The 114,440-nt window shown below is 62.5% G+C and carries 95 protein-coding genes, 5 tRNA genes, 1 pseudogene and 1 riboswitch (1 of these 102 running past the window's edge); of the genes and pseudogenes, 62 read left to right on the forward strand and 39 right to left on the reverse strand.

What is annotated here, in order from left to right; translation table 11 throughout:
• The first annotated feature begins 73 nt into the window (after window positions 1-73).
• The 7 genes from acpS to ACX9NZ_RS00035 all read left to right on the forward strand — a co-directional run bounded on the left by acpS (window position 74) and on the right by ACX9NZ_RS00035 (window position 9,466).
• Entirely contained in the window at window positions 74-622 is a 549-nt protein-coding gene (gene acpS / locus ACX9NZ_RS00005) for a holo-ACP synthase (RefSeq protein ID WP_294123996.1), read from the forward strand.
• A complete protein-coding gene (locus ACX9NZ_RS00010; protein WP_294123994.1) occupies window positions 619-2,226 on the forward strand; it encodes an NAD(P)H-hydrate dehydratase in 1,608 nt (535 codons plus the stop codon). The genes acpS and ACX9NZ_RS00010 overlap by 4 nt, the downstream gene beginning before the upstream one ends.
• Before the next feature lie 3 nt (window positions 2,227-2,229).
• Entirely contained in the window at window positions 2,230-3,381 is a 1,152-nt protein-coding gene (gene alr / locus ACX9NZ_RS00015; RefSeq protein ID WP_118652695.1) for an alanine racemase, read from the forward strand.
• A gap of 39 nt (window positions 3,382-3,420) precedes the next feature.
• The gene (locus ACX9NZ_RS00020) at window positions 3,421-4,128 is read left to right on the forward strand and encodes a uracil-DNA glycosylase (protein WP_118652697.1); all 708 of its coding nucleotides are present in this window, start codon (window positions 3,421-3,423) and stop codon (window positions 4,126-4,128) included.
• 1 nt (window position 4,129) lies between these two features.
• Window positions 4,130-4,633: a tRNA (adenosine(37)-N6)-threonylcarbamoyltransferase complex ATPase subunit type 1 TsaE gene (gene tsaE, locus ACX9NZ_RS00025; protein ID WP_294160116.1), complete on the forward strand. Its 504-nt coding sequence runs from the start codon at window positions 4,130-4,132 to the stop codon at window positions 4,631-4,633.
• Window positions 4,634-4,718: 85 nt separating this feature from the next.
• Window positions 4,719-7,154 (forward strand): tRNA (adenosine(37)-N6)-threonylcarbamoyltransferase complex transferase subunit TsaD, encoded by a 2,436-nt coding sequence (tsaD, locus tag ACX9NZ_RS00030; RefSeq protein WP_330006052.1) that lies wholly within the window; start codon window positions 4,719-4,721, stop codon window positions 7,152-7,154.
• A 470-nt stretch (window positions 7,155-7,624) separates the two neighbouring features.
• Window positions 7,625-9,466 carry a carbon starvation CstA family protein gene (locus ACX9NZ_RS00035; protein ID WP_118652703.1) on the forward strand — a complete coding sequence of 614 codons (1,842 nt, stop codon included), beginning with the start codon at window positions 7,625-7,627 and terminating at the stop codon, window positions 9,464-9,466.
• 149 nt (window positions 9,467-9,615) lie between these two features.
• On the opposite strand, the gene hypE is transcribed toward ACX9NZ_RS00035, so the two are convergent.
• The 9 genes from hypE to ACX9NZ_RS00080 form a co-directional block, all read right to left on the reverse strand.
• Window positions 9,616-10,725, reverse strand: coding sequence for a hydrogenase expression/formation protein HypE (gene hypE, locus ACX9NZ_RS00040; protein WP_407495987.1), 1,110 nt, complete (start codon window positions 10,723-10,725; stop codon window positions 9,616-9,618).
• A gap of 15 nt (window positions 10,726-10,740) precedes the next feature.
• Entirely contained in the window at window positions 10,741-11,865 is a 1,125-nt protein-coding gene (hypD, locus tag ACX9NZ_RS00045) for a hydrogenase formation protein HypD (protein ID WP_118652707.1), read from the reverse strand.
• Complete coding sequence (locus tag ACX9NZ_RS00050; RefSeq protein ID WP_118652709.1) at window positions 11,862-12,101, reverse strand: HypC/HybG/HupF family hydrogenase formation chaperone; 240 nt, start codon at window positions 12,099-12,101, stop codon at window positions 11,862-11,864. The genes hypD and ACX9NZ_RS00050 overlap by 4 nt, the downstream gene beginning before the upstream one ends.
• An 82-nt stretch (window positions 12,102-12,183) precedes the next feature.
• Window positions 12,184-14,784: a carbamoyltransferase HypF gene (gene hypF / locus ACX9NZ_RS00055; protein ID WP_304292349.1), complete on the reverse strand. Its 2,601-nt coding sequence runs from the start codon at window positions 14,782-14,784 to the stop codon at window positions 12,184-12,186.
• A gap of 66 nt (window positions 14,785-14,850) precedes the next feature.
• The gene (gene nikR / locus ACX9NZ_RS00060) at window positions 14,851-15,366 is read right to left on the reverse strand and encodes a nickel-responsive transcriptional regulator NikR (RefSeq protein ID WP_118652713.1); all 516 of its coding nucleotides are present in this window, start codon (window positions 15,364-15,366) and stop codon (window positions 14,851-14,853) included.
• Window positions 15,367-15,368: 2 nt separating this feature from the next.
• On the reverse strand, window positions 15,369-15,617 hold the full coding sequence (locus ACX9NZ_RS00065) for a hypothetical protein (RefSeq protein WP_407495990.1): 249 nt from the start codon (window positions 15,615-15,617) through the stop codon (window positions 15,369-15,371).
• 298 nt (window positions 15,618-15,915) lie between these two features.
• Window positions 15,916-16,770: a Nif3-like dinuclear metal center hexameric protein gene (locus ACX9NZ_RS00070; protein ID WP_407495992.1), complete on the reverse strand. Its 855-nt coding sequence runs from the start codon at window positions 16,768-16,770 to the stop codon at window positions 15,916-15,918.
• A 110-nt stretch (window positions 16,771-16,880) separates the two neighbouring features.
• Entirely contained in the window at window positions 16,881-18,311 is a 1,431-nt protein-coding gene (locus tag ACX9NZ_RS00075) for a PTS transporter subunit EIIC (RefSeq protein ID WP_407495994.1), read from the reverse strand.
• Window positions 18,312-18,454: 143 nt separating this feature from the next.
• A complete protein-coding gene (locus ACX9NZ_RS00080; RefSeq protein ID WP_294123746.1) occupies window positions 18,455-19,318 on the reverse strand; it encodes a PRD domain-containing protein in 864 nt (287 codons plus the stop codon).
• A gap of 419 nt (window positions 19,319-19,737) precedes the next feature.
• Here ACX9NZ_RS00080 and ACX9NZ_RS00085 point away from each other — a divergent pair, with 419 nt between their 5' ends.
• From ACX9NZ_RS00085 to ACX9NZ_RS00095, 3 genes are all read left to right on the forward strand, one after another.
• On the forward strand, window positions 19,738-20,472 hold the full coding sequence (locus tag ACX9NZ_RS00085; RefSeq protein WP_294160100.1) for a response regulator transcription factor: 735 nt from the start codon (window positions 19,738-19,740) through the stop codon (window positions 20,470-20,472).
• Window positions 20,469-22,277, forward strand: coding sequence for a sensor histidine kinase (locus tag ACX9NZ_RS00090; protein ID WP_407495997.1), 1,809 nt, complete (start codon window positions 20,469-20,471; stop codon window positions 22,275-22,277). The genes ACX9NZ_RS00085 and ACX9NZ_RS00090 overlap by 4 nt, the downstream gene beginning before the upstream one ends.
• A 174-nt stretch (window positions 22,278-22,451) precedes the next feature.
• Complete coding sequence (locus tag ACX9NZ_RS00095) at window positions 22,452-23,348, forward strand: TVP38/TMEM64 family protein (RefSeq protein WP_294160096.1); 897 nt, start codon at window positions 22,452-22,454, stop codon at window positions 23,346-23,348.
• A 45-nt stretch (window positions 23,349-23,393) separates the two neighbouring features.
• Here the strand turns inward: ACX9NZ_RS00095 and ACX9NZ_RS00100 are convergent, their stop codons facing one another.
• From ACX9NZ_RS00100 to ACX9NZ_RS00125, 6 genes are all read right to left on the reverse strand, one after another.
• Entirely contained in the window at window positions 23,394-24,461 is a 1,068-nt protein-coding gene (locus ACX9NZ_RS00100) for a polyprenyl synthetase family protein (protein WP_118652725.1), read from the reverse strand.
• Window positions 24,462-24,615: 154 nt separating this feature from the next.
• Window positions 24,616-25,671 (reverse strand): UDP-glucose 4-epimerase GalE, encoded by a 1,056-nt coding sequence (gene galE, locus ACX9NZ_RS00105; RefSeq protein ID WP_407496000.1) that lies wholly within the window; start codon window positions 25,669-25,671, stop codon window positions 24,616-24,618.
• A 162-nt stretch (window positions 25,672-25,833) separates the two neighbouring features.
• Entirely contained in the window at window positions 25,834-27,057 is a 1,224-nt protein-coding gene (locus ACX9NZ_RS00110) for a coiled-coil domain-containing protein (protein ID WP_304292341.1), read from the reverse strand.
• Window positions 27,058-27,192: 135 nt separating this feature from the next.
• Entirely contained in the window at window positions 27,193-27,993 is an 801-nt protein-coding gene (locus ACX9NZ_RS00115; protein ID WP_304292340.1) for an energy-coupling factor transporter transmembrane component T family protein, read from the reverse strand.
• Window positions 27,977-29,614: an ABC transporter ATP-binding protein gene (locus tag ACX9NZ_RS00120; RefSeq protein WP_118652733.1), complete on the reverse strand. Its 1,638-nt coding sequence runs from the start codon at window positions 29,612-29,614 to the stop codon at window positions 27,977-27,979. Before ACX9NZ_RS00120 ends, ACX9NZ_RS00115 begins: the two co-directional genes overlap by 17 nt.
• Window positions 29,611-30,156 (reverse strand): ECF transporter S component, encoded by a 546-nt coding sequence (locus ACX9NZ_RS00125; protein ID WP_118652735.1) that lies wholly within the window; start codon window positions 30,154-30,156, stop codon window positions 29,611-29,613. Before ACX9NZ_RS00125 ends, ACX9NZ_RS00120 begins: the two co-directional genes overlap by 4 nt.
• A gap of 8 nt (window positions 30,157-30,164) precedes the next feature.
• Window positions 30,165-30,313: riboswitch (FMN riboswitch) on the reverse strand.
• A gap of 132 nt (window positions 30,314-30,445) precedes the next feature.
• On the opposite strand from ACX9NZ_RS00125, the gene murB reads away from it, so the two are divergent.
• Complete coding sequence (murB, locus tag ACX9NZ_RS00130; RefSeq protein WP_407496003.1) at window positions 30,446-31,396, forward strand: UDP-N-acetylmuramate dehydrogenase; 951 nt, start codon at window positions 30,446-30,448, stop codon at window positions 31,394-31,396.
• A gap of 128 nt (window positions 31,397-31,524) precedes the next feature.
• Here the strand turns inward: murB and ACX9NZ_RS00135 are convergent, their stop codons facing one another.
• Complete coding sequence (locus ACX9NZ_RS00135) at window positions 31,525-33,207, reverse strand: PTS lactose transporter subunit IIBC (RefSeq protein WP_330006066.1); 1,683 nt, start codon at window positions 33,205-33,207, stop codon at window positions 31,525-31,527.
• Window positions 33,208-33,551: 344 nt separating this feature from the next.
• Between ACX9NZ_RS00135 and ACX9NZ_RS00140 the strand changes: the two genes are divergently transcribed.
• The 3 genes from ACX9NZ_RS00140 to ACX9NZ_RS00150 all read left to right on the forward strand — a co-directional run bounded on the left by ACX9NZ_RS00140 (window position 33,552) and on the right by ACX9NZ_RS00150 (window position 35,617).
• Entirely contained in the window at window positions 33,552-34,475 is a 924-nt protein-coding gene (locus ACX9NZ_RS00140; protein WP_330006068.1) for a DUF7916 family protein, read from the forward strand.
• Window positions 34,476-34,549: 74 nt separating this feature from the next.
• Window positions 34,550-35,269, forward strand: a complete 720-nt coding sequence (locus ACX9NZ_RS00145; RefSeq protein WP_407496006.1) for a GntR family transcriptional regulator — start codon at window positions 34,550-34,552, stop codon at window positions 35,267-35,269.
• A 9-nt stretch (window positions 35,270-35,278) separates the two neighbouring features.
• Window positions 35,279-35,617, forward strand: coding sequence for a PTS lactose/cellobiose transporter subunit IIA (locus ACX9NZ_RS00150; protein WP_118652745.1), 339 nt, complete (start codon window positions 35,279-35,281; stop codon window positions 35,615-35,617).
• Window positions 35,618-35,848: 231 nt separating this feature from the next.
• On the opposite strand, the gene ACX9NZ_RS00155 is transcribed toward ACX9NZ_RS00150, so the two are convergent.
• Together ACX9NZ_RS00155 and ACX9NZ_RS00160 are read right to left on the reverse strand one after the other, a co-directional pair.
• Window positions 35,849-36,886 (reverse strand): FAD:protein FMN transferase, encoded by a 1,038-nt coding sequence (locus ACX9NZ_RS00155; protein ID WP_407496008.1) that lies wholly within the window; start codon window positions 36,884-36,886, stop codon window positions 35,849-35,851.
• Complete coding sequence (locus ACX9NZ_RS00160) at window positions 36,879-37,439, reverse strand: Gx transporter family protein (RefSeq protein ID WP_330006072.1); 561 nt, start codon at window positions 37,437-37,439, stop codon at window positions 36,879-36,881. Before ACX9NZ_RS00160 ends, ACX9NZ_RS00155 begins: the two co-directional genes overlap by 8 nt.
• A gap of 66 nt (window positions 37,440-37,505) precedes the next feature.
• Between ACX9NZ_RS00160 and ACX9NZ_RS00165 the strand changes: the two genes are divergently transcribed.
• From ACX9NZ_RS00165 to mazG, 5 genes are all read left to right on the forward strand, one after another.
• Window positions 37,506-37,865 (forward strand): arsenate reductase family protein, encoded by a 360-nt coding sequence (locus tag ACX9NZ_RS00165; protein ID WP_118652749.1) that lies wholly within the window; start codon window positions 37,506-37,508, stop codon window positions 37,863-37,865.
• A 151-nt stretch (window positions 37,866-38,016) separates the two neighbouring features.
• On the forward strand, window positions 38,017-38,781 hold the full coding sequence (gene larB, locus ACX9NZ_RS00170) for a nickel pincer cofactor biosynthesis protein LarB (protein ID WP_330006074.1): 765 nt from the start codon (window positions 38,017-38,019) through the stop codon (window positions 38,779-38,781).
• Window positions 38,781-40,217, forward strand: a complete 1,437-nt coding sequence (gene larC, locus ACX9NZ_RS00175) for a nickel pincer cofactor biosynthesis protein LarC (RefSeq protein ID WP_407496011.1) — start codon at window positions 38,781-38,783, stop codon at window positions 40,215-40,217. The genes larB and larC overlap by 1 nt, the downstream gene beginning before the upstream one ends.
• Before the next feature lie 227 nt (window positions 40,218-40,444).
• On the forward strand, window positions 40,445-41,005 hold the full coding sequence (gene yfcE, locus ACX9NZ_RS00180; protein ID WP_302742653.1) for a phosphodiesterase: 561 nt from the start codon (window positions 40,445-40,447) through the stop codon (window positions 41,003-41,005).
• Between the two features lie 34 nt (window positions 41,006-41,039).
• Entirely contained in the window at window positions 41,040-41,912 is an 873-nt protein-coding gene (gene mazG, locus ACX9NZ_RS00185) for a nucleoside triphosphate pyrophosphohydrolase (RefSeq protein WP_118652755.1), read from the forward strand.
• On the opposite strand, the gene ACX9NZ_RS00190 is transcribed toward mazG, so the two are convergent.
• Window positions 41,878-42,330 carry a hypothetical protein gene (locus ACX9NZ_RS00190; protein WP_407496014.1) on the reverse strand — a complete coding sequence of 151 codons (453 nt, stop codon included), beginning with the start codon at window positions 42,328-42,330 and terminating at the stop codon, window positions 41,878-41,880. The genes mazG and ACX9NZ_RS00190 overlap by 35 nt on opposite strands.
• Before the next feature lie 28 nt (window positions 42,331-42,358).
• A complete protein-coding gene (locus ACX9NZ_RS00195; RefSeq protein ID WP_407496016.1) occupies window positions 42,359-42,853 on the reverse strand; it encodes an HsmA family protein in 495 nt (164 codons plus the stop codon).
• A 177-nt stretch (window positions 42,854-43,030) separates the two neighbouring features.
• Here ACX9NZ_RS00195 and ACX9NZ_RS00200 point away from each other — a divergent pair, with 177 nt between their 5' ends.
• The 3 genes from ACX9NZ_RS00200 (at window position 43,031) to ACX9NZ_RS00210 (ending at window position 45,754) form a co-directional block, all read left to right on the forward strand.
• Window positions 43,031-43,600 (forward strand): TetR/AcrR family transcriptional regulator, encoded by a 570-nt coding sequence (locus tag ACX9NZ_RS00200; protein WP_407496018.1) that lies wholly within the window; start codon window positions 43,031-43,033, stop codon window positions 43,598-43,600.
• 88 nt (window positions 43,601-43,688) lie between these two features.
• Window positions 43,689-44,762 carry an FtsB family cell division protein gene (locus ACX9NZ_RS00205; RefSeq protein ID WP_407496020.1) on the forward strand — a complete coding sequence of 358 codons (1,074 nt, stop codon included), beginning with the start codon at window positions 43,689-43,691 and terminating at the stop codon, window positions 44,760-44,762.
• 8 nt (window positions 44,763-44,770) lie between these two features.
• Entirely contained in the window at window positions 44,771-45,754 is a 984-nt protein-coding gene (locus tag ACX9NZ_RS00210) for a Ppx/GppA phosphatase family protein (RefSeq protein WP_407496022.1), read from the forward strand.
• Window positions 45,755-46,038: 284 nt separating this feature from the next.
• Here the strand turns inward: ACX9NZ_RS00210 and ACX9NZ_RS00215 are convergent.
• A tRNA-Leu gene (locus ACX9NZ_RS00215) sits at window positions 46,039-46,125 on the reverse strand.
• Window positions 46,126-46,519: 394 nt separating this feature from the next.
• Here ACX9NZ_RS00215 and ACX9NZ_RS00220 point away from each other — a divergent pair.
• Window positions 46,520-46,604: transfer RNA gene (locus tag ACX9NZ_RS00220), tRNA-Leu, on the forward strand.
• A 221-nt stretch (window positions 46,605-46,825) separates the two neighbouring features.
• Here ACX9NZ_RS00220 and ACX9NZ_RS00225 read toward each other — a convergent pair.
• Window positions 46,826-47,884 carry a hypothetical protein gene (locus ACX9NZ_RS00225; protein WP_407496024.1) on the reverse strand — a complete coding sequence of 353 codons (1,059 nt, stop codon included), beginning with the start codon at window positions 47,882-47,884 and terminating at the stop codon, window positions 46,826-46,828.
• Window positions 47,885-48,109: 225 nt separating this feature from the next.
• On the opposite strand from ACX9NZ_RS00225, the gene ACX9NZ_RS00230 reads away from it, so the two are divergent.
• Together ACX9NZ_RS00230 and ACX9NZ_RS00235 are read left to right on the forward strand one after the other, a co-directional pair.
• Complete coding sequence (locus tag ACX9NZ_RS00230) at window positions 48,110-49,090, forward strand: SPFH domain-containing protein (protein ID WP_294123152.1); 981 nt, start codon at window positions 48,110-48,112, stop codon at window positions 49,088-49,090.
• 134 nt (window positions 49,091-49,224) lie between these two features.
• On the forward strand, window positions 49,225-49,644 hold the full coding sequence (locus tag ACX9NZ_RS00235; RefSeq protein ID WP_118652767.1) for a hypothetical protein: 420 nt from the start codon (window positions 49,225-49,227) through the stop codon (window positions 49,642-49,644).
• Between the two features lie 168 nt (window positions 49,645-49,812).
• Here ACX9NZ_RS00235 and ACX9NZ_RS00240 read toward each other — a convergent pair whose 3' ends face one another.
• A complete protein-coding gene (locus ACX9NZ_RS00240; RefSeq protein WP_294160155.1) occupies window positions 49,813-50,877 on the reverse strand; it encodes an acyltransferase family protein in 1,065 nt (354 codons plus the stop codon).
• A 150-nt stretch (window positions 50,878-51,027) separates the two neighbouring features.
• Here ACX9NZ_RS00240 and proC point away from each other — a divergent pair, with 150 nt between their 5' ends.
• Window positions 51,028-51,816, forward strand: a complete 789-nt coding sequence (proC, locus tag ACX9NZ_RS00245; protein ID WP_407496027.1) for a pyrroline-5-carboxylate reductase — start codon at window positions 51,028-51,030, stop codon at window positions 51,814-51,816.
• Here the strand turns inward: proC and ACX9NZ_RS00250 are convergent.
• Window positions 51,813-51,980, reverse strand: coding sequence for a DUF6724 family protein (locus ACX9NZ_RS00250; RefSeq protein WP_407496029.1), 168 nt, complete (start codon window positions 51,978-51,980; stop codon window positions 51,813-51,815). The two genes, proC and ACX9NZ_RS00250, sit on opposite strands and share 4 nt — an antisense overlap.
• A 138-nt stretch (window positions 51,981-52,118) precedes the next feature.
• On the opposite strand from ACX9NZ_RS00250, the gene serS reads away from it, so the two are divergent.
• Window positions 52,119-53,411: a serine--tRNA ligase gene (gene serS, locus ACX9NZ_RS00255; RefSeq protein ID WP_407496031.1), complete on the forward strand. Its 1,293-nt coding sequence runs from the start codon at window positions 52,119-52,121 to the stop codon at window positions 53,409-53,411.
• A gap of 284 nt (window positions 53,412-53,695) precedes the next feature.
• Here serS and ACX9NZ_RS00260 read toward each other — a convergent pair whose 3' ends face one another.
• From ACX9NZ_RS00260 to ACX9NZ_RS00270, 3 genes are read right to left on the reverse strand one after another with little or no spacing between them, the layout of a single operon-like run.
• Window positions 53,696-55,201, reverse strand: a complete 1,506-nt coding sequence (locus tag ACX9NZ_RS00260; RefSeq protein ID WP_118652775.1) for a glycoside hydrolase family 1 protein — start codon at window positions 55,199-55,201, stop codon at window positions 53,696-53,698.
• Window positions 55,195-56,103 carry an N-acetylmuramic acid 6-phosphate etherase gene (gene murQ / locus ACX9NZ_RS00265; protein ID WP_294123129.1) on the reverse strand — a complete coding sequence of 303 codons (909 nt, stop codon included), beginning with the start codon at window positions 56,101-56,103 and terminating at the stop codon, window positions 55,195-55,197. Before murQ ends, ACX9NZ_RS00260 begins: the two co-directional genes overlap by 7 nt.
• A gap of 14 nt (window positions 56,104-56,117) precedes the next feature.
• Window positions 56,118-56,453 carry a PTS lactose/cellobiose transporter subunit IIA gene (locus tag ACX9NZ_RS00270; RefSeq protein ID WP_407496034.1) on the reverse strand — a complete coding sequence of 112 codons (336 nt, stop codon included), beginning with the start codon at window positions 56,451-56,453 and terminating at the stop codon, window positions 56,118-56,120.
• Between the two features lie 399 nt (window positions 56,454-56,852).
• On the opposite strand from ACX9NZ_RS00270, the gene ACX9NZ_RS00275 reads away from it, so the two are divergent.
• The 12 genes from ACX9NZ_RS00275 (at window position 56,853) to ACX9NZ_RS00330 (ending at window position 66,346) form a co-directional block, all read left to right on the forward strand.
• A complete protein-coding gene (locus ACX9NZ_RS00275) occupies window positions 56,853-57,698 on the forward strand; it encodes a MurR/RpiR family transcriptional regulator (RefSeq protein ID WP_118652778.1) in 846 nt (281 codons plus the stop codon).
• A 12-nt stretch (window positions 57,699-57,710) separates the two neighbouring features.
• Window positions 57,711-58,013: a PTS sugar transporter subunit IIB gene (locus ACX9NZ_RS00280; RefSeq protein WP_294123125.1), complete on the forward strand. Its 303-nt coding sequence runs from the start codon at window positions 57,711-57,713 to the stop codon at window positions 58,011-58,013.
• A gap of 54 nt (window positions 58,014-58,067) precedes the next feature.
• Window positions 58,068-59,381 (forward strand): PTS sugar transporter subunit IIC, encoded by a 1,314-nt coding sequence (locus ACX9NZ_RS00285; protein WP_118652782.1) that lies wholly within the window; start codon window positions 58,068-58,070, stop codon window positions 59,379-59,381.
• 129 nt (window positions 59,382-59,510) lie between these two features.
• Window positions 59,511-60,605: a DUF871 domain-containing protein gene (locus ACX9NZ_RS00290; RefSeq protein ID WP_407496037.1), complete on the forward strand. Its 1,095-nt coding sequence runs from the start codon at window positions 59,511-59,513 to the stop codon at window positions 60,603-60,605.
• Between the two features lie 2 nt (window positions 60,606-60,607).
• Window positions 60,608-61,513, forward strand: coding sequence for an N-acetylglucosamine kinase (locus tag ACX9NZ_RS00295; RefSeq protein WP_294123121.1), 906 nt, complete (start codon window positions 60,608-60,610; stop codon window positions 61,511-61,513).
• 8 nt (window positions 61,514-61,521) lie between these two features.
• Window positions 61,522-62,694 carry an anhydro-N-acetylmuramic acid kinase AnmK gene (gene anmK, locus ACX9NZ_RS00300; RefSeq protein WP_294123118.1) on the forward strand — a complete coding sequence of 391 codons (1,173 nt, stop codon included), beginning with the start codon at window positions 61,522-61,524 and terminating at the stop codon, window positions 62,692-62,694.
• Window positions 62,694-63,140, forward strand: coding sequence for a hypothetical protein (locus ACX9NZ_RS00305; RefSeq protein WP_118652790.1), 447 nt, complete (start codon window positions 62,694-62,696; stop codon window positions 63,138-63,140). The genes anmK and ACX9NZ_RS00305 overlap by 1 nt, the downstream gene beginning before the upstream one ends.
• Window positions 63,141-63,337: 197 nt before the next feature.
• The gene (locus ACX9NZ_RS00310) at window positions 63,338-63,688 is read left to right on the forward strand and encodes a hypothetical protein (RefSeq protein WP_118652792.1); all 351 of its coding nucleotides are present in this window, start codon (window positions 63,338-63,340) and stop codon (window positions 63,686-63,688) included.
• A gap of 244 nt (window positions 63,689-63,932) precedes the next feature.
• A tRNA-Arg gene (locus ACX9NZ_RS00315) sits at window positions 63,933-64,009 on the forward strand.
• Between the two features lie 222 nt (window positions 64,010-64,231).
• A tRNA-Arg gene (locus ACX9NZ_RS00320) sits at window positions 64,232-64,308 on the forward strand.
• 361 nt (window positions 64,309-64,669) lie between these two features.
• A complete protein-coding gene (locus ACX9NZ_RS00325) occupies window positions 64,670-65,944 on the forward strand; it encodes an ammonium transporter (RefSeq protein WP_407496040.1) in 1,275 nt (424 codons plus the stop codon).
• A 63-nt stretch (window positions 65,945-66,007) separates the two neighbouring features.
• A complete protein-coding gene (locus ACX9NZ_RS00330; RefSeq protein WP_294160169.1) occupies window positions 66,008-66,346 on the forward strand; it encodes a P-II family nitrogen regulator in 339 nt (112 codons plus the stop codon).
• Between the two features lie 47 nt (window positions 66,347-66,393).
• Here the strand turns inward: ACX9NZ_RS00330 and larE are convergent, their stop codons facing one another.
• Window positions 66,394-67,260: an ATP-dependent sacrificial sulfur transferase LarE gene (gene larE, locus ACX9NZ_RS00335; RefSeq protein WP_294160172.1), complete on the reverse strand. Its 867-nt coding sequence runs from the start codon at window positions 67,258-67,260 to the stop codon at window positions 66,394-66,396.
• Window positions 67,261-67,387: 127 nt separating this feature from the next.
• On the opposite strand from larE, the gene ACX9NZ_RS00340 reads away from it, so the two are divergent.
• From ACX9NZ_RS00340 to ACX9NZ_RS00350, 3 genes and pseudogenes are all read left to right on the forward strand, one after another.
• The gene (locus tag ACX9NZ_RS00340; RefSeq protein WP_118652800.1) at window positions 67,388-68,050 is read left to right on the forward strand and encodes an HAD family hydrolase; all 663 of its coding nucleotides are present in this window, start codon (window positions 67,388-67,390) and stop codon (window positions 68,048-68,050) included.
• Between the two features lie 216 nt (window positions 68,051-68,266).
• A pseudogene (locus ACX9NZ_RS00345) lies at window positions 68,267-68,368 on the forward strand (hypothetical protein); the annotation flags it as partial.
• Window positions 68,369-68,726: 358 nt separating this feature from the next.
• A complete protein-coding gene (locus ACX9NZ_RS00350) occupies window positions 68,727-69,116 on the forward strand; it encodes a class II aldolase/adducin family protein (protein ID WP_233546037.1) in 390 nt (129 codons plus the stop codon).
• On the opposite strand, the gene ACX9NZ_RS00355 is transcribed toward ACX9NZ_RS00350, so the two are convergent.
• Window positions 69,100-70,179: a LacI family DNA-binding transcriptional regulator gene (locus tag ACX9NZ_RS00355; RefSeq protein WP_118652806.1), complete on the reverse strand. Its 1,080-nt coding sequence runs from the start codon at window positions 70,177-70,179 to the stop codon at window positions 69,100-69,102. The genes ACX9NZ_RS00350 and ACX9NZ_RS00355 overlap by 17 nt on opposite strands.
• Before the next feature lie 219 nt (window positions 70,180-70,398).
• Between ACX9NZ_RS00355 and glmS the strand changes: the two genes are divergently transcribed.
• The gene (glmS, locus tag ACX9NZ_RS00360) at window positions 70,399-72,264 is read left to right on the forward strand and encodes a glutamine--fructose-6-phosphate transaminase (isomerizing) (RefSeq protein WP_407496044.1); all 1,866 of its coding nucleotides are present in this window, start codon (window positions 70,399-70,401) and stop codon (window positions 72,262-72,264) included.
• A 132-nt stretch (window positions 72,265-72,396) separates the two neighbouring features.
• On the opposite strand, the gene ACX9NZ_RS00365 is transcribed toward glmS, so the two are convergent.
• Entirely contained in the window at window positions 72,397-73,413 is a 1,017-nt protein-coding gene (locus tag ACX9NZ_RS00365; RefSeq protein WP_294123099.1) for a LysR family transcriptional regulator, read from the reverse strand.
• Window positions 73,414-73,631: 218 nt separating this feature from the next.
• Between ACX9NZ_RS00365 and ACX9NZ_RS00370 the strand changes: the two genes are divergently transcribed.
• The 9 genes from ACX9NZ_RS00370 (at window position 73,632) to ACX9NZ_RS00410 (ending at window position 83,168) form a co-directional block, all read left to right on the forward strand.
• A complete protein-coding gene (locus ACX9NZ_RS00370) occupies window positions 73,632-74,690 on the forward strand; it encodes a YeiH family protein (protein ID WP_006721975.1) in 1,059 nt (352 codons plus the stop codon).
• 153 nt (window positions 74,691-74,843) lie between these two features.
• The gene (locus ACX9NZ_RS00375) at window positions 74,844-75,197 is read left to right on the forward strand and encodes a CDP-alcohol phosphatidyltransferase (protein ID WP_304291354.1); all 354 of its coding nucleotides are present in this window, start codon (window positions 74,844-74,846) and stop codon (window positions 75,195-75,197) included.
• A 283-nt stretch (window positions 75,198-75,480) separates the two neighbouring features.
• Entirely contained in the window at window positions 75,481-77,325 is a 1,845-nt protein-coding gene (locus ACX9NZ_RS00380) for an ABC transporter ATP-binding protein (RefSeq protein WP_233546039.1), read from the forward strand.
• 1 nt (window position 77,326) lies between these two features.
• Window positions 77,327-79,252, forward strand: a complete 1,926-nt coding sequence (locus ACX9NZ_RS00385; RefSeq protein ID WP_330006595.1) for an ABC transporter ATP-binding protein — start codon at window positions 77,327-77,329, stop codon at window positions 79,250-79,252.
• A 466-nt stretch (window positions 79,253-79,718) separates the two neighbouring features.
• Window positions 79,719-80,711, forward strand: a complete 993-nt coding sequence (locus tag ACX9NZ_RS00390; RefSeq protein WP_294123910.1) for a PTS sugar transporter subunit IIB — start codon at window positions 79,719-79,721, stop codon at window positions 80,709-80,711.
• Between the two features lie 10 nt (window positions 80,712-80,721).
• Entirely contained in the window at window positions 80,722-81,537 is an 816-nt protein-coding gene (locus ACX9NZ_RS00395) for a PTS mannose/fructose/sorbose transporter subunit IIC (RefSeq protein ID WP_118652822.1), read from the forward strand.
• Between the two features lie 19 nt (window positions 81,538-81,556).
• A complete protein-coding gene (locus tag ACX9NZ_RS00400) occupies window positions 81,557-82,477 on the forward strand; it encodes a PTS system mannose/fructose/sorbose family transporter subunit IID (RefSeq protein ID WP_118652824.1) in 921 nt (306 codons plus the stop codon).
• A 116-nt stretch (window positions 82,478-82,593) separates the two neighbouring features.
• On the forward strand, window positions 82,594-82,974 hold the full coding sequence (locus ACX9NZ_RS00405; protein ID WP_118652826.1) for a DUF956 family protein: 381 nt from the start codon (window positions 82,594-82,596) through the stop codon (window positions 82,972-82,974).
• 118 nt (window positions 82,975-83,092) lie between these two features.
• Window positions 83,093-83,168, forward strand: a tRNA-Arg gene (locus tag ACX9NZ_RS00410).
• A 197-nt stretch (window positions 83,169-83,365) separates the two neighbouring features.
• Here ACX9NZ_RS00410 and pknB read toward each other — a convergent pair.
• The 6 genes from pknB to ACX9NZ_RS00440 all read right to left on the reverse strand — a co-directional run bounded on the left by pknB (window position 83,366) and on the right by ACX9NZ_RS00440 (window position 93,178).
• Window positions 83,366-85,309: a Stk1 family PASTA domain-containing Ser/Thr kinase gene (pknB, locus tag ACX9NZ_RS00415; RefSeq protein WP_407496049.1), complete on the reverse strand. Its 1,944-nt coding sequence runs from the start codon at window positions 85,307-85,309 to the stop codon at window positions 83,366-83,368.
• A gap of 75 nt (window positions 85,310-85,384) precedes the next feature.
• Window positions 85,385-88,204 (reverse strand): FtsW/RodA/SpoVE family cell cycle protein, encoded by a 2,820-nt coding sequence (locus ACX9NZ_RS00420; RefSeq protein ID WP_317440536.1) that lies wholly within the window; start codon window positions 88,202-88,204, stop codon window positions 85,385-85,387.
• On the reverse strand, window positions 88,205-89,854 hold the full coding sequence (locus ACX9NZ_RS00425) for a Stp1/IreP family PP2C-type Ser/Thr phosphatase (protein WP_330006155.1): 1,650 nt from the start codon (window positions 89,852-89,854) through the stop codon (window positions 88,205-88,207). It abuts the gene before it with no gap.
• On the reverse strand, window positions 89,851-90,264 hold the full coding sequence (locus ACX9NZ_RS00430) for an FHA domain-containing protein (RefSeq protein WP_118652834.1): 414 nt from the start codon (window positions 90,262-90,264) through the stop codon (window positions 89,851-89,853). The genes ACX9NZ_RS00425 and ACX9NZ_RS00430 overlap by 4 nt, the downstream gene beginning before the upstream one ends.
• Window positions 90,265-90,266: 2 nt before the next feature.
• Window positions 90,267-91,271, reverse strand: a complete 1,005-nt coding sequence (locus ACX9NZ_RS00435; RefSeq protein ID WP_118652836.1) for an FhaA domain-containing protein — start codon at window positions 91,269-91,271, stop codon at window positions 90,267-90,269.
• On the reverse strand, window positions 91,268-93,178 hold the full coding sequence (locus ACX9NZ_RS00440) for a serine/threonine-protein kinase (protein ID WP_407496052.1): 1,911 nt from the start codon (window positions 93,176-93,178) through the stop codon (window positions 91,268-91,270). Before ACX9NZ_RS00440 ends, ACX9NZ_RS00435 begins: the two co-directional genes overlap by 4 nt.
• 506 nt (window positions 93,179-93,684) lie before the next feature.
• On the opposite strand from ACX9NZ_RS00440, the gene ACX9NZ_RS00445 reads away from it, so the two are divergent.
• From ACX9NZ_RS00445 to recR, 4 genes are all read left to right on the forward strand, one after another.
• Complete coding sequence (locus ACX9NZ_RS00445; RefSeq protein ID WP_294160209.1) at window positions 93,685-93,870, forward strand: hypothetical protein; 186 nt, start codon at window positions 93,685-93,687, stop codon at window positions 93,868-93,870.
• A gap of 49 nt (window positions 93,871-93,919) precedes the next feature.
• A complete protein-coding gene (dnaX, locus tag ACX9NZ_RS00450) occupies window positions 93,920-96,535 on the forward strand; it encodes a DNA polymerase III subunit gamma/tau (RefSeq protein ID WP_407496054.1) in 2,616 nt (871 codons plus the stop codon).
• A gap of 373 nt (window positions 96,536-96,908) precedes the next feature.
• The gene (locus ACX9NZ_RS00455) at window positions 96,909-97,235 is read left to right on the forward strand and encodes a YbaB/EbfC family nucleoid-associated protein (RefSeq protein ID WP_118652842.1); all 327 of its coding nucleotides are present in this window, start codon (window positions 96,909-96,911) and stop codon (window positions 97,233-97,235) included.
• A gap of 140 nt (window positions 97,236-97,375) precedes the next feature.
• Window positions 97,376-97,972 carry a recombination mediator RecR gene (gene recR / locus ACX9NZ_RS00460; protein ID WP_302742502.1) on the forward strand — a complete coding sequence of 199 codons (597 nt, stop codon included), beginning with the start codon at window positions 97,376-97,378 and terminating at the stop codon, window positions 97,970-97,972.
• A gap of 444 nt (window positions 97,973-98,416) precedes the next feature.
• Here recR and ACX9NZ_RS00465 read toward each other — a convergent pair whose 3' ends face one another.
• Entirely contained in the window at window positions 98,417-99,481 is a 1,065-nt protein-coding gene (locus tag ACX9NZ_RS00465; protein ID WP_294122742.1) for a hypothetical protein, read from the reverse strand.
• Window positions 99,482-100,184: 703 nt separating this feature from the next.
• Between ACX9NZ_RS00465 and nifJ the strand changes: the two genes are divergently transcribed.
• Entirely contained in the window at window positions 100,185-103,727 is a 3,543-nt protein-coding gene (nifJ, locus tag ACX9NZ_RS00470; protein WP_118652848.1) for a pyruvate:ferredoxin (flavodoxin) oxidoreductase, read from the forward strand.
• A 549-nt stretch (window positions 103,728-104,276) separates the two neighbouring features.
• Here the strand turns inward: nifJ and ACX9NZ_RS00475 are convergent.
• Window positions 104,277-105,242 (reverse strand): helix-turn-helix domain-containing protein, encoded by a 966-nt coding sequence (locus ACX9NZ_RS00475; RefSeq protein WP_407496058.1) that lies wholly within the window; start codon window positions 105,240-105,242, stop codon window positions 104,277-104,279.
• Window positions 105,243-105,711: 469 nt separating this feature from the next.
• On the opposite strand from ACX9NZ_RS00475, the gene ptcA reads away from it, so the two are divergent.
• The 4 genes from ptcA (at window position 105,712) to arcC (ending at window position 111,105) form a co-directional block, all read left to right on the forward strand.
• Window positions 105,712-106,791, forward strand: coding sequence for a putrescine carbamoyltransferase (gene ptcA / locus ACX9NZ_RS00480; protein WP_302742507.1), 1,080 nt, complete (start codon window positions 105,712-105,714; stop codon window positions 106,789-106,791).
• A gap of 77 nt (window positions 106,792-106,868) precedes the next feature.
• Entirely contained in the window at window positions 106,869-108,299 is a 1,431-nt protein-coding gene (locus ACX9NZ_RS00485) for an APC family permease (protein WP_294158364.1), read from the forward strand.
• A gap of 187 nt (window positions 108,300-108,486) precedes the next feature.
• On the forward strand, window positions 108,487-109,692 hold the full coding sequence (locus ACX9NZ_RS00490; RefSeq protein WP_294158362.1) for an agmatine deiminase family protein: 1,206 nt from the start codon (window positions 108,487-108,489) through the stop codon (window positions 109,690-109,692).
• Window positions 109,693-110,142: 450 nt separating this feature from the next.
• Window positions 110,143-111,105, forward strand: a complete 963-nt coding sequence (arcC, locus tag ACX9NZ_RS00495; protein WP_118652852.1) for a carbamate kinase — start codon at window positions 110,143-110,145, stop codon at window positions 111,103-111,105.
• 446 nt (window positions 111,106-111,551) lie between these two features.
• Here arcC and ACX9NZ_RS00500 read toward each other — a convergent pair whose 3' ends face one another.
• Complete coding sequence (locus ACX9NZ_RS00500; protein WP_317440547.1) at window positions 111,552-112,685, reverse strand: C39 family peptidase; 1,134 nt, start codon at window positions 112,683-112,685, stop codon at window positions 111,552-111,554.
• A gap of 622 nt (window positions 112,686-113,307) precedes the next feature.
• Here ACX9NZ_RS00500 and ACX9NZ_RS00505 point away from each other — a divergent pair.
• Window positions 113,308-114,440: the 5' portion of an APC family permease gene (locus ACX9NZ_RS00505; protein ID WP_118652854.1), read on the forward strand. The gene runs 313 nt beyond the window's last position; only the first 1,133 of its 1,446 coding nucleotides appear in the window; it begins with the start codon at window positions 113,308-113,310; its stop codon lies off the right edge, out of view.

Consider the following 114,440-nt stretch of genomic DNA (forward strand, 5'->3'; position numbering starts at 1 on the left):
ACCTTGCAATGATTTTGCGCACCCATGATAGATACAATAGTGATGGTATGCCTATTGATATCGGGAGGTGCCTATGGCCGAGGCTGGCATCGGCGTTGATATTGTCGAGATTGCCCGCATGGAACGAATCATGCGCGACACTCCCGGCTTCTTCCCGCGCATGTTCACCGAAGAAGAACGACAGTATTGTGAGGCCAGTGCAAGGCCGGCAGCACACTACGCCTGCCGGTTTGCCGCGCGTGAGGCCGTTTTAAAGGCTCTCGGTGTCGGATTTGGCCAAGAGGGCGTTGGGCGTAAGGACGTCTCTGTCTCTCGTGATGCCAATGGTCGCCCGCTTGCCGTCTTGTCTGGTGGGGCCTTGGCCGTTGCCCAGCGTCTTGGCGTGCAGGAAGTGGCCCTTTCCCTTTCGTTCACGGGTGAGCTTGCCGTTGCCAATGCCATGGCGATTACTCCTGATTTCAGGCCTAAAGCTAAGGAGGAGCGCGTTTCCGAACGCGAACGTCTCGCGCAATCTTTTCGCGAGGCGCGTTCGGTTCTCGACGAATTGGAACGCGTTCAAAACACTGAGCTGCTAGAATCGACTGGCGATGCGCCGGTTGTCGAGAAGGGTGGTGCCGCATGAAGCCTGTGCTGAATGTCGAGGAGGTTTTACGTCTCGAGGACCTCATTGAAAAGGAAGGCACCTCCAAGGCTGCGCTTATGGAGCATGCTGGCGAGTTTGCTGCTGATCGTGTGTACGAATTCGCGCCCAAACACGTTGTTGTCCTTTGTGGCTTTGGCAACAACGGCGGTGATGGATGGGTCGCTGCCGATATCCTCAGTCATAAGGGCGTCACGGTTGATGTTGTCACGCCCATCGAGCCCAACGAGATCAAGAGTCCCATTGCTCGCCATGTGGCTCGAAGGACGGCGGGGCGGGATGTTCGCGTCGTTGTGGGCCCTTCTCGTGATGAGCTTACCGCTATTCTCTCTAAAGCCGATGTGGTGCTCGATGCAATATTGGGAACCGGGTTCTCGGGGTCTGTCCGCGCGCCGTTTTCCATCTGGATTCCCGCGCTCAACGAGCTTGGCCTCACCGTTGTTTCCATCGATGTCCCCTCGGGTCTCAACGCTGAGACAGGTGTTGTTGATTCCGTCTGCGTAGAGGCCACGGCGACTGTCACGCTTCTCGCTCCCAAGATCGGTTTGTATAGCGGAGAGGGGCCCGAAGTTGCTGGAGAGATCTCCTGCGGTGAGCTGTATGACCGGCTTGACGAGGTGATTGACGACGTCGAGCATGCGGCAGAGATCATAGAGCCGGCGGACTTGGTGGAGTATATTCCAGATTTACCTGCCAACGTCAATAAATATAGTCGCGGATCCGTTTTGGTCGTCGCTGGCTCTGCAACGTATCCAGGAGCGGCAATTCTGGCGGCCAAGGCGGCCGCGCGCGCTGGTGCCGGCTATGTGACGGTTGCCGCCCCCGAGCCATGTGCCAACCTGATTCGAATGGCGCTTCCGTGCGTTCCGGTTGTGGGTATTCCCTCCGACTCCCGCGGTGCGTTCGGTGCGGCGGCGAGCTCCCCCGTTCGTGAGCTTGCAAAGAAATTTGATTGCGTGTTGTGTGGTCCTGGCATGACGGTGACGGCGGGCGGTATGCAGGTGGTGACCGACCTTCTGCGTACCGAAGTTCCCTTGGTGCTCGACGCCGATGCACTCAACTGCATGAGCAGGCTGGCAATCGGTGGAATCGAGGAGACGCCGGAGGTGTATCGTCGTGAGGCACCGCTCATCCTGACGCCGCATAATCGCGAGCTTTCGCGACTTGTGGGAGATGCGCGCGTCGATGATTTGAGCTCCGCCATCGATGCGGCGCAAAAGCTTGTATGGGCCGCTGGTTCCGACAACCTCATCGTGATTGCAAAGGGCCCCTCCACGGCAATCGTGGGTGTTGAGAAGGTGCTCCTGCCTATGAGCGGTCCCGCATCATTGGCGACCGCGGGTTCTGGTGACGTGCTTGCCGGCATCATTGCCGCTAACGTCGCGGTGAGTCACGGCGAGGTCGATCGCTGGGAGCTGCTTTGCGCCTATGCGGTCGCCGTGCACTCGTATACCGGATATGCCGCCGCGGCTGCCATGGGCGAGCGAAGTGTCATCGCGACCGACCTGGTCGACGTATTGGGCGATGCCATGCACCTTGTCGAGAGCGAGGCGCTCAAGGATGCCGGGATCGAATTGGGGGAGTAGGTCATGCAGACGTTGAGCGAACCACCCACACGTTGGGCGTGGTCCGAGATTAACACGGGCGCCCTGCGTCGCAATACGCGAGCATTCAAGGGGCTTGTGGGAGCGCGTCAGCGCCTCTGCTGCGTGGTCAAGGCGGACGCCTATGGACACGGAGCGGCTGCATGCGCAAAAGTCATGCATGCAGCAGGTGCCGACATGTTTGCCGTCGCAACGGTACTCGAGGGCGTCGCCCTGCGCGAGGCGGGGCAGAAGCTCCCCATCCTTCTTCTGAGCGAACCTCCCACCGATGCCATCGATGCGCTGCTCGAACACGAGATTATGCCCTCCGTGTATTCACCGGAGTTCGCATGGGCATATGGTGAGCGGGCGGCGAGCCTTGGCAAGGTGGGCAAGTACCACATGGCCATCAACACGGGCATGAATCGAATTGGCGTGCACTATACGGAGGCCATCGATTTCAGACGCAGCGTCGACTTTCATTCCGGGTTGCAATGCGACGGCACGTTCACGCATTTCGCGACTGCCGACGAACCCGATGGATGGGATCATCAGCTGCAGTGCAAGCGGTTCTCCGAGGCGATCTCCGGCTTGCGCGAGGCGGGCTTTGATCCGGGAATTGTGCATTGCGACAATACGCCGGGATCGATTTTGAACCCGTCGATGCATTTCGACATGATCAGGGCGGGAATCGGTTTGTATGGATTGCAGCCGTGTGACCGCACCGCCACGGTGTTTCCGCTTGAACCTGTGATGAGCATCAAGGCTCGCGTGACGCATGCGTGTCATCCGGCCATGGGCGAGGGAGTCGGCTATGGGTTTACCTACCGTGTCCCGCGCACGCGTGTTGAGATTTGCACCCTGCCGATCGGTTACGCCGACGGCCTTCCGCGCGTTCTGTCCAATCGTATGGAAGTGCTGTTCGATGGGCGACGCGTTCGCCAGGTGGGAAATATCTGCATGGATCAGTGCATGGTCGCCATCAGCGAAAACCCCATGCGCCCGGCACCCGAGGCCGAGGTGGGAGACCTTATGACGATTGTGGGGCGCGATGGCGAGGCGCGGATTACGCTCGACGAGCTCGCTGCCGCGTGCCAGACCATCAACTATGAGTTGGCATGCGGGTTTGGCATGCGCTTGGAGAAGATTTACGTATAAAGGGGCTCGCCGGGCTCGAGGTGACGAAGGGACTTCGCAATGGGTGTCATGCACATTCCCGGACATGAGAATCAGAAGCCACGGGAAGTCTCGCTCGATGAGATTCGTTCTGTCTTGGGTGACTGCAGGCTGTGCGAGTTGTGCCAGACGCGCACCAATATCGTGTTCGGCGTTGGGAATCCTCGCGCGCGCGTGATGTTTGTGGGGGAGGCTCCTGGTAAGAACGAGGATCTGCAGGGCGAGCCGTTTGTGGGGCGAGCGGGCGAGAATCTCAACGGAATCCTCTCGCTCGCTGGTCTGCGCCGTGAGGATATCTATATTGCCAACGTGCTCAAGTGCCGGCCTCCGGGAAACCGTAACCCCAAGGCGGACGAAGTCTTGGCGTGTTCTCCTTTTTTGCGCGAGCAGATTAGGAGCATTTGGCCGGATGTCATCGTGACGCTGGGAAATCCGGCGACGCATTTCGTGCTCAAGACGGAGGTCGGCATCACCAAGTTGCGCGGCCGCTTCCACCAAATGGGGCATTTCACCGTCATGCCAACCTTCCATCCTGCAGCCGCGTTGCGAAACCCGGCGTGGCAAGAGCTGCTCGAAGCGGACTTCCGCATGTTGGGGGAGTATTTGGCGCAGCATCCCATCGATGCCGGACTGCGCACCGCCCATGAGGCACGTGCCAAGGGCGAGGGTGCAGGGACGTCGACCGTAGATGCCTCCAACTCGGATGCCCTGCCACGGATGGGAGAGTAGTATGGCGCTTTCGCGCAAGGGGGACCGGCTCTACGAGAGTGCGTCCGTTGAGGATACGGTTCGCTTGGGAGAGCTTGTCGCTGCCTGTTTGGCCGATGGCGACGTGTTGGTGCTCACCGGCGGCCTGGGTGTGGGCAAGACGCATTTCACCAAGGGCGTCTCGGCTGGACTGGGTGATGACCATCCCGTGACGAGCCCCACGTTTGCCCTGATGGCTGTGCATGATGGCGGACGCATTCCCTTGTTTCACTTTGACCTGTACCGCCTTGAGCACGCCTATCAGCTCGAAGACACGGGCATCTTCGATGTGCTCGGCTACGAGGGGGCATGTCTCCTCGAATGGGGCGAACAGTTCCAGGACGAGTTGACCGATGAGTATCTGGGCGTAGTCATATCGCGCGTCGAGGGTGAGCCCGCTGGGCGGAGTATCGAGCTTGTGCCACATGGCGCACGCGCGGAGGAGCTGGCGCAAGCCATCGACGCTGCGGTCCTGGCCGCGCGGTAGGTGCGTGGCTGCGGCTGCGCGGCACCCCCCGTTTGATCCCGGGGATGATTTGGATGAACGATTGCAGTTTGGAAGGGCGCTTCCGATGAAGTTGGACGATTTTCGCACGCTGATTGTGGCGATTGACACCTCGACGGACATGCTCGCGTGCTCGGTTGCCTGGTGGACGCCCGAGGTGTTCTTTGACGACACGCCCTCGCGTGCGTGCGTGGAGGTCCTGGCCTCTCGTGACCATCTGTGCCGCAGGCATGCGAACGTCGAGTTGGTCGATACGGTGAAGGCGACCCTGTCGGATGTCGGTAAGACGATTGAGGACGTGGGCGGGTTTTTGGTTGGACGCGGGCCCGGTTCGTTCACGGGGGTGCGCATTGGCATCTCGACGGCAAAGGGTCTCGCCTGTGGCGCGAATGTGCCGTTGATGGGCGCGTCGACGCTCGACGCCTACGCTTGGACGGCGTGGCGCTCCGGCGTTCGCGGCATGATCGGCGTTGCGGCAGATGCCATGCGTGGCGAGATCTACCCGGCTTTGTATGAGGTGGGCGATGGCGGCCCCAAGCGCCTGTTTGAGCGAGAGCGCGTGATCAAAGCGGATCTCGTCGTCAAGGAGTGGACATCTCGGCCAGATGCCGCCGATATCCAACTCACGGGTGACGGCCTGGTGCGCTATGGGAAGCTTTTTGAGCCATCGGGCATGATGGCGCGCGCGTTGCCGCGTGAGCTTTGGTGGCCTACGGGCGAAGGGTTGCTCTTGGCTGCCGCGAGCCCCGAGGGCCTCATGGCCGCCGGCAGCAGTGATCCTGCCGCCGTGCTGCCCGTGTACACCAGGCTGTCCGATGCCGAGGAGAACGAGCGTAAACGCTTGGGGCTCGCCGAAAGCGTTAATACTGCCACGACCGGCGTGGCTGACGAGCTGGCGGGTCGCCACTTGCAGCTGCGCCCCATGGCGGCGGCGGATGCGGAGGCCATGGCAGCGCTGGAGCGTACGTGCTTTGTCGGCGCGGGTCACGAGCCGTGGAGCGCATCCATGTTTTTGGCGGAGCTTGACCCTGAGGCCCCGGCTGCCCGCTCGTGGTGGGTCGCTCACGACAACGGCGAGCTGATTGGATTTGCCGGCGGCATGGTCGTGGACAAGGACGTGGAGATCCTGGACGTTGCAGTCGCGCCCGAGCACCGCCGTGAGGGCATCGCGCGCAAACTGCTCGCGCATGTGAGCTATGACGCGCAGATGCTGGGGTGCACCTCGGCATCACTCGAAGTCGAAGCTGGCAATGTGTCGGCGATCGCCCTGTATGAGAGCCTGGGATTCGTCGAGGTGGGGCGTCGTCGTGGATATTATGGGGCAGGAGTCGACGCGCTTGTGATGGGGGCCTCCTTGCCCTTGGTGCTGCCCGTGGATGCCGCCTCGCCCGAGCCGACCGCGGCATCGGTGCGCGAATGGCCCCTGCCTGCACCTGAACGCACCGACGACGAGGCCGCCGAGCTCGCCCGTCGTCAACTTGTGCTCGCCATCGAGAGCTCTTGCGACGAGACGGCTGTGGCCATCATCGACGCCGCAGGCAATCTGCTGGCAAATCAGGTGTCGACCCAGATTGACTTCCATGCGCGCTTTGGCGGCGTTGTGCCCGAGATCGCCTCGCGAAAGCATGTCGAGGTCATCGTGGGCATTGTTGATGCTGCCCTGGGGGAAGCCGCGGTGTCGCTGGGGCTCAAGGGCGGTGCCATTGCTCCTTTCGAGCTTGCTGCCGTGGGCGTGACGCAGGGGCCGGGCCTCGTGGGTGCGCTGGTGGTGGGCGTGGCGTTCGCGAAGGGCTTTGCCTTCGCCGCGGATAAACCGCTTATCTGCGTGAATCACCTTGAGGGGCATCTGTTCGCCAACAAGCTCACCACGCCCGATCTTGAGCCGCCGTTTATCTTCACGCTCGTCTCGGGCGGTCATACCATGCTCGTGCATGTGCGGGCTTGGGGCGATTATGAGGTCATGGGCGAAACGCTCGATGACGCCGTGGGCGAGGCGTTCGACAAGGTCGCCAAGGCGTTGGGTCTGGGTTACCCGGGCGGCCCCGTGATTTCGCGCCTCGCGGAAGACGGCAATCCCAAAGCGATCGACTTCCCTCGCGCCCTTAACAGCAAGGGAGACTACCGCTTCTCATTGTCGGGCCTGAAGACCGCCGTGACGCTGTACATTGAGCAGGAGACTGCGGCCGGTAGGACAATCCATCTTCCCGATTTGGCCGCCTCGTTCGAAGCGGCGGTGTTTGACGTGCAGTACAAGAAGGCGAAGAACGCACTGCGTGAGACGGGTGCTCGCGAGTACTGCATCGGAGGTGGCGTCGCCGCAAATCCGCACCTGCGGAAGATGATGATCGAGAAGCTCGGCCGTCAGGGAATCCGCGTGACCGTGCCACCGCAGAACGCCTGCACTGACAACGCGGCGATGATTGCCGTGGTGGCCCGCGAGAAGTTCCTGCGCGGAGAAAGCTCCGACTTTACGGTGGACGCCGATCCCAATATGACGCTGTAGCGACCCCGGCCGCCCGCCACCGCATGGGCGTTTTGTCCGCCGCGAGTTCCGCACGAGCCGGAGGGTCCAGTGGACCCTCCGTGCGAGCAGGACTGCCCGAGCGCCGGACAAAACGCCCCTGCGGTGGCGGGCCTAGAGGCAGACTTGTGGCCATTGAGCCGAGCGCGGCGGAAACAGGGTGTTTCATAGTTCGAAACACGTGAGAAATATAGTTGACTCCATCTTGCTAAAGCGTGATACTGCACTATGTTCACTTTAGTCGATGAAAGCAGAAGGGCTTTCGTCAGGACCAAGAGGGTTTTTGAAGTCATGCATCAGTTCAGCCTATACATTCGCCTAATTATTAGCTAGCACGGGTTGGCGTGGTGTCGCCGCCCGTGCATTTTCACGGGCGGCTTATAGGTTGTGGGCCGTCGTATCGTTCGACGGCCCATTTTTTTGGCTTTAAATCTCACGAGGGGGAGGAAAACATGAACGGAGTTGTATTGATGGTGGTGGCGGCGGCGGTTTTGGCCGTCGGCTACCTGGGATACGGTCGCTGGCTCGCCAATACGTGGGGCGTTGACCGTGAGGCTCTTACGCCCGCTTGCCGCATGGAGGACGGCAAGAACTTCTCGCCCGCTTCGGCGTTCACCGTGTTCTCGCACCAGTTCAGCTCGATCTGCGGAGCCGGTCCCGTTACGGGTACCATCGTCGCCATGGCCTTTGGCTGGCTTCCGGTCGTGCTGTGGGTTCTTGTGGGCGGCATCTTCTTTGGCGCCGTGCACGACTTCGGTGCGCTGTACGCCTCGATGAAGAATAACGGCAAGTCGCTCGCACAGCTTATCGAGAAGTACATCGGTCGCACGGGCCGTCGCCTGTTCCTGCTGTTCAGCTGGTTGTTCTGCCTGATCGTCATCGCCGCGTTCACCTCGATGGTCGCCGGCACCTTCAAGTTCACACCCGACGCCGCCGGTGCGGTCGATGTTGCCAAGTCTTACGCCGCGGGTTGCGCCGGCACCATCTCCATCCTGTTCACGTTCGTCGCGATGGTTTTTGGCTGGGCTTGCAATAAGTTCAACCTCACGGGTGCCAAGCAGTTCGTTACCGGCGTCGTGCTCATGGTTGCCATGTTCGCCGTTGGCATGCAGTTCCCGGTCTACCTCGATCTCAACGGCTGGATCGCTGTCGTGATGGTCTATCTGGTCTTCGCTGGCGCCATGCCCATCCAGATGCTCAAGCAGCCCCGCGACTATCTGACCTCCATCATGATGATCGTCATGATCGCGTGCGCCGTGCTCGGCATCGTCGTTCTGGGGGCCAAGGGTCAGGCCACCATCACCGCACCGGTGTTCACGGGCTTCACCACCGCCTCCGGCATGATGTTCCCGGTCCTGTTCGTCTCCGTTGCGTGCGGCGCGCTCTCCGGGTTCCACAGCCTCGTGTCTTCCGGAACCTCCTCCAAGCAGGTTGAGAACGAGGCCGACGCCGTCAAGGTCGGATACGGTGCCATGGTAGTCGAGTCCTTCGTGGGCGTCCTTGCCATCATCGTCGCCGGCATCATGTTCTCCGACATGAACACCGCGGGAACCGGCGCGCTCAACGCCGGCGTCGCCTCCACTCCGTTTGCCATTTTCGCCACCGGCATTGCCCGCGGCATGCAGGCATTTGGCGTGGACGGCACCGTGGCCACCGTGTTCATGACCATGAATGTTTCCGCCCTCGCCCTGACTTCCCTTGACGCGGTTGCCCGTATTGGCCGCACGTCTTTCTCCGAGTTCTTTGCCACCAGCAATGACGCCCTCGCCGTTGAAAACGAGAAGACCGGCGTCATGAAGGTTCTCGGCAACCCGTGGGTGGCCACCGTTGTGACGCTGCTGCCCGGTCTCGCCCTCACCTTTGGCGGTTACCTCAACATCTGGCCGCTCTTTGGCGCTTCCAACCAGCTGCTCGGCGGTATGACCATGATCACGCTGGCCGTGTTCTGCAAGTGCACCGGCCGATCCGGTTGGATGCTCTACGTTCCCGTTGCGTTCCTGCTCGTGTGTACTTTCACGTCGCTCGGCATGAGCATCATGGGCTGCGTCACTGCGCTCCAGGCGGGCGGTATGGCCGTGATGGCAACCTCTGGTTTGCAGCTCGTCTTCGCCGTGCTGCTGGTCGCCTTGGGCCTGATCGTGGCCGTGAACTGCCTCAAGGAGCTCGTGGGCAAGGATTCTGGCTCCATGCCCGATGAGGAGCCCGAGTGGTCCGAGATGGGCGCCCGCGATTACCGCGCCGGTAAGTTCTCCGGTAAGGCCGAGGTTCCCGAGGGTATGGGCGTCGAGGCATAAATCCTCTTAGGACGCCTGCGGGTTGCCCGAAAGGGCACGGTCTGGGGCGTTCTTGCCCCGTCCTCGCATCAGCATAGCCCCCACGTGAACGGGCTTCGTCGTATGCGCGACGAAGCCCGTTTTTCTTCGGTCGTTTTGCTGCAGTCGATTTAGCAGATGCGGGGGAGCTGCTCGCCCACGAGCATGTCGAGGATGCGCGTTGAACCCCACGGGGTGCGCGCGCGGACGGAGCCCGTTGTGCTCGCGGGTTGGCTGGAGCCATCGGGCAGCGCGGCGATCTCGCCGATGATGGCGGCGTTTTCGCCGTAGCGCGATGCGCGCATGGCGGCAAGGGCAGCTTCTGCCTCTTCTGCGGGCACGACGGCAACCATCTTGCCCTCGTTTGCCACTTGGAGCACGTCGTAGCCGAGCATCCCACACGCGCCGCGCACGGCGGGTTTGACGGGGATGGCCTCTTCATCAACGGCGATAAGGACGCTACTTGCCTGCGCGAACTCGTTGAGTGTGCTCGCAAGACCTCCGCGGGTGGGATCGCGGAAACACCGGGTGTGAGGTGCCGCTGCAAGCACGTCTGCGATGAGGTGGTTGAGTGGCGCGGCATCGCTCTCGATGGGCGTGGAGAATGTGAGGCCCTCGCGTTGACTCATGACGGCAATGCCATGGTCGCCAAGGGTGCCCGAGACGAGAACGAGGTCTCCCGGCAGGCAATTCGAGCCGGAGAGGTTGACACCCGCAGGCACGATTCCCACGCCGGCGGTATTGATGTAGACGCCGTCCGCCTTGCCGCGCTCAACGACCTTGGTGTCGCCGGTGATGATGCGCACGTCCGCTTCGCGGGCGGTTACGGCCATGGATTGGCAGATGCGTCGCAGGTCTGCGAGCGGATAGCCCTCCTCCAGGATGAATCCGCACGACAGATAGAGCGGTCGCGCCCCCGAAGTTGCCACATCGTTGACGGTGCCGCAGATGGCCAGCCGACCGATGTCGCCGCCGGGGAAGAACTGTGGCGTAACTACGAAGCTGTCGGTTGACATGGCGAGCCGCGCCTGCGCGGTCGTGTCGTCGTGGGTGGCGGGTTCACGGGTGGACGGCGAAGTGCCGATTGTGGCTGATGGGGACAGCTCGGCAACGCCTGCGTCGTTGCCGGCGAGGAGCTCGGGCGAGCCAAAGGCCTCGAGGAACACCTCGTCGATAATGCGCTTCATCATCTGCCCGCCCGATCCATGGCCGAGCTGCACGGTTTCTGCTTGTATGCCCATGATGCCTCCTTGGTGCTATGCGCGGTATCGATAGTACGCGGCGCAACTGCCCTCCGAGCTCACCATACAGGGGCCGACGGGGTCCTCGGGCGCACACTTCCGGCCAAAAAGCGGGCATTGGGTTGGTGCGATGCGCCCGCGAAGTACATCGCCGCAGCGACATCCCTGTGGCTCAACGGTCTGTTCGACTTCCACCTCAAAGCGGCGTGTGGCGTCGAATGCCGCGAAGTCGTCCCGTATGCGCAGTCCCGATTGCGGGATGGGGCCCAGCCCGCGCCAGATCGCGTCGCAGGGCTCAAAGACCTGATTGACGAGTGCGCGAGCGACTGCGTTGCCCTTCGTATCTACACCGCGACGGTATGCATTTTGGATGGCGGGTTCGTCCCTTTCGACCATGTTGACGAGCACGGCGATGCCCTCCAAGACATCGACGGGCTCAAAACCCGTGATAACGCCGGGGATGCGGAACTCATCGACAAGGAACCGGTACGGCTCGATGCCGGTAATGGTCGAGACGTGTCCGGGAAGGATGAACCCGTCGATGTGCGTATGCGGATCTCCTGCAATCGCGCGGAGTGCGGGTGGCGTGGTTTTGTGGGCGCAGAAGACTGAGAAGTTCCTGAGGCTCTGCGCCTGCGCCTCGAGGATGGCGGCGGCTATAGTCGGTGTCGTGGTCTCAAAGCCCACGCCCATGAAGATGACCTCGCTGCCGGGATTGTCATGCGCAAGCGAAAGCGCATCGAGTGGCGAATACACCATGCGCACGTCACGGCCCGCGGCCTTCTCCGCCGCGAGCGAACTCGTTGACCCGGGCACACGCATCATGTCGCCGAATGTCGCAATAATGGCTCCGGGCACGCGCGCGAGGGCGATGGCGTGGTCGATGTCTTGATTGGCGGTGACGCACACGGGACACCCTGGTCCGGAGAGCAGACGCAGTCCATCGGGCATGACTGAGCGGAAGCCATAACGGCCGATGCTCACAGTGTGCGTGCCACAGACCTCCATGAGGTTGATGGCGTGACCGCCGGCGAGTGCGTGGATGGTGTCGATGAGCGATCGGGCAAGCGCCGGATCGCGAAAAGCGTCGAGTGGGGGTGCTGCGTTCGCCGCGACGTCTTTAGCGGTGCCCTGGGTCATGCCGGAAGTTCCTCATCAATCAGATCGGCAAGGTCTTCGACGATGCTGAGGGTTTCCGCTGCTTCTTGGGCATCGATGATTTGGATGGCAAAGCCGGCGTGCACCAGCACATAGTCGCCTACCGCGGCGTCTGGTGTGAGGCGTATGGAGACCTCGCGCTGCGCGCCGAGCATATCGACCGTTCCGCGCGCGTCATCGTGTAGCGAGAGTATTTTGCCGGGAACCGCGAGACACATGCCAACCTCCCAGGGTCGCGTCATCGGTCTAGATGGTAACGCTACGGGAAAAACGAAGCAACGAACCGGCGTGCCGCGGGTGCTATGCTCCGACGACCCACGCGGCGACTGCCGCTTGACCGTAGGCTATGCATCCGTCGTTCAGCGGAAGGCTGTGAGGCGTGAGGACGGTGAGCCCCTCCTGTTCAAGCGCGGAGGAAACGCCGTCAAGGAGCAGGCGGTTCATGAAGACGCCGCCGGAAAGCGCAACGGCGCGCACACCGGTGGCGTCTGAAATGCCGATGACGGTTTTTGCAGTGATGTCGATGATTGCCCGATGGGTGACCCATGCAAGCTCCTCGACGGGTGCGCTGTGCGCCATCCCGTCGAGGAGCTTGATGAGAAGCGGGCGGACGTCGATCGTGGCCTCTTCGGTGGACACATGCTCCCCGGGGCGGTTCGTGTAGCCGTGCGATGGTTGGGGGCTAGCGGTAAAGCAGTCGCCCTCATCGTGGTGCGTGCCTGCGTCGAAGCGCTGCGCGCTTACGGCACCGCACCTCCGAGCGTGCTTCCACGCGGCGGCCTCGAGTTCGATTGCCGGCTCGCCTTCGTATGTCGCCACGTGGCATATGCCAAGGATGGCGCTTATGGCATCGAGCAGGCGACCCATACTGCTGGTGCTTGGGCAATTGATGCCGCGCTCGAGCATGCGGGAAGTGAGCGCGCGCTCATCGGAGCTCAGTGTTGCAAGGAGCGTGCTGGCGCCGGGGTGGTCAAGAAGGCCGTGTTGCTCAAGCAGTGAAAATGCGTTGCGGCGTGGGTCGCGGACGCTGGTGCTCCCGCCGGGAAGGCGCCAAGGCTCGAGATGCGTCACGCGCTCATAAGACGAGAGGCTTGCGAGGAGAATCTCTCCACCCCAGATGGTGCTATCGAGCACGGGCTTGCGGAGGGGGGCTTCGGGGCTCGGGGTCGCCCCCGCCCCCGTGCCGTCAAAGGCGATACCGATAACACGTGCAGCGGGATCGATCTCTCCGTGCACGGCTGCCTCTGCGATGACGGAAGCGATGTGCGCATGATGGTGCTGCACGCGGACGAGTGGAAGGTCCCATGCCCGTGCCTGCTCTTGCGCCCATTGGCTGGAGAGGTATCCCGCGTGGGCATCGCAGGCGAGCACGGAGGGGCGCACATCAAAGAGCTGCGTCATGCGATCGAGCGCCGCTTTCCACGCATCGAACGTCTCCGCGTTTTCAAGGTCGCCGATATGTTGGGAAACGAAGCACTCTTCCGCGTCGAGGTTGCCGGGACGGGTGAGCGCAAGGGTCGCCTTTTGCTCGGGTCCGCACGCCAAGACGCAGGATGAGCACGAAGCGGGCGGAGCGGGCAGCGCAATGGGGCGCGGGGCAAATCCTCGTGCCCGCCGCACGAGCTGGACCTTACCGTTGACGACCCGCACGACGGAGTCGTCGAATCGCGAGAGAATCGCCCGATCGTTACCGAGCAGGGCGTCTGCTATCTCGCTGGCGACCAGGCGATCCCATGCGTGCTCATCGTCCTTCTCGATGGGCTCTTCGCTTATGTTTCCGCTGGTCATGACGAGCACATCGACCCCGCGCGTTCGGCATTCCTCCATGAGTAGGTGCTGGAGCGGCGTGTAGGGCAACATGACGCCGAGTTCGGGAAGGTCGAATGCGACGGCGGGGGCGAGCAGCACCTTGTCTTCTTTTGTGGGGCACGTTTCTTCGGCGTGCCGCATGAGCAGGACGATGGGACGGACGCTTCCGGTAAGCAGGTCGCGTTCCACCTGGTTGATGCGGCACAGCTTCTGCGCGATCTGCACATTGCGCACCATGACGGCGAGCGGCTTATTGCTTCGGCGTTTTCGGCGGCGCAGTTCGCGCACGGCCTGCTCGGAATCGGCGCGGCAGGCGAGGTGAAAACCGCCCAAGCCTTTGATTGCCACAATGCCATCGGCGGCGAGGACCTCGGCGCAACGCGCGATGATGGCATCGCTTGCCTCGAGCGAATCGCCCATTGCGGTCTCGTGATCTTCGCGTTCGCGCCATGTGATGTGGGGACCGCACACAAAGCAGGCATCCGGTTGCGCGTGAAAGCGCCGGTCAAGGGGGCTGCTGTACTCGTCGGCGCAGTTGGGGCACATGGGAAAAGCGCTCATGGAGGTCTTGACGCGATCGTAGGGCAGGTCGCGAATGATGGTGAAGCGCGGTCCGCAGTTGGTGCAGTTGATGAAGGGGTAATGGTAGCGTCGGTCTGCGGGATTGAAGAGCTCACGTAGGCAGTCGTCACATGTGGCGATATCGGGTGATACCAGCGTCGTGTGGGCCGTCGCATCGCGGGAGGCGATGATGCGGAACGCGGGCATGCCGCAAGACTCGTGGGCCTCTGAGTGCTTTCTGCGCGCGCTCGCCCCGCCCGATGTCGTCGATGCCTGCACCACTGTGTCGTCGTGTGCGTCGAGCTCCTCCACGGCGATGTGATCGATACGGGATGCCGCCGGCGCGTGATCGCGCAGCGAGCGCACGAACACTTCGAGTGCATCCTCTGCCGCACAGGCCTCTATATGAACTCCGTCTCCGGCGTTGAGCACCCATCCCGAAATGCCGTGCGCCACCGCCTCGCGGTACACGAACGGACGCATGCCCACTCCCTGGACAATGCCGGTGATATGTATGCGCACGTGTTTCATCGCCAGGTGCTTTCGTGTTTGTTTGCCATTGCGGATTCGCTTGCGTGGCGACGGGCTTTGGGTCGCCTAGAGTTCTAGGCTGGATGTGGTCGCCGCGCAGGTGAATTCGCCATGGCTGACCCCGCGCAGGCCCAAGAGCCTGTCGGCGAGCTCGTAGACGCGCGCGCCGATTCCCTTGAGGGCGAGAATCTCGAGGCAGTTGTGGTGATCGAGGTGTACATGCATGGTAGAGACGATTTCATCCGTGTAGTCATGCTGGACCTCGTCTAAACGACGTGCGAGGTCTCCGGTGTGATGGTCGTAAATCATGGTGAGCGAGCCAATGACCTGCTCTTCTGGAGTGCGCGTAGTCTCGCGGACAAGGGACGCGCGAATCAAGTCGCGAATGGCCTCGGAACGGTTTGCGACGTCGCCACGTCGGGAAATCTGCTCGTCAAAGGTGGCGAGAAGGTCTTCGGGCACGGTGACGGAAAAGCGGGCGAGTTCCCCGGAGCCGCTCGATGGCTGCACGGTGTAGCTTCGGGCATTGCTCTCGGCGCATGCATGATGGCTGTGGCCGATGTGGGCGTGCTCGTGCGCCATGACTACACCAGCTTGATAGTGCCAACGGCGTTGTGGTCGGCTTCGATGGCCTCCTGATAGCCCTCAAGCGCGCCGCGCGCCTCATCAAGGGCACTCATGGCGGCCTCGAGCTTGCCGCCGATGCGCTCCATGTCATAGGTCTCCGTGGCGTGCAGCAGCGTGTGGCTCCATTCGTGGGCAAGCGCGATGGCGTCGTCTACCTGCTTGATGCTCATCTCGAGCTGCCCCATATTCATGCCTGCGTCGTGCATGTCGTGCTCCTCGATACGCTCGGGCCGCTGTGCAGCCCCCCGTTGTGACGGGATGGTCGCTATGGGTCAAGTGTACTCTTTTGGCTCTCGTGCCGCCCGGGTATGGTGCCGCGAGAGTTAACTTTCGCGGCGCTTTTTCGTGCGTAAGTCGACAAAAGCTCCCCGAGAGTTAACTCTCGGGGAGCTTCGGCAGCGGTGAGAGGCCGTGCGAGAATTCCTCGCAAATTGCAGCCTGGTTATGGCTGGCACGTTGTGCATGGCGACCAATCGGCAGCTCCGGTTATTTGGGAGCGTTCCTCTACACGTATTGGTAGGTGTCACCCATGGGGACGAATGTTACAGGGACTTCCTCTGTTTCGAGCGCTTTGGGAAGCCATGTTGCCATGTATTCCATGCCGGGCTCTTCCAGATTGAAATGTCCGATTTGAACGGCGCATTTGCCGTGGCCGAGCATAGCGGCATCGCGCACGTATTGGCAGGTGGTGAAGTCAATCATCTCCATGCTAAGGAGGGCGTCGATGCGCTCGGAATCCATGGCGTTGGCGGTAGCGGTGTCGCCAGGTCCTCCCATGATGTGCATGGGAATACGGACTCGTTCAACATCTGTATCCAGGTCTCCCACTACGCGCACCCCGTTTAAACCGAGCTTGTTTACGATTTGCTTGGCGAGGGACCGTGCGGGCGTAGGAGGGATTACGTAATCCATGCTGTTGAACAGCTTTCCCGTTCGATAGCCGAGCCATCCTAGTTTCCAAGCGAAGCCGTAAAATATGCCATCGGCCATCGATCCGTTTTCCTCGATGGGAACTCCAGCGTGGATATAGTCATGACAGCGCCAGATGGCTCCGCCCCAGTTATCGAGCAGTTCTTTCTTGGCTATAAATGCGCTATTGTCGGCAACAACATCTTGATGGTCCCCGTGATTCCAAAAGAGGGCCTCGTGGGTGATGATGAGGTTCGCCCCGCTCTTTCGCGCCTCATCGATGATGTGCGCGGTTGGCCAAATGCACGTGATGATGCCCGTGCACTCCTGATCGGTGTTGCCGTAGGTGACTTTGTCGCGCGTGGTGACGGGGTCGATCGGGTTGCCCGTGAAAGCGTCGATGCCGCAACAAAAGTCCTTGGTCTTCTGGATTGCCTCGCTGATGAGCATGGTATGGCCTCCCGGATTCGTGAGTTGACGTGATGAAGAGGGCGAGGAGCGCTATGCCCCGTCGCCCTCTTAAATGGTAATGGCTACCCTGTGGGGTTTAACGGGCGACGCTAGTCGCGTTCGCTAAGGGGCCCGTTCTCGATCTCGTCCTTGCTGAAGCCGAAGAACCACGTTGCTGCGAAGGAGACTGCAAAGCCCGCCGCCGCAGCGATGCAGGCGAACAGGAGGTTTTCCGTACCTCCGCCCACAAAGGTGAGGATAGACAGGACGCTCGACGGAAGCCCGGCTACGTATGCAGTGACGCCGAGTGCGAGTGCGAGCGCGCCGGAAACGAAGCTCCCCGCCATACAGCAGGCGAAGAGCTTGGGGTAGCGGAAGGTCATTCCGTAGATGAAGGGCTCGCCGACGCCTCCAATCAGCTGTGCCACAAGATAACCGGCGCAAGCGCTCTTCTCGTCGCGAAGCTTAAGACGGAGGAACGCGGCGATCTCCGCACCAAACGCAGGCCAGAGGCTAATGGTGATGGCAACGAAGATAAATGGGTCAAAACCAGCTTGGAGGAAGGCGACCTGAGCGATTCCGATGAGCGCAACATGCATGCCGGTGATGACCATGGGGAGCCATGCCGCTGCAAGGATGCCGCCGCCAAGGATGGAGATGACGCCGCCGGAGGTCCCTAGGAACTCGAACGCGCCGGCGAGTCCGTTCCCGAGCCAAGAGCCAGCAGGGGCGAGTAGGCAGAAGGATATGGGGAGCGTGATTCCGAGAGTGAGGAAAGGAACGAACACGGTTTGCAGTGCATCAGGCATGTGTTTACGCATAATGCGCTCAATTGCATAGGCAACAGGGATGGTCAAGAGAATGGGCAGAACGGTCTGCGCATAGGCACCAGGAGCGCATGGGAAGACACCGTAGATGCTAAAGTCTGCCCCTTCGGCAGCGAGTGAGGAGAAAGTTGGCTCGATGAGCATGCCTCCTAAAAACGCACCGAGAATCGGCGTGGGTCCGATTTGCTTGGCAGCATTAAATCCAAGGTAGATGGGCATAAAGTAAAATGCGGCATTGTAGATCATGTCCATAAAGCGAACGAGGTCGCTGTCCGCGGCCATGACGCCAAGCATAGTGGGCCCAAACACAACGCCAATGGTTTTGAACAGGCCAGCGGCAAGAAGGACGGGGATCATCGGCGTCATGGAGCCGGCAAGATAGTTCATGATGTTTTTGCCGACGCTTGCCATGGTGAGCTTTTCCTTTGGGCCATCCAGATTCTCGTCAATCGCCGCCTGCTTGGAAAAACCTCCAAGGATACAGAGTTCATCGTAAACCTTGGGAACATTTTGACCGATGATGACTTGGAACTGCCCGCCGGACTCCTGTGCCCCGAGGACGCCGTTGAGCTTTTTGACGGCTGCGGTGTCCGGCACGGTGCGATCTTTGAGGGTGAAGCGCAGGCGGGTCATGCAGTGTGTCACAAAACTGACGTTGCTCTTGCCGCCGACTGCCTCGAGGACGTCGGCTGCGATCTGTTTATTGTTGGCCACAGTGGACTCCTTTCACGTATTGCGATGGCAGGCGAGCATGCGCTCACCATCGCGGGCATCGCGCGAGCGTATGCGGATGCCTTACGAAACGGTCTCTATGCCCTGATCGGCGTGCGCGCCGTGCCGATCCCGGATAGCTATCTTTACGCGCTGGGATTATTGCCTGGGCGGGCTACATCGGAGCGCGAACAGATACGGTTGACGTGAAGAATGAGGTAGAGTTTTTCTTCATCGGTGAGTGATTGGCGATATGCGCTTGAGATGAGAGCCGCAATGGCGTCGACGCACGAGGAGACAGCCCGGTTGTCCGCTGCAGCCATTTGGTACATCTCGGAGTTGTCAGAGGATATGGAGTCGCCGGAGGCTACGCGTCGGATAAGGTATTGCAGGTGGGTCGCGAACCGAGCAAAGCCAAATCCCTCTCGGCTGACGGAGGCCCCCATGTTGGATTCAATGAGCGAGATTATCTGCTCAAGCAGGTTGTCCTGCTTTTCTGCCTCATCGCTTGAGGAGGCTCCTGCTGAACTGTAGGCACCGTTTATCAGGCACATGGCAATGCCGGATATCTCGTTGCTGGGTGGCGCGACGCCGAAGTGCTGCCGAATCAGGCCGAGTGACCATTGCGCGATCTTATATTCCAGCGGATAGTTTTGTTGGAGATCGTACGAAAGCGGAGCCGAAAGATAGATATGCTCGCGCATGCGTTGGATGGCAAACTGAATGTGGTCGGCCAGGGCGACCTCGATGTTCGGGCTCAGGTCGTAGCCCAGCATGCCTCTTGCTACGTTGACAATCTGGGCGCTTACCTCAAGGTAGTCGAGAGAAAGGTCGCGCATGAGCTCAACATAGCGTGGCTCGACGTCGTAAAAGGTGTGGTCAACAAGGTTGAGGTCAACGTCTTTGCCCACGGTGCATTGCGCTAGGCCTTTACCGAGGGCGACGACCTGGTGGCCAGCGGGGTCGATGCACAGCACGGCGTTGTTGTTAATGCGCTTGAGTACGATCACGGGCCCTCCCTCGGCATGAAAAAACGGAACAGACATAATGCGCCCTGATGCGTCCAGTCTGCCCCGTCGCAAAAGCGTGGGTAACACCCTGTGTACGCATTGCATAATACTTGCCGAGATTGTAGGGCGTCAAGCGAATGGCTGGAGATGGGGGAATTTGCCGCTAGCCGATTCGGGCGTACCGCTCACGGATTACTGGAGACCCTTGGGGAGGGGCGGCTCTCGTGCCGCCTGGGTATGGTGCCGCGAGAGTTAACTTTCGCGGCGCTTTTTCGGGCGTAAGTCGACAAAAGCTCCCCGAGAGTTAACTCTCGACAAAGGATAGACAGATTTGGAGCAAGATTACGGGTGGGAGATTATGCGGCGCGAAGCCCGGGCACCTGGGCGCGTCTTGCTGTTGGAAGAGTGGAGGGGGCGCCATGCACATGCTGGTCGTTGATGACGAGGTCGATATCGCGAATATGCTTGCGGAGTATTTCCGTATGGAGGGTTACGAGGTCACGACTGCGCATAGCGGCGCAGAGGCGCTTGCCGCTGCCTCGGCCGAATCTGCGCTCGGCATCATACTGCTCGATGTGAACATGCCGGGTATGGACGGCTTTGAGGTTTGTCGTCGCCTGCGCGAGCACGTGAGCTGTCCCATCATGTTTCTGACCGCCCGCGTCGAGGACGTGGACCAGCTCGATGGCTTCGCCGCCGGCGCCGACGATTACGTGCTCAAACCCTTTTCCCTTGAGGTGCTGGGTCGTCGTGTGGCGGCCCACATGGCGCGCGAGGGGAGGGCCCGTGGCGGCAAAAGCGGCAATGCCGCACGGTTCTTTAGCGAACTAACCATCGATTACGCGCAGCGGGTTGTGGAGGTCCACGGAGCGAACGGCGGGCGGCAGCCATACGAGGCGGATGACTCGATCACGACGGCCGTCGACCTCACCAAACTTGAGTTCGACATCGTCGCCCTTCTGAGCAAGCGCCCCGGCCAAGTGTTCGACCGAGATGCCATATACGAGCGCGTATGGGGCTGGGACGCCGCGGGCGACCCCTCGCAGGTCCGCGAGCACATCCGTCGCATCCGGAACAAGTTCGCCGCCGCGGGCGTGGCCGAAGACCCCATTGCTACGGTTTGGGGTGTCGGCTATAAGTGGGTGGCCAAGTGAGGCGCGCGGGAGATGCGGGCGGATGGCATTCCCGGCTGGCTGCGCGCGGGGATGAGCGCCGCGCCCGTCGCGCGTCGCGTCGCGAAAGCCGGGCGCGTGAGCGCGAGGCCCTCAAGCGGCTTCCCCGCCGGGAGCGCCTTGGCGCATGGTGGCGCACGCGCCCGCTCGGCCTGACGTTCACGGTGTATCTGGGCGCGTACCTCGCGGTCGCCACGGTGCTGACGCTGGGGCTCATCGAGCTTCTTTCCACCTGGAACAACGGCTACTACGAACTTGAGGTGACGTTCGAAAACGGTCTGACGCAGCGCGGCGTGGTTGATTCGGGGCCATATATCTATGACCCCGTGGCGCGAGAATTGCTTCCCGCCTCCGAGCTTGACCTGCCGGGCAACGGTCCGCTTGCGGTGTTCATCGCCACGGGGGACTGGGAGGCCGGAGACGATTACGCGCCTGAGGGTGCGGATGCGGCCAGCGTGATACACGCGACGGTCGACATGGTTCGCGACGGACAGGTCCAGCTGTACGACTGGGGTCTCAATTACAACGAATGGTATCCGCAGGAGGAGGCCCTCGAGGTGAACAACTCGATCTCCGCGGACAATCTGGCGCGATATGACGAGCTTAGCCGCGCGAATCGCCTGCAGAGTGTCGAGCTGTTCGAGTCGATGACCGACGCGGACCTGGAGGAGACCTTTGGCGAGAACCTCGTCTCGAACACCGCATATTATGCGGCATCCCAGCGCCCCGCCGGCCCCATGCCGTGGATTCTGGCGATTGCTACCGGCCTTGCTCCGGTGCTGGCCTACGGCGGGTTGGGCTGGATCACGTTCCGCAGGTTCTATCGGGTGCATATCGCCGGTCCTTTGGGCGAGCTCTCGGGTGCCGCGGAGCGCATAGCCAGGCAAGACTTGGACTTTTCGATTGAGCGGGTTCGGGGCAAGGAGCTTGGCCGCTTGTCGGAGAGGCTCGAAGACATGAGGGCTTCGCTGCTCGATGCCCAGCGGGAGCTGTGGCGTACGGCGGAAGGGCGCCGCCGCCTCAATGCGGCGTTCGCGCACGATATGCGCACGCCGATTACGGTACTCAGGGGCACGGTCGAGATGGCGCAGATGCGCCTGCGCCGTGGGGATGCGCTTGCAGAGGAGTCGCTCAACACGCTTTCGTCGCAGGTGATGAGGCTTGAACGATACGCTACAGAAATGGGCGGACTCACCAAGCTGGAGGATCGGCCCGTCGAGCGCCGCATCATGCCGACAAGCGAGCTCGTTGACGAGCTCGCCGCCCATGCCGCGGAGGTTGTCGCGGCACGTGGCGAGGGCCTTGGCCTTCGCGTGAGTCCGCAGATGCCGCCGGTGCATTTTGGGCGAGCGGGCACGGCGGGGAAGGAGCCGATGGTGGATCCGACGGTCCCGATCGTGCAGAGCCCCCGTCCGCACACCGCGGATATGGAGAGCGGTCTCGCGTATGTCGACCTTTCTCTCGTCGAGGAGGTGCTCGATAACCTGCTGAGCAACGCGTGTGGACACGCGCGCGGTGTCGTTGGGCTGGAGGCAGTCGTGCGGGAGGGTGAGCTCGTCCTCCGCGTGAGCGATGACGGTCCGGGCTTCACGCCCGAGGCGCTACGCCGCGGATGCGATCCGTTTTTCAGCGAGAACAAGTCTGCCGTGCACTTTGGCTTGGGGCTGAACGTGTCGAGCATCCTGTGTGGGCTGCACGGCGGTGCGCTTGATTTGGCGAACGGCGAAATGGGTGGCGCATGTGCGTCCGCGACGTTTGACGTGGATGGCACGGAGCGAGAGGGGTGACCGCGTTCCTGCATACGATTGAAGAAGGGGGAGCTTGTTCTCGGTGATGCGCCGACCTTACCTTAAGAAAAGCTTACCTTAACGTAAGGCTTACTGAATTGTCATCACTGGTAGACAAAAGGTAGACACGCGGTTGAGAAACTATCCTTGTCCTAAAACCAAGGAGGGATCGCGATGATGGAAATGCAGCCCGAAGCGGAAAGCTACACCGGTCAGGTCTCCTGCGGGGGAGCTGTGCGCCGTGTGGATACGGGCATTCTCGGCGAGCTGCGCCGTCGCGTCAAACCCGAGGTGGAGGAGGCTCGAGAGCGCGCGGCCTCCGCGTCACTGGCTGCAGATGCGATGCCTGTGGCGGGTTTCGCGCCGGCGGAGGCTGAGTCTGGAAGCGATCTCGACGCCCGCCGAAAGACCTTGCGCCGCCGCGTCGTGATCGTCCTCGTCGTCGCCGCGATTGGGATCGCCGCTGCGTGTTGGGAGTATCTCCCGAGCATGCTCGCATGGCTTGCGGACCCGCAGGCAGTGCGGGCCTTCGTCGCCGACAACGCGGTGATGAGCCGGCTCACTATGCTGGGAATCAACGCGACGCAGATCTTCTTGGCGTTCCTGCCCGGCGAGCCCGTCGAGTTGGCGAGTGGCTACGCTTTTGGCTTCTGGGAGGGTACGGCGTTGTGCCTCGTGGCCTCGGCGGTTGCGACTTCGGCAATCTACTGGACGACGCGCCGGTGGGGCTGGCGCTTGGTGGGGTTGTTTTTCGATCGAAGCCTGTTCGACCGGTTTTCTTGGCTCAACAATGCCAAGCGCCTTGAGTTGGTGATGCTCGTCATTTTCCTCATCCCGGGCACGCCGAAGGACTTCCTCACGTATTTCGCCGGGCTCACCAAGATGCGCTTTGCCCCCGTCGTTCTTATTGCCACGTTCGGTCGCATTCCGTCCATCGTGACCTCGACGGCTGCGGCTTCTGCCGTGGGTAGCGGCAATTGGGTGATGGTCGGCGTGGTTTTGGTTGCGTCTGCACTGCTCGTCGCCGCGGGTGGCCTGATGTATCGCCGCGTGCGTGCACGGGCGAAGTAGATCCTGCAAGGGGAAGCACGAAAGGCGTTTTTGCGTTGCGCCGCTCTACGCGCGGCGGTTGATGAAGAAGTCTGCCATGGAGCAGAGGAGCTCGGCCGACTCGGGCGTGATGGTGCCGGACGTGGCGAGGGCGCGTGCCTTGCCCTGCGCGTCGCGCGTGAGCTTGAGGGCGAGGTCGCGGCACGCCTCGATGCCGCCGCCTTGCTCGATGAGTTCCACGGCACGCGCGAGTTCGTCCGGGTTGGTTGTCTTGGATTCCAACAGGTCGACGAGCTCACGGTGCGGCTCGTCATCGAGGTGCTCGAGCGCCCAGACCACGGCGAGCGTGCGCTTGCCCTCGGTGATGTCGGAGCGGAAGTCCTTGCCCTGGGCGCTGGCGTCGCCCACGAGGTTGAGCAGGTCGTCTTGCAGCTGGAAGGCAAGGCCGGCGGGGCGTCCCAGCTCGACGAGCTCGCGGGCGGCCTCGTCCGCCGCGCCGGCGGCCAGCGCTCCGATGCGCAGGGGGCTCGCCACGGTGTACCAGGCGGTCTTGCCCTCGATCATGTACAGGTAGTCGCTGCTCGTGACGTCCCAGCGTCCGTCGCGCGCCCAGCCCAGGTCGAGCGCCTGACCCTCGAGCGTGTGACGCTCCATCCGCACAAGCTCGTCAAGGACGCGCAGGCGACGATCGCCCGGCAGGGAGGCATCGTTCAGGACGACCTCGAACACGCGCGTGAGGGCAAGGTCGCCGGCGTTGATGGCAAGGCCCTCACCGTGCGTGCGGTAAAGGCAGGGCTCGCCGCGGCGCAGCTCGCTGGCATCGGCGATGTCGTCGTGGATGAGCGCGGCGCTCTGGAACAGCTCGATGGCCACGCCGGAGGAAAGCGCCTGCTCAGTGCAGCCTCCCATGGCCTCGGCTCCTAGCAGGGCGAGGACGGGGCGCACGCGCTTGCCGCCACCGGCGGTGAAGTGCGCGAGGGGCTCGTACAGGTACCGGTCGAGGTCTCGCGCGGGGGCGTCGACCTCTGCCATGGGCGCGGCGTTCGCCTCGTGCAGGGCGCGCTCGATGAGCGGCAGCTTCTCGCGCAGGTACGCGACGAAGGCCTCTCCCGTGTTGGTGTTTGCATCGCTCACGTGCGGCCCTTTCGTTTCTGTTGATCTCACCGTGTAATGCTAGCAAAACGGGGCGACCGTTGGCCGCCCCGTCCAGGTTTGTTCTGTAACGCCCTCAGCTCCTACGTCCTGCCGGCGCAATGACTGCGCGGAGCGGACGCGATGAGGCCGCGTTTTAGCCCTCGTAGCCGTTGGGGTTGTTGGACTGCCAGTTCCAGGCGTCGCGGCACATGTCGTCGATGTCGAACTGCGCCTCCCAGCCCATGAGCTCGCGGGCCTTGGAGCAGTCGGCGTAGTTCTCGGCTACGTCGCCGGGACGGCGCGGGTCGATGACGTAAGGAACCTCGTGTCCGCACGCCTTGCCAAAGGCGCGGATGATTTCGAGCACGGAGGTGCCGCGGCCGGTGCCCAGGTTGAACACCTCGACACCCTCGCGGCCGTTCATCCATGCGAGCGCGGCGGCGTGGCCGGAGGCCAGGTCGCACACGTGGATGTAGTCGCGCACGCCGGTGCCGTCGGGCGTGGGGTAGTCATCGCCAAAGACGTGCACGGCCTCGCGCTTGCCGATGGCGGTCTGTGCCACGTAGGGCAGCAGGTTGTTGGGAATGCCCTTGGGGTCCTCGCCCATGAGGCCGCTCGCGTGCGCGCCGATGGGGTTGAAGTAACGCAGCAGCACAACGTTCCACTCGGGGTCCGCGGTGTGGAGGTCGGTGAGCATCTGCTCGATCATCCACTTGGTCCAGCCGTAGGGGTTAGTGGCCATCTTCTTGGGGCTCTCCTCGGTGAGCGGGAGGCTGTCGGGGTCGCCGTAGACGGTCGCGGAGCTGGAGAAGATGATGGACTTACACCCATGGCCGCGCATGACGTCGACGAGCGTGAGGGTGTTGCCGATGTTGTTGCTGTAGTACTCGATGGGCTTGGCCACGGATTCGCCCACGGCCTTGTAGCCGGCGAAGTGGATTACGCGGTCGATGCGATGGGCGTCGAAGATGCGCTCGAGCGCTTCGTGGTCGTTAACGTCGGCGACGTACATGGTGAGGTTGGCCGCGGCCTGCTCGCCGACGATGGTCTTGATGCGGTCCTCGACCTTGGCCGAGGCGTTCGACAGGTCGTCGACGATGACAACCTGGTAGCCGCGCTGAAGCAGCTCGACGACGGTGTGGGAGCCAATGAATCCGGCGCCGCCGGTAACAAGGACGCAGGTATCGGCAGGGGTGAGGGTCTGGGTCATGCAAGCGCTCCTTTCGGGGGATGATGCTGGGGAGAGTATACCGCTTCACATGGTTGCCCTGTCCGTTGAGCGTCTCGTTGTCCGCGTTAACGCAAAACGCCTACCGCATGCCAACATGGCTTCATGCGGCAGGCGTTGTTCACAAGACCTGTTGGATGTGGGCTACTCGAGGGCCCAGCCGCCCGCCCAGCCCCAGCGAGGGCTCACCGTGTCACCGTAGTAGGAGATCCAACGGTCAAGGTTGGTGGAGGCGATCCCGCCGATGTTCTCCATGACGGTGTTGTTGCCCACGTAGATACCCACGTGGCCGTAGATGCGGCCCATGGTGTTCTTGGAGTAGGTGGAGACGGCGACGATCATGCCCACGCGCAGGTTGTCCTTGTTGGAGCTCGTGCACCAGCGGTTGTACATGTCGTTGGCGTTGCCGCCCAGGTAGGAGAAGCCCGCCGCAGCGAACACGCGCGAGACCCACATGGCGCAATATCCGGCGCCGGGGCTCGGCACGGCGTGGCAGCAGGAAACCACGCGCTCCTGCGAGCGGGACGAGCCGGAGACCTGGGCGTTGCCGGGCAGATACGTCGTTCCCCCGCCGCTCTGCTGGTGCTGCTGCTGAGCCTCCTGTTGGCGACGCTCCTCCTCGACCGCGGCGAGGTATTCGGCATCGCGCTGGGCCATGAGCTCTTTGACGTCGCTGGAAAGGCCATCGACCAAAGTTTGGACTTCGCCTTGCTTGGCCTGCATGTCGGAGAGCTGGTCGGCCTGCTGCTGCCTGAGGGTCTCCAGCTCGGTCTTCTGCTGCTCCAGTTCTGCTTTTTGCTGCTCCAGGCTCTCGCGGATCTGCTGGATCTCACTGATGACCTGTTTATCGGCATCGTTGATCTTCTCGACGTAACGGCTGTTGGAGAGCAGCTCGTCAAAGGACTTCGCGGCGAGCAGGAGTTTGAGGGTGCTGCCGGGGCCGTCCTTGTAGCTGTCGGACACGCGGCCGGCGAGGACGTCCTGCTTGTCCTCGAGTTCCTGCTGTTTCTCTTCGATTTGCTCTTGCGTTTCGTCGATTTGGGTTTGGACGTCATCGATTTGGGCGATGGTCTTTTCCTGCTCCAGGCTTAGCGCTTGGAACTCGGCGGCGAGCTGCTCGAGCTCGGCTTCCACGGCGGCGAGCTTCTCCTCTGCCGTGGCGAGTGCGTCGAGGGTCTTTTGCGAGGCACGTGCAGCATAGGCGCGTCCGGGCAGGCCGAATAGCACGGCGGAACCGGCCAGCGCAAGCGCCGCCTTGATGGCACCGCGGCGCGAAAACTCGGCATTATAGCCCACGTTGAAAAGTGCGTTCTGAATGCGCTCCTGCTTCTCGGCTTCCGAGGCGGGCGCGTTGGGAATGTGCGACATGGGTGCTCCGTTTGGTTCTGTGAATGATGTACGCCACATATCAGGGATAAAGGATACCGCAAGATAATGGGCATGGTTTAAATTTCACGGAAACGCGTCGGCCAATGGACGTGGTCGTGGTGCGGAGAGGGACGGTTACCGCATGCCGAGCGCGATGAGGGCCGCAAGGTACAGTGCAAGCGCTGCGATCACGGGGGCATCGCGCCTCGCGACGAGCCGCATCACGTGGTAGTGCGTTCGCTCGCCGCCGGTATAGCAGCGTGCATCCATGGCGCGCCCCAGGTTCTCGGCATGGCGAAGGGCACTGGCGAATAGCGGAACGATGAGCGGTACGCACGCCCGCGCATAGGCGAGCGCGCCCTTGTTTTCCAGATCGGCGCCGCGGGCGGTTTGCGCCGCCACGATATGCTCGGCCTCCTGCGAGAGCGTGGGCACAAAGCGCAGGGCTATGGAGAGCACGAGCGTTCCCTGGCGCACGGGTACGCCCACGCGCTCCAGCGGGGCGAGCAGGTACTCGGCGGCGTCAGTCAGCGCGACGGGCGTGGTGGTGAGGGTGAGGAGCGACCCGGCAAGGAGCAACAGGAAGAAACGGGCGGTGTAGAGCACGGCGGCGTGCACGCCGCTCCAATGGATGTGCAACGGCCCCATACTTAAGGCGACCTCGCCGGATTGGACGAAGAAAAGGTTGATGAGCGAGGTGACCACGAGGAAGAGCGCGATGGGACGGATCTGCGACAGGAGGCGGCGCGCGGGCACATGGGAGCAGGCCACGGCGCCGCCCACGGCCAACGCCGCAAGGAGCAGCGTGGGCAGCGAGCTCACAAAAAAGCAGCTCACCATAAAGATGATGGCCCCCATCAGCTTCACCCGAGGGTCGAGCCGGTGGATAGGCGAGTCGGCGGAATAGTACTGGCCGATGCTAGCGCGTAGTGCCATGGCGGCTCACCTCCGCATGGTCTATACGGCGGCCGCGGTCGAGCTCGATGACCTGGTCGGCGAGCTCGGTGACGTCTTCCATGCTATGGGTGACCATAATCAGTGTGGTCCCAACCTGCTTGAGCTGCTTCAGAAGCCTCCGGATGTGTTTGCGTCCGGTGGGATCGAGGCCCGCCATGGGTTCGTCGAGCACGAGGACGGGTTGCCCCATCGCCAGGACGCCGGCGATCGCGACGCTGCGCTGCTGGCCTCCCGAGAGCGCGAAGGGCGACGCCTGAAGGAGGGATTCGGTGGGCTCGAGGTTGACGGAGCGCAGGCTGTCGCACACGCGTCGGTCGATCTCGTCCGACGGCACCCCGAGGTTGCGCGGGCCAAACGCGACATCGTCGTAGACGGTCTCGGCAAACAGCTGGCGCTCGGGGAGTTGCGCCACGTATCCAACGCTGCGACGAAGCTCGCCGCGGCGCGCAAGGTCGGCGGTGTCGATGCCCGCGATGCGTACCGTTCCCCGGGTGGGGAGCTTGAGGGCGCAAGCGAGCTCGGCGGTGGTCGACTTGCCCGATCCCGTGCGCCCAATGAGAGCGGTGATGGTGCCGGGCCGCGCCTGGAAGGAGAGGGAGTCGAGCGCGAGCGGAACTGAGCTGCGGGAAGCGTCGCTGCTTCCGCGGACGCCGAACAGCCTCCGGCGGCGCGTGCGCTTGCGCGGGTTCACGGCTTTTGCGTAGGAGAACGAGACGTGATCGAATACGACGCTGGGCTTGTCGATGGGCTCGGCCGCGCTGTCGGCGCGCGTTGCCGCCACGGCACGTTGCTGGTTGGAAGGGCTGCCGTGGCCTTCCGCGCCGCCATGGGCTCCTGCAGCGCCAGAGCGCTCAGCGCTTACACTCCATGCGCTCGGCACCTCGAGACCGAGGCTCTCCACCAGTTTGGGCTGCGAGAAGAGCTCGCTCGGCGTGCCGTCGAACGCCGTGCGTCCGTGATCGAGCACGAGAACGCGGTCGGCCGCGAGGGCGTCTTCCATAAAGTGGGTTACATGCAAGATGGTGATGCCGCGGGCGCTGAGCTCGGCGATGATGCCTCGCACGCCCGAGCGGCCCTCGGCATCGAGCATGGCGCATGGCTCGTCGAGCAGCAGGATTTCCGGTTTCATTGCGAGTGCCCCGGCAATCGCCACGCGCTGCATCTGCCCGCCGGATAGATCGGCGGGGTCGCTCTGCGAGCGTTCGGCCATGTCGACGGCGGCGAGGGCGGCGTCGACGCGTTTCGCGATCTCCGGCTGGGGGGTGCACAGGTTTTCCGGACCAAAGGCGACGTCGTCGGCCACGACGCTCGTCACCATTTGGTCCTCGGGATGCTGAAAGACGCTCGCGGTCCGGCTGCGTATGGCAAGCGTGCGACACGGGTCGCTCGTGTCCATGCCGTGAATGACGGCGCGGCCCGCCGTTGGGATGGTCAAGACGTTGACGAGTTGGAGCAAGGTCGACTTACCCGACCCATTGCCGCCCAAGATACAGAGGTGTTGCCCGCTGGGGACGCGCAGACAGATATCGTTGAGGGCTTCGGTCGCAGCGCCGGGGTACGTGACGTGTACGTGTTCGAAGACGATGGCGTCGGCGGTCACGAGCGCATTGCCCCCTGTGCCTTGAGGACGTTTGCGCACGGCGCGAGCAGCACTTGGCCGGCAGCGGTGTTAATGATCATTTTGAGCATGTTGAAGGGCAGCAGGATCGGCAGGATCATGGCCGCGACCTCTTGGACGGTGATGGCCGTGTAGAGGGGTGTCACCACGAGGTTCATCGCGCATGCAAGCGCAACGGACACCACGGAGCCGAGTGCCATGCCAACAACGGATGCGCGGCGCGAATGTCCGCCTTTTGCGTACATGATTGCCGCGGGGATGACGAATGCACAGGTAGAGAGCATGCCCATGGGCGCACCGAACGGATCGAGGAACACGCGGGGCATCCACGAGATGATGGCGACGGCGGCTCCGAGCTTGGGGCCAAAGGCGAGCGCCGCGATAAGGCAGGCGATGCCCGAGGGGTCGTACATGAGCCAAGGCGCGGCGGGGAAGATGGGGATCTGCACGAAGCTCAAGATGAGCGAGGCCGCGGTGAAAAGCGCCGCGAGGGCGATCTTCTTTGAATCGATAGCATTGTTCATGGGAATACCTTCCGTTTCTTCACTCCGGACTATACCGTCGGCCCCGGAATCGCACCGGGTCGGCCGCTGTTTGCGGCTCGCGGGCTCATGCGCTTGGCGAGGAATACGCCGCGCATTTACCGCCGGTGGGGAATTGCGCCCCGCCCTGAAACATGTCGACTATAACGCGCCTTTCTGCGGGGCGCAATGGGGGAGCTCCTCGAAAGGGTTGTGGAGTCGCGTGGGAGGGGGCGGGTGCTTGGGTATAGTGGGGTGTGACTGTTTTTCACCTACCTATTGGGAGGGCCTTATGCACGAGCGCGAGTATGTGAGCGAAGAGCTGCTCTGCGTGTTGGCGGGAATCGCCGGCGAGGACAATGTGCTCATGACCGAGCCCATGCGCGATTACACGACGTTTCATATTGGCGGGCCGGCTGACGTGCTCGTGACGCCGCGCACCCCCGAGGTACTCGTCAAGGTGCTCGACACCTGCTATTTGGGTGATGTTCCGGTGACGATCGTGGGTAACGGGTCGGATCTGCTCGTGGGTGATCGCGGCATTCGCGGTGTGGTTGTGCTCCTGCGTGACAATCTCGCTCAGGTTGAGGTCGACGCCGGCGGCTGGCGCGTGACTGCCCAGGCCGGCGCGCTTTTGCGTGACGTGGCCCTCGCCGCCGCCGAAGAGGGGCTCTCCGGCATGGAGCCGCTGTGGGGCATTCCCGCGACGGTGGGCGGTGCGTGCTTTATGAACGCCGGCGCGTACGACGGTACGATGGGCGACGTCCTCGAGTCGGTCCGCGTGTACGTGCCGAGCAAACAGGGCAATCGCGGGTCGGTCGTGACGCTCGAGGCGCGCGACCTCAATCTGGGGTACCGCAAGAGTCGCGTGCACGATGACGGACTCATCGTGCTTTCCGCTACCTTCAAACTTTCGCCGAGTAACCCTGCCATGGTCCGAGCCGCGATGGACGACTACCAGGCACGTCGCGAGGCAAAGCAGCCGCTCGACATGGCGAGCGCGGGATCGACGTTCAAGCGTCCCGAAGGTTACTTTGCCGGTAAGCTCATCATGGACGCGGGCCTGCGCGGCGCGCGCGTGGGCGATGCGCAGGTGAGCGAGAAGCATTGCGGTTTCGTGGTGAATACCGGCCGCGCGAGCGCGAAGGACGTGCTCGGCCTCATCGAGCATGTGCAGGCCGAGGTCAAGGCACAGTTTGGTGTCGACCTCGAGCCCGAGGTCCGCATGATCGGCGAGTTCTAACGTCTCGAATAGGCCTTGGTGTAAGCGTGCCGTCTCCTTGTGTGCGATCGTTCAAAAGTCTGAAAAAAGCGGCCGTCTCGGATGAGACGGCCGCTTCGGTTTGGGGCGGTAACGGTGGGTGGCGACTACTAGTCCTTGTTGAGTTCGTCGAGGATCCAGTTGATAGCGCCCTTCGGGTCGTTCGTGAGGTCGATGTACTGCTTACCGCGGGTCGTGAGCAATTTGATGCCCAGGCGGTCGGTATCGGCCTTCATATCCTCGTAATACGTGCGGGCCTGAGGTGCAAGTACGATCACGTTGTACTCGCTCATGATTTCATAATGGCTGCCGTACGCGCCGGAGTTCGAAACCAGGTCGATTCCCTCGGCAGCAGCTCCTTCGCGCAGGGCGTTGGCGAGCATTGCGCTCGTACCGGCTCCCTGGCACAGGACGAGAACCTTGATCTGCTCGCCCGTGCTCTTCATTTTGTCGGCGATGGCTTTGGTGTCGACAACCGGTTCGATGGATTCGCCCTCGGCACCGGTCTCCTCCTCGGCGATGAGGCTAAGGTCATATGCTTTGCAGAACGGGTAGTAGATAGCGAAGTCCACTGCCAGGAGTACGACCACGAGCAGCAGGGAAATGGCCTGCATGTTGGTGGTGAGGAAGATGCCCACCGGTCCGGGAAGCGCCCAGGGCAGAGTGTAGATGGGGGCGTTCATACCGAGGAAGTCAATAAATGCCTTGCCGATGACGGCGTTGGCCATGGGGGCGAGAAGGAAGGGGACGAACATGTAAGGATTCAATACGATGGGCATACCGAAAATGACGGGCTCGTTGACTCCGAAGATGGTGGGAATGACGGAGGCCTTACCCATGGCGCGCAGCTGCTTGGAGTGCATGAGAAGCATGAGGATGATCGGGACGACGAACGTTGCGCCCGATCCTCCAAAGCCGGAGATGAAGCTCGTGAAGTCCTGCGTGAGGGCAAGGGTAGGATGCCCGCCTGCCTGGAACACTTCGAGGTTGATGGTCGGGTTGCCATAGAGGGCGGCGTTGAGCGGAGTCATGACGACGGATGCGCCGTGGATGCCCATGAACTGGAAAAGTGCGACAGCGCCGGAGATGAACGCCATGCCGGCATAAGAGTCGACGGCGGAGAACAAGGGCGACATCAGCGTGGATACGAGGTTGGCGAACGGCGTCGCGATGGTGGCACGGCAGACGAAGTCGATTGCGGCGCAGATGATGATGGAGAAGCCGAAAGCGAAGATGTCGCGGAAGCTTTGGGCGATCGTGCCGGGAACCTCCTTGGGCATCCTGATGGTCACGTTGTGCAAGATGCAGAACTTATAGACGTTCACGATGATGAACGCAGAGATGAGCGAGGAGACGACGCCCCTGCTGCCCATGAAGCCGGTGTCGAAAACGCTGGTGTCAACTCCGTCGACGGCGACAACGGAGTTGGTCACGGAGAGCAGCAGCATGCCGCACATGGCCGCGATCATGGTCGAGCTGGGGTTGATCGTCTTTCCGGCGGGCATGCGGCGGTTCATGGAAGTGGCGAGTGAGTTGGCGGTTTGCCCGGCGACCATGATGCCGAAGACACCCATGGTGTAGGCATACACCTTGTTGCAGAAGTCAAGCGCCTCCTGCGGCAGCGTGACGCCGACATATGCCGGGAGGGTGGATATCAGCAGGAACAAGCTGGAGAACAAGATGATGGGCATGTTCGATATGAAGCCATCCTTGATGGCCACCAGGTACATGTTCTTCGAGATCTTGTCGAAGAATCCCTGATGCCTTTGCAGCAGTTTGACGATTGAGTCCATGTCACGTCCTTTCGTGTACGCGTTCGTCGACGCTAGGCTGCGGCGTCCGGAATCAACGAGCCTAGTGCGCATCGGTCATATCAAGAAAGATACAACTGATACAAATTGTCGGCAATAATTGAAAAACACTCGGGAATTGTAGGTCAAGTTATATTTGGCATTATCGGTGAACGGTAGCAGTTTTATTTATCAATAAGATAAATACCTGCCAAAATAATAAAAGATATGGATCCTTCTACCGTTTACCGATGGAATGCAGACAAGTTATTTAGTTATTGTAACAATTAGGTATCAATTGAGCGGTATTGTCTATACGCTCGAATGACTATATGAAAGGTGATCCAATGGCAGGTAAGCGTCTTCTCAATTTCAACGCCTCAGACTTTCTGAGCGCAACGCCCATGGAGCTCAAGCAGGCGATTCTTGCGTCGGAGGGACGCACCATCATGGCGGAGAACGTTCCCGGCTCCCCGTTATTGCTGGGTGCGACCAATGCCGAGTACGAGGCACATGCCGGTGCGGACCTGCTCATGTTCAACGCACTCGACCTCTTCGACCCGGAGATTGCCTGCGTGCCTGAGGGGCTCGAAGAGAATCCCATCTCTTGGGTAAAGCGCGCTTGCGGACGGGCGATCGGTGTGAATCTGGAGCCAGTGGATGACAAAACCGAAATGGTCGAGACCCGCGTCGAGCTTCCTGTTGGGCGCCGTGTCTCCATCAAGACGCTGGAGCGGGCGAATGAGCTCGGCTTCGACTTTGTCTGCCTCACCGGCAATCCCGGCACGGGCGTTTCGAATGCCTCGATCGCTCATTCGGTCAGGGTTGTCAAAGAGCATTTCGACGGTCTGGTCATCGCTGGCAAAATGCATGGGGCCGGTGTGGATGAGCCCGTCATGACCCTTGAGATCGCCAAGTCCTTCATCGAGCTTGGTGTCGATATCTTGCTTGTGCCCGCCCCGTATACCGTTCCGCATTTCCAGGAGCAGGACCTGCGCGAGATCTGCGATTACGTGTACAAGTTCAATGAGGGAAAGCCCATCGAGGAGAAGGTGCTTGTCCTTGCGGCGAACGGCACAAGCCAAGATTCGTGCGACCCGGACTCCATCCGTCAAATCGGACTTGCGGCGAAGGCGGCTGGAGCGCATCTGCAGCACATCGGGGACTCGTTCAACGGGTGCTGCCTTCCCGAGAACATTTGGACGCTCGGCGTCGCCATTCGCGGCCTTCGCCATCAGCTCGCCATGACGAGTCGCTCGGTGATTCGCTAGGCGCGAGCGTCCCGCCCGTATAATACTATCCACGACGAAGACACAGGAAGAGCGATACATTGGGGGCAGCGGTGTTGGATTCTCGGGAAAAGCGGCCACTTTACGTTCAGCTCGTGGACGCTCTGCTCTCCGACGTGGTCGGTGCCGGCGGCGAGGGAGAGCAACTTCCCACCGAAAAGGAGCTGTGCGATGAATACGCCGTGAGTCGAACGACTGTGCGTCAGGCGCTCGCGGAGCTGGAGCAGAGGGGCTTGATCTATCGCATTCAGGGCAAGGGTTCTTTCATTGCCTCGGAGGCGTCGGTCGATGAGCCCTCGTCCATGCTTGATTTCGATATGCTCGCTCAGTGCGAGAGCGTGGAGCCGGGCGAGATCGTTCGCGAACTGGTTTGTCGTGATCTGCCGGATGTCGCGATGTCGACGGTCCAAATGTTCGGCGGGGCCTCCAGGGCATCAGTGTGCAGGACCGACGTTCGGTATCTTATCGACGGTTCCGTCGTCGCGCTTGAGAGCATTTACTTGCGGCGATCCGACGTCAACGCGTTGCCGGACTGCGAGTCCGAGCCGGTGCTCCGCACACTCATGGCGATTCGCCCTCGTGTGTCTTCCGTTCGCGAAAGCTATCACGCACGGTCGATTACAGCGGGTGAGCGAGATGCCTTTGGCGTCGAAGACGGGGTCCTGCTATCGATTACTCGATATATGTCCGACGCGAACGGCGCGCTCGTGGCCCTTGTGGAGCGTCGAGTCCTGACCGATCGCGTGTCATATCAGAATTACAGATTTACTTCTTAAGGAGAACGCATGGCTACCAAGCAGGAAATATCTATGATCGGTTTCGAAATCGTCGCGTACGCGGGCGATGCTCAGACGGATCTGATTGAGGCATTGGATTGCGCGCGCAGGGGGGAGTTCGATCGGGCCGAGGAGTTGCACGCCTCCGCCAAGGAGGCTCTCATCGGTGCGCATGACACACAGACCAAGCTGCTGTCGCAGGAGGCGGGCGGCTCCGAGATGGATGTGACGTTCATCATGGTCCATGCGCAGGATACCCTCATGACCGCCATGATGATGGAGAAGCAGACCCGCTTTTTCATCGATGAGTATCGTCGCATCGCCGCCCTCGAGGCGAAACTGGATTAAGGGATTTTGATGGGGGCTGGGTGCAAATTGCGCGTCGGTCAACGCTTTCGCCGACGGCGCGACGAGCTGCGGCGGCACTTCTGCCACAGCACAACGACGTGCGTGAAATGTCGAAACTGATGCGCTTCAACGTCGTTTTTTTCGACATTGCACGCGCATGCCGCACAAACGCCGCGCTGACCGGAGCAATTCGCACCTGTCCCCATGCGCGCCCGTTCGCGCACCTCGCCGTTACGAGAAGTCGGTGAGTTCCTGCCAGCGGGCGGATTCCACGGTGCCGCCGTCTTGCAGGATGAAGTACGCCGCCGTGTCCTCGAGCGCGTCGGCGATCTCGGCGCCCTGGCGGCTGCCGGCCACGAACAGCGTGGTCGAAAGCGCATCGGCGGCGGTCGAGGACGGGCTGAGCACCGTGACGCTCGCCACGTCGGTCTGGACGGGCTCGCCGGTGCGCGGGTCGAGGATGTGCCAGTACGTGACGCCGTCTTGCTCAAACACGCGCTCGTACAGGCCGCTCGTCACCAGTGACCCTCCCTGGACGCGCGCGGTGCCCACCACGGTGTCGCCGCCGGGGTCATTGGGGTCGCGAATGCCCACGTCCCATGTGCCGCCGTCGGGTTTTTCTCCAAAAAACGCAATATTGCCGCCGAGCGAGAGCACGGCGCCGGTGGCGCTCGTCTCGTCGCGTAGTAAATCGCAGAGGCGGTCGGCCACATACCCCTTGGCGATGCCGCCCAGGTCGAGCTTGGCCTGCGGGTCGGCCAGACGCACGGTGAGCGCCTCTTCGTCAATCTCGATGCAGCGCCAATTCACATGGGGCAAAGCGTCGGCGATCGTCTCGGGTGCCGGGCGCACGCCCTCGGTGAAATCCCAGAGCGTGGAAACCGCGCCGATCGTGATGTCGAACAGGCCGTCCGCCTGCTCGCAATACGTTTTGGCGGCGAGCAGGAGGTCAATGGTGTCGGCGTGCACGCGAACGGGTTTGCCTGCCGCCGCGTTGATGCGGGCGATATCGGACTTTTCGTCATAGAGATCGAAGAGGGAGTCGAAGTGGGCACATGCTTTGGCCAGACGTGCCGGTGCTGCGTCGTCACCGTAGACGCTGAAGGTGCAGTAGGTGTCGAAGGCGAAGGTCGACCCGGTGACGGGTTTTGCGGCTGAGGCTCCGCTTCCGGGCCGTGCGCATCCGGAGAGCAGCAGCGCGAGGGTCGAGCAGGCGCCGCCGCACATGAGCCCGCGCCGCGAGATCGGCGTGCCCTTTTCCCTATCCATGGAACGCCTCCCGGGGCAGTGCACACAGGACGAGCCGGGCGGCAACGCCCACGGCGGCCCCGCACAGGACGCCGGACACGGCGAGCGCGGGCATGTTGGCGAGCGCGACGCGGCTGGAGAGCAGCACGGCGACGGCGATGAGCTGGCCGGCGTTATGGGCGAGCCCGCCGAGCACCGAGGTGGCGACGGTGGAAAAGGCCCCGCTGCGTACGGCGAGTGCCATGACGGCCCAGGACAGCAGGCCGCCCGCCAGGGAAAAGACGAACATCTGCAGGTTGGCGAACAGCAGCGTCGAGGCGATGACCTTGATGAACATGAGGAAGAGGCCCGCCTTCGCGCCCAGGCGCTCGAGCGCCATGAGGATCACGACGTTGCCCAGGCCCAGCTTCACGCCGGGCACGGTGACGGGCAGGGGGATGAGTAGTTCGAGGTAGCCGCATACGAGCGCGGCGGCGGTGAGCACGCCGTAGAGCGCGGCGCGCCGTCCGGGGGAGGTCGGCACCGTGGGCGCCGTGCGTCGCCCGTTACCGGATGTGTCAGCTGAGTTTCTCATGCTTGTCATTATATGTGTTGGGTACGCTGTTAGGAGTTTGGCACCCAATATGAGAGGAGAGTCCTCATGGCCGTCCTGTTTATCGAATACCCCAAGTGCACTACCTGCAAAAAGGCCAAGAAATGGCTGGATGAGCATGGCGTCGAGTACACCGATCGCCATATCGTCGAGGATAATCCCACGGCGGCGGAGCTGGCGGAGTGGCACGAGCGCTCCGGCCTGCCGCTGCGTCGCTTCTTCAACACGAGCGGCATGAAGTACCGCGAGCTCGGCATCAAGGCTAAGCTCGACGCCGGCATGACGGACGAGGAGGCGTACGCCCTGCTCGCCACGGATGGCATGCTGGTCAAGCGCCCGATCATCGTGACCGACAACGCGGTTCTCACGGGCTTTAAAGAGGCCGCGTGGGAGGAGGCGCTGCTCTAAGCGTCTGTTGGAAATAGGAGGGCCGCCGTCGGTCCATGCCTCGGCTCTCCCTTAAAAATGTCTATGGGAATTGTCTTGTTGAGGACAGTGAAACGTCAGAATGCCATAGGTAATTTCCGTTTTGCCATAGACGGTCTTGTGAGGGGTACTGGTGGAGATACACGAACTGGAAGGGCTTGCCCATGCTGTTGCGGATGGGCGGATGTCACCCGAGGAGCTGGTGCGCTGTTTGCGCGTCGATGCGGTGACCAATTTGGGATATGCCTGCGTTGACAATCAACGTGGCGTCCGCACCGGTGTGTCCGAAGTGATATACGGTGCGGGGAAGACGCCCGAGCAGATTGCCGGCATCGTTTCCGCGATGCTTGCCGTCGGACAGGAGCGGGTGCTCATCTCACGCCTGGATGCGCAAAAGGCAGAGCGGCTGCGGGGTCTTGGATGCGGCTTTTCGTATCACCAAGGCGCTCGTGCCGGTGTGGTGGGCGAGCTGCCCGAACCCAACGGGAACGGGGAGATCCTCATCATCACCGCCGGCACAAGCGACATTCCAGTTGCAGAGGAGGCCGCGCTGACTGCGCGGTTTTTGGGAAACCGCGTACGCGTGGTGCACGATGCGGGCGTTGCTGGGATTCATAGGCTCCTCTCGCACGGTGAGGATATCTCCGGCGCGCAGGTAATCATCGCGATCGCCGGCATGGAGGGAGCGCTGCCCAGCGTGGTCGCTGGGTTGGCGAGCTGCCCGGTCATCGCGGTTCCCACGAGCGTGGGTTACGGGGCGAATCTCGGTGGCGTCACCGCCCTGCTTGCCATGGTGAACAGCTGCGCGAGCGGCGTCTCGGTGGTCAACATCGATAACGGTTTTGGTGCTGCCTACCAGGCGTCTTTAATCAACCATCTTTCGAGCGGGGAGGCGTGATGCATATGAAGTGCGAGGGAAGAGACGACGGCGAGCTCCGCGTGGGCGACTCGAGTGCCGCGCTGTGGCTCGATTGCCAGGCGGGTATTGCGGGCGATATGCTCGTGGCGGCGCTGCTCGATGCGGCTCCGGACCGCGCGGAGGCGGAGGCGGTCGTGACGGCAGCCCTGGAGAGCCTACATGTGGAGGGATTCGACATCGCGGTGACGCGCGTGGTGAAGGCGGGCCTGTCGTGCCTTGATTTCAATGTGATCCTCGACGAGGCGCATGAGAATCACGATCACGATATGGAATATCTGCACGGCCACGCGCACGCCGCACACGGGGCGTGTGAGCATGCGCTCCACGAGCACGAGCACGAGCACGAGCACGAGCACGAGCACGAGCACGCCCACGCCCACGCCCACGCCCACGAGCACATACATCGCGGGCTCGCCGAGGTCGAGGCCATCATCGCCGCTGCCCGCGTGACGCCCCGCGCGCGCACGCTCGCGAGCCGCGCCTTCGGCATCCTCGCCGCCGCTGAGGCTGAGGCGCACGGCGTGGCGATCGACCAGGTCCATTTCCACGAGGTGGGCGCCGTCGATTCCATCGCCGACATCCTCGCGGCGTCGGTGCTCATCGATTATCTCGGCATCGGCCGCGTCTGCGTACCCGTTCTCGTTGAGGGCCACGGAACGGTCCGCTGCCAGCACGGGGTCATCCCGGTGCCTGTCCCCGCGACCCTCAACATTTGCGCCGCGCACGGCTTGCCGCTCGCCCCGTGCGAGGTGGAGGGCGAGCTCGTCACACCAACGGGTGCTGCTCTCGTTGCCGCCCTCGACCCCGCCTTCGATTTGCCTGCGCGGTACACCGTTCGCGCCGTCGGCCTTGGCGCCGGAAAACGCACCTACAGCAGGCCTTCGGTTCTGCGCGCGGTGCTCATAGAAGAGGAGCGCGGCTCGGGGCTGCAAACCTCGGTGGATTCGGAAGGGGTTTGGACGCGCGCCGCCGAGCTCGAGGCGCCGACGAGGATCGTCAAGCTCGAGTGCGATATCGACGATGCGACATCGGAGCAGATGGCGTATGCAGCCTCCGAGCTCGCTCGTGCCGGCGCGCGAGAGGTGCACTGGCTGCCCATTTTCTCCAAGAAGGGTCGCCCCGCTTATCAGTTGCAGGTGCTGTGTCAGTCCAGCGAGGTCCCAGCGCTGGAATCGATCATCTTCGCCGAAACCCCCACCCTCGGCATTAGGCGCATCGAATGCGAGCGTACGGTTCTCGCGCGTGAGCGCGCGACGGTCCAAACCCCCTTTGGGCCCGTTACGGTTAAGCGCGCGACGCTCCCAGACGGCACGAAGCGCGTTAAGCCTGAATACGAGGACTGTGCCGCCTTAGCGCGCACGTGTGGGGTCCCGCTGCACGAGGTGGTCGAAGCCGCCATTTTGTCCGCGCGGTAAAACCCCAGGTGAGCGGGGTCTGAGAACCCCGTCTACTTGGCTGTGCGAGAGATTCGTTACAAAAACGGTCGATTTGCGGCATGCGCGGCCGATTTTGCGTCGCGGGGCTACGATACACTAGTTAATCGGGCGCGCCACATGTCCGAATGCCTGCGGGGTCGGTGTCTGCCGCCGCGTCGAGGAGTCTTTGAAGTCGGCATGGAAGAACGAAAAGATGGGGGATCGGTATGAAGCTCATCATTGCATCGGATATTCACGGCTCTGCCTATTGGACAGAGCGCCTTATGAGCGTAATTGACCATGAGCGCCCCGATCACGTGGTGCTTCTTGGCGACCTGCTTTACCATGGCCCCCGCAACGACCTTCCGCGCGATTATGCGCCCAAGCGCGTGATCGCGCTGCTCAACGAGCTTGCTTTGTCCGGCCGCTTGGTCGCGGTGCGGGGTAACTGCGAGGCAGAGGTCGACCAGATGGTGCTTGACTTCCCCTGTATGGCGGACAGCGCCACGCTGATTGACCCGCAGGGCCGCACGCTGTTCTGCACGCACGGTCACGTGTTCGGCGCGGGCATGCACAACAGCGTCGACCGTGTTCCGTGCCTTCCTCAGGGCTCCGCGCTGCTGTACGGGCACACGCACGTCAAAGTGAACGGCCCGAGTAGTGAACACTCCGGGCTGTGGTTATTCAACCCTGGCAGCGTGTCGATCCCCAAAGACGGAACGAACAGCTGTGGCACCTACGACAGCGAAAAACCGCTGGATCAGGCCTTCGACCACGTACTGTTGTAAAAACAGCACTTCGAGCGGAAATGAGGAGAAGACCATGGCCGAATGGAAAGAGACGGACTCGTCGAGTTTGGCGGCCCTCACGCGTGATACGTCCACGCTTGCAGATGCGGCGGAGAGCATGCAGAGTCTGGTCGAGACTATCTGGCGCCTGCGTCAGCCGGACGGCTGCCCGTGGGATCGAGAACAGACCCACGAGAGCATTGCCAAGAACATGATCGAGGAAGCCTATGAGGCCGTCGACTGCATCGAACAAAATGACGAGGTCCATCTGCGCGAGGAGCTCGGCGATGTGCTCATGCAGGTGGTTCTGCACGCGCAGATCGCGGCGGATGCTGGTGCCTTCACCATGACGGACGTTGCGCGCGACATCAATCGAAAGCTGATTCGCCGCCATCCCCACGTGTTCGGCGATGACACCGGCGCAGCCAAGGACGCCCGCGAAGTGCTCGAGATCTGGGATAGCGTAAAGCTTTCCGAGAAGAGCGACAAGGATTCGGCCGCCGTTGCCCAAGGCCAGATGCCGCAAGGTTTGCTCGATGGGGTGCCGAGGGCTCTTCCCGCCCTGATGGAGGCGCAAAAGGTCTCGCGCAAGGCGGCTGCCGTCGGGTTCGAATGGGAGACCGTCGAGGACGTGTGGGCAAAGGTCGCCGAGGAGCGCGCCGAGTTCGAGGCCGAGGATCCGCGCAGCGAAGCGCGCGCCATGGAGTTCGGGGACATGCTCTTCGCCCTCGTCAACGTCGCCCGCAAAGAGGGCATCGACGCGGAGAGTGCGTTGCGCGCGAGCACCGCGAAGTTTCGTGCGCGTTGGGAATCCATGGAGGGCGCGGCGTATCGCAAAGGAATGCCAATTGAGGGCCTCACGACGGACGAGCTCAACGAGCTGTGGGATCACTCCAAGCGGGGTTAGATCGGGCGCTCATCCACATCCATCCAAAGCGGAGGCCGGCAAGCGTGAGCGCCAGTCCGAGTCCGGTATAGAAGACGGCGATGAAGACTTCGGGCGCAAGGCCGAATGCCCTGATCGAGATGCCTCCCGTCATCATGACCGCCATGATGAGGAATGCCGGGACATCGAAGAACTTGAGGAAGAAGTGGCGCTCCTCTTCGTACGAGGCAATGCGCGCCGTGTGCTTGACCACGAGCTTCCCGAACACGAAAAGCCAGAAGACGGCGCCCACCGCGGCGGAAAGCAAGACGTTGATCGGGGTCACGTGGTTGTTGGCGTAGGCTTCGAAGCCTATGCGGGCGATGTTGATGCCCGCGGCAAGCCAGACGATGCTCGCGATGAGTAGCAGCGTGTGCTTGCGGACGGTGAATAGGTTCATGGGGCCTCCTTAGATGGTTCGTCCGCGGTTATGCGCGCGACGAATGAGGACGAAATACGAGGCAGGCGGCAACGCCGGCGACGAGCACGCTCAGGATGACCGAGGGCGTTGTGCCGAGCTTGATGAAAGGGATGCCCACAAGCAGGCCGATGACGTAGGGGACGAGCCAGGCGATCCACACGGCGGCGCTCAGACGGTGAAACGTCTGCTCACGCTTGAGGGCACTGGCGTTATGGGCTCTGCCCTGCACGTAGACGACCGTTGCCCAGATGGCATGGAAGAGCATGAGGACGATGGCGGCGAGTCCGGTTATGCCGTGGATGGCGGGCGTAGTGGCGGTGCTTTCGCGCGCAATGATGCTCATGAGCGTGGTGCCGGTGGTGTCGCACGCAAGGCCGCACCAGAAGAAGACGAGGTGGATCCCGCGCAGGCGACCGTCAGCGCGCTCCTTGAACACGCCGATGGTATACAGGATGAGAGCGCCAGTGATGGCAAGGCTGGCGAACATGAGCATGGGGGACATGAAAGCTCCTTTCAAGCGGCGTCACTATGACCCCGCAAGGCGGTGTATAATATGAACGATGTTCATATGAACGGCGTTCATATTAGGAGCATGGCACTGTGGAAACAAGTCGGGGGCCGGCTTGCTGGTAAAGACCCTGAACGTTCCACGCTTCTGTTCAGAAGGGAAGGCGGGGCCATGAGCAGCAAGAAGGCGATTTCACGCAATCGTATTATCGAGGTCGCGTTTGGCATGGCGCGCGAATCGGGGCTGCCGTCGCTCAGCGTGCGCGCCATCGCAGAGGCTTGCGGCGTGGCGACCGGCACGATATATAACCATGTGCCCGACGTCGCCGAGCTGCGAACGGAGGTACTGCAGCGTTTTTGGCGCGAGGCGATCGAAGCAGCGGAGCTCGAGACGTGCACGCGCGATGCCGAGACCGCGCTGGACTACTGCCGTCGTCTTTCGGATGCCCTGTCTAGCTCGCTCGAGGGGTTCCGCACCGCGTGGCTCCGCGACATGGGGGCGCTCGACGGCAGGACGCGTCAGCGGACCATGGAGGCGGAGCGAGCATGTCTGGGGGACCTGCACGAGACGGTCAGGCACGCATTCGAGAGGGACGCGGCTATCACCAGCCGGGCTCGCGATCGCGTTCAAATGGATGCGGTGGTGGACTTCGCCTGGCAGGCGATGCTCGACGCGATGAAACGGGGCGATGGGTCATGTGAGACGCTTTTTGCCCTCATGGAGCTCGCGCTCTATACGTAGCTCGCAAAGCCTGCACATCTGCATTCGCCCCGCGTGCCATAATGAGGGAAACAAAGCGCACATACACCCTCAACCGCACAAGGCGCATATGGCATCTACTTCGAACACAACTGCACGTATCTCTCGCGGAATCGATCCCGGCAAGACCGGAGACCTTTCTGCTGCCCGTCAGGCCGCAGCGGTGCATGCCGCCGAGGCGCGAGTCGCGGCCAAGCGCGCGTCGGCTCTGGAGCACATGAACGGCAAGCCGGGCTCCGCAGGCGACGAGGGGGCGGCGACGGCAAAGCCCACCCGGCGTTCGGCACGGGGGAGCGAGGTCGCAGCACGTGAGAAAAAAGAGCGCCGCGATGCTCGCAAGCAGGGTTCCCACAGTTCCGGCCGCGCGGGCCTTCGTTCGCCGTTGGCGGGAGGGCCTGCTGGCGGTGCGCGGGTAGGCACCGGTCGCAGGGGTCGCGGAAATGCGCCCCAAAATTCGCAGGACTCTCAGCGGGCTGCCATGAAGTACGCGACGGACAACCGGGCGGTTCGATGGCTATACGATTTCACCACGGGTCCGAGCCGCCATCTGTTCTATCTGCTTGTCGCCGCAATCGTGGGCGTGGGCGTGTACATGCCCGTGCGTGACTTTTTCATTGCCCATCGCACCGAGGCGATTTTGCAAGAGCAGAAGGCTATTCGCGAAACCTATAACGATTCGTTGGGAGAAGAGGTCGAGTCCCTGCTCTCGCAGGAGGGCATTGAGGACGCGGCGCGCAGAGACTACGGCATGGTCATGCCTGGCGAGAAGACCATCACAGTTGAGGGCCTGGACGAGAACGGCGACCCGGTTGTGGTCGATACCAGCGCGCAGGGCGAGGATGGGGAGGCCTCGGGCGGTGCCTCTGACGCGAACGCTGCCTCCGAGGAGGATCCCGCAAACGCCAATGGCGCCGCATCCAAGCAGGAGAAGGACACGATCAAGGGGGCCGATGCGGCAAGTAAGGACGCCTCATCTGCTGACAATGGCTCCTCAAAGTCCATGGACAACCCCAAGACGTCGGCGGAAGTGGAGGCCGCCGAGCAGGCGGTTCTCGAGAATTCCGCCTGGTACTGGAAGGTGCTTGACGTGATCTTCTTCTTTGATGGCGTCAACGGCATGGCGGTTGTCTCAACGGGGGAATAGGAGTATCCATGGTAAAGCTCGCTGCCATCGACTTGGGAACGGTGTCGTCGCGTCTGTTGTGTGCGACCATGCGCGATGGGGCGATCGGCGAATCCCGCAAGCACACGGTCATCACCGATTTGGGCGAGGGCGTGGATGCGCGGGGAGTGTTTTCTGCAGCCGCGATCGAGCGCGTGATGGACGCATGCCGGGAGTTCGTCGATGAGGCCCGCTCGTATGGAGCATCTCGGGTGTGCACGACGCTCACGAGCGCCGCGCGCGATGTGTCGAACGGGGACGCGCTGCTCGAACAGTTGAGCGACCTTGGCCTTGAGCCGCAGGTCATTCCGGGCGAGGTTGAGGCGCGCCTGACGTTTTACGGTGTTGCGCACGATTTCCCCGGCGAGCGTATCGCCGTGGCAGATTCGGGCGGCGGCTCGACCGAAATCGTGGTTGGGACATATGCGCCCAGCTCTGAGGGCGACGCTTTTGCACTCGAGTGCGCCCGTTCGCTCGATATCGGGTGCCGTCGGGTGACGGAGCGCTTTTTCTCTGCTTTGCCGCCTCGTGGTGAGGAGCTTGACGCCGCGGTCGCGTGGATGCGACCCCAGTTCGATGCTTATTGGCGGGCGCTGGACGAGCGACCTGACCGCCTCATCGCGGTTGGCGGTACGGTAACGTCGCTCGTGGCGATGGTCCATGAGCTGACCGTATACGATTCGCACTTCGTGCACTTGCGTGAGTTGACGATATACCAGGTGGAGAACGCAATTGCCAAGATGCGAGCCATGGGGATCGAGGAAATTGCCGCATTGCCGGGAATTCAGGCAAAGCGCGCTCCGGTTATTCTGGCGGGAGCGGTCGTTATGCGCGAGCTTATGCGCTCGGGTGGTTACGACCGCCTGACGGTGAGCGAGAACAGCCTGCTTGCGGGTTCCGCGGCAACGATGTGTGAGGCAATGGCGGGCGAGGCCCCCGTGATTGGCTGGATGCCGACGCTCAGCGCTTTGTAGCGCCGGCGGAACACCTCCGGACAGGCTCCTGGACGGCCTTTTCATCCTGTGGTGCCTGGACATGAAAAAGCCCCATCGCTGGGGCTCACAAATCTTATGGTGCGGGCGAAAGGACTTGCGCCCGCCTTTGGCGTTCGCGGCTTCGGGCCTTCCGGCCCTCGCACGCTCGGCTACGAACAGGCCAAAGGGCCTGTTCGCTTAACGCCTCGCGACCCTAATGGGTTCAAGTCCATGCGTGGTGCCTGGACATGAAAAAGCCCCATCGCTGGGGCTCACAAATCTTATGGTGCGGGCGAAAGGACTTGAACCTTCACGGGGTTGCCCCCATATGGACCTGAACCATACGCGTCTGCCAATTCCGCCACGCCCGCATGGATTTACATACTAGCGAAAGTGCTTTTGCGGTTCAAGAACTTTTTAGAACGGATTTTGCCCCAGGGCGATGCCGACCTCGGTGGTCTGACGGGCCACGCCTACGAAAGTGTGGCCGGTGCTCAGATGGTATTTTGTCCCCTGCGGCAAGCTCTTTGTCGTAGATCTTTGAGCGGATAAAACTAGAGACGCTTCCGTGCAGCGTCTCGCTCCCGATCTTATTCACAAGCCCTCCTGTCCGTGCGGCTTGTTTGTCCCCTTCAGGATATCCCCTGATAGGGTGTTATTTTTCCGAACCGGTGAGCGGGGCGGTTAACGGCATCGTTGTTTGTGCGTGAGGGGAAACCAAGTACATGCCCGTGCGCGGCGCACCGTGGTACACTTTCTCGGCATGGGGGCGTGGCGGAATTGGCATACGCAGGAGACTTAAAATCTTCGGCCTTCGGGATTGTGGGTTCGAGTCCCACCGCCCCTACCAGCGCGATATCGGTCCCGGCGACGGGGCCGTTGTGGTTTTGGGCGCATTGCGGGGACTCGAACCCGAGAGGGCGCGGAGCTGAGGAAACGGCCGCGCCGTTTTCCAGCGGAGCTCGCGAGGGCCGCCGGGCCCGAAGCGGGGCGCGGGCGGCGGAGCCGCACGCGGAGTCCCACTGCCCCTACCAGCGCGATATCGGTCCCGGCGACGGGGCCGTTGCGGTTTTACCAGACGCCGAGGACCATGCTCATCGTCTCGGTCATGGCGTCTTCGTTGATGGCCCATTCGCCGTCTTTTCGGACGAGCTCGCTCCCAAAGAACGTCTCCTGCTCGGCGTCGATGTCCGCCATTCCCTCGGTGAACATGTCTCCGACCTTAGTTTTCTCTGCATCGCTCAGTGGGCGGAGGTTCCATTCTTCGTCCCAGGCGTCAATGTCCTTGAGGTAGCGGTCGATTTCATCGTAAATATCCTGGAGCTCAAAAATGCCGCCGGCCGTCGTGTAGCTCACATAGACCGTGGCGGTGTTGTCCTCGGTATACACAAAGCAGGAGTCGATCGTATACGAGAGATGGCTCATCTCCCAGTCCGCCCACGCTTGGGCATCGATGCCAAGCTCTTCACAGGTGCCGAGGAGGGCGCTATCGCAATCTGCGTTGAGTGTTTTCACTAGCAGGTCGCGTGTGTGGTCGCTGACGAGCTCGGCACTTAGGTATTCGTCTACGAGGGCGATGCATTCCTGCTCATCGAGCTCGTAGTCGGAAGGCACGCCTGCATCGGCATCATCTTGCGGCGCATCCGGGCCGATGGGGTCCGAGTCGAAATCGATTTCGGGCTCGGGTTCAAGGAGGGATGCCAACGGTGCCGTAACGTCTCTAACGAGGTCAAATGCCGTGCTGAACAGGGATGGCACGATATTGACCAGAGCAATGAGGATGATGATCAGGCTAAAGACCGATCGCTTGCCGCGGCGCGGCTTCGTCGTGTCCTTGGGGGCTGCCTTTGCGGCGCGGCGCTCGCTTTTTGCCTTTGCCCGGGCGGCCTGTTTGCGCTGGCGTGGGGTTAGCCCATCGCCGCTCGGCTTTTTGGGCGCGTCGGAATCTGGAGCGCTGTAGTTGTCACGCATCTTGGTGGGGCTGGTGTAGGGCTCTTCTCCAAACGCGCAATCCTCGGCATGGTGACGGTCTGCGAGCAGATCGGGCGCGTCGGGCTCATCCCACGGGAGGGTGGGTTCGCCGGCGTTGAACGGGTCGACCTGGGTGTCGTGCTTGCTGCGTCGTGCCATGGGCCCTCCCTCATATGCGTGCGGGGCGCCGTGGGGCGGTGCCGCCGTCGAGCCTCGATGGTGCGGGCGCGGTGCGGCGAGTGACCCCCGGCTGGCCCAGTATACCGCCCGCCGCCGCGGGGGCCGCTCTCCCGCCGTTCGCGGGAAACAGGCGGTATGTGGGAACGGGGTGAACGGCGAGCGGGTATTATGCTCCCAACGAACCCTTCGTTCTAAGGATCGGACATGTTCTTCATTTTCGACTTTCTCGGCGGTCTCGTCGGCTTGCTGGTGATCTTTTTAATCGTCGGCGTCGTCACCGGCAATCTGTTCTTCGTGGTCAAGCAGCAGCACGCCGTCATCATCGAGCGCCTGGGCAAGTTCCATCGTATCGTGCCCGCGGGCTTCCATGCCAAGATCCCCTTCGTCGACCGCAAGGCGGCGACGGTCTCTCTGCGCACGATGAAGAACGGCTTCGACATCGACGTCAAGACTGAGGACAACGTCACCATCGGGCTCGAGGTCTCGGCGCAGTACCACGTGAGCTACGAGATGGGCACGCAGCCAAGCGAATCCGGCGTGTACAAGAGCTACTACATGCTCCAGCAGCCCGTCGCCCAGATGCGCGACTTCATCACCGACGCCCTGCGCTCCTCCATCCCCGTCTACACGCTCGACGAGGTCTTCGCCAAGAAGGACGACATCGCCAAGGACGTGAACGCCACCGTGTCCGAGCAGATGGACGCCTACGGCTTCACCCTGGTGAGCACGCTCATCACCAAGATCGCGCTGCCCGCCGAGGTCGAGGATTCCATGAACCAGATCAACGCCGCGCAGCGCACCAAGGCCGCGGCGCAGGACCTCGCCGAGGCCGACCGCATCCGCCGCGTCACCGAGGCCAAGGCGGAGGCGGAGGCCATGGAGAAGGCCGGCGAGGGCATCGCCAACCAGCGCAAGGCCATTGCCATCGGCATCAAGGACTCGCTCGAGACCATCCAGGAGACGGGCGTGGGCAACGATGAGGCCAACCAGCTCTTCATGTTCACGCAGTGGACCGAGATGATGAATGAGTTCGCCAAGAGCGGTCGCGCCAGCACCGTGGTGCTGCCCACCGATTTCACGCAGAGCGCGGGCATGTTCGAGCAGATGCTGGCGGCGAGTCAGGCGAACGACTCGGCCCCGGTGCCCGCAGCGCCTCCCGTGCCCCCGGTGGAGCCGCGGGGTTAGGATGCGCGTGCGTGCACGGCGCGCAAAGGGGCAGGCGCATTATACCCGCATGCAGGTAAACTGGGTATAAGCCATCATGATTGCAAGAGGGGGCCGACGATGCGGCCCTTTCGCCTGAAGAGAGAGGGGAAGCGATGAGCAGCTCGCGAAAGATGTTGAAGCTTGTGGCCATCGTGGCGGCCATCACGGGACTCGCCATGTGGACATTCGGCCTGGCGGTCGCCGGCGCCGGCCTGTTCGGCGGGACGGCGATCTCGGGGACCGACGCCGCGCCGCTGTACATGGGCGTGTCCGGCGTCTCGGGTCTGTGCTTTGTGGTGATGGGCTTGATGGGCATGCGCGCGTCCAACGTGCCGTCGCGCAGCGGCACGTCGATTGTCACGGCCTTTGGCTCACTGGCGGTGAGCGCCGTTGCGGTGCTGTTCTGGTCGTGGCAGGGCTTTGTTAAGATCGACGCTCCGAATGCCGTGCTGCTCGTTGTGGGCGTGCTCGAGGCGCTCACGATCCTCTTCTTCGCACGTAAGGTCAAGAAGGAGCACGATACCTGGCACTAAGGCCATATTCCCGCCGTACATCCGCCCCGGTGCATTAAGGTGCACCGGGGCGGTTCGGTTCGGGGCGTCCGCGCGGTTTGCGGGCGCCCCTTTTTCATGTCGGATTTCCGCGATGCGCCGATCGGGACTTCCCCATGTGGTGCTGGGTCCTCGGGGGCGTCGGGCGGTTTATTCGCCGCGAATCCAGCGGATCGAGAGGAGCCTCGCGAACGGCCGCTCCAGCTGCGGTGCCGCGCACAGCGCGACGGTGGCGGCGGTGAGGACCACGATCACGGCGGCGCCGGCGAACGGGTCGTCCATCCATGCGAACTCGTACAGGGGCGTATGGAAGGTCAGCCATGCCCGGGCGAGGCGATGGAGTACGTAGACTTGGAGCGTGCGCCTGCCGAGGGTGGTGAGCCAACCTGTGGCGGTGGGCGCGAGTTTGAGAACGGCCAGTGACATGAGGGCACCCATCAAGAAGGCGGTGAGCCTTTGGGCGATTCCCTCAAAAAGCCCGTTTGCATATGGGTTGTCTCCATAGACCATCGGGAAGAACCAGCTGTATGAATCCGTGTCGATGAGGCGCATTGCCACCACGATTCCCGCGAGGCAGAGGGCGGGCCATGGTATGTTGCGTCCATGCAGGCTCGCGACGGTTGCGGGGCGCAGGTAGTAACCGAGGGCAAAGCACGGCAGGAAAGCGCACGTGCGCCCGATGGCAAGAAAGCCGCTCGAGGTGTCCACCAGGCCCGAAAGCAGGGAGATCGCAATCGAGGCCACCATACCGCGCACCGTCCCAAGGCGGGCGAGCACGGGTGTCATCGCATACCAGCAGCCCATGGAGATGAGGTACCACGGCGCCGAGGTGAACGCGCAGATGCGCAGCGGCGTGAGTTTTGCCCCGTTTATGAGTGCGAGGGCGAGTTGGTAGGCAAAGCCCAGGGCGATAAACGAGATGATGCGATTGATCTTGAGTTTGCCGTTGCGATATGCGCTCTTTGCGAACAGGCCGGACATCAGCACGAAGAGCGGCATGTGGAAGAGGTAGACAACGTCGAAGGCGAAGCTGAGGACCGGATTGGTGTTGTGCACGGGATGGGCGATGTGGCCGAGCACGACGAGGATGATGAGGAGTCCTTTGAGGTTGTCGAACAGGGCGATGCGCCCTTCGGGGCTCGATGTGGCGCCATCCGCGCTATCCGAACCGACTCCGCCTGTTGCCTTGGCGCGCGCCAAGCTGTGCTCCTCCATGCATTCCCCTTTTCTGACACCTCGCGTTCACAATCCTAGCGTGAACGCACCTTGCTGGGGCGTGCGAGTAAGATATCTGCATATGTGTATGGACGGCCCCATGCGAGTGCGGGCTCGCGCGAAGAGCGCACGACAAGATTGGTTTTCGGCATGAACGTGAACGATGCGAGGATTGGCTTCATCGGATTCGGAAACATGGCGAGCGCCATGGCGGACGGCTGGATCGCGAGTGGCGCGGTTCCGGCGGGCAACATGTGCGCCTGCGCCGGCCGCTACGAGGCGCTGGTGCCCCGCTGTGAGCAGCGCGGCATGAAGGCGTGCGAGACCTCCCGGCAGGTTGTCGAGACGTCTGACGTCGTGGTCATCGCGGTGAAGCCGTATATGATCGAGTCGGTGCTCGCCCCACTTACCGATGCGCTCGAGGGCAAGGCGATCCTGTCTGTGGCGGCGGGTTGGAAGTGCGCGGATTACGAGCACGTGATTCCCGGGGCCCATCACTTGTCCACGGTTCCCAACACGCCCGTGGCGATCAACGAGGGCGTGATCGCCTGCGAGAGGGCCTCGACGCTGGCGGAGGCGGAGCACGAGCTCGTGTTCGACTTGCTTAAGCTGCTCGGCAGCCCCGTCGAGGTGGAGACGCACCTGCTTTCCGTCGCGGGCACGGTGGGTGGCTGCTCGCCGGCGTTCATAGCGATGGTGATCGAGTCGCTGGCGGATGCCGCCGTGAAGCACGGCATCCCGCGCGCGGTCGCTTACGAGATGGTGAGCCAGATGGTCGCCGGCACGGCGAAGCTGCAATTGGCGACCGGCATGCACCCCGGTGCCATGAAGGACGCCGTCTGCTCGCCCGGTGGCACGACCATCAAGGGGGTCGCGGAGCTCGAGGCCGCGGGGATGCGCTCTGCCTTCATCCGCGCCATCGACGTGATCGAGGGTTAGAAGAGACCGTCTTCGTCGTCGGGCCTGGGGCCTCGGTCGACGTAGATCTTGTGCGTGCGTTTCTCGAGCACGAAGGCGACGATGGCGAAAATCAGCACGCCAGCAAAGAACAGGACCGCAACGCCCGTGCGGGTGCCAAAGAGAAAATTGAACAGCTCATCCATGGTTACGTCCTGCTTTCTTGGCCGGGTCGCCTGTCGTTATAACGGGCACCAGTATATACTTGCAATGCACAATCTTGCACCCTTTCCGCAGGAAGTGGTGCGCCGCGATAGCTTACACAGGCAGGATACGGAGGAATCATGCTCGACATCAAGTTTGTACGCGAGAACCCCGAGGTGCTCGACGCCGCCATGGCCAACCGTCAGGGCAGCTGGGACCGCGAGCGCTTCTTCGCGCTCGATGAGGAGCGTCGCTCCGTCATCTCGCAGGTCGAGGACCTGCAGGCGACCCGCAACGCCGAATCCAAGAAGATCGGCATGCTCATGAAGGAGGGCAAGCGCGAGGAGGCCGAGGCCGCCAAGGATGCCGTGCGCCAGGTCAACGAGCAGATCGAGGGTCTCGCCGCCCGCCGCTCGGAGCTCGACGCCGAGGTCTCCGACTTCATGGCCCGCATCCCCAACATCCCCTGCGAGGCGACTCCCGTCGGCAAGGACGAGAACGAGAACCCCGAGCGCCGTCGCGTGGGCGAGCCCCGCGACTTCGCCGCCGAGGGATTCGATCCGAAGGCCCACTGGGATCTGGGCACCGTGACCGGCATCCTCGATTTCGACCGCGGCGCGAAGCTCTCCGGCGCCCGCTTCACCGTGCTCTCCGGTGCCGGCGCGACGCTCGACCGTGCGCTGCAGTGCTTCTTCCTCAACACCCACATCGCCCGTGGCTTCAAGGAGTTCATCCCGCCGGTGATCGTCAATCGCGAGATCATGTACGGCACGGGCCAGCTGCCCAAGTTCGAGGACGACGCCTACCACACCGGCGAGGACCAGTTCCTGATCCCCACGGCCGAGGTCGCGCTCACCAACCTGCACGCCGGCGAGGTGCTCGACGCCTCGAGCCTGCCGCTGCGCTATACCGCCGGCACCCCCTGCTTCCGAGAGGAGGCGGGCTCCGCGGGTCGCGATACGCGCGGCATCATCCGCCAACACCAGTTCACCAAGGTCGAGATGGTCAAGTTCGCCCGTCCCGAGGAGTCCGATGACGAGCTCGAGAGCATGGTCGCCGAGGCCGAGTACCTCCTGCAGCAGCTTGGCCTGCCCTATCGCGTGATCAGCCTGTGTACCGGTGACCTGGGCTTCTCTGCCCGTCAGACCTACGATATCGAGGTTTGGCTGCCGAGCTATAACGCCTACAAGGAGATCTCCTCCTGCTCCAACTGCGGCGACTTCCAGGCCCGCCGTGCCAACATCAAGTACCGCGACCCAGAGAACTTCAAGGGCACGCGCTTCGTGCACACCCTCAATGGCTCCGGCCTGCCCACCGGCCGCACGATGGCTGCCATCATGGAGAACTACCAGAATGCGGACGGCTCCATCACGGTGCCCGAGGTCCTGCGCTCCTACATGGGCGGCATCGAGAAGATCGAGCCGCTGGCGTAGGGGGGCGGCCATCTTCTCCCATGGAGCGCCGGCGCGCCATATGCGCAACCAGCCCTTCACCGTTCGCATCGGCGCCCCAAGGAGGCCCGCGATGCTCGTATGGCCGTGGCCATCGGCGAACGGCTCCGCAGCCCCTCCTCTTCAGCACCTCGCCGTATTGTGCCCTCAGGTCGCACGTCATGAAGACGCCTCCCATTTCTCGTGTCCAAGAAATGGGAGGCGGTTCAGAAAACACGTGCCCGGGCGACCCGCTTTAAGGAGGTCGGGCAAAAGGGGCCCGTTCGCTAGCGCGTTGTGCCCTCATGTCGCGCGCGGATGAAGTCGCGGTACCAGGCGAAGCTGTCCTTCTTGATGCGCTCGAAGGACCCGTTGCCGTGGTTATCGGCATCCACGTACACCACGCCGTAGCGCTTCTCCATCTCACAGCTGCCGGCGCTCACGATATCGATGACGCCCCACATGATGTAGCCGATCACGTCTACGCCGTCGGCGACCGCCTCGTCGATCTGCTCAAAGTGACGTGCCAGGTAATCGACGCGGTACGGGTCGTGTACCACGGGCTTGCCGCCGCCGTCACGCTCAAGCACATCGCGGGCGCCCATGCCGTTCTCGGAAATGAAAATCGGCTTGCGCACACGGTCGTAGAGCTTGTTGAGCGCCGTGCGCAGGCCCACGGGGTCGATCTGCCAGCCCCACTCGGTGGCCTGCAGATACGGGTTCTTGACGGTGCACACGAGGTTGCCCGCGGTGTGCTCGGCCGTCTCGCTCGTGGAGCACACGCTCGACTGGTAGTATGAAATACTCGCAAAATCGCAGGTGTGGCGCTCTAGCAGCTCCAAGTCATCCTCGCCAAGCTCGATGAGGATGCCGTGCTCGGCAAAGAATCGGTCCATGTAGCCGGGGTAGTACCCGCGGGCGAGGACGTCTACCGCGAGCCACTGGTTGATCTGCTCCTCGCGGATTGTCTTGAGGTTGTCCTCGGGTGAGCAGGTGTGCGGGTAGTAGCAAAAGTCGGCCACCATGCAACCGGACTGGCAGGCGGGAGCGATTTCACGCTGCATCTGGATAACGCGCGCGCTCGCTACGAACTGGTGGTGAAGTGACTGGAACACGTCGGACTGGTTGTACTCGCCGTCCTCGGGCTTAATGAGGCCCACGCCGTTCCAGGGGCTAAAGTAGCCCGCGTTGATCTCGTTGAACGGCAGGTAATAATCGATGGCGTCGCCCCAGCGCTCGAACACCACGCGCGCAAAGCGCGCGTACAGGTCGATGAGCGCTCGGTTGGTCCAGCCTCCATAGGCTTCGACCAGGTGCAAGGGCAGGGCATAGTGCGTGAGCGTGAGGAACACTTTCATGCCCGCCTTGCGCACGGCGGAGAACACACGGTCGTAGTAGGCGAGCCCCTCGGGATTCGGCTCGGGCTCATCGCCCATGGGGAACAGGCGTGCCCAGCTGATTGAAAACCGGTAGATGTCTATGCCGAGTTCCTGCAGCAGGGCGATGTCCTCCTCCAGATGATGGTAGCCGTCCGATGCCGTGCGGAAAGGATAGGCGCCCCGGGTATCAGTCTTGGCGCGCTCGACAGCCGAGCGAGTGAGCAGGCGGGTTGCCGTGGTGGCATCGCTCGTGCGCGGCAGGTAGGGGCGCACATCCTGTGTGTCGAGCCCCTTGCCGCCGGCGGCAAAAGCTCCCTCGTACTGACTGCTCGCCGTGGCGCCGCCCCACAAGAGTGCGCGCGAGGACGCCGGTCGAGGCAGGGAGGTGAGTTTGCGATCGCGCTCGGCTAGCATGCGGAGCGCCCTTCGAGTGCCTGGCGAACATGGCCGTTCGAGGCGGAAAGTGCTTCGGCCGCCTGAGCGGCGGGCAGGTTGAGCAGGATGCTCGTGACGGCGAGCTTGACGCTGCCGTTCGCCTCCTCGAGGGCGGCAGCTGCCGCCTCGGGCGTGCAGTCGCAAGCCTCGATCACGATGTTACGTGCGCGTGCGTGGAGCTTCTGGTTGGTTTGCTTTACATCGACCATGAGGTTTTGGTACACCTTGCCGGTGAGCGTCATGGCGCCGGTCGAGATCATGTTGAGCACCAGCTTTTGAGCGGTACCGGCCTTGAGGCGGGTAGAGCCGGTGAGAACTTCCGGGCCCGTTACGGGTTCGATGGCGAGCTCCGCCACCTCTCCGATGCGCGATGTGGGCACGCAGGCTACGGCCGCCGTCTTGCAGCCGAGCTCACGCGCGTAGGTGAGGCCGCCGATCACGTACGGCGTGCGGCCGCTCGCGGCGAGGCCCACCACGAAGTCACGCTCGCACAGGTCGATCGCGCGTAGGTCGCCCTCGCCCTGGGAGGTGTCGTCCTCGGCGCCTTCGCGGGCTTTGACGAACGCGTCCTCGCCGCCGGCGATGAGGCCGACCACCAGGTCGTTGTCGACGCCGAACGTGGGCGGGCACTCCACCGCGTCGAGCACGCCCAAGCGCCCGCTTGTTCCCGCGCCCAGGTAGATGATGCGGCCACCGTCGGCAAGACACGAGGCGGCCCACTGGATCGCCTGCGCCACCTGCGGCAGCACGCACTCGACCGCCTTCACCGCGTTGGCGTCCTCGGCGTTCATGGCCTGCGCGATCTCAAGCGGGCTGAACGTGTCGAGCTCAAGGGTGAGCGGGTTGCGCTGTTCGGTGGTGAGTTTGGAGAGGTCTACCATTTTTTGAGCGTCCTTTACTGGTTGAGGTTGCCCATGGCCTGATACATCTCGATCATCTCGGCGATGGGCTCCTTGGCGAGGATGGCGGTCATGAGATGGTCTTGCGCATGCACAAGCATCACGTTGACCTCAGTGTGGTTGCCGCTCGCCTCTTTGGTGAGCAGGGAGGTCTGGATGTGATGCGCCTCGAGCACCGACGCCTCCGCCTGCTCGATGAGCTCCTTCGCGCCGGCGAAGTCGCCCTGCTTGGCGAGCGCGAGCGCCTCGTAGGCCTTGCTGCGTGCATCGCCCGCCTGCGCGATCAGGCCAAAGGCGATCATCTCGGGGGAGGTCTCGGTCGGCTCGTTCATGTGAGGGGCCTTTCTTTGGGGTGTGCATTACTATCCCTCATGCGGGTTCGTGTTGAAGATAGACCATGCGCAAAACTCCGACAAGGACGGTCGAAGGCGAGTCAAACGCTGTGGCCCCATCCGGCGCTCACATGTTTCGTCATGGCATCTACCATAACGAAACCGCACGTAAACGGTGGTATAGGCAAAATCGTTCACCGACTTTTCCGATTGCACGCTAGCGGGCGGCTTTTGCCGTTGAGGGTAAAACATGTCACGCGAGTCCTCCACAGCCGGCGATTTTCAACCGTTTACGGCCCATTCGTGTCAGAAATTGAAATTAAATTTCTTGTACCATGCTTATAGCTGACAAATAATTTTCACTATCTACAATGGCCTTACAGGTTGGAGGTACGCCCCATGGCAAGCCTGCTGGTACGTTTAAAGCAGCATAAGGACAGCGCAAGCCCGGCTGAGCGCGACTTGATCGGGAGGATTCTCGAGGCACCCGGAGAGATCTCTGGGCTGAGCATCCACGAGCTGGCGGCATACACGTTCGCCTCCCCGTCGACCATCACCCGTATGTGTAAAAAGCTGGGCCTCAAGGGATATAAGGAGTTCCAACGTTTTCTCATATACGATCTAGCGCTTCTACGTGAGAACGAGTTGTCCAAGATTGACGATCTGGCGCCCACCGACACGACGCGGCAGACCATCGAGAAGGTCACGAGGGGCAACGTCGACTCGTTGCGCTTGGTGGGCAAACTCAACGATCCCGAGGTGTACGACACATGCGTTGACCTTATGGAAGCCGCGCGCACCATCAACCTGTTCGGGATGGGGGCATCGCTGCTCTCAGCTCGCGACCTGCACTACAAACTCTTGAGGATTGGGGTGAACTGCAACCTGATTGACGACTGGCATGGGCAGTTGCTGTATGCCTCGAATAGCGGTCCGGATGACCTCTCGATTGCGATTAGCTATTCGGGTTCGACCGATGAGGTTAACACGTGTGCGCGCTTGGCTCACGAGCGAGGTGGCAAGGTGATCGCCATCACCGGCGCTGGCTTTGAGTCCGAGCTCACGCGCAGCGCCGACCAGATCCTCTTTGTCGGATCGACCGAACCGCTCATGCGCTCCGCCGCCATGGCATCGCGCATCGGCCAGCTGGGAGTCATCGATATCCTGTTCAAATCATTCGTCAATCGCAACTATGAGCGCTTTTCGGAGGTATTGGAGAAAAACCAGATCCGAAAGCACCAGTGAAAGGTGGTTACCATGAAGGACTACAAGATCCTGCTCGTCTGTTCCGGTGGCATGTCCACCACCATCTTGATGACCAAGATGCAGAAGTACGCGGAGGAGAAGGGCTTTGGCCTCAAGGTCGATGCCTGCGCCATGGGCGTGTGCCAGGACAAGGCGCCCGAGTACGACGTCATCCTGCTCGGCCCGCAGATCGCCTATCAGAAGGGCGGCATCGCCGCCAAGGTGTCCATCCCGGTTGCCGCCATGCAGCCCCAGGATTACGCGATGGCTCGCTGCGAGAACATCTTCAAGCAGGTCGATGAGATTTTGGGCTAAGGCCCACGTGCGCTCGGCAGTCGAGTGCCCTTGAGTAAGAAAGGATGCGAACACATGGACAAGTTCCAAGCGTTCCTCGATAGGTCTCTCGGGCCTATCATGAGCAAGCTCGGTGGAAACCGCTATCTGCTTGCTGTGCGCGACGGCGTTGTTTCCGCGCTGCCGCTCATCATCGTTGGCTCGTTCTTCTTGATCGTTGCCATGCCGCCGCTGCCCCAGGACTGGGAGATCTACAAGTTCCTGTCCGGCAACGCGGCCACGATTCTGCTGCCCTACCGCATGACCATGTACATCATGGCGCTCTACGCGGTCTTTGGCATGGGTAACAGCCTCGCCCGTTCTTACAACCTGGACGGCGTTTCGGGCGGTATCCTGTCCGTCATGGCGTTCCTGCTGACCTTCACCCCGGTCAACGTTGCCGCTGAGGCCGAGGCTGGCGTTGCCGGCTTTGTGCTGCCCATGGCCAACCTGGGTGGCGGCGGCCTGTTCGTGGGCATGATCGTGACCTTCATCGCGATTAACGTGTTCCGTTTCACGAACAACTCCAAGTTCAAGATCACCATGCCCGAGCAGGTTCCCCCGTCGGTTGCTCGCTCCTTCGAGGCCCTTACGCCCACGCTCATCGTGATCTTGATCATCGGCTCGCTCACGTACTTCGTGGGCTTCAACTGGCACACCGCGGTCTCCACGCTGATCGCTCCGCTCGTGAGCGCCACCGACACCCTTCCGGGTGTCCTGCTCATCGTCTTCCTTACCTGTTTCTTCTGGTTCTTCGGCATCCACGGCGTGTCAATTGTGGGCTCCATTGCCCGTCCGCTGTGGCTGACCCTGCTTGAGCAGAACGCCAACGCCGTCGCCGCTGGTGCTGCCGGTACCGCCCTGCCCGCCATCTCCGCCGAGCCCTTTTATCAGTGGTTCATTTGGATTGGCGGCTCGGGTTGCACCATCGGCCTCGCGCTGCTGCTCGTGACCGTCTGCCGCTCCAAGTACCTCAAGGATCTTGGCCGTCTGGCCGTCGTTCCGGCGATCTTCAACATCAACGAGCCCCTGATCTTCGGTACGCCCATCGTGCTGAATCTCACCCTCGCGATCCCGTTCATCGTGACGCCCATGGTCTGCGCCGTCATCGCTTGGGTCGTGACCTCCATGGGTCTCGTGAACCAGGTGATCGTGACCGCCCCGTGGACCCTGCCCGGGCCTATCGGTGCCTACCTGGCCACCGGAGGCGACTGGCGTGCCTCGGTGCTGTGCATTGTCCTGATCATCATTTCCGTCCTCTGCTATCTGCCGTTTGTCAAGATGTACGACAAGCAGCAGCTCAAGGAGGAGGGTTCGCTCGAGGAGCAGCCCGCCGCCGACGTCGCGTAGCGCGAGCGATAACGTGACCGCTGTGTAGCCATCGCACGGGTCCCGGGCACAAGGTAGCTCGGGACCCGTTATTGTTTTGAACCTCGTAGGCGCGCCGTGCGGCTCGCCCGCATAGACGAAAGGAACCTCATGAAGCGCTTGGGTATCTCCATCTATCCGGAAAAGGCCACCAGGGAAGAAACGTTCGCCTATATGGAGCGCGCGGCCAAGGCGGGTTTCTCGCGGATCTTTAGCTGTTTGCTTTCGGTCGAAGATGACCGCGAGACGCTCAAGCGCGATTACATCGAGATGAACAATCGCGCACACGAGCTGGGTTTTGAGGTCATGCTCGACTGCAATCCGCGCGTGTTCGACGAGCTTGGCGTGTCGTATAAGGACCTATCGTTCTTCAAGGAGATCGGCGCGGACGGCATTCGCCTGGATATGGGCTTTAGTGGCAGCGAGGAATCGCTCATGACGTTCAACCCGCAAGGGTTGCTCGTCGAGATTAACATGAGCAACGACACCCACTACGTGGACACCATCATGGATTATTGTCCCGACACGAATCACCTGGTGGGGTGTCACAACTTCTATCCACACAACTACTCCGGCCTCACGCTCGAGCACTTTACCAAGTGCACCGAGAACTTCCGCCGCCATGGCTTGCAGACGGCCGCGTTCGTAACGTCCCAGGCGAGCGGTACGTTTGCCAACTGGCCCGTGACCGACGGTCTGCCCACGCTTGAGATGCACCGTCACCTGCCGCTGCACCTTCAGGTGGAGCACTTCATCTCCATGGGCACCATCGACGACGTGATCATCTCGAACTGCTATCCGAGCGATGAGGAGCTCGCTATTTTGAAGGACCTGCCGCGCAACCTCGTGTGCTTTGACGTTGAACTCATCGAGGGTCTGCCCGAGGTCGAGCGCTCCATCGTGCTCGACGAGCTACACTTCAACCGCGGCGATGTCTCGGTCAACTTTCTGCGCTCCACGCAGAGTCGCGTCAAGTACAAGGGCCACGAGTTCAAGGTCCTCAACGCCCCTGCCACAATCCGTCGCGGCGACGTGGTGATTGAGAGCAGCGAGTACGGCCACTATGCCGGTGAGCTGCAGATCGCCCTTTCCGATATGGAGAACAGCGGCAAGAGCTCCGTGGTGGGCCACGTGCTCGACATCGAGCACTTCCTGCTCGATACGATTCGCCCGTGGCAGAAGTTCCGCTTTAGGGAGGCGTGCTAGGCATGCAGTGGATCGGCGTGGACGGCGGGGGTACCAAGACTCTGTTCGAGCTGTACGACAACGACATGAACATGCTGCAGCAGCTGCGCCTGCCCACGTGCCACGCCGGTCAGGTGGGCTACGACGGCATGCACGCGGTGCTCGCCGAGGGCGTGGAGGCACTCGCGGCGGCAGCTGGTGACGAGGTGGGCATTGGCTTTGGCCTAGCGGGCTACGGTCAGGACCCCCGCATCCGCGCCTCGATCGAGGAGGTCGTGCGCGCGGTCGCCGGTGAGCGCCCATTCGAGCTGGTGAACGACGTGCGCGCTGCTTGGGCCTCGAGCCTCGCTGTGCGCGATGGCGTCGCGGTCATTTGCGGGACGGGCTCAATCGCCTACGCCGTCCGCGGCGAGCGGGAGCAGCGCGCCGGAGGCTGGGGCTATCAGATCGGTGACGAGGGGAGCGGCTGGTGGATCGGCCGCGAGCTGCTGCGTCTGTTCAGCCGCCAAGCCGATGGACGCGATGAGCGAGGCCCGCTGTTCGATGTCGTGATGGAGCGGCTGGGGCTTTCCGAGCCCTCCGACTTGATCCTGTACGTCCGTGATGAGCTGGGGGGCGAGCGCGCGAAGGTGGCATCGCTCACGAGCGTGATGCGTGACGCCGCTCTGGCGGGGGATCCCTTTGCATTGAACGTGTACGAGCGCGCGGCTTCCGAGTTGGCGCAAATCGCCTCCGCCGCCGTCGAGGGGCTGTTTGAGCACGGCGAGTACGCTCCCGTGGGGTATGTGGGCGGCGTGTTCGAGGGAGCGGGCGAGCTGCTGTTCTCGCCATTGCGCCGTGCGCTGCCCGAGGGCTTTGAGCTTGTCGAGCCGGCGTTCGGGCCTGCGGCGGGTCCCTGCCTGCTCCTGCGCCAGCGACTTGGGGAGTAGGAGGCGCCATGCTAGCGATTGGATTGATGTCCGGCACCAGCTTGGATGGCGTGGACTGTGTCCTTGTGGATATCGACGGCGTGGACGAGTCCACGCGTGTAGAGTTGCGCGAGTTCATCACCTATCCCATGCCCGATGCCACGAAGGCTCGGATTTTGGAGGCGGTGGCGCCCGGGGGCGGGGATTCGCGTCTGCTGTGCTCGCTCCATGCCGAGTTGGGCCACCTGTTCTCACGTGCGGTCGCCGCGGTGTGCGAAAAGGCCGGGGTTGCGCCCGGTGATGTCGCGTTCGTTGCCAGCCATGGTCAGACGATTTGGCACGAGCCGGGTGCATCGCGCGATTACGCGGATGGCAGCCGCTTTCATGCCGGAACGTTGCAGCTGGGCGATGCCGCCGCGATCGCCTTCGACCATAACATCCGCGTGGTGTATGACTTCCGCGCCATGGATGTGGCTGCCGGCGGCCAAGGCGCGCCCCTCGTGCCGTTCTCTGAGATCGTGCTGTACGGTTCGACCGAACACAACCGCGTGCTGCTGAACATCGGCGGCATCGGGAACGTCACCGTGCTGCCGCGCGGGAGCCGTGCGGGCGACGTGTTCGCCTTCGACACCGGCCCGGGCAACATGGCGGTTGATGAGGCATGCCGTCGTCTGTTCGGCGTCGAGTATGACGAGGGCGGGCGCGTCGCGGCGCGCGGACGCGTGGATGAGGGCGTGCTTGCCGAGTTGCTCAAGCATGGGTTCTTTGGCATGGAGCCGCCCAAGTCGACCGGTCGCGAGATGTTTGGTATGCAGTTCGTTGAGGAGTTCCTTGCGGCGCACCCCCAGATGGACCCCGAGGATGCAGTCGCCACGCTCACCGAGTTCACCGCGGCGAGTGTGGCGGATGCTTGCGAGCGTTTCGTTGCCCCGAGGCTCGACGGGGAGCTCGACGAACTGATTGTGGGCGGTGGTGGCGCGCACAACGCCACGCTCGTGACGCGTATCGCGGCCCGCATGCCGAATACACATGTGTGCACGCAAGACGAGTTGGGCTATTCTTCCGACGCGAAAGAAGCGGTCGCCTTCGCCGTGCTGGGCAACCAGACGCTGAGCGGGCGCCCCTCAAATGTTCCCTCCGCCACCGGCGCGTGTGAGTCGGTTGTGCTGGGTAGTGTTATCAATCCCCCGAGGAGCAGGTAATGAGTAGAAAGACCAAGGCGCAGATCGCCGCCCGTGGGACTGCGGCGGACCCGTCGCGCAAAGATGCCGAGAGACTGCGCACCGAGGCAAAGCAGAGCGTCCAGAAGTCAGCCAAGCTCGTAGGTGTCATGCCCGAGGATCTGGCGAACGAGGTGACGGCAACGGGTTCCGTCCCGTTTACATTCAAGAGTGCGTTCCTTTTGGGTGGGGCAGTCTTGCTGGGAACAATCGTCATCCCATTTTTCGCGTCAAAGGCGGGTGTTGGGATCGGGCTTTCGACGACCTGCGCCGCGCCGGTCTTGACGGCAAGCGCGCTCGCGTTCTCCCGGTTCTTCCTCGACTCAAAGCGCGGGCTCTGCCAGGGGTTTTTCATTACGTTCGCGGTCGCCCTCGCGTCGCTCACGCTCCTGTGCTGGTTGCTGTTCTTCCGGGGCATCATGGTGTAGACGGGCAGCCCCAACACATTTCACGTGTTGAACGACGGTCGCCTTCGGGCGGCCGTTTTTGTTTGGGGGAGTAGCACGGCGTCCGGACAAACCTCGGCGCTCTCCATCGAATACGAACAGAAGTTCCACGAACAAATGTTCCGTTATTGGGTAAACTAGATGACGAGGAGAGCGGTCGAGTTGAAAGGGGAGTGGCGATGCTCGATCTGTTTGATTGCGGAGCGATGCTGTTTGAGAGCGACCAGGATGAGGAGGTACTGCGTATCGAGTGCGCAATGACGCCCGAGGGCGCGTTGGAGGTGATGCAGGAAAGCGATGGCCCGCTTACCGAGTGGTGCTTTGAGGAGACGCCGCATCGCATCGAGGCGGTGGTGGAACCCGCGGAACTCGACGCGCTTATGGAGTACTTCCATGTGGATGAGCCTTACCAGTTGCCGGCGATTCTCCGGCTGGAGTACACGGGCTACGACTGCTTCCTGCGCCTGCGTGCCCTCCTGCGCCGTTTGGCGGTCCCGTACACCGTTCTCGAGGCCGCGATTGCGCGCTGAGGGGAGAGGAAAGGGGGAATGGATATGCCTGAGCTTGTTGACGTGGTCGAGGTGGAGCCTTTGGATGGCTATCGCCTACGTCTTGTTTTTGAAGATGGGAAGCGGGGCATTTTGATGTCGCTCCCTATTTGGGCATCGGCGTCTTTTGCAAGCTCGAGGAATAGCTGCTAGTTTCAGGAATCTGAAAAAGTGGCGAAGAATCCTTGACGGGGTGCATGATTGGTGGCACTATATACTTTGCGTTGCGGCGTTACCTCAGCTGGATAGAGGGTCTGACTACGAATCAGAACGTCACAGGTTCGAATCCTGTACGCCGCACCAGTCGAAATGAGAACCCGGGTCGTCTAAGCGGCTCGGGTTTTTTTAATGTGGCATCGCTGTGAAAAGGATGAGAGGGTGGGGTCGTGATGGCTTGAGGCCGTGGCCCAACACCGCCGTCCTATCGTTGCAACCGAAGTCGCCGCTGGGGTTGCCTCCGTCGAAAAGATTTTAGGTTTAGTGCTTGACTCCGCCATGGGCGCGTGGCAATATATTCCGTGCGTTGCGGCGTTACCTCAGCTGGATAGAGGGTCTGACTACGAATCAGAACGTCACAGGTTCGAATCCTGTACGCCGCACCAGTCGAAATGAGGACCCGGGTCGTCTAAGCGGCCCGGGTTTTTTATACAACGTTTGCGTTGCGAGCGTCTTGGGTGCCCATTTACCTCGGACCGCATATCGCTTCGGCTTTAGTAATAAGGTTGATCTTTTATCCACATTACATGCCCTTTTCAGCCTAGTTTCGGGAGTTGCACGCCTGTTTCAGAATGCTGACAGGGCTGTTTCCCCTTTGCATCTATACGTTAACGAGTGGGTCTCGCGCCAGTCCTGAGCGTTCCGGGTGGCATGATGGCCAAGTTGCAATTGCGCCGTGGGCCAATGTGGTCCGGCGCGACCGGTCCACCAGGTTATGTACGCAAAACCGGATTGTTAGGGGATACCATGTTCGACACCGGTTCAACGGCCTTCATGCTCATCTGCACCATGCTCATCTTCCTTATGACCCCAGGTCTCGCATTTTTCTACGGGGGTCTTGCCCGCCGTAAGAACGTCGCCAACACCATGCTCATGACCTTTGTGGTCATTGGTGTCGTCGGTGTGCTCTGGATCCTCGCCGGCTGGTCTTTCGCGTATGGCGGAGACGGATCCATCTCGTTTTTCGGCGGTTTTGACCAGCTGCTTTGCTTGCCCGTTGTCCAGCAGGTTCTCGAGCAGGCCGTGAACCCACCGGTCGATGCCACCTATCCCGCCATCGTCAACATCGCCTTTCAGATGGCCTTTGCCATGATCACCTCGGCGATTATCACCGGTTCCGTTGCCGGCCGCATGAAGTTCAGGGCGATCGTGCTGTTCCTGGGCATATGGGTGCTGGTTGTGTACGCCCCGCTCGCACACATGGTGTGGGGCGGCGAAGGCTCGTTGATTGGCGAGCAGATCGGCGCGCTCGACTTCGCCGGTGGTGACGTGGTCCACATTTCCTCCGGCCTCACCGGTCTGGTGCTTTGCATCGCACTGGGCGGCCGTCGCGGTTTCGGTGTCATGAGTTACCGTCCGCACAACGTGCCTTTTGTTGCCCTCGGTGCTGGTCTGCTGTGGTTCGGTTGGTTTGGCTTCAACGCCGGTTCGCAGTTTGCCGCCGACGGCGTTGCCGCCCTCGCGTTGCTCAACACCGTCACCGCAAGTGCGTCGGGCCTGGTGTCGTGGCTGATTGTAGAGCGACTTGCAACGGGAAGGCCCACGCTGGTGGGCGCCAGCACGGGCCTGGTGGCAGGCTTGGTTGCCATCACGCCGAGCGCGGGCTTCGTCGAGCCCTGGGCTGCGCTGATCATTGGCGCCGCGGTCCCGCCCGTGTGCTACTTCGCCATCTCGCACCTCAAGGCTCGCTTCGGTTACGACGACGCGCTTGACGCGTTCGGTTGCCACGGCATCGGCGGTATCGTTGGCGGCATCCTCACCGGCCTGTTCTGCGTGCCCGAGCTGTCATGGACGTCCTTTGGTGGTCTGCTCTACACCGGCGATCCCACGCTGCTCGTCGCGCAGGTCCTGGGCATTGTGGTCACGGTCGCCATCGTCCTCGTTCTCGATCTTGCCATCGTGTTTGCAGTGAAGGCTCTTTGCGGCGGCAGCCTGCGTGTTGAGGAGTCCGAGGAGGCCTTGGGCCTGGATATCTCCGAGCACGGCGAGAGCGCCTACCCCGCCTTCACGGGTTTGGACTAGGCCTACCCGCGAGTCCGTTTGACTCGCCAACCAGCGCGTATAGATGAAATGATAGGAGTAGCCATGAAGAAACTGACCGCTGTTGTTCGTCAGGAGAAGCTTGAGGTTCTCAAGCAGGCGCTGTTCGATAAGGGCATTCGCGGCATGACCATCTCTCAGGTACAGGGCTGCGGCAACCAGCACGGCTGGAAGGAGTACGTGCGTGGTACCGAGGTCCTTCTCAACACCATCCCCAAGGTCGAGTTCGAAATCGTCGTGGACGACGAGCAAGTAAATGATCTGGTGCAGGTCGTTTGCGATGCGGCCCGAACGGGGGAGGTCGGGGATGGAAAGATCTTCGTGACCCCTGTGGAGGACGTCATTCGCATCCGCACCGGCGAACACGGGCCCGCCGCGCTGTAGCGGCTCTGGGCGTTGCGGGTAGGAGCGTTGCGCTCCGCTGCAGGTCGTTATGCTTTGCCGTTACCTTCGCCGTGAATGTATGCTCGGACGATGGGGTCGACCCTTTGGGCGCCCCGTCGTCCAAGTTCGTCAATGATGCGTTGTGGCAGCGCGTGCTCTCCTGTCTGCGCATTTTGGAGCAGCGTCGCCTTGAGCTCATCCTCGCCGAGACTCACCCGCGCCGTGCCGGCGTCCAAGCGCACGCGGACCTGCTCAAACCCCAGGCTATGCAGGTAGTCCTCGCAGGCTTGAACAACATGAAGCTTCTCCGCGGTGAGGACTTCACCACAGGGGACACGCGTTGCCAGACAGGCTCCTGCCGGGAGGTTCCACACCTCGTGCCCCCAGGCGCGCAGCACCTCGCGCTCCTCTGCCTTGCTCCAACCTGTTTCCATGAGGGGGGATTTCGCGCCAAGTTCTCGCACGGCGCGCGTGCCGGGGCGGTAGTCTCCGGCGTCGTCGGCATTGCTGCCCTCCAGGACCACGTGCGCTCCAAGCTCATGCGCGGCATCCATGATGCGTTGGAATCCCAAGCGCTTGCAGTGATAGCAGCGATCTGCGGGGTTCTTCGCCACGGTGGGATCCGAAAGCGGATCGACCGCGATGCTGACCACATGGGCCCCTAGGCGCTCAAACCGCTCCCGCTCTCGTTCGAACGATGCGCGCTCGGGCGTTCCCACCAGGGGTGTATCGAGGTGAATGAGATGCACATGGCTCGGGGGCAGCGCACGCACGCAGACCGCGGCGAGGAAGGTGCTGTCCACCCCGCCCGAAAATCCGATGGCGACGCTTTCGTACGACCGAAGCAGCTCGATAAGCCGTTGCATCTTCTCGTCGCTGCAAATCGATATTGGTATGTCGATTCTTGTGCTCATGGAAGGTATCTTACCCAACGAGCCGTTACAATGCTTGCCGAGGGCGAGGTTGATGGCTTCGCATCTCAATTCGCATCATATCGACATGTTCTCGGCGCCGTGCGAGACTGACGTTAAGAGGAGAGCCATGCAGCCCATTCAAGCGATTCTTTTTGACATGGACGGCACGCTCGTCGATTCCGAGCGGGTGAGTCAGGCGGCGTGGAAGCTCGCCGCCCACGACTTGGGATTCGAGCTCCCCGATGCGCTCACCCAGTCGTTCATTGGCCGCACCGCGCCATCGGTGCATGCCCTGGTGGCGAATCACCTGCATGGAGATGAGGCTCTCGCCGAGGAGTGCTTCCGCCTGCATCACGTGCATTTTGATCGCATTTGCGAGACGGACCTCACGTTGATGCCCGGCGCCCGCGAGGCGCTCGAGGAGCTGAGCACCGCCGGATATCCGCTCGCTTTGGCAACTTCAACCTACCGCGCGAAGGCCATTCCGCGTCTTGAGCGCTTTGGGCTGCTCGACATGTTCGCCACGATGACCACGGGCGACGAGATTGAGAACGGCAAGCCGGCACCCGACATCTTCCTGTTGGCGGCGGAACGTATGGGCGTCGAGCCGGCCAACTGCGCGGTGGTAGAGGACTCGCATAACGGTGTCCGCTCTGGTCACGCCGCCGGCGCGCGGGTCTTCATGATTCCCGACATGGTGCCGCCCACCAGCGAGATTGAGGCCATGTGCACGGCGATCCTCGGCAGCCTGCATGAGTTGCCCGCCGCGATTGCCGCCGTGAACGGATAAATTGCACCGACGGGGTAATGCGCGCGCCATTGGGGGTTGTCCCTAATGGCGCGCTCGGTAAATACGCAAATGCGGGGTTAAATTGACGACGCGCGAGTAGACAGAGTTCCCCTTTTGACAAAACCGCAGGTAGTTGTGTTGTCAAAAACAAGCTCTACTTGGCGTAACAGATTTTAACCTCGCATTTGCGTATTTCTTTCTTCAGGTACGTGGAGTTTGCTGGGCGTTGAGAATCCCGAGCCCATCACCACTGCGGAAAGCTATGAGCAGAATTTCACCAATGAGGGCGGCTTTGAGTTCCGCTTTAGGTATCTCAAGAACATCATGGGTTTGTGGATGAATCAGTCGGTCCGTCGTGAGATTAACGGCGTGGACTACGTTGAGGGGAAGACCGCACACAAAGCGATGCTCGACCACAAGGTCGGCTTTGACGAGCTGTGCGACCTGTGCCGCGAAGCAGAACCGTTCGAGGCCTACCTGCCCCAGTTCTATCCGGGCCGCGGCACCATCACCTTCCTCGGCATCACGCAGGATGGTGACGGCTACTTCAAGTTCGTGGTCGCCGAGGGCGAGAACGTGGATGGCCCGATCTTCACCTTTGGCGACACCAACATGCGCATGAAGTTCTCGGATGGTGCCCGGCAAGTCCGAGATTGCCGAGGCGTCCTGCGCGCTCATGAAGAGCTACGAAGCGATTGTGTGGGCGCACCACGGCCTGTTCGCGGCCGGTCCGGATTTCGACACGACCTTTGGCCTCGCGCACACCATCGAGAAGGCGGCGGAGATCTACCTCGCGGCCCGTGCGGCTAACGGCGGTTCGGACGACTTCCTCAACCGCATTTCCGACCAGGATCTTCGTGATACCTGCCGCGATTTCTTCATGCAGGGTGCGATCCGTGCGGCGGAAGATGATTTTGAGAATGACGTCTGCGGGACCACGCTTGCCGCGCTCTCCGGTCAGGATGTTGCGTTCGTGCGGGCGATGGCCCAAGATGATCGCCCCTCGCGCCGTCGCCGGAGGAGCCCATGCGGGCTCCTGCCTAACCCGACTACAGGTACCCACTGATATCCAGGTCCGGATCGGCGAAGTCGGTGGCGTTGTGCTCTCCGGAGCTTGCGCGTGCGAGCAGGAATGGCCGCACCAGAGCCTGATGATTCTCGGTGGGCATGGCGTTGCCCGCCCTGCGGTTGTCTTCAATCTGCGCGATGAGGTACTGCACGCCCTTGCGACCAATTTCGTACCCGGGGGGAGCGATGGTGGTGAGCGGAACGTTGCCGCTCCAGGCGAGCGGGTTACCGTCACTACCCACAACCTTGATGTTGTCGGGCACGCTGAGCCCGGCGGACTGGATGCCCGCGATGGCTCCGGTGGCGAGCACGTCGGAGAGCGCAATCGCAAAGTCGGGCCGTTCCGACGCGGGGCGCTTGGCAAGGCGGCGCCCGATTGAATATCCATCGCGTGCCAGGTTCCAAGAGCCCTCGTCAATGAACTCGAACGTTACGCCCGTCGTCTCGTGCATGAGGTCTTTGATGCCCGCTATGCGCATGCCGAGCTTTTCAAATTCGTCTTTACCAAAGACCGCAACGTGATGGGCGCCGGCTTCGATGGCGTGTTGGGCCACAAGGCGCCCCTGTGCACGGTTGTCGGCGCCAACAAAATACCCCGGCTCGTCACTGTGGAAGTCGAGGTAGACGGTGGGGACCGAGGGCGTCGCCATGGAGGGCTTCCAGCCGTAGACGCTCATGGGCTGCACGAGGATGCCTGCCATTTGGGTGCCCATAAAGTAGGACAGGTAGCGGGCGGAGAGAATATCGTCGTTGTCCGCGTTGGCGATGAGCAGGCCGTATCCGTGCTTTTGGGCCTCGGCGTTGGCACCGTTGGCGATTTGCAGTGAGATGCCGTGCTCAAGGCTGGGCAGCACGAGGCCGAACGACTGATTTTTGCCACCGGCGAGCATGCGGGCACTCTGGTTGGGCGCGTATCCCAGTTTTGCCGCGACCTCGTTGATGCGCTTAAGCGTTTCGGGGCGCACCTTCTCCGGATGGTTGAAGGCGTTCGATACAGTGCCCAGCGCGACACCCGCCTCGTTGGCGACGTCGTTGATGGTGACGGTGGTATGGCGAGCCATGGGGCCTCCAAAAGCGCCTTGCCGAACGCGGTTATGCGGAAAACCTATCCATTGTATCGCTTCAAAACCTTAATTCGGGAACAGGCGCTAATTTGAGTTTCTCAATCGGGGGCGCGCGTCATCTCAAATGGTCCCAAAAAACAAATACCATTGTTACCAACTTGTAACAATTCGTCCGTAAACTCTTGGGCTGCCGTCAATCGACCGAAAGGGTTTTCCATGTGCGGAATTGTTGGATATACCGGAGCCGAGGCCGCCGTCGACGTGCTGGTCACGGGCCTCAAGCGCCTTGAGTACCGGGGCTACGACTCGGCTGGCGTCGCGCTCGAGCTTGGCTCTACGGGGGAGTCGTCGCGCACGATTGATGTGGTTCGCTGCGTGGGCAAGGTGGCAGGCCTCGAAGACGAGCTGGTCGCCCGTCATGCGGCTGCGACCTGCGGAATCGGTCACACACGTTGGGCGACGCATGGGCGCCCCTCGGTGGAAAACGCTCATCCACACGTGAGCTGCGATGGCAAAATCGCGGTGGTCCACAATGGCATCATCGAGAATTTTGCCGAGTTGCGCGAAGAGCTCACGGCGAAGGGCCATCACTTTAGGAGTGAAACCGATACCGAGGTCTTTGCGCATTTGATCGAGGAGGCCTATCCGCACCATCTATCCGAGCCGCGCCCGCTTGTCGCGGCGGTTCGCGAGGCGTGCACGCGCGTGGTGGGAGCCTACGGCCTGGCCGCCGTGTGTGCGGACGAGCCCGGGGTCATCGCGGTTGCCCGCAAGGACAGCCCGATAGTCATCGGTCGCGGCGAGCGCGGCAGCTATGTTGCCTCCGACGTCATCGCCCTTATCGACGCGACGCGCGACGTCGTGGTCCTCGAGGACGGGCAGTTCGCCTGCCTCACGCCGGAAGGCGTCGAGTTCACCGATGAGCGCGGACACGTCATTGAGCCTGAGGTCACGCATATCGACTGGGATATCGATATGGCCGAAAAGGGCGGGTATCCCGACTTCATGATGAAGGAGATCTACGAGCAGCCGCGCGTGGTGCGCGACACGCTGGTGGGCCGCCTTGCCCCCACGGGGGAGCTCGACATCGACGAGCTCGGCCTGACGTACGAGCAGCTCGACGTGATCGATCGCGTGTACGTGATCGCGTGCGGCACGAGCTATCATGCCGGCCTCATCGCGAAGAACCTTATCGAGGGCTGGGCGCGCATTCCCTGCGAGGTTGAGGCGGCGAGCGAATTTAGGTACCGCAACCCCATCATCACGCCTTCGACGCTGGTGGTTGCCGTGTCTCAGTCGGGAGAGACGGCGGACACCTTGGCGGCGATTCGCGACGCGCGCATCAAGGGCGCGAAGGTCTTCGGCATCACCAACGTAGTGGGCAGCCCGGTGGCCCGCGAGAGCGACGGCGTGATCTACACCAAGGCGAACAAGGAAATCGCGGTGGCCTCCACCAAGAGCTTTATCGGCCAAGTGGTGAGCTTGACGCTGCTCGCACTGCTGCTCGGCCAGGTCAAAGGAAAGCTCACGACTGCCCAGGTGCGCATGTTGTTCCACGAGCTGGGCGACACCGCCGAGCAGATCCAGTGGATACTCGACACGCAGAAGGAGGCCGTCCACGAGGCCGCCTTGGCGTGCAAGGACGCACACTCTGCGCTCTTTGTGGGCCGCGGCATGGGCGCCGCGATCTCAAACGAGGGCGCCCTCAAGCTCAAGGAGATCAGCTACCTGCATGCGGAGGCGTACGCGGCGGGCGAGATGAAGCACGGGCCCATCGCGCTGATCGACCCCGGTTTCCCGGTCATCGCTGTTGCCACCAAGAGCCCCACGTACGACAAAACCGTAAGCAACCTCAAGGAGTGCGAGGCACGTGGCGCGCGCATCATCGCCGTGGCGACGGTGGGGGACGAGGACATTCGCAAGGTCGCGGACCATGTTATCTACGTGCCTGCCGTGCGTGATGCGCTGAGCCCGATCACGGCGACGGTGCCGCTGCAGCTTTTGGCGCGCGAGGTCGCCATCCTGCGCGGATGCGATGTCGACCAGCCCCGTAACCTTGCCAAGAGCGTGACGGTGGAGTAGCTCCTTCGGAATTCGAGAAAAAGAGCGGGGCGGCAAGAGACGAGGCTTGGCTCAAAGTAGATGTCGTCACAGCCTGTCGTACTTGTCGCAACCTGTCGCGCGTCGGTTTTTGGTCGCCCACGGCATGAGGGCTCACGGTAGGCTGCGCCATGCTTTGCAGAGGGCGCGATACCGTGGTGCGTATTGGCTGCCCCGTTGCCAGATGAGGCAAAAGTCGTGTTCGATAAAGAAGTCGACAGGTGTAATATCCACGAACTCCCCTCGGGCGAGCTCCTCTGCTGCTGCCGCGCGATACATGAACGTTATTCCCGCGCCGCTTCTCACGCATGCCTTGATGGTCGGGATGCTCTCGAGCTCGACGACTCCCGCGAAGTCCGTCACGGCGAGATCGCGCGCCGCCAGGTGCTTTTCGAGAATCTCGCGCGTGCCCGATCCCGCCTCGCGCAGGATGAGGCGCTCGCCAAGAAGGTCGCGAATGGAGCTGGGCCGGGCAACGTGGGTTCGAAACTCTGTGGGGGAGGCGCCCCGCTCGGCATCTGCAGGGTTGTCGACCTCGGTTTTAGTTCCCGCCCCGTGCGCGACGCCTCCTCCTGCCCCGGGAGTGACGATCCCTTTTGCGCCGGCCCTTCCGGCGATGGTGATATACGGCTCGCGCGAGAGGATCTCGTAGTCAAAGCGCTCGCGGTCGAATGAGCCCTCCACGAGCGCGAAGTCGATGTCGCCCCGATCGAGCGCCCCCACTAGGTCGCGCGTGTTGCCGGCACGCATGGTGATAGAGCTGTTGGGGTGCCGAGTGAGATGGACTGCCATGAGCTTCGGTGCCGTGAAGTCGGCGATGGTCCGCGTGCAGCCGAACTTGAGTGGCACGGTGTGGGCCCTTGTGGGCTCCGCTGCGAGGCTCCCTACCTCGGTGATCAATCTCTCCTCGTCGTTTTCCATGGCAAGAAGTCTCCGATACAGTACGTCTGCGGCGAGCGTGGGTTCGATGCCACGGCCCGTTTTGGTGAATAGCGGGCATCTATAGTGCGATTCGAGCTGTTTGATGTGCTGGGAGGCGGCGGGCTGCGTGATCATGAGGGAGGCGGCGGCTTGCGTGAAGCTGCGCTGCCGATAGACCTCCAAGAAGGTATGGGTGCGGTAATCAAGCATGCTTGTTTCCCGTCTGCTCGTTCTTACGTAATAAAGATATCTAATGAAACCATAACTAATTCATTTAAATAATTATAGATAAAGGTCCTACCATAGTTTCGACAACACGGGTGCCGCTTCGTAGCTCGTTCAAGTGGGCATAGCGGTGAATACAAGCCTCAATGCGAGAAGCCTCAAGAGGAGCACGTTGCTACATTGAGGTTCGGAAAGGTGGATGCGTGGAGCTCTTCAAGGATTTCAAGGACCTGTGGCGCGGGGTGGCGCTGACGTTGGTGATCTCGGTGCCGGCCTGGTTGCTGGGGAGGCGATTCGAGGTCATCGGTGGTCCCGTCTTCGCCATTCTCATCGGCATGGTGATGGGACACGTGCTGCGTAAGCGCTCGGGTGTCGCGGAAGCCGCCGCCCCGGGCATCAAGTACACCTCTAAGAAGATTCTCCAGTATGCGGTCATCTTGCTTGGATTCGGACTCAATTTGGGGCAGATCGCCAAGGTGGGCGCCAGCTCGCTGCCCATCATTGTCTCCACCATCACGACCTCGCTCGTGATCTCCTTTGTCCTGTGCCGCGTCATGAACATCCCGCGCAAGATCTCGACGCTCGTGGGCGTGGGCTCGTCGATCTGCGGCGGTTCCGCTATCGCCGCCACAGCTCCGGTCATCGATGCGGACGACGAGGAGATCGCCCAGGCAATCAGTGTTATCTTCCTGTTCAACATTATCGCCGCGCTGGTGTTTCCCACGCTTGGCGGCGTGCTCGGCATGAGCAACGAGGGCTTTGGCCTGTTCGCCGGCACCGCCGTGAACGACACGTCGTCGGTGACCGCCGCGGCGGCGGCGTGGGACGGCATGCATCCCGGCTCCAACGCGCTCGACCATGCCACGATCGTCAAGCTCACCCGTACGCTCGCGATTATTCCCATTACGCTGTTCCTGGCCTTTTGGCAGGTCCGACAAGCAAAGCGCGCCACCGAAATGGGCAAGGGCGACGGCGCGGCAGCGGGCACGTTCGACATCAAGAAGATCTTCCCGTTCTTTATCCTCTTCTTCGTTTTGGCGAGCGTCATCACCACTGTATTCGCCCTGCCGGTTACCGTGACCGCTCCCATCAAGACCCTCTCCAAATTCTTCATTGTCATGGCCATGGCGGCGATTGGCTTCAACACCGATGTGGTCAAGCTGGTTAAGACGGGCGGCAAGCCTATCTTCATGGGTCTATGCTGCTGGATTGGCATCACGCTGGTGAGTGTGGGCATGCAGCACTTGCTTGGCATTTGGTAGGTCGGGTGCCATTCGTATGCATACCGTTGCTCGAACAAAAGAGCCGTCCACCAAGTTTTGCTCGTAAAACGTGCGTAAGGTGGGAAAGATGGAAGTATCGGTTATGCAAGCGCCCGGCGTCGGGTCCGGGCGCCCGACAGATAGGAGCCAACTATGGGAATGAAGGCTGATCAGGAGATCTCCTTGGATTTCGAGGGGCTTTTGTCCTACCTGCGCTCTAAGACGCGTGTATTCATGGACGTCGATGGACATGAGTACTATGTGACCCACACCGACGGGTACTGGCGCGTCCAGGATTGCGAGCGCCTGAACGACAAGGGCCGCTTTGTGGATTGCTCAGAGTTGGTGACTACTCTGCCGGAGCTGGCCGAACTTCCGTGGCTCGATGGCAAGAGCGTGCACGACTTGACCGATAGCGCGACGTTCTACGAGTCGATTCAGGAGGGCTGGGTTACGCCGGATGGCGTGGAGCCTGTTGCTGCGGAAGCCGCTACTGTGGAGGAATAACTTCCACGTGGCGACCACAAGCCGATTTCCGCCTTGTGCGGGCGCCGGCCCCGCTCCCCCATGGGGGAGCGGGGCTTTTCCTTTGAGGAAGTGGGTTGCCAAGAGTGATGCTGGGGGCGTGCGATTGAGAAGCTTGTGACGTTAAGATAGGATTGGTGTCTAATACAGCGCACATGTATTGTTGATGATCGTTCGAGCGGAGCGATGCGGGGATCGTTCGAGGTGGCGAGTCGTTCATCGCTTGCGGGGCGATTGACGGTCATCGGGGTTTGACGCGTGGGGGATGATGGTTGTGAAGCTGCTGCTGAATACCGTACGGCCGTACAAATTGCTCGTCGCCGCCACGCTCGCGGCCCTGTTGTTGGACGTTGCGGGCACGCTGTACGTGCCCACGATGCTCGCCGGGATGATCAACCAAGGTGTCGCGAGCGGGGGCACCGATTTCATCTTGGGACAGGGCCTGAAGATGCTGCTGGCGTGCTGCTGCGCGAGCGGCGGCGCCCTGCTCGGCAACTACCTATGTGCCCGTCTCGCCTCATACGTGGGCCGCGACATCCGTAACGCCGTGTATGAGGCTTCGCTCGCGTTTTCGGGTAGTGACTTCGAGGAGTTCGGCACGGGCTCGATGATCACGCGCACCCTCAACGACGTCAATGTCATCCAGCAGACGGTCATGCTCGCCACGCAGGCGATGCTGCCGGTTCCCATCATCTGCGTCATGGGCACGGTCCTGGCATTCAAGATCGACGCCCAGATGGGCGCCATGATGCTCGCCGTGGTGACCGTGGTCATGGTCTTCGCCGTTATCGCCGTGCGCCGCGCCGCGCCGATCTTCGAGAAGATGCAGGGCTTCATCGACCGCATGAACGTTGTGCTGCGCGAGAACATCATCGGCGTGCGCGTCATCCGCGCCTTCGGCAAGGAACGCCACGAAGAGGGCCGCATGGGCCGCGTGTTCAGCGACTACGCGAACGCGGCGATCAAGGTCAACTGGATCTTCGCCGGCGTCGACTGCTTTAGCTTCTGCCTCATGAACATCGCCGAGGTGCTGCTCATGTGGCTCGGCGGCAACCGCGTGGGCGCACACGCCATGGAGATCGGCAGCATCTCGGCGGTGGTCGAGTACGCCATGCTCATCATGTTCTACATCATGATGGCCCAGTTCGTGGCACTGATGGTCCCGCGCGCGATCGTGTGCCTGCAGCGCTGCTCCGACGTCATCTACAAGCAGCCGAGCATCGTCGACGGGGTTGCCGCAGCTGACGGCGAGATCATATCAGGGACAGGAGAGGGCACCGCGGGCGTTGCTTCGGGTCTGCCGACGAAGGTGGGCGCGAACGGCGGGTGCCCCGGAGAGGGCCTGCGGTCCGCTTCGCCTGCGACTGGCGCGTGCGACGTCGTCGCCCAGTTTGACCACGCCTCGTTCCGCTTTGCCGATGCCGATGAGGACACGCTCCACGACATCGACTTCGCGTGCCGTCGCGGCCAAACAACGGCCATCATCGGATCGACGGGCTCGGGCAAGTCGACCATCGCCAAGATGCTCCTGCGTCTGCACGATGTAACGGAGGGCTCTGTGCGCTTCGCCGGCACGGACGTGCGCGACCTCACGCAGCGCGACCTGCGCGACCGGATCGCCTACGTGCCGCAGAAGGCGTGGCTGTTTAGCGGCACGGTCGCGAGCAACCTGCGCTACGGCAATGAGAGCGCAAGCGAAACCGAGATGCGCCACGCTCTCGATGTGGCCCAGTCCGACTTCGTTTGGGGGCTTGCCGAGAAGCTCGAGGCACCCGTTGCCCAAGGCGGCACCAACTTCTCGGGCGGTCAGCGCCAGCGCCTTGCCATCGCACGCGCCCTCATGAAGCACGCGGACCTTTACATCTTCGACGACAGCTTCTCGGCGCTCGACTTCAAGACCGATGCCGCCCTGCGCCGCGCCCTCAAGCCCGAGACGCGCGGCGCGGCGGTGCTCATCATCGCCCAGCGCATCAACACGATCCTGCATGCCGACCAGATCATCGTGCTCAAAGACGGTCGCATCGAGGGCAAGGGCGCGCACGAGGAGCTCATGGAGAGCTGCGAGGTGTATCGCGAGATCGCCAACAGCCAGATGAAGGGGGGTGAGTAGCATGGCGTGGAATAAGAAGAAGCGCAACGATGGCGGTGACGAGCTGTTCTCCGAGAACTCTCGCATCGAGCGCGAGCGCAAGCAGGGTGCCATAGAGGACGCCCAGGCGATGGCCGATAATTCCGGCACGCCGGAGGAGGGGCTCGAGGTGCCGAAGGACGCCTGGGGCACCGTGCGCCGCCTCTGGGGCGCCGCCCGCGGAGAGCGCTGGCGCTTCGGCGTGGTGGTTGCCGCCATTATCGTCTACACGGGCTTCCATGTCGCCGCCCCCGCGTACAGCGCGCACGTGATCGACGTCCTGTGGACGAGCATTCAGGCCGCCTTCGCCGAGGGCCGCACGTTCACCGTCGGCTGGGACACGGGCGGCCGTGAACTCGCCATCTACTTCGCCATCTGGACGGGTGCCTGTGCGCTGTACTCGGTTCAGTGCTTCGTCATGGCGGGCTTCGCCGAGAAGCTCAACCTCTCTCTGCGCACAAGCATCGCCGAGAAGCTCAACCGCCTTCCGCTCAAGTTCTACGACGGCCACAAGCCCGGCGAGGTCGTGAGCCGTGCCACCAACGACCTGGACAAGATGTCCGAGGTGCTGCAAACCGGCCTGCTCAAGCTCATGAGCGCCGTGGGCACCATCGTCGGCGCGCTGTTCATGATGTTCCGCTACAGCCTCCTGCTCACCGGCATCTTCCTGGTGTTCGCCCTGTTCTCGACGGTGGTGACCCAGTACGTCTCAAAGCAGACGCTGCGGCTCGCTGCGGAGCGCCAGCGCTACGTGGGCAAGCTCACCGCGACGGTCGAGGAGGCCTACTCGGGCCGCCTCATCATCAAGAGCTTCAACCGCGAGGAGCTGAGCGCCGCCGAGGTGAGCGAGTTGTCGGATAAGCTCGCCCGCGCCAGCCGCAGGGCCGACTTCGCGACCAACGCCATCAGCCCGCTGATCCGTTTCATCATCCGCCTGGCGCAGGTGCTCATCGCCATCGTCGCGGGGGGCATGCTCGTGGGCGGTCAGATCACCATCGGCGTGTTCCAGGCGTTCTTTCACTACATCTATCAGGTGTCCGAGCCGCTCACGCAGCTCTCGTTCACCATCAACACGCTGCAGAACGCCCTGGCGAGCGTCGAGCGCGTGTTCGACATCCTCGATGAGGAGGAGGTCGAGTCCGACCCCGCCCCCGATGTGGCCGCGAGCCTGCCGGCGGAAGTCGAGGGGCGCGTGGACTTTGAGCACGTGCGCTTTGGCTACGACCCGGAAAAGCCGCTCATGCGCGATGTGACGTTCCATGTGAAGCCCGGCCAGAAGATCGCCATCGTGGGCGCGACGGGTGCCGGCAAGACGACGCTCATCAACCTGCTCATGCGCTTCTACGAGATCGGCGCTGGCGAGATCGCGCTTGATGGTGTGGACACCCATGCCATGACGCGCGCGGACCTGCGCCGGAACTTCGGCATGGTGCTGCAGGATGCATGGCTGTTCGACGGCACCATCGCCGAAAATATCGCCTATGGGCGCCCGGAAGCCACGCGCGAGGAGATCATCGCCGCCGCCGAGATGGCGCGCATGGACCACTTTGTCCGCACGATGCCCCAAGGCTACGATACGCATGTTGAGAACGACGCTGAGAACATCAGCCAGGGCCAGCGCCAGCTGCTCACCATTGCGCGCGTCATTCTGTGCGACCCCAAAATCTTGATCTTGGACGAGGCGACCTCGAGCGTGGACACGCGCACCGAGCGCGACATCGTCCGAGCCATGGAGACGCTCATGCATGGGCGGACGAGCTTCGTCATCGCACATCGCCTGAGCACGATCGTCGACGCCGATCTCATCCTGCACATGCGCGCCGGCACCATCATCGAGCAGGGTACGCATGAGGAGCTACTCGCCGAGGACGGGCCGTATGCCGACCTGTATCGCAGCCAGTTCGCTTAAAGATCGTGAGGGCGCACGGCCGCCCGGTCGGTCGCCGTACCGCGCCGCGCCGGCCTGGCGCCCGCCTGGGCTGGCCGCCCCGTTCCGCTCCGGGGCGCGGCCATCCGAGCGGATGCGCACCGCTCCGTCCTCGACTTGTGGCGAGCCTGGGCGGGCCGTGCGCCGTGACCCAATCCGCTTACGGCCTGCTTGCCGCCGTTCAACGGAATGAAAAAAGCCCGATTGGGGGCGTTTAAATGCGAGTCGCCGCATCGAGTGCAAGCCGCGACATGCCACGTATATGGCGCGTACCTGCGGACTTACCGTGCTGAAATAGTGGGGCGAAAAACTGAATCTATATAACAACCCCTCGACCTGCGAATATGCATTATTTTCCCTGTTCGACAAAGGGTTGAATATTACGGACGAGCGGCATGCCATAACAGAAGTTGTGTTCAAAACGTGTATCAACAGAGGAGGTTGTGTGATGGTAAGTATCGTTTTGGCAAGCCATGGTGACTTGGCAGAGGGTCTGAAGATGACCGGTTCGATGGTCTTCGGCGATCAGCCCAACGTCGCCACGGTTTCCCTCATGCCGAGCATGGGTCCGGACGACTTCCGCCAGAAGGTGGAAGAGGCGGTCGCTTCCTTCGACGATCCCGAGGACGTCTTGTTCCTCGTCGATCTGTGGGGCGGCACGCCCTTCAACCAGATCAGCGGTCTGTTCGACGCCCATCCCAGTTGGGCGATCCTGACCGGCGTGAACCTGCCGATGCTCGTCGAGGTGTACACCGCTCGCTTCGACGCATCCAAGACGGCCCACGATATCGCCAAGCACGTCATTTCCGAGGCCCGCGCCGGCGTTCGCGTCAAGCCTGAGTCTCTCGAGCCTGTGGAGGCCAAGCCCGCGGCAGTCGCGGCGCCGGCCGCCCATCAGGGTGCCATCCCCGAGGGCACGGTCCTCGGCGACGGCCACATCAAGTTCGTGCTCGCCCGTGTCGATACCCGTCTGCTCCACGGTCAGGTGGCAACCACGTGGACCAAGATGACCAACCCCGATCGCATCATCGTCGTGTCCGACGCCGTCTCTCACGATGACCTGCGCAAGTCCATGATCATGGAGGCCGCGCCTCCCGGAGTTAAGGCCCACGTCGTCCCGGTCCAGAAGATGATCGAGGTCGCCAAGGACCCGCGTTTCGGCGCCACCAAGGCCATGCTTCTGTTCGAGACCCCGCAGGACCTGCTCCGCGCGGTTGAGGGCGGCGTGGACATCAAGGAGGTCAACCTCGGTTCCATGGCCCACTCCGTGGGCAAGGTCGTCGTGACCAACGCCATCGCCATGGATAACGACGACGTCGAGACGCTCGAGAAGCTCGCCGCCCGTGGCATCTCCTTCGACATCCGCAAGGTCCCGGCAGATTCCGCCGAGTCCTTCGACGCGATGATCAAGAAGGCCAAGTCCGAGCTGGCCGCCCAGTAAAGGAGGGAATATGTCAGCACTTTCGATCGTTTTGATCGCCATCATCGCGCTGCTGGCCGGTATGGAGGGTATTCTGGACGAGTTCCAGTTCCACCAGCCGCTCGTGGCCTGCACGCTCATCGGTCTTGTGACCGGCCACCTGCAGGAGGGCGTCATGCTCGGCGGCTCCCTGCAGATGATCGCCCTCGGTTGGGCGAACGTCGGCGCCGCCGTCGCGCCCGATGCGGCCCTGGCCTCCGTTGCGTCCGCCATCATCATGGTGCTCGCGCTCGACGGTGGCACGGCCGACTCCCAGACGGCCATCACCACCTCTATCGCTCTCGCCGTGCCGCTGTCCGTGGCTGGCCTGTTCCTGACGATGATCTGCCGCACACTCGCCATCCCCCTGGTTCACGCCATGGATGCCGCCGCCGAGAAGGGCAACTTCAAGGGCATTGAGATGTGGCAGATCCTGGCCATCCTCATGCAGGGTGCCCGCATCGCCATCCCGGCTGTGGCCCTGTGCTTCGTCTCGCCCGAGATTGTGACCGACGCGCTCAACATGATGCCCGAATGGCTGTCCGGCGGCATGGCCGTCGGCGGTGGCATGGTCGCCGCTGTCGGTTACGCCATGGTCATCAACATGATGGCGACCAAGGAGGTCTGGCCGTTCTTCGCGCTCGGCTTCGTCTTCGCCGCCATTTCCGAGCTCACGCTCATCGCCCTTGGCGTTATCGGCGTGTCCCTCGCCCTGCTGTACCTCGGCCTCAAGGACCTGGCCAAGAACAGCGGCGGTTCTGCCGGCACCGGCGACCCGCTCGGCGACATCCTGAACGATTACGAGTAAGGAAGGGAGGACGTACATCATGGCAGAGAACAAGGTTCAGCTTTCCAAGTCCGACCGCATGTCGGTGTGCATGCGTCATCAGTTCCTGCAGGGCTCGTGGAACTACGAGCGCATGCAGAACGGCGGCTGGTGCTTCGCTATGATCCCCGCGATCAAGAAGCTCTACTCCAACAAGGAGGACCAGATCGCGGCGCTCAAGCGTCACATGGAGTTCTACAACACGCATCCGTACGTGTCCGCTCCCGTTATCGGCGTCACCCTCGCCCTTGAGGAGGACCGCGCCAACGGTGCGCAGGTCGAGGACGCCGCCATCCAGGGCGTTAAGGTCGGCATGATGGGCCCGCTGGCCGGTGTTGGCGACCCCGTCTTCTGGTTCACCCTTCGCCCGATCCTCGGTGCCCTTGGCGCTTCCCTCGCTCTGGGCGGCTCCATCATGGGCCCGCTGCTGTTCTTCTTCGCGTGGAACATCATCCGTATCGCCTTCCTGTGGTACACCCAGGAGTTTGGCTACAAGGTTGGTACCTCCATCACCAAGGACCTCTCTGGCGGCCTTATGGGCAAGATCACCGAGGGTGCCTCCATTCTGGGCATGTTCATCATCGGCGCGCTCGTGCAGCGCTGGGTGAGCATCTCCTTCACGCCGGTCGTCTCCACGGTTCAGCAGTCCCCCGGCGCCTACATCGATTGGGCGAGCCTGCCCGCGGGTACTGAGGGCATCCATCAGGCCTTGAGCCAGTTCGCGGCGCTCGGTCCCACCGGCCTCGAGGTCGCCAAGGTGACCACGCTCCAGGCCAATCTCGACCAGCTGATCCCCGGCCTTGCCGCCGTGGGCCTCACGCTCCTGTGCTGCCAGCTGCTCAAGAAGAAGGTCTCCCCGATCGTCATCATCATTGCCCTGTTCGCCGTCGGCATCATCGCCCGCCTTGCCGGCATCATGTAAGACATCCGGGGTCTGAGCGCGTTTGTCGCGCTTGCACCTAAATTCGCGCCTGCTACCATGGTCTACCATCGGTGGCAGGCGCGTTTTCAATAGCGCGAAGAGGAGAGGGGACCAAGATGGCGCAGTCGCAGAACAGCTCCGTCTATTACACCGAGCACGCCACATCGTTTCACGGTATGGCCACATACGGAAACGTGATGCTGGGGAACAAGGCCTTCGAGTTCTACAACGAGCGCAACCCCGAGGACTACATTCAGATTCCCTGGGACGAGATCGATCGCGTGGCGGCGTCCGTCATGTTCGGGGGCAAGAAGATCGCGCGTTTCGCTATCTTCGTACACGGCAGCGAGTCGGGCTTCTCGTTCTCGACGCGAGACAACAAGGCGACGCTTCGGGCCATGCGCGAGCATGTCCCGGAGGAGAAATTGCTGCGTTCTTTGAGCTTCTTTGACGTGATCAAGCGTGGCGTGCTGTCACTGTTCCGCAAAAACCGCTAGAATATCGAGAGTGCGCTTTTGCGACTCGGCCGGTGCCGTCCGGCCCGCCCGATCGTTTCCGGTAAGCCCGGATTGACGCTTTACGGGTTTTAGGTACGGTCGCCGCACACATGGCAATGCCTCCGTAGCTCAGGGGATAGAGCACCGCTCTCCTAAAGCGGGTGTCGTACGTTCGAATCGTATCGGGGGCACCATTGAGAAATAGCAGGCCAGAGGACGTATCTCCTCTGGCCTGATTTTTTCCCATACGGAATACCTGATCACGCTGAGCAAGCGTGGGGAGTGGGGCTCGAAACGGGAGGCCCGTTCCAAAGCCCACAGCACTGGTCGAGATAAAAAAACGCGCTTGGGGTTCAATCCCCAAGCGCGTTTTCCGTTCGCGTGGCGTGCGTTAATCTTCAGACCCGGTATCGCCGCCGGACTGCTGAGCTTGGGTGGTCAGCGTGATACTGGAGCCCTTATCGAGCGAGCCGGAGGCGGACTGGGCGGTCACCACGCCGTCTTGCGGGCCGTTCACGGTCACCACAAAGCCAAGAGCCTTAAGGTCCTTGATGGCAGTTGAGGCGTACTCGCCCACATAGTAGGGGGCGTTGACCTTCTCGGCGGGCTGGGGGCCCTTGGAGAGAACGACCGTGATGGTGGTGCCGGGGGCAACGTTGCCACCGGGGTTGAAGCTAACCACAAGCCCCTTGCTCACGGAGTCGCTGTACTCGGAGGTGAAGTTGTAGCTCAGCCCCGCCTCATCGAGCGCTGCCTTGGCGTCGTACTCGTTGTAGCCGGTGATGCTCGGGACCTCAACGGTGTCGGGACCGGTGGAGACCCAGATCTCGATCGTGGAGCCCTCGTCGACCATCTCGCCGGTGTTCGTGCCCTGCTTGAAGACCTTGCCCTTGTCGGCGTCGTTGGCCTCCTCGTGTACCTGGCATTTGAGGTTGAGCGCCTTGAGCGCCGACTCGGCCTTCTCGCGCGTCATGTCGGTAAGGTTGGGAACCTCAACCTGCGTGACGGGCTCGGGGCCCTTGGAGAGCGTCAGTTTGACCGTAGAGCCCTCCTTGGCCTCGCGGTTGCCGTCGGGCGTCTGGTCGACCACGTGGTCCTCTTCGATCTCCTCGTCAGTCACCGGATTGCCGTACTCGACCTTAAAACCAGCCTTCTCGAGCGTCGATTCCGCATCTTCCTTGGTGTAGTTGATCACGTTGGGAACGGTGACCATCTTGCCGCCGCCGAACAGGCTGGAGGCGAGGAATACGGCGATGCCGATGACGGCGATGGCGCCGACCACGATCGCGGCGATCTTGCCCTTGTTGCTCTTGGGCTCCTCGTAGGAGGGGCTGTGCCCAGCGGAGTTCTGGCTGGGGACGCGGGGACCGGCAACGGTCGTGCCGGAGGCACCACCAGCAGGGCGAACCATTGCCTGCGTGGCATCGTTCATCACGCGCGTCTCGGTGGCACCCATGCCGTTCATGGGAACGGCGCCCGCGATGACACGCGTGGGCTCGGCCACGTCGACGGCACGACCGGCGGCGTAGGCGTTGAGGACCTCGCGGAGCTCGTCTGCCGTTTGGAAGCGGGCGGCAGGATCTTTTTCTATGCACTTGAGGATGATGCGCTCAAGTGCCGGGTCTACGCCGGGGTTGATCTGCGAAGGGGGGACCGGAAGCTCGTTGACCTGCTTGAGCGCAACGGAGATGGCGTCGTCGCCGTCAAAGGGAACGCGGCCGGTAGCGCACTCGTACATCACCACGCCGAGGGAGTAGATGTCGCTCGTGGGGCCGAGCTCCTGGCCGCGCGTCTGCTCGGGCGAGACGTAGTGGGCCGTGCCCAGCACGTTGTTGTCCTGGGTGAGGTGGCTGTTCTTGGCGCGGGCGATGCCAAAGTCCATCACCTTGATGTTGCCGTCGGGCAGCACCATGATATTCTGCGGCTTGATGTCGCGGTGGATTATCTCGTGCTTATGGGCGACGGAGAGTGCCCCGCAGATTTGGGAGCCAATTTGGGCGACCTTCTTGGGGTCAAGGGCGCCATGGCTGCGCACGCCGCTCTTGAGATCGGTGCCGCGTAGGTACTCCATGACGATGTAGTACGTGTCGCCGTCCTTGCCCCAGTCGTATACGCCCACGATATAGGGGCTCTGCAGTCCGGCCGCAGCCTGAGCCTCCTGCTTGAAGCGCGCCGCGAACGTGGCATCGCCAGCGTATTGGGGCAGCATGATCTTGACTGCCACCGTGCGGTCGAGCACCTGGTCTTGTGCGCGATAGACGCTTGCCATGCCTCCGTTGCCTACTTTGTCCTTGAGCAGGTATCTGCCTCCGAGGACGCGCTGTACCTCTGCCATCTGTCAAACTCCTCATCATCCTATCCGCAAAGCGGAAATCGTTACCTCACTTGGGCCCGTGGGTGGGCGAATACGTTACGAGCTCTGGGCCGCGAGTGCCGCGCGCAGGACTTGTCCCGCAACGGCTGCGGCGGTCGCCTCGTTCTCGGTGGTCTCCTCTAGGACGAGCGAGATTGCGAGCGTGGGCGTGTCGTATGGCGCGAACCCGATGAACGTCGAGTTGGGGGTGCTGCTGTTGGTCTCCGCCGTACCGGTCTTACCGGCGACCTTGACGCCGGCGATGCTGGCCGCAGATCCACTGCCGTTTTGGACGACATCGAGCATGGCCTGCCTGATCTTGGCAGCGGTGTCGCTACTCACGGCCTGGCCGAGCGAGCGCGTCCGCGTGGTCTTGATGACCGTTCCGTCGGATGCGAGCACTTGGCCGACCACATAGGGGTTCATGGCGATGCCGTCGTTGGCGATCGCGGCGGCGATGACGGCATTCTGCATGACCGTGGTTTGCGGGCCGGGCGTGTGTCCCTGGCCAACCGGCTGGCCGGCGCCTGCCCATGCGAGCTCCCATTCGGTCATCTCCGAGGGATCGGGCATGACGGAGGCGACGGTGGAGAAGTCGATACCCAGGCTCTGGCCGTACCCAAATGCCGCTGCGGTGGCCACGAGTCGATCTGCCCCTACCTGCTCGGCAACCTGGCCAAAGACCGTGTTGGACGAGACGGCGAAGGCTCGGTCGAGCGTGATGTTTCCGTACCCGACTTCATTCACGCTCACAACGTCTGCACCACCGATTTCGAGGCGCCCGGGGCTGTTGTAGGTGGACTGGAGCGTTGCGACGCCGTTCTCGAGCGCCGCCGCCAGCGTGACCGCCTTGAACGTGGAGCCAGGGGTGTAGAGAGCCTGCGTAGCGCGGTCGAACATGGAGGTATCGGCACCGCCGCTGGCGTTGGCGGACTCGATGGCCGCCTGGATATCCGTATTGTTGTACGCCGGGGCGCTCGCCCAGGCCAAGACGGCGCCCGTGCGGGGGTCGAGCACGACGATGGCTCCCTTGCGCCCGGCGAGTGCCTGCTCCGCGGCGACCTGGATACGCGAGTGTATCGTGAGCTGCACGGAGTTGCCGGGCTGCGTAATGCCGGCGAGGGAGTTGAGGGCGTTTTGCCAGCTCGAGTAATCCTTGGAGCCGGTGAGCGTCTCGTCTTGCGAAGCCTCGACGCCCGAGCTGCCGTACTGCTGCGAGTAATAGCCCACGGCATGGGCGGCAAGGTTGCCGTTGGGGTAGGAGCGCACGTACGTGCCATCTTCCTGCTGGATGGATTCGGCAAGCGTGAGCCCGTCGGAGGTAATGATGGAGCCGCGCTTGATGTAGCGCGCCTTGGTGATGGTGTGGTTGTTGCTGGGCATGTTCTGATACTCAGACGCCTTGAACACCTGGATATAGGTGATGTTGCCAATGAGCACGGCAAACAGGGCGGTGAACAGCAGTACTGTGCGGGTGAGGCGGTTGGCAAGGGCCACGCGGCCCAACAGGCCGCTCTCGGGCGTATCGAGGCCCGGGCGACGCACGTGGGATCCACGCGCAGTCACGCGATAGCCGGCGGTTGCCAGGTCGGTGCTCGTGTTGGCAATCTCGGTGGAACGCCCTGTCGCCTCGTCGCCTGCGCGCAGCAGGAGCGCCACAATCACAAAGCTCGCGAGCAGCGAGGAGCCGCCCTGGCTCATGAAGGGCAGGGTGACGCCCGTGAGCGGGATGAGCTTGGTCACGCCGCCCACGATGGTGAAGGCTTGGAACGAGACGGCCGCGGTGAGGCCGGCGGCGGAGAACGCGGCAAGGTCGGATTTGGCGCGCGCCGCGGTAGTGAGGCCGCGCACGGCGAAGAGCATGAACAGCAGGAGCACCGCGACGCCGCCGAGCAGGCCCATCTCCTCGCCGATGGCGGCGAAGATCATATCGGATGCCACGACGGGAATGGTGTCGCCGCCCAGGCCTTTGCCGATTCCCACACCGAACAGGCCTCCATCGGCGAGCGAGTAGAGCGCCTGCACAATTTGGAAGCCCATGTTCTGGGCGTCTTTGAACGGGTCGAGCCATATGGCTACGCGCACCTGCACATGGCTCATGATGTGGTACATACCGAACGCGCCCACGGCCAAGAGCACGAGGCCTATGAGCACGTAGGAGACGCGCCCCGTGGCAACGTAGAGCATGATGAGGAAGACCGTGTAAAACAGCAGCGCGCTGCCCAGGTCGCGTTCGAATGCCACCACCAGAAGGCAAATGCCCCACACGATGAACAGGGGGTACAGCAAGCGAATCCGCGGGAGCTTGATGCCGAGTACGGTGCGGTTGGAGATGGAGAGCAGCTCGCGGTTCTCTGCGAGGTAGCCCGCTAGGAACAGGACGATGAACACCTTGGCGAACTCACCGGGCTGGAACTGGAAGCTGCCAATCTTTATCCACAGTTTGGAGCCGTAGATTTCGGTACCAATGAGCATGGGCAATACGAGCAGCACAATGCCGATGGCACCGAGTGCGTATTTGTAGCGGCTGACGACCTCGAGGTTCTTGACGAGCGCGAGTGTGCCCACCATGAGCGCGACACCCACGAACAGGAAGACGATCTGACCCATGGCCGCGCTGGGCTCGAGCCTGGTGACGAACGTGATGCCAATGCCCGAGAGTGCGAACACGATGGGTAACAGCGCGGGGTCGGCGCCCGGGGCGAAGAATCGAACGCCAATATGGGCGGCGGCAAAGGCGGCAAAGAGGCCGAGCGGTACGGCGAGCGTTTGGAACGAGAGCGCGGCGCCCGCGTTGACCACATAGAGGGCGTAGAGCAGCGTCACGGGGAACGCGGCGGCTATGAGCAGGAGCAATTCGGTCGTGCGGCGACTCATTTACGCGGCACCTCCCTCGGTTGATGTGCTAGTGGGGGCTACAGAATCGGCGGGGTCGCTCGACCCCAAGGCGTCGGCGGGACCGCTTGCGCCGTCCCCTTCGGCACCGTATTGCGCGTCAAGGCCGATTGCCCGCGCATCGGCGAGGGCCTTGGCCTTGGACTCGTCAATTTGCTCGCGGTAGTTGTCCACGGCGTCCGCAGCGTTCTCAAGGCTCTTTTGCGGAATGCCCTCGCGCAGGCGATTTTGCGTGTCTTCTGGCAGGTCGCTCAGCTTAATTGAGGTCTCGTCCTCAAGCCAATGGAGCTTGAGTCCCAAGATTTTGCCGGGGACACCGGTGTAAATGGCGACTGCGTCATCCTTGACGCCCAGATACACCGATTTGGTGATCGAGATAAACGAGACCCCGGCGATGATGACGATTGCGAGCAGCAATCCGATGAGCGAGAGGGTCATCACGCGGCGGTGCTTGCGGGCGAGCTCGCGAATACGCCCGTCGTCGGTGATGTCCACCACGACGACGGTCACGTTGTCGCCGCCGCCGGCCGCGAGCGCGGCGTCGACGAGGTTGTCGGTGCAGATCTGCGCGGTGGAGCTCTGCTGCGCCACACGTTCGATCTCGCCGTCGGGAATCATGCTCGAAAGGCCGTCCGAGCACAGGATGAGCCGGTCGCCCTCCTCGACGTTCAAGGTGAAGTGGTCCGCGTACATGGCGGGATCGCTACCGAGTGCGCGGGTGATGACCGAGCGATTGGGGTGCACACGAGCCTCGTCGGCGGTAATCTCGCCAGCGTCCACGAGCTCCTCGACATATGAGTGGTCACGCGTGACGCGGATGAGCGTTCCCTCGTGGAGTAGGTAGGCGCGGGAGTCGCCCACATGCGCGATGGCCAACGTGGTGCCGTCGATGACCGCGGCGGTTGCCGTGCAGCCCATGCCCGGGCGACCTATGCCGTTCACCGCGGCTTCGATGATGGCGGCGTTGGCGGCTTCGATGGCGGCTCCGAGCTGGGCGGCGTCGGCTGTTTTGGGGCCGGTTTTGGCAATGGTCTCGACGGCGATGGCGCTCGCCACCTCGCCGGCGGCGTGGCCACCCATGCCGTCGCAGACGCAGAAGAGCGGCGAGGCCACAAGGTAAGAGTCCTCGTTGTGATTGCGCACGCATCCAACATCGGACCTGGCACCCCACATGAGCATAGAAGAGGTCCCGGCGTCAAAAGTCTCGTCAGTGTTCACGAGATCATCGGTGATGGGCTCGAAGCTCTGCGTCGAGCCCGGGTCGTTCAGCTGTGCCTCGACGGCGGTGATGTCGATCTCTGCCGTGTCCTCGGGGGAGGTGGGAGCGGTGGGGTCGGGGATCGCCTCGATGGGGGCGGGTGTCTCCGGGGCCGTATCGGTTGCCGGTTCAAATGGGTAGACAGGTTCGGGCTCTTCTTCGGGCTCCGTGATGGACTCGAAGGATCCGGGCGCGGCGTGGGCGGGAGTCGCGACGGGGGCCGGAGCGGGGGTCACGGGGACGGCCGGAGCAGCTGGGGCTGGAGCGGCAGCGGGCATGGCTGGCTCGGCGTGAGCACCCAAGGGCTCGCGGGGGAGCTCTTCGTCAAACACTTCGTCCACCCCGCGTGAAGTGTAGTCCCGCTCGTCGGTCATCGGCGATTCACCTTCATGACCACGTCTCCGATTTGGACCTCATCGCCCTCGCGCAGGGTGGCGGGCTCCTTGAGCGCGCGTCCATTCACGAGCGTGCCGTTGAGCGAGTTGAGGTCCTCGATCACGAGCGCGGGCCCCTGCAGCGAAAAACGCGCATGGCTCGCCGAGACAAAGGGCTCGTTCACGCAGATGTCCGAGCTGGGGGAGCGGCCCACGATGACGGGGCCGAGGATGTCCATGTGGATGCCGCGGATGCCGCGCGGGCCCTTGTCGACGTCGATGGTCCAAATGGCGGAGTCGCGACGCTGGCCGCGCACCAGTCCCACGCCGGTCTTCATGACGGCGAACAGGAAGATGTAGAGCAACACGATGAGGACGATGCGCCCCGCGAACAGGAAGATGTCAATCACGGCTAGCCCCTAAACTCGAAGGTGCTGAGGCCAAAGGTCAGCAGGTCGCCGGTGCGCAGCGGGCAGCGCGAGACACGGCGGTTGTTGACGAGCGTGCCATTGGTGGAGCCAAGGTCCTCGATGGACCAGTCGCTTCCGGTGAAGGCGAGCTGGGCGTGGCTGCGGCTGACGTTGGGGTCGCGCAGGACCACATCGGCAACGGAGCGCTCGCGGCCCACGGTGGCTCGGGCGCTCGTGATCTCGTACGTGTCGCCGGTCACCACGTCCACGAGCTGGGCGAGCGGACGGGCGGGCGCGGAAGGACGGGACGGCGCCATGTGCGCCCCAGCTGCCGCTGCGGCAACCCCGGCAGCACCGGTTGCGGCTGCAGCGCCGCCCAGGCCGGCGATCTGCTCGCGCGTCATGGTTTTGGGAACGGGAATGGGGGCCGCGAGCGGGTCGGGCACAGGCGAGTCGGCTGCGAACGGGTCGGGTTGCCCCGCGATCCCGGCGGCCGCGGAAGCACCCATCTCGGCGTCGGCGGCGAGCGGTGACAGCGCGGGTTGCGAAACGGGGGATGGGGCCGGAGTCCTGGATCCGAACGCATTCGCGCCGCCCTGCTTCCCCCCGTTGAGGAACGCACGCTCCTCTTCATAGAGGCGGGCGAGGGTGGGGGCGTCCACGTTTTCGGCGAACACGGAGAACTTGCCCGCCTTGAGGGACGGGTCGATCATAAAGCGGACGAGCGGGGAGCCCGAAAAGCGGTAGCGTTTCTTCTCGGCCTGCGCCTTCACGAATTCGGAAACCTCGCGTGCGAGCTGCGCGTAGTACGGTGCGAGCAGCGGGTCGTCGTCGGCGGAGATGAGGACGGTGTACAACGCGGGTGCGGTGTCCACGCCGTTGATCACGAGCGTCTGGTCCTCCATCTCGCGAGCCGCCTGCTTGGCGAGCTTCTTAAAAGAGAACGGAGCTTGCGCTGCGCCAAAAATGCCGGCAACGCGGTCCTCGAAGATATTCAGGAAGTTCACGAGCGATCACCTTCCGGGGTTTCTCGTTTGTATCCAAGCAAATACACGCATATCCAAACGATTATAGAGGATAGGCACCCAAGTCCCACAGCCTCGGCGACCTCGAGGGGCGGCACGCTGGCAATTTCCATAGGCTGTGCAAGATAGCGCAACACAACGGAAACCACGGGAAGCAGCAGGTACAGGATGGTTGTGAGGCTGGTAGAGCGGCTGTCTTGTCGCGCCTGACATGCGCGGTCGAGCATCCAGCTCGCTCCCGCCGCCCCCGCCGAGAAGCCCGCGGCGGGGATGAGGAACTCAAGGGAGAACAGGGCTCGTGCGGCCATGTCGAGGGGCAGCGCACCGCCAGCGACGTGCGCGGCGATAAGGAGGCGCGCGAACGCAAGGCCACAGGCGGTGGATGTGGCGGCGTGGGCGGGCGCAAGGAAGAACGCGGCGAGCGCAACCACGACGGGCGCTGCGAACAAGGTGCTCCCGCAGGTCAGCGTGCATGCCGCGGCAACGGTGAACGCCATGGAGGAGGCGGGCTGCAGACGGCCCCACACGAGCCACCAAGCGCTGAACAGGGCAAACGAAAGGATGGCGACGGGCAGCACCGAGAGCAGGGGCGTGTTGTTTAGGATGAGCATGAGCCAGCCGCCCGCGGTGAGAGCCGATCCCATCTGCGGGGCGAGCGCCGCGCCGGCGCCTATGCCCATTGCGGTGAGCGCGTGTACAAGTGGGTCGGCGATCCCCAAGTCACCCAGGAGCGTCCAGGACGTTACCGCGACTGCGGCTCCGCTGATCGCCCCGAGCGCGTAAAACCGCGCGCGGGGTGTGCGGCTGCCCAGGTATCCTTCTGCGGGATCGAGCTCCCAGGCGCGAGCCGCCTCTTGCGTCTCGCCCCCTTGCTCCTCTTCTTCGTCCGAGGTCAGGCGGGCGATGATGCGCGCCAGACTTCGACGTCCCTCGCGCGGGTTCCCCAAGTTGGCCAAAAAGAGGTCACCGAACTCACCCACGTCCGTCATGCGGTCGCAGGCGTTGGGCGCGAGGGCGCAAAGTAGTGCGTCCTCAGCGGATTCGGGGATGTCGGGGAGCAGGTTGCTGGGGTAGATCACGCCCTTTTCGATGTTCGCGAGGGAGTCCGCCGGCGTGCCCGCCCGGAACGGGGTCGCGGCGCAGAGCGATTCGTAGAGCACGGACGCGAGGGCGAATATGTCGCTGCGCTCGTCCACGACCTCGCCGTTGAGTTGCTCGGGGGGCATGTAGCCAATGGTGCCGCCGCGCGCTCCGCCGAACCCCGCGGCGCTCGCGAGTGTTGCCATGCCAAAGTCGGCCAGCTTGACGTGGCCGCTGTGGTCGATAAGCACGTTCGCCGGCTTGATGTCGAGGTGGAGTACGCCGTTCTCGTGCGCGAAGGACAGCGCCTGGACGAGGGCATCGGCAATGCAGGCCGCCTCATCGTACGTGAGTGAGTGACCGTCGACCTGCGCGAGGAACTCCTCGAGGCTCATGCCGTCGACGTACTCCATGACCAGGTAGGCATAGGCGCTGTCGTAGGTGAAATCGATGACCTGCACGATGTTGGGGTGCTGGAGCATGCTCGCAGTACGGGCCTCGGCCAGCGCGGTCGCGGTGGTTTCGGTGGAGACGCGGTTGTAGGGGGAGGCGAGCGGCATGCGCTTAATGGCGACGCGGCGCTGCAGGCGCCCGTCGAGGCAGATCTCGACACTGCCAAAGCCGCCCGCCGCACGTGTCTGCAGGGGGCGATAGCGCTTGAGCAGGGCGGATGCGGCGGACCCCGCCGGGGGTGGCGGGGCAACGTGCACGCCGCCGAGTCCGTGGCGCTGCGACAGTGGTGCCCCGCCGGGTGTAAACCCATTGCCCGCGTGGTCGCTCGCGGGATAGCCCGCTTTGGCGCCGGGCACCGCGGTGGGCCCGTGAGATGCGGGCGTTCCTGCCCCGGATCGGGGCGATCTGTGTGAGGAGAATAGCGGCATGGCCATCCTTGGTGCGTTTGAGCTGCGTTCACGGCCGTGGCCGGTTGATGTAGGGCGCATTTTACCACGCGCGCAGGCGGGCGTATCCGTTCCACCATGCGGGACTGCCCGGAATCGGGCGATTTTGTAACGAGAATCCGAACGCCCCGAGTAGACGGGCGTTTTGAACAACAAAACCCCAGCTCGCAGGAAGCTGAAACAGGCGTCTACTCGACCCCGCGGCAAACTCGTTACAAAATCGCCCGATTTCGGGCATGCGCCTCCTCGGCGGGGCCGCCGCTGCGCCCCTGGGCGCCCGCGCGGACGCAAGACGGTATGATTGATGGAGCGATTCATCATCAGCGGGTCGAGCCCCACCCGTGCCGTCGCCGCGACTGCCCCGCAGCCTCGCGGGAGACAAAGGGGGCGAGAAGGGGGCGCCTTGCGTGGAGAACATGGACCGGTTAGCGGCATTTGACCAGTTCGCAGCGGACGTGCGACGTGAGCTGGACGAGACGGCTCGTCATATGGAGAAGCTTCGCGCGGAGAACAGGGTAAAATCCGCCACATACAAACAACTCTTCGCGATTCGGTCGACCTTAAAGGAGATTGATCGCCGTCTTGTCGAACACGGGCTGTAGTCTCGTCGCTTGTGTGTCTGTGCCCGAAACGCCGTAAAGGAGGCGCCTTATGGAGTCGCTGTACAGGAAGTACCGTCCACTCACGTTTGAAAGCGTGGTTGGCCAGCAGCATATCGTCTCCACCCTTGAGCACGCGGTGGCCGAGGGTCGTCTTTCCCATGCGTACTTGTTCTGTGGGCCGCGTGGCACCGGCAAGACCACCATGGCGCGCATCCTCGCCAAGGCTCTACTGTGCGAGAAGTCCGACGCCGCCCGTGCGCAGGGCGCCTCGGGCTGCATGCCGGATGGCACGTGTCCCGAGTGTGAGGCCATTGCGGCGGGAACCCACCCCGATGTGTATGAGCTGGACGCCGCGAGCCGCACGGGCGTCGACAACGTGCGTGAGGAGATCATCAACTCGGTGAGCTTTGCGCCTGTGCGCGGCGCGTACAAGGTCTACATCATCGACGAGGTCCACATGCTCACGACGGCGGCGTTCAACGCGCTGCTCAAGACGCTCGAGGAGCCGCCGAGCCACGTGATCTTCGTGCTATGCACCACCGATCCGCAAAAGATCTTGGAAACCATTCTCTCGCGGTGCCAGCGCTTTGATTTCCACCGTATCTCGAACGAGGATATCGTGGGACGTTTGCGGTATATCTGCGAGCGGGAGGGTTTTGTCTTTGACGACGAGGCCCTCGATATTGTGGCAAAGCACGCACGCGGAGGCATGCGCGACGCTCTGTCCACGCTCGAGCAGCTCTCGGTATTCGGCGATGGCTCGGTACGTGCGGACGACGCCCGCGCCCTGCTGGGCGAAGTCGCGTCGACGGTCCTCGCCGAGTTTGCCTGCAAGATGGCCGTGCGCGACACCGTCGGCCTGTTCGGGCTGGTTCGTGTCCAGGTCGACGAGGGTAATGACCTGCTGGAGCTCACGCGCGACCTGGTGGCGCACATGCGCGATGTCTATACCGCAGCGATCGCTGGCCCCAAGACGGAGCTGTTCGATGGGACACCGGAGGAGGTCGCCGCGCTGGTGGAGGAGGCCCGCCTGTTTGGGAGTGCCGATCGCCTTGCTCGCGCGTTGACCGTTCTTGACGATGCGGCCCTCGAGATGCGCAGTGCCTCCGATCCGCGCTTGGTCCTGGAGATAGCCCTCACAAGGCTCGCTCGTCCCGAGTCCGACTTGACGCTGGAAGCCCTAGCCGAGCGCATCGCGCGATTGGAGGCCCAGATTGCCGCCGGTGTTCCGAGTACGCCGATGGGGGCAGAGCAGCTTGCCTCGATGACGGGGACAAGGCCTGCCGCGCAGGCGGCGCCAGCTAAGGGCGGCGTTGCGCCCACGCGTGGAGCGATGCCAGCGGCGGCTATGGGGCGAGGCCAGGGAGCCGCCGCCCCAGCCGCTGCCTCGAGGCCGACCCCCGATCCTGTCATGGCATCGGCTGCGGCACCCGCTGCGACACCGGTGCCCCCTGCTGCTGCGGCGCCTGCTGCCGCGGTTCCCGCTGCTGCCACGATGCCCGCCGCGAATTCGGCGTCTGCCCAGGTGCGTCCCGCCACTGCTGAGCCCTCCGCCTCGCCCGTCCCAACCTGCTCGACAAATCCCGAGCCCGGTGCGACTGTCAGCTCGGCTTCAGACCGCACAGCACCCGTTACGGCTCAGGTGCCTGGTGCGAGCGTGAGTTCGTCCGCGGCGTCGGCGACTGGTGCTCCCTCAGCGAAGGCGACCGTCTCCGCCGAGTCCCAGCTCCACATGGCTTCATGCGCCGTCACGCCCCCTGCCGCTGACGCCGGCGAACTGCAGCGTCGTTGGGCGGATGCGGTCAAGCGCGTCACGGCAGAGCAGCCCTCTCGCGGTGGCTTGCTGCAGAGCTCTCGCGCGGTGAGCGATGACGGCGAGACGCTTACGATTGAATTCCCCAAGGGTTCAACCTTTGCGCTCAAGATGATCACCCGGCCCGATTCGGCGCAACTGGTCATGCCCATCATCTGCCAGGTGTTCGGCAAGCGTTCGGTGACGTACGTGATGGAGGGCGGCCCCGGAGACGCGCCGGCGCCAAAGGCCGCATCCGCTCCGGCGGCGACGCAGGGCACGGCGACCGTCCAGGCCGCGCCGGCTCAGGCGCCGGCCCCTGCTGCCCCCTCGGCTCCCGCTGCGGAGAGCGCCTCCACCGCCCCCGCCCGCCAGACCGCGCCTGCCCAGCAGGTGGCGCCCGTTGTCGCCGCCCCGCGGGCGGTGTCGGCCGCGCAGCCCGCGTCGGCTCCTGTTCAGGGCAGGACCGATGTCTCGGCGCAGCCGGCATCTGCTCAGTCCGCGCAGACGGTCGACCAGGTGAGTGGTCCCACCGTCTTGCCCGAACGCGACATCGAGGCCGACCGTAGGGCGTGGGAAGATGAGCAGGTCCCGTACGACGACGCGACGATAGCCTCGTATGCCGATGAGGATGAGCTGCCGCCGTTCGACGTTCCCGCGCAGCCCGCGGCACCCGCGCAGCCCACGGCACCCGCGCAGCCCACGGCACCCGCGCAGCCCGCCGCCTCCGCGACATCTGGGCGGCCCGCCGCAGCTCGGACGCCCGCGGCTACCGCTCCCGCCGCCGGCGACGCCGCCTCTGCACCCGCTGCCGATGCCGTCGACGCGAAAGAGGTGCTCCAGAACATCTGGGGCAACGTCGTCTTCAAGTAGTTCGGTCGCCGGGGTTGTCCTGCAGCTAAGGCACTCATGCTGCGAGGGTGGATTCGTCGAAAAATCTCCTGCTTTCATTAGGAAAAATCGACGAAGTTACCCTCGAGAGTGCAGCTGTGGCCGAGACCGAGACTGGGGTAGAGGCCGAGAGTGCAGCTGTGGCCGAGACCGAGGCTGGGGTAGAGGCCGAGACCGCAGCTGCGGCCGAGGCCGCGGCAGCGGGGCCGCAGGCGTGATCGCGGCAGAGACCGTGACCGCGTTTGTGGCCGCGCCTACGGCCGCCTCCCGCGGCGGCATGTGCGGCTCCCCGTGGTACCATGCCCTTGGACTATTCGCCTGCGGGAATCGCAGGAGGCTTGAGTAAGGAGAGCCCATGGCCGGAATCAACATGCAGCAGCTCATGAAGCAGGCCCAGCAGATGCAGAAGAAGCTCGCCGAGGCCCAGGAGAGCATGAACGAGGTCACCGTTGACGCCAGCGCCGGCGGCGGCATGGTCAAGGTGACCGTGGACGGCAACATGCAGCTCCAGTCCGTCACCATCGACCCCGACGCTCTCGATCCCGAGGACGTTGACATGCTCCAGGACATGATCGTGGCGGCCGTGAACGAGGCCTACCGCGGCGTGGCCGAGATCGCCAACAAGCGTATGAGCGCCGCCACCGGCGGCATGGGCACAGGCATGCCCGGCATGCCTTTTTAGCATCTGTTGAACTTGAGGCAGAGCGTGCATTTTGGAGTCCGTCCCCAAAATGCACGCGGCTCTCTTTGTGCAAATTGGAGTCCGTCCCCAAGATGCACGCTCCGGACGCATGCCGCTGTGGAACGATTTTGGATTGAAGCATGAGTGCCGATCGCAGTCTTCAAATACTCCTTGACGAGCTGGGACGCCTGCCGGGTATTGGCCCCAAAAGTGCCCAGCGCATCGCCTACCATCTGCTCGAAGCCGACGCCGAGGAGGCGCGCCGCCTGGCCGATGCCATCCTCATGGTCAAGAGCGAAGTGCATTTTTGCAGTCGGTGCTTCAATTACGCTACCGACGACGAGTGCGCCATCTGCGAGGACATGTCCCGTGAACGCGACCGGATCTGCGTGGTGGGCGAGCCCCGCGACGTGACCGCCATCGAGCGGACGGGCAGCTACCGCGGCCTCTACCACGTGCTCGGCGGTGTGATTAGCCCCATGGACAAGATCGGCCCCGAGCAGCTGCATGTGCGCGAGCTCCTCGCTCGCCTGGGGAGTGAGGACATCGGAGAGGTCATCATCGCCACGAACCCCAACATCGAGGGCGAGACCACGGCGAGCTACCTCGCGCGCACCATCAAGCCGCTGGGGATCACCGTCACGCGCCTGGCCAGCGGCTTGCCCGTGGGCGGCGACCTCGAGTACGCCGACGAGCTCACCTTGGGCCGCGCTATCGAGGCCCGCCGGGCGTTGTAGAAGTGGGCTAATCGTTGTCGCGTGCAGGGAGTCGGGCATTGGGAGGCACAAAATGTCCGGATGCGCACGCCGCACACGCCAAGACGACTTTCTGGAAGTCCAATCTGCGGGCATCCATCCAAAAACCCGCTATACGTGCGCCCGCGCTTTGGCGTGGATACGGTGTCGATCTGCGGTGCCGGGCGGCTTTGCGGCGCTTCGATGTTCCAAGTACGTTCAATTTTTGGCTTACCCTGAGTACGGAATGAGTGTGGCCTATCAAAAGCGCAGGTAGAGGTGTCGCCTTAAACGGGCCGAGTTCCGGTGACAGCCAAATTGAACGTACTTAGCAGCAAGCGATACGAAAGTCCTCGAGATTTCACGTGCAGGGTCTGCTTGACGGGTGCAGTTTTTCGTGCAGGCACCTGGCCATGCCCGCCCCGATCGATGCTTGGCGCGGCCATGCTAAAAGGGCGTATTCCAGCTGGTGAATAGGCGGTATCGCAGGTTGGTTTCCATCTGGTGCATGCGGGCATCCAGAACCGGGGGCTTGGTGCCCAGCAAATGGGCAATATGGGCGCAGACGGCGTGGTACTTCTCTGGATTGAAGAGCTGGTCATAGGTAAGGGGCAGGACTTCGATCCCCATGGTTTGCAATGCGGCCATTCTGTCCGAATCCGAGATGAAGGACTCGTATCGGTCATGGACCAGACCACTTTGACACTCAATATCCAGCGGACGCCCCGAGGTGGTGTTTTCGAAAAAGAGGTCTCCGTAACAGCAGCGGACTCGTCCCGAGAGGAGACGTGCGTCGCTAGTGAGCTTAATTTCCTTGTTGTTCTCGAGCCCCTTGAACCCTTGGCCTCCGAGTTTTGGCGGCAGCGAAAGTAACATAGTGGCTTGCACCTCAAAGGGAGACGCGCATATTCCGGTGACCAGCTTGGCGCAGCGAGCGAAGCGCGCTCCGCAACGATACGTGCGCACTTCGTTGGCAAAGGAGGAGAGCTCCTCGATTGCAACAAGAGGCCTGCGGCTCCAGAGTCCGCTTGGCCTGCCGTCGGCTTTCTTAACGGGCCGCCATTCTTCGAAGAAACGTGCGCCCGCCGAGCGTGCCGTTTCGAGTGCGGCGCACAACTCCTCGGTGGGTGCGAAAAGCGAAAACGTACCGCACAGCTCATACATTGCCATGAGGAGACGCACATCGGAAACATGCGGAATGCGGGCGAGTGTCAGAAGGGTCATGAGGGGCGAGGTGACTTGGAGGTCAGAGCCGTAGTTCTCGATTGCCCCAAAGGGGAGATCGCCAAGCCAGAGCTGGTCTTTGAGGTTCTTTGCGCCGGAACAGGCGGATCGTGTTTGACGCAGGCAGTAGAGCGGTGGCTGGATTAAAGTCCGGAACAAGGATTCTTTGAGGACGGTGCGCCAGCATGCAGGTGCGCCAATGAAGGGGACGCTGGGCAGCAGGGCGCGGTATTGCGGCGGAATGCGATGCAGCGCAAAGGCGGTTGGCCCGCTCAATATCTGGTCCATCAGTCGGTTCCCTCCCAGCTTGCATTCAAGTACGTTCAATAATGTGGTTGGATTGGATATACCCAGAATGAATGAGCTCTCTATCTGGGGTTTTGACAAATTATCTGCTTCTGTTCTCGAGGCATTGGCCAAATTGAACGTACTTAGGTGAATCACCGGAATTAGTCGTCGGCATTAATCGCCGAAAGATGCGCGAGTGCGAGCCCAGACAGATCAGGGAGCGCGCTGTCCGGAGCGGCGGCAGTGCTTGGGGATGATTGTGGGGCGTGGTCGTTCGCGCGGTAACGCTGGCCTTTGGGCCGAAGCGCGCAAGGGCGTGCGGAGGTGCCGTCGAGGTAGGGTGGCGGCACATGCCGGCAACAGAACGCGGCGGACGATGATGGTGGAGTACGACCGCGAGGGCGGCACATTGAGCAAGCCGGTGTCGATGGCACGAGGTTCATCATTGATGAGATGCTGCGTAGTCCAGTATATCTACCTGCGAAAACATACGTTCGCCGACTCAACTAGATTGTGCTTTTAGGACTCATAATCGGGGGTACAATGGTCCTACATGCGCATCCCGCGTGGCGATATGTCATGCCGCGCGAGTGCATGGTGCGATCTTCCGAGGCAGCTGCTCGGTTCCGTCCGCCATGCGAGCATACCGGGAGTCGCAGTGACTCCCGGCGCCTTATATACCTAGTCGAGAGGAGAGGGGTATATGGCAGATCGTAAGTTCAAGTCTATGGACGGCAACGAGGCCGCCGCGTACGTTTCGTACGCGTACACCGAAGTGGCGGGTATTTACCCGATCACGCCGTCCAGCCCCATGGCCGACCATGTCGACCAGTGGGCGGCTCAGGGCATGAAGAACATCTTCGGTACGCCCGTGAACGTGGTTGAGATGGAGTCTGAGGCTGGCGCTGCCGGCGCCGTCCATGGTTCTCTGGGAGCTGGTGCCCTCACCACCACCTACACGGCGTCCCAGGGTCTCCTGCTCATGATCCCGAACATGTACAAGATCGCGGGTGAGGGCCTGCCGAGCGTCTTCCACGTTTCGGCCCGTACCGTCGCCACCCACGCGCTCAACATCTTCGGCGATCACTCCGACGTCATGGCCTGCCGCCAAACCGGCTTTGCCATGCTCGCCGAGGGCAACGTCCAGGAGGTCATGGACCTTTCGCCCGTCGCCCACCTTGCCGCTCTCACCGGCAAGACGCCGTTCCTCAACTTCTTCGATGGCTTCCGCACCTCGCATGAGATCCAGAAGGTCGCCGTGTGGGATTACGAGGACCTCAAGGACATGTGCGACATGGAGGCCGTTCAGGCCTTCCGCGATCACGCACTCAACCCGGAGCACCCCACCGCTCGCGGCTCCCATGAGAACGGCGATATCTTCTTCCAGCACCGCGAGGCCTGCAACGGCACCTACAACGCGCTGCCGGCCATCGTCCAGTCCTACATGGACAAGGTGAACGCCAAGCTCGGTACCAGCTACCATCTGTTCGACTACTACGGCGCCGACGACGCCGACCGCGTGGTCGTCTGCATGGGTTCCTTCTGCGACACCCTCGAGGAAGTCATCGATTACCTGAACGCCCACGGTGAGAAGGTCGGCCTGGTCAAGGTTCGTCTGTACCGTCCGTGGTCCGTTGAGGACTTCGTGGCCGCCCTGCCCGCGACCGTCAAGAAGATCGCCGTGCTCGACCGCACCAAGGAACCCGGCTCCATTGGCGAGCCGCTCTACCAGGACGTCGTCTCCGCGCTGTACGAGGCGGGCCGCTCCGACCTCGTGGTGACCGGCGGCCGTTACGGCCTCGGTTCCAAGGACGAGCCGCCGGCGGCTGCCTTCGCCGTGTTCGAGGACCTCAAGTCCGATACGCCCAAGCGCGAGTTCACCATCGGCATCGAGGACGATCTTACCCACCTGTCTCTGCCCATGGACCCGGATGCCCCCAACACGGCGGCTGAGGGCACCATCGAGTGCAAGTTCTGGGGCCTTGGCGGCGACGGCACCGTTGGCGCCAACAAGAACTCGATCAAGATCATCGGCGACCACACGGACAAGTACGTCCAGGCCTACTTCCAGTACGACTCCAAGAAGACCGGTGGCGTCACCATTTCGCACCTGCGTTTTGGCGATTCCCCGATCCGTTCCCCGTACTACGTGACCAAGGCCGACTTTGTGGCTTGCCACAACCCGAGCTACATCATCAAGGGCTTCAAGATGGTCCGCGACGTCAAGCCCGGCGGCACCTTCCTGGTCAACTGCCAGTGGACGCCCGAGGAGTTCGCCTCCCATATGCCGGCGAATGCCAAGCGCTACATCGCCAAGAACAACATCAACGTCTACCTGATCGACGCCATCGACCTGGCCGCCAAGGTGGGCATGGGCAAGCGCACCAACACCGTGCTTCAGTCCGCGTTCTTCGCGCTGGCCGGCGTTCTGCCGCAGGAGGAGGCGCTCCAGTACATGAAGGACGCCGCCACCAAGTCCTACGCTAAGAAGGGCCAGGCTATCGTCGACGCCAACCACAAGGCCATCGACGCCGGCGCGACCGCGTTCGTGAAGTTCGATGTTCCCGCCGACTGGGCCGACGCCACCGACGAGGCTCCTGCCGAGGTCCTCACCGATGCCGAGAAGACGGCAATCGCCAAGCAGGTCAAGGAGCTCATGGAGCCCATCGCCCGCATGGACGGCGACTCCCTGACCGTCTCCGCCTTCAAGGATTGCGCCGACGGCCAGTTCGAGCTGGGCGCCTCCGCATACGAGAAGCGCGGCGTCGCCGTTATGGTCCCGCATTGGGACGAGACCAAGTGCATCCAGTGCAACCAGTGCGCCTACGTGTGTCCGCATGCCACCATCCGTCCGTTCGCGCTCAACGCGGACGAGGTCGCCGAGGCCCCCGAGACCATGCGCATGCTGGATGTGAAGATCCCCAAGGACACCGGTTACAAGTTCGCCATCGCCGTCAGCCCGCTCGACTGCATGGGCTGCACCAACTGCGCCAAGGTCTGCCCCAAGGACGCGCTCACCATGGTTCCCGCCGAGGGCGAGCTCGTCGAGCAGAAGACCTTCGACTACTGCGTGGCCAACGTCGCCGAGAAGCCCGAGCTCGTGGGCAACAACGTCAAGTCCAGCCAGTTCAAGCAGCCCCTGCTTGAGTTCTCCGGCTCCTGCGCCGGCTGCGCCGAGACCGCGTACGCCCGCCTGGTGACCCAGGTCTGCGGCGACCGCATGTTCATCTCCAACGCCACCGGCTGCTCCTCCATTTGGGGCAACCCCGCCGCGACCTCCCCGTTCTGCACCGATGCGAACGGTCACGGCCCGGCTTGGAACAACTCCCTGTTCGAGGACAACGCCGAGCATGGTCTCGGTCTCGAGCTCGGCTACAAGGCCGTCCAGGGCAAGCTCGTCGCCGCGTGCGAGGAGATGTTCGGCTGCGACAAGGCTTCCGATGAGCTGAAGGCCGCCGCCCAGGCTTGGATGGACGCTCGCAACGATGTTGAGGGCTCCAAGACCACCGCTGCCGCGCTGATCGCCGAGTGCGAGAAGTCCGATTGCGACAAGGCCAAGGAGATCCTGGCCGACAAGGCGTACCTCACCAAGAAGTCCTTCTGGATCTTCGGCGGCGACGGCTGGGCCTACGACATCGGCTTCGGCGGCCTGGATCATGTCCTCGCCTCTGGCAACAACGTCAACGTCTTCGTGTTCGACACCGAGGTGTACTCCAACACCGGCGGCCAAGCCTCCAAGGCCTCTAACCTGGGCCAGGTCGCCCAGTTCGCCGCCGCGGGCAAGAACATCAAGAAGAAGAGCCTCGCCGAGATCGCGATGAGCTACGGCTACGTGTACGTGGCGCAGGTCGCCATGGGCGCCAACCCGGCCCAGACCCTCAAGGCCATCCACGAGGCCGAGGCCTACGACGGCCCGTCCATCATCATCGGCTACAGCCCCTGCGAGATGCACTCCATCAAGAAGGGCGGCATGCAGAACTGCCAGGCCGAGATGAAGAAGGCCGTGGATTGCGGTTACTGGAACCTCTTCCGCTACAACCCGGCTGCCCCCGAGGGCAAGAAGTTCGCCCTCGACTCCAAGGAGCCGGCTGGCGGTTATCGCGACTTCCTCATGAACGAGGCGCGCTACGCCAGCCTGACGCGTTCCTTCCCGGAGCGTGCCGAGGAGCTGTTTGCCGAGAACGAGGCCGCTGCCATGGATCGCTACCAGCATCTGGTCAAGCTCAAGACGCTCTACAACGAGTAGTCGCCTAAAACGGGCTGTAAGCCGCAGCGCATAGCGCCTGATGCGCCCCCGTCGGATTCATTTCCGGCGGGGGCGTTTGCATGGGCGTTGGAAAACACAGTTCCCAGCGTGATGGAAATGCGCGATACAAGTCATCACCTCGAGAAAGGGACGGGTGCTAATCTGAGGTGCGAAGTGCATGGTGCGGGGGTGCTTGGCATGAGGCGCTTGGTATGAAGTACTTGCAGCGAAGCGCAAGTCACGAGAAATGAAGTCTCGGCGTTGCCACGGAAAAGGCGAGTTCCGCGAGAGTTAACTCTCGCGGCGGGTTTTTGTCGTTTTGTCCGGATTGCCGCCTCGAGAGTTAACTCTCGAGGCAGCCGAGTGGAGGCGGGCCATAACTTGAAATGCCCAAACGCGTGTCGAACAGGATGCTGCGCATGGCGAGGTGCCTGATGGAAAAGCGTAGTAATTCGACCATAATCGAGATGGAAAACGCAAGAAAAAACGACAAAAACGTGATGTAAAAGCGTAAACCTGCTGGTTGTGGTGGGTATCTAGTTTCACACCTTAGCTCTGCCAGAAGTCGACGATGAGGTCCTCGCGGTTTTTGGTGCCGGTCTTCTTGACGAGGTTGTGCACGTGGGACTTGATGGTTCCCACGGCGAGCACGAGCTCGTCGGCGATCTCCTGGTTGGTCTTCTTCATGACGACGAGGCTCAGGACCTCGGCCTCCCGCTCGGACAGCCCGTGCTCCATGCGGTACCTCGGCATGATGGTGTCGATGTGGCGCTCGATGTCGGGGACGTTCTCGATTTCGGGGGCCTCCTGGATGCGGATGGAGAGCACGTGGTAGATGTGGCGCAGCAGCAGAAGGGCCGCGAAGACGAGCAGCACGTTCTCCGTGAAGTTGCGCTCGGAGAGGTACAGCGGCAGCCAGGTCTCGCCGTCGCTCGGCGGCATGACGAGGATGACGAGCGTGTCCTCAAGGATGATAAGGCCGACAAGCGTGAGGACGACTCGCAGCGGCTTGCGGAACTTAGCGAGCTGTGCTTTGAGTTCGGGGGAGGCCTCGTGCTTATAGCTCCAAATGGCATAGAGCAGGGTTCCAAAGGAGAACGCCTGCCGCAGCGTGTAGTACAGCCATTGGCGTACGGGACCCTCGGGCATGAGGAATATGACCACGAGGTTCGCTATTGAGAGCATGATGACCGGCCATGCGAACAAACGCTTGGAGTGCTTGTCGAGCACGTTGAGGATGAGAAGCCAAACGAACGCATTGAGGATGATGCTCACAGCGGTGCGAAGCACGGGCATCGAGATGGCGTAGTACTCGTCCATGGGGAACGGCTGGTTCTGAGAGATGTACTCGTGGAAGAAGATCTCGGTCAGCTCGATCGCGCAGCAGACGAAGGCACCGGTGCTAAAGAAGAACAGCCGCCGGCGCGTTGACGCCAACGCGGCAAACGAGAACACGGCAGTGACGATGCACAGGGTGAGCATCGCAATCGTGTAGAAGAAAAACAGGCTGTTCATACTCAGTCCCTCCCAAATCTTGGCCAGTATACATACTACCCAAACGGGAAAGAGCAAGTTTAGCCGTCCGACCTGCGGCTCTTCTACCTGCGGTTTATTGGGGTTTATTCTCTTATGCGGTTGAAATGGCCCAGTGAGCGGCAAAACATGCATCAAAAAGTGATCGCGGGCCCCACGTCCAAGATTCGCCGTGCGAGGCGTCGACCGTTCAGGGAGCCGTTCGCGGATTCGGCGAACGGTGCCACGAGACTCCGTCGGCGAGGGGATCGGGTCGTCGGATGCTGGCGGGATGACCGTCCTCAACCGGAGTTGGAGCCGGTTTAATTCCCCGAGCGGCATATCAACTCGAATAAACTCGCCAATCGCACAAGCTCGTCCAAAGATGAAGTCACGGAACGAGGCGGGGCGCGCAAGATGCCCCGCGTAGCAAAGTCGGCGCCAAGACGGCGGACGGCGGAGAGGACGAGCAATGGCTATGCCCAAGGACTTTATCGACACCAATGAGTTCACCAAGGAGCAGATCCTGGCGATCGAGGACCTCGGCCTCGCTATGAAGAAGGCCATCAAGGTCGACGGCTACTATCCCCACCTGCTCCGCAACAAGACCCTCGGCATGATCTTCCAGCAGGTGTCCACCCGCACCCGTCTCTCCTTCGAGACGGCTATGACCGACCTCGGCGGTCACGCCCAGTTCTACGGCCCGGGCTCCATCCAGCTCGGTGGCCATGAGTCCCTGGGCGACACCGCCCGCGTCATGGGCTCGCTGCTCGACATCATGATGGCCCGCGTGGACCGCCACAAGGACGTCGTCGGCCTCGCCGAGGGCTCCGCGGTGCCCGTCATCAACGGCATGTCCGAGTTCAACCACCCCACGCAGGAGATGGGCGACCTCATGACCATGCTCGAGAACCTGCCCGAGGGCAAGAAGATCGAGGACTGTACCCTCGCCTTCATCGGCGACGCCACCCAGGTCTGCCTCTCCCTCATGTTCATCTGCTCCAAGATCGGCATGAAGTTCGTGCAGTTCGGGCCCAAGGGTCACCAGATCTGCGACGGCGCCCTGCACGTGGGCACCGAGGAGGAGCGCGCCGAGTTCGGCAAGAAGCTCATGGAGATCGGCGAGGAGAACTGCAAGGTCTCCGGTGGCTCCATCGTGATCTCCGATGACATCGAGTGCATCAAGGGCGCCGACTTCATCTACACCGACGTGTGGTACGGCCTGTACGACGAGGAGGTCGAGGGCGAGAACTACATGGACGTCTTCTACCCCAAGTACCAGGTCACCATGGACATGATGAACTTCGCCGGCCCGAACTCCAAGTTCATGCACTGCCTGCCGGCCACCCGCAACGAGGAGGTCACCGACGAGGTCATGGACGACCCCGAGCGCTCCCTGTGCTGGGTTGAGGCCGAGAACCGCAAGCACTCCATCCGCGCCCTGCTCGCCACGCTCGGCGCCCGCACCCCGCTCAATGACGATGACGTCGAGTACTCCGCCAAGGCCGAGCTGCACGCCGCCCTCGACAAGATCTGCGAGCTGCAGGCCTAAGTCCTCTCTTTGCGGGCGGCGGATGCTCGTCTCCTGCCGCCCGCCTGCCTATCATTGACTGAGCTAAAGGAATACCAATGAGCGAATCAAAGAAGAAGCTCTCCTTTTTGACCGTTATCGCCACCGTCATCTGCGTCGTCTTCGTCTGCGAGGCCGCCGCCCCCGCGGCCGCCATCGGCAACCAGCAGTTCTTTTGGTGGATCTTTTTGGTCATCACCTTCCTGCTGCCCTACGGCATGATCGTCGCCGAGCTGGGAACCACCTACGACGGTGAGGGCGGCATCTACGACTGGGTGCGCGAGGGCCTGGGCGACAAATGGGGCGCCCGTATCTCGTACTACTACTGGATCAACTATCCCTTCTGGATCGCCTCCCTGGCGACCATGTTCCCCGACATCTTGGGCATGGTGTTCCACGTCGAGTTCTCTCTGGTCGCCAAGATCGCAATCGACCTCGGCTTCGTATGGCTGGTCTATCTGATGGGCCGCTCCAAGGTCGCCGACTCCGAGTGGGTCTTGAACGGCGGCGCCATCATCAAGGTCGCCGTCGCGGTCGCCGTGGGCGCCCTGGGCATCTGGTACGCCATGGAGAACGGTTTCGCCTCCGACATGAGCCCGCATACCTTCCTGCCCGAGCTCACCAACGCCAACGCGCTCAGCTACCTGTCCGTGATCATTTTCAACTTCATGGGCTTCGAGGTCATCTGCACCATGACCGATGACATGGCCGATCCCAAGAAGGACATCCCCAAGGCGATCATCGTCGGCGGCCTGTCCATCGCGGCCATCTACCTCTTCGCCGGCTTCGGTATCGGTGCGGCGGTCCCGGCCAGCCAGATCGACCCCGACTACGGCATGATCTACGCGCTGCAGACGATGGTCGGCGACTCCCCGATCTTCAAGATCATCTGCATCGCCTTCCTCGTCACCCTGTTCGCCAACATGGCCGCCTGGTCCTTCGGCGTCAACTCCGTCGCCCGCTATGCCGCGGAGCACGGCAACATGCCCAAGATCTTTGCGTCCATGATCTCCAAGGACGACATGCCCAATGGCGCCAACCTCGTCAATGCCATCGTGGCCTCCCTCGTCCTGTGCCTGCAGCTCGTCCCGATCCCGGCGATCTCCGAGGGAATCTTCTGGATGCTCTTCGGCACCTCCGTCGTGTTCCTGCTGCTCACCTACATCCCGATGTTCCCGGCCTTCCTCAAGCTGCGCCGTGTCGACCCGAACCGCGAGCGCGTCTTCAGCTTCCCCTTCAAGGGCGCCATGATGAAGATCGCCATCGCCGTCCCCTGCATCGAGCTCATCCTGGCCATCGTCGCGACCATCGTGCCGCTCAGCGCCGCCGAGTTCGAGAGCAAGATCCCGATGCTGATCATCTTCCTCGTCCTGCTGGGTGTCGGCGAGATCTTCCGCGTCGTCTCCTCCAAGGGCCGTGAGGTCGAGTACAGGGGCCTGACCCCGGAGCTAGCCGCCCAGCGCCTCGCCGAGGAGGCCGAGGAGAACTAAAGCGCCTCATCTTGGGGCTCCAACTCTCCTCGCGTACCGTAGTGCGCTTCGTCGAGCTTGTCGCTCCCAACATGAGGCGCTCTAGCCTCCTCGGAGAAAAGAGGACTAGGGCACCCCACCTATACAGGTAGTTTCGCGCGGGGTGACCCGCCTCGCGCACAAGGTTGTACGAATATGGAGGTTCACAATGCGTACGATCTACGAATCCGACTCCACGCCTGCGGCCGATGGCTTCTTCATGCCGGCGGAGTTCGCTCCGCAGGACCGCGTGTGGATGGGCTGGCCCCACCGCACCGACACCTGGGCCCACGGCGCCAAACCCGCCCAGAGACAGTACGCCGCCATCGCCCGCGCCATCGCCGAGTTCACCCCGGTCACCATGTGCGCCAACCAGGCCGACTACGCCAACTGCAAGGCCGTCTTCGAGGACGACGAGAACGTCACCGTCATCGAGATGACCACCGACGACGCCTGGTTCCGCGACACCGCCGCCACCTACGTCATCGACGGCAAAGGTGAGAAGCGCGCCTGTCATTGGCACTTCAACGCCTACGGCGGCCTCATCGACGGCCTGTACTTCCCGTGGGACAAGGACGAACAGATCGCCCTCAAGATGGCCGAGCTCTCCGGCTGCCGTCGCTATCGCCCCGACGACATGATCCTCGAGGGCGGCTCCATCACCGTCGACGGCGAGGGCACCCTCGTCGTGACCGACCAGTGTCTGCTGTCCCCCGGCCGCACCTGCTCCGCGGTGCTCGAGGAGGAAGAGGACCCCGAGTCAATCTGGCCCAAGTTCAAGAAGAAGTTCGAGCCCTGGAGCGAGGAGCTTCGCGCCTACATGGACGAGCACCTCAAGGATTACCTCGGCGTCGAGAAGGTCATCTGGGTCAAGGAGGGCATCGACCCCGAGGAGACCAACGGCCACATCGATGACGTCGCCACGTTCATCGCCCCGGGCGTCATGGCCTGCATCTGGACCGACGATCCCGAGTACCCCTTCTATGAGCAGTGCCACGCCGCCTACGAGACCCTCTCCAACGCGGTCGACGCCAAGGGCCGCAAGATGAAAGTCTACAAGCTCCCCATGCCCGTCAACCCGCTGTTCATGGACCAGGCCTCCTGCGACACCATCGACGCCGACGAGAACGCCGAGCCGCGCGTCGCCGACGAGCCGCTGATCGCCTCCTACATGAACTACCTCGTGACCAATCACGGCGTCATCGTTCCGCAGTACGGCGATGAGAACGACGCCCTGGCCGTCGAGACCCTCCAGAAGATCTACGACGAGGTTTGGGGCGAGGGCGTCTATAAGTGCGTCGGCGTCCAGTCCGAGCAGGTCGTCTACGGTGGCGGCAACATCCACTGCATCACGCAGCAGGAGCCCTCTGCGTAATGGGCCGCTCCGCCTGATCACGCTTTTCCGCGGAGCGGAAGCGCCCCGTTCACCATGTGCTTCCCTTCGTCATCTCCCGAAGGCCGCCCGGCCCCGTCTCCAAGCCGGGCGGCCACATCTCTTGCGGGGGCGCCCAATCTCGTGTGCGGGTGCCCCGTTTGCTCCACTGTGATAACAGGTGCGCATATTCTTGTTCATTCTTGTATAGAAATGCATAGACAAGCTAAATCTGCAGGATTGATATACAAGAGGCGCAAGGGCCTGACATTTGGTCAATGTGATGAGATTATGCCTATAAGCTCGTTATTAACGCTTATCGCCAATAATCGTCCGTTCACCAAGACAACTAAAAACAAAGGTCCTTTCAGTGGCACATTGAGGGTATATTGCATAAAGTAAGCCTGCTGGTGAATATTAGAACCGGCGCCCTACGTTAGAAAAGAGGCAGTTATGTCCAAGCCTTACGGCAAGCCCGACCGCATTGTCGTGGCTCTTGGTGGCAACGCCCTTGGCGACACTCCCGCCGAGCAGATCGAGAAGGTCAACCACGCCGCCCACGCCCTTTTGGGCCTCATCGAGCAGGGCAATGAGATCATCATCACCCACGGCAACGGCCCGCAGGTTGGCATGATCCAGAACGCCTTCGCCGCCGCGCACGACGCCATCGGCACCCCCTCCATGGACCTGCCCGAGTGCGGCGCCATGTCTCAGGGCTACATCGGCTACCACCTGCAGCAGGGCATCGGCCGCGAGATGCACAAGCGCTATAAGCGTTGGCACGCCGCCACCGTCGTCACCCAGATCGAGTGCGATCCCGACGATCCCGCGTTCGTCAACCCGACCAAGCCGATCGGCCCCTTCTACACCGAGGAGCAGGCCAAGGAGATCATGGCGGAGAATCCGGACATGACGTTCGTTGAGGACTCCGGCCGCGGCTGGCGTCGCGTTGTGGCTTCCCCGGAGCCCAAGAAGATCGTCGAGGCCGACTCCATCCTCAACCTCCTCGACAACGAGTTCATCGTCATCGCCTGCGGTGGCGGCGGCATTCCCGTCGTCCGCGACTACAACAACAAGGGCTGCTACAAGGGCGTTGCCGCCGTCATCGACAAGGACATGGGCGGCGAGCTCCTCGCCGAGGACTGCTCCGCCGACGTTCTGTTCCTGCTGACCGCCGTCGAGCACGTCGCCATCAACTTTGGCAAGCCCAACCAGGAGGAGCTCGAGGAGCTCACCGCCGACGAGGCCGAGCGCCTGGCCGATGAGGGTCAGTTCGGCAAGGGCTCCATGGAGCCCAAGGTCCGCGCCGCCATCAAGTTCGCGCGCTCCCGCAAGGGCCGCACCTGCATCATCGGTGCCCTCGACAAGGCCGCCGAGACCATGGCCGGTCTCTCCGGCACGCGCATCACGGGCTAGATATCGGTATTCAGCGTGTCGGACGATGTCCGGCATCTGGAATTCCGATGAGCTATCGCTTTGCGTTTTCGCTCGCCGCGCTCGAGCGCCAAGCCTCGGGCGCGGCATTCCCTGGCTTGTCTCCCTGCTGGTCAAACCGCTTGCGTCCGCCTAACACGACGACGGATGCCGGGTCGGCCTCCTACATAGCCTTCCTCTCCTTTGGACGTCCCGGAAAACTGCCCCGGGGCGTCCTTTGCACGTGTCGCCACACATTGGCTGTGGGCGCCTTGAAATTGCCTATGACTACCCTGAAATTGCCTATGGTTGTCAGCCGCTTGGGCCTCTGAACCGGCAGATTGCCATAGGCAATCTCGTGAGAGACATAGTCAATCTCGTGCGGCCATAGGCACTTGTATGTTTGTGGAAGGGTGCTGACTGGATGACGCAACGAGAGGGTGGGGGGATTACACCCAAAATGACCAGCACGCTTGGGTTTGGTTGAGGATCTCCTGGATGCCCCAACGTCGTGCGGAGTTGTAGGGGCTGTTGGGGTCGAAGACCTCGACCATGCCGCGGTCGTCGATGCTGCGCAGCACGATGTAGTGACCCACGGTGGTGAAGTCGCCCGGACTGACGCTGCAGATGACGGGACGCCCGTTTGCCAAGGCGTTGGTGATGTCCCGGCGCGAGGGGTTGATGTATGCCGAGTTGATGCCGAGCATCGAGGCACCTTCAGTCATGAAGGACCACTCCGTGGCGCCGGTTGGGGCGAAATTGTTCTCGTCGGCAAACGCCGCCATGGCGCCGGGATCGAGGTCAGTTCGTCCGGTTAGGTAGATGTAGACCATGGTCAGAGATGTGGGGCCGCATGCGTTGGCGCGCACCGTTCCACCAGCGTAAGACTTGTTTGCCCAAGCGGGATCAGTTTGGTACAGGTGCGGCATGGTGCCCTGCGTCCATTCCGAGCGGGGAGTGGAGACGGCATAGGCGCCGACGCCTAACTTGTTGGGGTTGACCGCTTGGTTGGCGAGCCGTTTTTTCTCGGCGGCTGCCTCTGCTTGCGCGGCTTCTTCCGCTGCGCGCTGCTGTGCGGACGAGTAGATGGCCAGCCCTCCGCCGCCAACAAGCACGAGCGCGAGAACCGCCACGATTACGCGCGGCTGCAGAAGGCGATCGATCCAGGTTGCGCGGGCGAAGATGCGATTCGAGCGCAGATGGGGATACGAGCCGCGTGATGATTTGAAGACGGGCTGTCTGCGGCTTCCGTCAACGTAGCCATGCGAGCGGCCGCGTTTCCCGCTGAGCCCAGAGCCACGGGCGGCGCCGAAGTTGGGGTTGCGGGTGGAGCCGAAGCTGGAGCTGCGGGGGACGCCGAGATTGGAGTTGCGGGCGGCACCAGGGCCCGCGCCGCGAAATGCGCCGCGTTGCGGATGGGGGACTCTGCCATTGCGAGGTTGCTCAAGATATTCTCGCTGGGGCGCACCGCTGATACTCGAGTCTGCCTGACGTCGACGCTCGTTCACGCCGAGCGGCACTTCTCGCTGGCCGGCAAGGCGAACGGATCGCCGAGACGCATCATTTTGATGGCCCTGGTCCACAACTGCACCCCCTTACGGTATGCACGGCAATACTGCACATGGTACCAGCTCCAGGGTGGATAATCAGGCAGGATGCGCCGGCCGCGCACATGCGCCTGTCCGACACTTGTCTGGGGTTAATAAGGCGAGTCATTTCCGAATTGAAATCTGGCGGCAGTTTCAAACCGCGGTTTTCTCACATAAATGGCCTTGGTAATGTGATTTATCAACGGTTTGAAACAAACTAACCGTTTCAAACCGTTGATTCCTCACATCGTATTAAGGGGATTGCGAGTTGTTCGCATGGCTGTAGGGGAGGGACGAGGGATTCGCTGCTGAGATGCGCCTTGCCGCGGCCCGCGCGCTCGCCGATGTCGGCTGTCGTGCCTGTAACCCGCGCAGATGCGCCACGCCCACCGCGCGCCCGCTGCGCCTCTCGTCGCTGGCCGTTGCATCATCGACCGCTCGTCCCAAAAACGCGGCCGCTCGTCTGCGCCTTGCTTCCGCAAATCGAGAAGCACGCAAAACGCGCAACGGCAGGCAATATCCTCCAAGGCGTGGAAAAGGCGCGCGTGTACCTCGCGCGCAGAGGGATGGGCCCGTCCGGAACGGAGAGGCCCATAACAAAGAAAGGAGGCGTGCTATGGCGGACACCACCACTCCTGCCGCCGAACAGGGCGGCATGAAAAAGACGCTGTCGCTGTGGAACTTCTTCACCATTGGCTTCGGCGCCATCATCGGTACCGGCTGGGTCCTTCAGGTCGGCGACTGGATGGTCGTCGGCGGCGGCCCGGTCCCCGCTATGATCGCATTCCTCTTGGGCGCTATCGCGTTGGTGCCCATTGGAGCGGTGTTTGGCGAGCTTACCGCCGCCATCCCGGTTTCCGGCGGTATCGTGGAGTACGTCGACCGCACCTTCGGTCGCACGGCATCCTACATCACCGGTTGGTTCCTGGCCCTGGGCAACGGCATCCTGTGCCCGTGGGAGGCGATCGCCATCTCCACGCTCGTGTCCGACATGTTCGGCAGCCTGCCCGGCCTCGAGTGGCTTCGCGCCGTCAAGCTCTACACCATCCTCGGTGCGGACGTGTACCTGTTCCCGACGCTGATCGCGCTCGCCTTCGCAGGCTACGTGGTCTTCCTCAACTTTCGCGGTGCCAGCTCCGCGGCCAAGCTCCAGGCCTTCCTCACCAAGGCCCTGCTCTGCGGCATGCTGCTCGCCATGGGCGTCTCCATCGTGACCGGCTCCCCGAGCAACGCCATGCCCGTCTTCTCCCAGGTGTCCGGCGCCGGCGGCGGCGTCGCCGCGACCGAGTCCACGAACCTGCTCGCGGGCATCGTCTCGGTCCTGGTCCTGACCCCGTTCTTCTACGCGGGCTTCGACACCATTCCCCAGCAGGCCGAGGAGGCCGCTGAGGGCCTGAACTGGAACAAGTTCGGCAAGATCATCACCCTGGCCCTCCTGGCCGCCGGTGGTTTCTACATGGTCTGCATCTACTCCTTCGGCACCATCCTTCCCTGGGACGAGTTCGTCTCCCAGCCGGTGCCCGCGCTCGCTTGCCTGAAGAACATCAACATGATCCTGTACGTGGCCATGCTCGTCATCGCCACCCTCGGGCCCATGGGACCGATGAACTCCTTCTACGGCGCCACGAGCCGCATCATGCTCGCCATGGGCCGCAAGGGCCAGCTGCCCGAGCAGTTCGCCGAGGTCGATGAGAAGTCCGGTGCCCCGAAGCTCGCCTGCGTGGTCCTCGCCGTCATCACCATCGTCGG

This window comes from Collinsella sp. BM28, assembly GCF_054551995.1.

What these genes read in the sequence shown, in the direction of transcription:
- proC (WP_407496027.1), top strand. Translation starts at nt 51,028, where the DNA reads ATGAACGTGAACGATGCGAGGATTGGCTTCATCGGATTCGGAAACATG.
- tsaD (WP_330006052.1), top strand. Translation starts at nt 4,719, where the DNA reads ATGAAGTTGGACGATTTTCGCACGCTGATTGTGGCGATTGACACCTCG.
- hypD (WP_118652707.1), bottom strand. Translation starts at nt 11,865, where the DNA reads ATGACCCAGGGCACCGCTAAAGACGTCGCGGCGAACGCAGCACCCCCA.
- murQ (WP_294123129.1), bottom strand. Translation starts at nt 56,103, where the DNA reads ATGGTAGACCTCTCCAAACTCACCACCGAACAGCGCAACCCGCTCACC.
- larE (WP_294160172.1), bottom strand. Translation starts at nt 67,260, where the DNA reads ATGAGCACAAGAATCGACATACCAATATCGATTTGCAGCGACGAGAAG.
- acpS (WP_294123996.1), top strand. Translation starts at nt 74, where the DNA reads ATGGCCGAGGCTGGCATCGGCGTTGATATTGTCGAGATTGCCCGCATG.
- alr (WP_118652695.1), top strand. Translation starts at nt 2,230, where the DNA reads ATGCAGACGTTGAGCGAACCACCCACACGTTGGGCGTGGTCCGAGATT.
- nifJ (WP_118652848.1), top strand. Translation starts at nt 100,185, where the DNA reads ATGGCAGATCGTAAGTTCAAGTCTATGGACGGCAACGAGGCCGCCGCG.
- mazG (WP_118652755.1), top strand. Translation starts at nt 41,040, where the DNA reads ATGGCCGAATGGAAAGAGACGGACTCGTCGAGTTTGGCGGCCCTCACG.
- ACX9NZ_RS00210 (WP_407496022.1), top strand. Translation starts at nt 44,771, where the DNA reads ATGGTAAAGCTCGCTGCCATCGACTTGGGAACGGTGTCGTCGCGTCTG.
- ACX9NZ_RS00490 (WP_294158362.1), top strand. Translation starts at nt 108,487, where the DNA reads ATGCGTACGATCTACGAATCCGACTCCACGCCTGCGGCCGATGGCTTC.
- glmS (WP_407496044.1), top strand. Translation starts at nt 70,399, where the DNA reads ATGTGCGGAATTGTTGGATATACCGGAGCCGAGGCCGCCGTCGACGTG.
- ACX9NZ_RS00275 (WP_118652778.1), top strand. Translation starts at nt 56,853, where the DNA reads ATGGCAAGCCTGCTGGTACGTTTAAAGCAGCATAAGGACAGCGCAAGC.
- arcC (WP_118652852.1), top strand. Translation starts at nt 110,143, where the DNA reads ATGTCCAAGCCTTACGGCAAGCCCGACCGCATTGTCGTGGCTCTTGGT.
- ACX9NZ_RS00325 (WP_407496040.1), top strand. Translation starts at nt 64,670, where the DNA reads ATGTTCGACACCGGTTCAACGGCCTTCATGCTCATCTGCACCATGCTC.
- ACX9NZ_RS00390 (WP_294123910.1), top strand. Translation starts at nt 79,719, where the DNA reads ATGGTAAGTATCGTTTTGGCAAGCCATGGTGACTTGGCAGAGGGTCTG.
- ACX9NZ_RS00235 (WP_118652767.1), top strand. Translation starts at nt 49,225, where the DNA reads ATGAGCAGCTCGCGAAAGATGTTGAAGCTTGTGGCCATCGTGGCGGCC.
- ACX9NZ_RS00285 (WP_118652782.1), top strand. Translation starts at nt 58,068, where the DNA reads ATGGACAAGTTCCAAGCGTTCCTCGATAGGTCTCTCGGGCCTATCATG.
- ACX9NZ_RS00250 (WP_407496029.1), bottom strand. Translation starts at nt 51,980, where the DNA reads ATGGATGAGCTGTTCAATTTTCTCTTTGGCACCCGCACGGGCGTTGCG.
- anmK (WP_294123118.1), top strand. Translation starts at nt 61,522, where the DNA reads ATGCTAGCGATTGGATTGATGTCCGGCACCAGCTTGGATGGCGTGGAC.
- ACX9NZ_RS00380 (WP_233546039.1), top strand. Translation starts at nt 75,481, where the DNA reads ATGATGGTTGTGAAGCTGCTGCTGAATACCGTACGGCCGTACAAATTG.
- ACX9NZ_RS00305 (WP_118652790.1), top strand. Translation starts at nt 62,694, where the DNA reads ATGAGTAGAAAGACCAAGGCGCAGATCGCCGCCCGTGGGACTGCGGCG.
- ACX9NZ_RS00225 (WP_407496024.1), bottom strand. Translation starts at nt 47,884, where the DNA reads ATGGCACGACGCAGCAAGCACGACACCCAGGTCGACCCGTTCAACGCC.
- ACX9NZ_RS00375 (WP_304291354.1), top strand. Translation starts at nt 74,844, where the DNA reads ATGGGAATGAAGGCTGATCAGGAGATCTCCTTGGATTTCGAGGGGCTT.
- ACX9NZ_RS00465 (WP_294122742.1), bottom strand. Translation starts at nt 99,481, where the DNA reads ATGGACCAGATATTGAGCGGGCCAACCGCCTTTGCGCTGCATCGCATT.
- ACX9NZ_RS00290 (WP_407496037.1), top strand. Translation starts at nt 59,511, where the DNA reads ATGAAGCGCTTGGGTATCTCCATCTATCCGGAAAAGGCCACCAGGGAA.
- ACX9NZ_RS00445 (WP_294160209.1), top strand. Translation starts at nt 93,685, where the DNA reads ATGGACCGGTTAGCGGCATTTGACCAGTTCGCAGCGGACGTGCGACGT.
- ACX9NZ_RS00425 (WP_330006155.1), bottom strand. Translation starts at nt 89,854, where the DNA reads ATGACCGACGAGCGGGACTACACTTCACGCGGGGTGGACGAAGTGTTT.
- ACX9NZ_RS00070 (WP_407495992.1), bottom strand. Translation starts at nt 16,770, where the DNA reads ATGCTCATCAGCGAGGCAATCCAGAAGACCAAGGACTTTTGTTGCGGC.
- ACX9NZ_RS00190 (WP_407496014.1), bottom strand. Translation starts at nt 42,330, where the DNA reads ATGAACCTATTCACCGTCCGCAAGCACACGCTGCTACTCATCGCGAGC.
- ACX9NZ_RS00140 (WP_330006068.1), top strand. Translation starts at nt 33,552, where the DNA reads ATGGCAGGTAAGCGTCTTCTCAATTTCAACGCCTCAGACTTTCTGAGC.
- ACX9NZ_RS00165 (WP_118652749.1), top strand. Translation starts at nt 37,506, where the DNA reads ATGGCCGTCCTGTTTATCGAATACCCCAAGTGCACTACCTGCAAAAAG.
- ACX9NZ_RS00455 (WP_118652842.1), top strand. Translation starts at nt 96,909, where the DNA reads ATGGCCGGAATCAACATGCAGCAGCTCATGAAGCAGGCCCAGCAGATG.
- ACX9NZ_RS00010 (WP_294123994.1), top strand. Translation starts at nt 619, where the DNA reads ATGAAGCCTGTGCTGAATGTCGAGGAGGTTTTACGTCTCGAGGACCTC.
- ACX9NZ_RS00195 (WP_407496016.1), bottom strand. Translation starts at nt 42,853, where the DNA reads ATGTCCCCCATGCTCATGTTCGCCAGCCTTGCCATCACTGGCGCTCTC.
- pknB (WP_407496049.1), bottom strand. Translation starts at nt 85,309, where the DNA reads ATGGCAGAGGTACAGCGCGTCCTCGGAGGCAGATACCTGCTCAAGGAC.
- ACX9NZ_RS00405 (WP_118652826.1), top strand. Translation starts at nt 82,594, where the DNA reads ATGGCGCAGTCGCAGAACAGCTCCGTCTATTACACCGAGCACGCCACA.
- ptcA (WP_302742507.1), top strand. Translation starts at nt 105,712, where the DNA reads ATGGCTATGCCCAAGGACTTTATCGACACCAATGAGTTCACCAAGGAG.
- dnaX (WP_407496054.1), top strand. Translation starts at nt 93,920, where the DNA reads ATGGAGTCGCTGTACAGGAAGTACCGTCCACTCACGTTTGAAAGCGTG.
- murB (WP_407496003.1), top strand. Translation starts at nt 30,446, where the DNA reads ATGCACGAGCGCGAGTATGTGAGCGAAGAGCTGCTCTGCGTGTTGGCG.
- ACX9NZ_RS00330 (WP_294160169.1), top strand. Translation starts at nt 66,008, where the DNA reads ATGAAGAAACTGACCGCTGTTGTTCGTCAGGAGAAGCTTGAGGTTCTC.
- ACX9NZ_RS00355 (WP_118652806.1), bottom strand. Translation starts at nt 70,179, where the DNA reads ATGGCTCGCCATACCACCGTCACCATCAACGACGTCGCCAACGAGGCG.
- ACX9NZ_RS00135 (WP_330006066.1), bottom strand. Translation starts at nt 33,207, where the DNA reads ATGGACTCAATCGTCAAACTGCTGCAAAGGCATCAGGGATTCTTCGAC.
- ACX9NZ_RS00270 (WP_407496034.1), bottom strand. Translation starts at nt 56,453, where the DNA reads ATGAACGAGCCGACCGAGACCTCCCCCGAGATGATCGCCTTTGGCCTG.
- ACX9NZ_RS00050 (WP_118652709.1), bottom strand. Translation starts at nt 12,101, where the DNA reads ATGTGTCTCGCGGTTCCCGGCAAAATACTCTCGCTACACGATGACGCG.
- ACX9NZ_RS00095 (WP_294160096.1), top strand. Translation starts at nt 22,452, where the DNA reads ATGATGGAAATGCAGCCCGAAGCGGAAAGCTACACCGGTCAGGTCTCC.
- ACX9NZ_RS00280 (WP_294123125.1), top strand. Translation starts at nt 57,711, where the DNA reads ATGAAGGACTACAAGATCCTGCTCGTCTGTTCCGGTGGCATGTCCACC.
- ACX9NZ_RS00125 (WP_118652735.1), bottom strand. Translation starts at nt 30,156, where the DNA reads ATGAACAATGCTATCGATTCAAAGAAGATCGCCCTCGCGGCGCTTTTC.
- ACX9NZ_RS00310 (WP_118652792.1), top strand. Translation starts at nt 63,338, where the DNA reads ATGCTCGATCTGTTTGATTGCGGAGCGATGCTGTTTGAGAGCGACCAG.
- hypF (WP_304292349.1), bottom strand. Translation starts at nt 14,784, where the DNA reads ATGAAACACGTGCGCATACATATCACCGGCATTGTCCAGGGAGTGGGC.
- ACX9NZ_RS00110 (WP_304292341.1), bottom strand. Translation starts at nt 27,057, where the DNA reads ATGTCGCACATTCCCAACGCGCCCGCCTCGGAAGCCGAGAAGCAGGAG.
- ACX9NZ_RS00085 (WP_294160100.1), top strand. Translation starts at nt 19,738, where the DNA reads ATGCACATGCTGGTCGTTGATGACGAGGTCGATATCGCGAATATGCTT.
- ACX9NZ_RS00485 (WP_294158364.1), top strand. Translation starts at nt 106,869, where the DNA reads ATGAGCGAATCAAAGAAGAAGCTCTCCTTTTTGACCGTTATCGCCACC.
- ACX9NZ_RS00240 (WP_294160155.1), bottom strand. Translation starts at nt 50,877, where the DNA reads ATGGAGGAGCACAGCTTGGCGCGCGCCAAGGCAACAGGCGGAGTCGGT.
- nikR (WP_118652713.1), bottom strand. Translation starts at nt 15,366, where the DNA reads ATGGCGCACGAGCACGCCCACATCGGCCACAGCCATCATGCATGCGCC.
- ACX9NZ_RS00385 (WP_330006595.1), top strand. Translation starts at nt 77,327, where the DNA reads ATGGCGTGGAATAAGAAGAAGCGCAACGATGGCGGTGACGAGCTGTTC.
- ACX9NZ_RS00115 (WP_304292340.1), bottom strand. Translation starts at nt 27,993, where the DNA reads ATGGCACTACGCGCTAGCATCGGCCAGTACTATTCCGCCGACTCGCCT.
- ACX9NZ_RS00475 (WP_407496058.1), bottom strand. Translation starts at nt 105,242, where the DNA reads ATGAACAGCCTGTTTTTCTTCTACACGATTGCGATGCTCACCCTGTGC.
- recR (WP_302742502.1), top strand. Translation starts at nt 97,376, where the DNA reads ATGAGTGCCGATCGCAGTCTTCAAATACTCCTTGACGAGCTGGGACGC.
- ACX9NZ_RS00260 (WP_118652775.1), bottom strand. Translation starts at nt 55,201, where the DNA reads ATGCTAGCCGAGCGCGATCGCAAACTCACCTCCCTGCCTCGACCGGCG.
- ACX9NZ_RS00205 (WP_407496020.1), top strand. Translation starts at nt 43,689, where the DNA reads ATGGCATCTACTTCGAACACAACTGCACGTATCTCTCGCGGAATCGAT.
- ACX9NZ_RS00200 (WP_407496018.1), top strand. Translation starts at nt 43,031, where the DNA reads ATGAGCAGCAAGAAGGCGATTTCACGCAATCGTATTATCGAGGTCGCG.
- yfcE (WP_302742653.1), top strand. Translation starts at nt 40,445, where the DNA reads ATGAAGCTCATCATTGCATCGGATATTCACGGCTCTGCCTATTGGACA.
- ACX9NZ_RS00400 (WP_118652824.1), top strand. Translation starts at nt 81,557, where the DNA reads ATGGCAGAGAACAAGGTTCAGCTTTCCAAGTCCGACCGCATGTCGGTG.
- larC (WP_407496011.1), top strand. Translation starts at nt 38,781, where the DNA reads ATGCATATGAAGTGCGAGGGAAGAGACGACGGCGAGCTCCGCGTGGGC.
- ACX9NZ_RS00350 (WP_233546037.1), top strand. Translation starts at nt 68,727, where the DNA reads ATGAAGAGCTACGAAGCGATTGTGTGGGCGCACCACGGCCTGTTCGCG.
- ACX9NZ_RS00295 (WP_294123121.1), top strand. Translation starts at nt 60,608, where the DNA reads ATGCAGTGGATCGGCGTGGACGGCGGGGGTACCAAGACTCTGTTCGAG.
- ACX9NZ_RS00395 (WP_118652822.1), top strand. Translation starts at nt 80,722, where the DNA reads ATGTCAGCACTTTCGATCGTTTTGATCGCCATCATCGCGCTGCTGGCC.
- ACX9NZ_RS00035 (WP_118652703.1), top strand. Translation starts at nt 7,625, where the DNA reads ATGAACGGAGTTGTATTGATGGTGGTGGCGGCGGCGGTTTTGGCCGTC.
- tsaE (WP_294160116.1), top strand. Translation starts at nt 4,130, where the DNA reads ATGGCGCTTTCGCGCAAGGGGGACCGGCTCTACGAGAGTGCGTCCGTT.
- galE (WP_407496000.1), bottom strand. Translation starts at nt 25,671, where the DNA reads ATGACCCAGACCCTCACCCCTGCCGATACCTGCGTCCTTGTTACCGGC.
- ACX9NZ_RS00340 (WP_118652800.1), top strand. Translation starts at nt 67,388, where the DNA reads ATGCAGCCCATTCAAGCGATTCTTTTTGACATGGACGGCACGCTCGTC.
- ACX9NZ_RS00365 (WP_294123099.1), bottom strand. Translation starts at nt 73,413, where the DNA reads ATGCTTGATTACCGCACCCATACCTTCTTGGAGGTCTATCGGCAGCGC.
- ACX9NZ_RS00420 (WP_317440536.1), bottom strand. Translation starts at nt 88,204, where the DNA reads ATGAGTCGCCGCACGACCGAATTGCTCCTGCTCATAGCCGCCGCGTTC.
- hypE (WP_407495987.1), bottom strand. Translation starts at nt 10,725, where the DNA reads ATGGGCATACAAGCAGAAACCGTGCAGCTCGGCCATGGATCGGGCGGG.
- ACX9NZ_RS00150 (WP_118652745.1), top strand. Translation starts at nt 35,279, where the DNA reads ATGGCTACCAAGCAGGAAATATCTATGATCGGTTTCGAAATCGTCGCG.
- ACX9NZ_RS00230 (WP_294123152.1), top strand. Translation starts at nt 48,110, where the DNA reads ATGTTCTTCATTTTCGACTTTCTCGGCGGTCTCGTCGGCTTGCTGGTG.
- ACX9NZ_RS00020 (WP_118652697.1), top strand. Translation starts at nt 3,421, where the DNA reads ATGGGTGTCATGCACATTCCCGGACATGAGAATCAGAAGCCACGGGAA.
- ACX9NZ_RS00160 (WP_330006072.1), bottom strand. Translation starts at nt 37,439, where the DNA reads ATGAGAAACTCAGCTGACACATCCGGTAACGGGCGACGCACGGCGCCC.
- ACX9NZ_RS00155 (WP_407496008.1), bottom strand. Translation starts at nt 36,886, where the DNA reads ATGGATAGGGAAAAGGGCACGCCGATCTCGCGGCGCGGGCTCATGTGC.
- serS (WP_407496031.1), top strand. Translation starts at nt 52,119, where the DNA reads ATGCTCGACATCAAGTTTGTACGCGAGAACCCCGAGGTGCTCGACGCC.
- ACX9NZ_RS00065 (WP_407495990.1), bottom strand. Translation starts at nt 15,617, where the DNA reads ATGCACGACGCAGGCATGAATATGGGGCAGCTCGAGATGAGCATCAAG.